Source organism: Sphingomonas hankookensis (genome assembly GCF_028551275.1).
Classification (GTDB): Bacteria; Pseudomonadota; Alphaproteobacteria; order Sphingomonadales; family Sphingomonadaceae; genus Sphingomonas; species Sphingomonas hankookensis_A.
On the sequence record NZ_CP117025.1, the window covers coordinates 2,742,686 to 2,855,969 of the forward strand.

Genomic DNA, 113,284 nt, shown 5'->3' on the forward strand with positions numbered 1-113,284 from the left:
GACCGGGGCATGGCCGACATCGGCGACCGTCGTCAGCTCCGCCCCGTCCAGCCGCGTTACCATCGCCTCCGCCACGGTCGCCGGCAGGATATCCGACAGTCTCCCGCGCAGGATACCGACCGGCTTGCCCGCCAGCGCCTCATAGGCGCGCCACATGTCCGGCCCCGCCTCGTTGCCCGGCACGCGGAACGGCTCGGCGATCTTCATGTCATAGTCGAGGATGATCCGCCCGGCCGAGTTCAGCCGGTGCAGCCGCTTCGCCATGTGCAGCCAGTCCTGCACCTGATAGGTCGGATAGGCGTCGCCATTCCCTTCGGCCAGCGCACGCGCGGCGTGCATCCAGGTGGGATGGCTGACCTGTTTCCCGACATAGCCGCGAATCCGTCCCAGCCCCGCCGGGTCCAGCTCCGGCCCGACATCGTTGAGCAGCGCCGCGGCGATCCGGTCGCGATCGGTCGCCGCCAGCAACATGGTCAGGATACCGCCCAGCGACGTCCCGAACGCGACGACGCGCGGCAGCTCGAGCTGGTTCAGCAGCGCCTCGACATCCTGGAGGTAGACCAGCGGCACATAGCTCATCGGATCGCGGGCATAGCCGCTTTCGCCGCGCCCGCGCATCTCGGGCACGATCAGCCGCCACTCTCCGGCCAGCCGGTCGGCGACATCCTCCCAGTCGCGCGCGTTGCGCGTCAGCCCGTGCAGGCACAGGATCGCCGGCCGGTCCGTGCGTCCGCCGCCCTGCCCGCCATAGTCGCGATAATGCAGTCGGAGGCCGTCGTTCGACCACCAATAGCCATCGGTGAAGCGTTGCTTGTCCAAAAGCGCCATCGCACCCCATATCGCCGCATGGCCGAAAACCCGCAACCCGCTCGCTATCGTCCCCGCACCGATATTCTGTCGCTCGGCGCCCCGTTCTATGACGCGGTCGCCGCAGCCCAGTTCCCGGCGCACACCCTGCGCTTCAGGAACGACCGCGCGGCGGGGCAGATCGGGATCGTCCCTGCGTCGCGTACCCCCGCGCAGGCGGGGGTCCAGAGCCTAGCAGAGCCCAGCGCAGCGATTGAAACCCTGGATCCCCGCCTTCGCGGGAATACGCTTCCGCTATCCGACGCCCAATGGATCGACCATTTCGGCCGCTTCGTACCGCTCCCCGGCAGCCTCTCCGAACCGCTGGCGCTCCGCTACCACGGCCACCAGTTCCAGTCGTACAACCCCGATATCGGCGACGGACGCGGCTTCCTTTTCGCGCAGGCGACCGATACCCATGACCGCCTGCTCGACCTCGGCACCAAGGGATCGGGCCAGACCCCGTACAGCCGGTTCGGCGACGGCCGCCTGACACTGAAGGGCGGCGTGCGCGAAGTGCTGGCTACCGAGATGCTGGAAGCGCTGAACGTCCCCACCTCGCGCAGCTTCTCGCTGATCGAAACCGGCGAGGAACTGGTGCGCGGCGACGAGCCCTCACCCACCCGCTCGGCGGTACTGGTCCGGCTGAACCACAGCCATGTCCGCATCGGCACCTTTCAGCGCCTCGCATACGAACGTGATGCGGAAGCGATGCACCGGCTGGTCGACTATGTCCTGACCCGCCTCTACCACCGCACGCCGGGCAGCGAACCGGCGATCGAGCTGTTCGACGAAGCGGTCGGCCGCATCGCGACGCTGGCGGCGCGGTTCATGGCGGCGGGTTTCGTCCACGGCGTCCTCAACACCGACAATATCAACCTGACCGGCGAGAGCTTCGACTATGGCCCGTGGCGGTTCGCGCCGACCTGGGATGCCGGCTTCACCGCCGCCTATTTCGACCATCACGGCCTCTACGCCTATGGCCGGCAGCCCGATGCGATGCACTGGAACGCGATGCAGCTGGCGGTGGCGCTGCGCACCGTCGTCGACGCCCCGCCGCTGATCGCCGTCCTCGAAACCTTCCCGGAGCGCTATGCCCGGGCGGCGGCCGAAGCCATCCTCTGGCGCCTCGGCGTCCGCCCCCGCGGCGCCGACGAAGACCGCGCGCTCGCCGATGCGGTGACGACCGCGCTGGCGACCTCCGCCATGCCGATCGACGCCTTCTATCATCACGCATTCGGCGGCTGGCTGCCCGAAGGCGAGGAATGGGCCGCGTTCGAGGAAGTCCGCGCCCGCCTGTCCGACTATCACCCGCGCACCGACCGCAGCCACCCCTACTGGTCCGACGCGAACCCTTGTTCGATGCTGATCGACGAGGTGGAGGCGATCTGGGCGCGGATCGCCGAGGCCGATGACTGGTCGCTGTTCGACGCGAAGGTCGCCGCGATCCGCCGGATGGGCGCGGCGCTTACCTGATATCAACCATCATCCACGAAACTGGCGCCGTCCCGCATTCTGGTTCAAGGATGCGGCAAAGCTGAAACCGGACGACCCTAGATATGCCCGAACTCGTCTCGACCGAACCCGCCACCGGCGCGACGCTGTGGCGTGGACCGGTCGGCAATGTCGACACCGAAATCGCCGCCGCGCGTGGCGGCTGGGCCGGCTGGGCATCGCGCCCGCTGGCATATCGCATCGAAGCGATGCGGCGCTTCGCCAATGTGGTGCGCAGCCGGTCGGAACCCTTTGCCGACATCATCGCCCGCGAAACCGGCAAGCCGCTCTGGGAAGCCCGCACCGAGGTCGAAACGGTCGTCGCCAAGGTCGAGATTTCGATCAGCGCCTATGCCGAACGCACCAGCCAGCGGCGGCTGGAATCGCCGATGAACGCCCGCACCGCGCTGCGTCACAAGCCGCATGGCGTGCTGGCGGTGCTCGGGCCGTACAACTTCCCCGCACACCTGCCCAACGGCCACATCGTCCCCGCGCTGATCGCCGGCAACGCGGTGGTCTTCAAACCGTCGGAAAAGACCCCGGCCACCGGCGCGTTCCTCGTCGAATGCTTCCACGCCAGCGGCGTCCCGGAGGATTGCGTCCGCCTGCTGATCGGCGGCCCCGATGAAGGGCGCGCACTCGCCTCGCATCCCGATATCGACGGCCTGTTGTTCACCGGATCGTCGCGGACCGGCATCGCGCTCAACCGCCAGTTCGCCGAAACGCCGGACAAGATCCTCGCGCTCGAAATGGGCGGCAACAATCCGATCATCGTGTGGAACACGCCCGATTTGTACGCTGCCGCGGTGCTGGTGGTGCAGTCGGCCTTTACCTCCGCCGGACAGCGATGCACCGCCGCGCGCCGGCTGATCGTCGAGCGGCGTCTGGCCGAGCCGCTGCTCGCCGAGATCAACCGGCTGTGCGAACGGCTCATCATCGGCGAACCCCATGCCGATCCCGCGCCGTTCATGGGTCCGGTGATCGACAACGAAGCCGCCGACCAGCTGACCGAGAGCTTCCTGTCGCTTTCGGCCCGCGGGGGCCGTCCGCTGCGCTTCATGCAGCGCCTGGTCGAGGGGCGTCCGTTCCTGACGCCGGGCATCATCGACATGTCCGACACGCCCGAACGCGCCGATGTCGAGCTGTTCGGCCCGTTGCTTCAGGTGTTCCGCGTCGACAGTTTCGACGACGCCCTGGCCGAAGCGAACAACACCCGCTACGGCCTGTCCGCCTCGCTCATCTCGCCCGACCCGCAGCTCTACGACCGGTTCTGGGCGAACATCCGCGCCGGCATCGTCAACTGGAACCGCCCGACCAACGGCGCGTCGTCGGGCGCACCGTTCGGCGGGATCGGCCTGTCGGGCAACCATCGCCCGTCGGCCTATTATGCCGCCGACTATTGCGCCTATCCGGTCGTGTCGGCCGAAGCCGAGCAGGTCCGCGCATCGATCGGCATCGGGCTGCGCAACCAATAGGCTGCTAAACAATCCCTTCCCGCCCCCCAAGCAAGCGTCGGTTGCCTGCGAACCGCCCCGGCAGCATCTACGCCAGCATGGCAACGTTACTCGATCCGACCGCGCGCGGGCGCGTCATCCTTGTCGGCGCAGGTCCCGGCGATCCCGGCCTGCTGACCGTGCGCGCCGTCGAGGCGCTGAAGACCGCCGACGTCGTCGTCCATGACGGGCTGATCGATCCGCGCGTCCTCGACCTCGCGCCCGCGACCGCACAGCGCATCTCGGTCGCCAAGCAGCGCGCGCGCCACACCCTGCCGCAGGAATCGATCAACGCGCTGATCGTCGCCCATGTGAAGACCGGCGCGATCGTCGTCCGGCTGAAGGGCGGCGACCCGTTCATCTTCGGTCGCGGCGGTGAAGAGGTCGAGGCGGTCCGCGCCGCCGGCCTGACCGTAGAGGTCATTCCCGGCGTCTCGGCCGCGCTCGGCTGTGCGGCGGGCGCGATGCTGCCGCTCACCCATCGCGACTGGTCGTCGGCGGTCAGCTTCGTCGCCGGCCAGTGCAAGGGCTTAAGCGAACAGGACTGGTCGGGCCTCGCCGGACAGGGTCGCACGCTGGTCATCTATATGGGCGTCGCCACTGCCGAGGCGATCGCCGACAAGCTGATGGCCGATGGCGTCGCCCCCGACATGCCGGTCGCGGTGCTGGAGCGCGGCACCTATGCCGACGCTCGCGCGCTGCGCACCCTGCTCGCCGATCTCGGCCCGATGGTCGCGCGCGAGGATGTGAAGAGCCCGGCGGTGATCGTCGTCGGCGAAGTGGTGCAACTGGCCGATGCCGAGGACAAGCTCGGCAATTGGGCGAAAGCGGCGGAGTTGCTGGCATGAAGCTGCTGACCGGAAACGACCTCGCCACCGGCGACGTGACCTGGTGGACCGGCGGCGACTGGTCGCGCCATGTCGAGGATGCGGCGGACGTCGGTGAGGACGGTGAACGCATCGCCCTGGTCGAGGAAGCCGCCCGCCGGGTCAACGTGCCGTACGTGATCGACGCGGTGGCAACCCCCGAAGGCCCCCGCCCCGCCCACATCAAGGACCGCATCCGCGCCCTCGGCCCCACGGTGCGCACCGACCTGACGCTAAAGCCCGCCGACCCCGACGCCGGAGCGTGGGTGATCTAATCAAGCTCCTCCCCGCTCCGCGGGGAGGGGGACCAGCCGCAGGCTGGTGGAGGGGGGTGTCCCCAAGCGCAGCATCGCTGACGCAACACCCCTTCCCCGCCAACGGAGAGGACTTCGAAGTGTACCAATACGACACCTACGACCAGTCGATCGTCGACGCCCGCGTCGCGGAGTTCCGTGATCAGGTCGAACGCCGCCTGTCGGGCCATCTGACCGAGGATCAGTTCAAGCCGCTGCGGCTGATGAACGGCCTGTATCTTCAGCTCCACGCCTACATGCTGCGGGTCGCCATCCCCTATGGCACGCTGTCGTCGACGCAGATGCGGGTGCTGGGCGACATCGCGCGCACATACGACCGCGGCTATGGCCATTTCACCACGCGGCAGAACCTCCAGTTCAACTGGATCAAGCTGGCCGACACGCCCGACATTCTGGAAAAGCTGGCGAAGGTCGAGATGCACGCCATCCAGACCAGCGGCAACTGCATCCGCAACATCAGCTCGGACCAGTTCGCCGGCGCCGCCGCCGACGAGCTGACCGATCCGCGCCCCTGGGCCGAGCTGCTGCGCCAGTGGAGCACCTTCCACCCCGAATTCAGCTACCTGCCGCGCAAGTTCAAGATCGCGGTCATCGCGGCTGACGAAGACCGTGCCGCGATGCGCCTGCACGACATCGGCCTGCGCATCGTCGAACGGGACGGCGTGGCGGGGGCCGAGGTCTATGTCGGCGGCGGCATGGGCCGCACGCCGATGATCGCGCCGCTGGTCAACGACTTCGTGCCGTTGTCCGACCTGATGAGCTATCTCGAAGCCTGCCTGCGCGTCTACAATCGCTACGGCCGCCGCGACAACATGTACAAGGCGCGGATCAAGATCCTGATCCACGAGATCGGCGTCGACCAGTATCGTGCCGAGGTCGCCGAAGAGTTCGCGCACATCAAGACGCTCGGCATCGATCCGCCCCAAGCCGAATTCGACCGTATCGCGGCCTTCTTTGCCGATCCCGCCTTTGCCGATACCTCGGCCGACGCCCCGGTCGATCGCAGCGACGCCGGCTTCGCCGCGTGGCTCGACCAGAACACGCACGCCCACAAGCGCGCGGGCTACACCATCGTGACGATCAGCCTGAAGCCGACCGGCGGCATCCCCGGCGACGCTTCGGCGGATCAGATCGATGCGATGGCCGATCTGGCGGAGGCGTACAGCTTCGCCGAACTGCGCGTCACCCATGCGCAGAACATCGTCCTGCCGCATGTCCGCTCGGGCGACCTGCGCGCGGTCTATGACCGGCTGGTGGCGATCGGGCTGGCCGAGGCCAATCTCGACCTCATTACCGACATCATCGCCTGCCCCGGCCTCGATTATTGCAGCCTCGCCAATGCCCGCTCGATCCCGCTCGCGCAGAAGATCGCCGATCGCTTCGCCGATCCGGTCCGCCAGCGGGACCTCGGCGAACTGAAGCTCAAGATCAGCGGCTGCATCAACGCCTGCGGCCACCATCATGCCGGGCATATCGGCATCCTCGGCGTCGACCGGAAGGGGACCGAGAACTACCAGCTGCTGCTCGGCGGATCGGGCGCGGAGGACGTGTCGCTCGGCAAGATCACCGGCCCGGGCTTTTCGGAGGACGGCGTGGTCGACGCGATCGAGCGCGTCACCGACCGCTATCTCGCCGAACGGAACGACGGGGAGCGCTTCGTCGACACCTATCGCCGGATCGGCATGGAACCGTTCAAGGAGGCGATTTATGGGTAAGCGATCCGCCGTTTTCCCGGCCGCGCCGCATGCGCTCTATGCCGAACACGGCTACTCCCCGGCAATCCGCGCCAACGGCCTGTTGTTCGTATCCGGGCAGGTCGGCGCGCGCAGCGACGGCACGCCCGAACCCGACCTCGCCGACGAGGTTGCGCTGGCCTTCGCCAACCTGACCGCCGTGCTGGCTGGGGCCGGCTGCACCCCGGCGGACGTCGTCGATGTGCAGATCTTCACCACCGATCCCGAAGCGGTCCTGCCGCTGCTGTTCGCGCACCATCCGGCCTATTGGGGCGATGCGCCCCTGCCCGCGCTGACCGCGACCGGCGTAACCTGGCTCGCCGGGTTCCGCTTCGAACTGAAAGTCGTCGCGCGCCTGCCCGACAATGGAGAGACGGCATGAACGAACCGCTGCGCCTGCGCGACGATGCCGCGCATGACGAACCCGCCGTCACCCTCGACGCGTTCCTCGGTCAGTCGAACTCGACCGCCGTTCGGATCGAAGCGGGCGACGACGCCCGTCTGCTTCTCCCGTACCTCGACCGACTGTCCCTGATCGAGGTCAGCTTCCCCAAATTCCGCGACGGACGCGGCTATTCGGCCGGGCGCATCCTGCGCGAGGCAGGCTATACCGGCGAACTGCGGGCCGAAGGCGACGTGCTCGTCGACCAGATTCCGCTGATGCGCCGCTGCGGCTTCGACAGCTTCGCGCCCTCCGCCCCGATCGATCGCGCCGCGCTCGACCGCGTGCTCGAACGCTACGACCATGTCTATCAGGCCGCGGCCGACGGGCATGTCCCGGTGTGGAAACTGCGCCATGGCTGATGCCGATCCCGACATCCGCGTGCGCGACCGGCTGACGGTCGGGCCGCGCTACACCGCCGCCGATGCCGCGGCGCTGAACGCCCGTTTCGACCGCGTGTCGACGCAGGAAATGCTGACCGTTGCCCTGCGCGAACGGCTGCTGGGTAACGTCGCGGCCGTATCGTCGTTCGGCGCAGAATCCGCGGTGTTGTTGCACCTGATCGCCTCTGTCGATCCGTCGGTCCCTGTCCTGTTTCTCGAAACCGGCAAGCATTTCCCCGAAACGCTCGCCTATCGCGACCTGCTGGTCGAACGGCTGGGCCTGACCGATTTCCGCAACCTGACGCCCGATGCCGATCTGCTGGCAGCAAAGGACGCAACAGGTCTGCGCTGGTCCTACGATCCGGACGGCTGCTGCGACCTGCGCAAGGTCGAACCGCTTGCGCGCGGCTTGCTGGGCTTCGATGCCAGCTTCACCGGGCGCAAGGCGTTCCAGTCGGCAACCCGCACCGCCCTGCCCCGCTTCGAACTTGATACCTCGGACGCGGTCGGCCGGTTGAAGGTCAATCCGCTCATCACCTGGACCCCGGCCGACATCGACGCCTATTTCGCGCAGCACGACCTGCCGCGCCACCCGCTGGTCGAACAGGGTTTCCCGTCGATCGGCTGCCAGCCCTGCACCAACCGGGTAAAGCCGGGCGAAGACCCGCGATCCGGCCGCTGGGCCGGCTGGGACAAGGTCGAATGCGGGATTCACAAGCCGCTGCCCGACGGCGATCCGAACCTGCCGAGCTTCTGAGGCGCGCTTGCCCCCGCCAGCGTTCGGGGGCAAAGCGGCGCGATGCAGCAATCGGCAGTCGCCTATTTCACCAACGGTCGGATCATCATCGCGCCAGTCTCGCGCACCGTGTCGGGGGACAACATCGCCACCGATCCGAAATGGTTCGGCAAGTCGGCCAAGAAGACGGTAATCGCGCAGGCGATCGGCGAAGGGCTGGCAGCATCCCGTGCCGACGTACCCGACCCGACGTCCGAAGAGTGGAAGCGCCAGTTCATTCCGTTTCAGGATGCGGCGGCAGTAAAGAATTTCAAGACGTTCATGCGCGACGCCCGGCGCGTCGATATCGAACGAACCGACGATGCGGTGACGCTAACCCCGTTCGACAATCTCGGCCCGAATAACGGCTTCGAAGCGCGGGAGAGCGACATCGTGACGCTCGTCACCGAGGATACGGAAACCCTCGCGGTCCATGTTCTGGCGTTGCTCGGCCCGCGACCGCCGGCCATGTCGGGCTGACCAAGCCGGCGGCCCCGTCGTCAGTCGCGCCCGAAAAAGTACACCGCCTCCAGGACGAACCCGAGCACGATTAGGAACCGCTCATAGGGCAGGCGTTCCGGCGGTTCGCCGGCGCGCACGACAGGCATCGCACCGCTACGGCGGAGCAGTTCCTCGCGGTGCAGCCGTGCGATCACGATCCCCGGATCGCCTTCCGGCTCATACGGCCCCGGCGAACCGTACAGCATCGGCACCTCGGTCAGCAGCCCCTGCTCGACCTTCTGCGCCGCCTCGGCACGTTGTCGCAGGTGTTCGGCAAAGGCGTCGCCGTCACCGTCGACGGTGCCGGTCGGAACCTTGTTGCGCAGTTCCTCCATCCATCGACCGGTCATATCGCGCCTCCGCCGTGCATCAGGACCGCTCTACCGGCGCAGGGTAAACGAAAAGGAAGCGGCGCGGACGATCACGCCCGTGCCGCTCGTTCGCCTCAAGCCCAGGCCTTGGTCCGCACCGCATGGTCCGCCGCACGCGCGGTCAGCGCCATGAAGGTCAGCGACGGATTGACGCACGACACCGACGCCATCTGCGCACCGTCGGTGACGTACAGGTTCGACGCGTCGTGCGCCTGACTCCACTGGTTCAGCACCGACCTCCGCGGGTCCGCCCCCATGCGCGCGCCGCCCATTTCATGGATCGCATCGCCCGGGACATGGGCGCCTTCATAGCTGTGGACGTTCACCAGACCGGCGGCCTTCAGCATCTTCTCGCCCTCGATGCGGGCGTCGGCCATCATCTTGAGCTCGTTGTCGCGGAAGGTGACGTCGAACTTCATCAGCGGCACGCCGAACCGGTCGACCTTGTTCGCATGCAGCGACACCCGGTTGTCGGCATAGGGCAGGCACTCGCCGAACGCACCCATCCCGAACTTCCACGGGCCGTACTGGCGCATGCCGTGCTTCATATCCTTGCCGAAGCCGACCGGAGCCGCCGGATCGCGCCGCGCGCTGCCCTGATAGCCATAGCCACGACGGAAGCCGACACCTTCCTCGCCATTCAGGTTGCGGAAGCGCGGAACATAGACCCCGCCCGGCCGCCGCCCGAATTCGATCAGGTCGGTCATGCCCGGAATCTCGCCCTCCGCGCCGACGCGGAAGATATGGTCCATCACATAGCGGCCCAGCGTCCTGCTGCTGTCGAAATGGCTGCGACCGCCACCGCCCATGCGCGAGTTCATCAAAATCTGCGTCGACGCCATCGCCGATGCGCACAGGAACACCATGCCGGCCTGCACCGTCTGCGCCTGGCCGGTCTTCGCATCGATGAAGCGGACCCCGGTCACTTTCTTACGCGCGGCATCATATTCGAGGTTCGTGACCACCGCATCGGACTGCAGCGTCAACCGCCCGGTCGCCCGCGCAGCAGGCAGCGTCACCGCCTGGGTCGAGAAATAGGCGCCGAACGAACAGCCATTGCCGCACTGGTTGCGGAACTGGCACTTGCTGCGGTTCTGGTCGGGCTTGTCCTCGGTCATGTTGGACAGGCGGGTGTGGATCAGCTTGCGCCCCGGAAACTGGGTCTCCAGCCGCTGCTTCAGCCACTTCTCCGCGACGTTCATCGGCATCGGCGGCTGGAATTCGCTGTCGGGCAGGTATGGCAGGTTCTCACGCGATCCCGACACGCCGATATATTTCTCGACATAGCTGTACCAGGGCGCGACGTCGTCATAGCCGATCGGCCATTCGCCATCGATCCCTTCGCGCGTGTTCGCCGCGAAGTCGTCCGCACTCCACCGGAACGACCAGCGCCCCCAGATCAGCGACTTGCCGCCGACCGCACCGGGGCGGATCCAGTAGAATTTTTCCCCCTCGTCGAACGCATAGGGGTTCAGCCGGTCGTCATTGTAGAACTGCCGGCTGCTCGGCGCGACATAGCCGTGCTTGGCGATGAAATAGTCGCTGTCCATCAGCGGCTTGGGCATCATGTTGCGCGCCGGCACCTCGTAGGCCGGCTTCCCGTCATAGGGATAGCCCTCGATATGCTCGACCATGCGCCCGCGGTCGAGCATCAGGACGCGCAGGCCCTTTTCGGTCAGTTCCTTCGCGGCGAACCCGCCGCTGACGCCGGACCCGATGACGATCGCGTCGAACCTGTTGGTGGCAGCCATATGTCCCCTCCCAGGGTCTTGATTCTATTCAGTAACGCAGCGCGCGCAGCGTGCGGTAGCTCGTCGTGATGTCGGGCAGATAGGGCGCAGGCGCCTGGTCGTTCTCGACATAGAAATGGCGGACACCCCGGCTTCCCGGACGGCGGAACAGCGCAGCGAAATCGGTCTTGCCGGCACCCACCGCGGTCATGCTGCCATCGGCGCGCGCGTCCTTCACATGATAGGCGTAGAGGCGCGGTCCCAGCCGGTCGATCCAGCCGCCGACATCCTCGCCGGCATGGCCGACCCAATAGAGGTCGAGTTCGACCTTCACCAGCGACGGGTCGGTTTCCTTGAGCAGCCGTTCGTACAGGCTGACCCCGCCCGGCTTCACCGTGAATTCGAAGTCGTGATTGTGATAGGCGAAGCCCAACCCCGCCTTGCGCAGGTCGCGGGCGAAGCGGTTGATATTGGGCAATGCCTTCGCCCAACCGGCTTCGTTGCGATATTCGTCGGTCATGTACGGCAGGATGACCGTATCGGCGCCCAGCGTCTTCGCCATCGCCACCTGCCTGTCGAACGAGCCGAGCAGCGCGTCATAGCCGATATGGACCGATGGCGAGGTCAGCCCCAGCCGGTCCATCGTCCGCCGCAGCATCTTGTGGTCCATGGCGTCGTACCCGCCGCCGCCATATTCGACCTCGCGATAGCCGATCTTCGCGATCGACGTCAGCGTCGCGACCGGGTCCTTCTGGAACAGGTCGCGGACGGTGTAGAGCTGGATACCGATCTTGCCGATCTGTGCGGCCGACGCGGTACGGGTGGCGGCGAGCGCGGCGACGCCGCCCGCCCCGATCAGGAGGTTCCTGCGATCGATCATCATGCGCTGTAGACCTTGTTGACCTTGGAATAGGGAAAGGCGCCGTCATATTCGCCGGGCACCGGCAGATATTCGCGCTCCTGCGTCATGCCGATTTCCGACGTATAATAGCCGGCGATGACCAGCTGGCGGAACGCTTCGAAGAACGTCTTGCCGCCGGTGATCCGGTCGTTCATCGCCAGCGTCAGCAGCGCGTCCTGCTGTGCCGGTGTCGCCTTGGCGGTCGACACGCGGTAATCGGCCATCGACTTCGCCTCGATCGCGTCCAGTCCGGCGAGGATCGGCACGCGCTCGGCCGGATAGGACCAGTCGGCGAGCAGCTTTTCGATATAGGCCGGCACCCCGGCGGCGATCGCGCCAGGCGTATCGGTGGTCGGCAGCACCCGCTCGCTCAGAGCGGTCATCGCCGCCCGCTGCACGGGCGTGAACACCGCCACGCTCGGCGGCCCTTCGCTGATGGCGGGCACCGGCGTGGTGACCGGTCCGCTCGCCCCCGCGGCCCGCGCGAGCGGTGCGTAGAGCGCGGTGCCGAACATCGCCGCGACGCCGGCCAGCGCCGTCCTCCGGTCGATCATTTCATCGTCTCCTTCAAATCCTGCGCGATGGCGGCTTCGGGCAAGGGGCGGACCCAGATATTGCGGAACGACACCGGCGAATCATGGTCCTGCAACTGGATCGGCGCGGCATCGCCATGCGCCGTATATGTCGCGACCTGCCGCCAGACGGTCGTGCCCAGCATCGCCTGATGATTCTGCACCAGCACCCCGTTCAGGAACGCCGTGACATAGGCCGGCCGCACCAGCGATCCGTCGGCGGCAAAGCGCGGCCGTTCGAACACGATGTCGTAGCTCTGCCATTCGCCGGGCGCGCGCGACGCGTTCACCAGCGGCGGTTTCCAGCCATAGACCGCGCCCACCGTGCCATCGGCATAGGTCGGGTTCTGATAGCCATCGAGGATCTGCACCTCGTAGCGCTGCATGAACCAGATACCGCTATTGCCGCGATCCTGCGACGATTTGGTCGGCGGGTTGGGCGAACGGAACTCCAGATGGAGTTGCACATCGCCGAAGCTCTGCTTCGTCACCAGCGCATTCTCGCCCCCGGCGCTGGCGCGCGACGGCACGGTCATCGCCCCGTCCTTGATCGGCCATGCCATGCGCTGCGGCGTCCATGCATCGAGCGAGCGCCCGTCGAACAACACCACCGCGTCGGACGGCGCACCGCCGGGCTGCTTCGCCGGCGTCACCGCCACCGGCGCAGGCCGGTCGGCGTCGTGGACGCGCCACTGACCACCCGGCAGCATCGGCGTATCCTTGAACCCCGGCTTGTCCTGCGCGACACCGGATGCTGAGAGCGTTATCAACGTCGCGCCGAGCGCGACCATCGTGCGGAGCGTCATCCTCGCCTCCCCCTTAAACCTGATCGATCCGGCGATAGGCGGCGACCAGCGCCTCCTCCCCCGGTCGGCCTTTCAGCGAATTGCCATGTTCCATCCCGATCACCCCGGCATAGCGCTTGTCGCGCAGCCAGCGGACGATCGTCGCATAGTTGATCTCACCCGTGCCCGGCTCGTTCCGCCCCGGATTGTCGCCGAACTGGATATAGCCGATCTCGTCCCAGCACGCGGCAAGCGTCGGGATCAGATTCCCCGACTGAATCTGTTCGTGATACAGGTCGGCCAGAACCTTCACGCCCGGACTGTTCGCACCGCGCGCGACGGCATAGCCCTGCGCCACGGTCTGCATATAGACGCCGGGATGGTCGGTGCGGGTGTTGAGCGGCTCCATCACCATCGCGATGCCGTGCGGCGCGACGATCTCGCCCGCGCGACGCATCACGTCGATCACCCGCGCGGTCTGGATATCCAGCGGGACGCGCGGGTCCATGAAGCCGGTGACCACGGTCATCCGCGTCGCCGACAGCCGCTTGGCGACGTCGATCGACTTGCGGATATCGCTCAGGAACGCCTCGCGCTCCGCGCCATCGGTCGCGCCCAGGATCGGCCGCGACTGTGCCCATTTCGGCATGGAGGCGACGAACACGCCCATCGTCATGCCGCGCTGTTGCAGCGCCTTGGCCATCGCCGTCTGCTCGGCAACGCTGCGCAGGCCCGCCTCGTTATCCTCCCAGGCGGTAAAGCCCTGATCGGCGGCATAGGCGATCTGTTCGATCCGCCCGCCCCGACTGGCGAAGCTGCCTTCGTGCGGCGCGAACTTCAGCGAGAAGCGCGCCGCGTTGGACGGCGGACGTTGTGCCGCGCCGACGCCGACCGCCAGCGTCGCCGCAGCGCCGCCGGCCATCACCGTGCGTCGCGACACGCCGCTCATTTGGCGGACGTCAGATAGGCGATGATCGCCGCGCGCTTCGTCGCATCGGGCGTCGCGATCGGCATCCGCGTGCCCGGAACCTTCTTGGTCGGAGCCGCGAGATATTCATCGAGCGTCTTGGCATCCCAGCGCAGCTTCGACGCCTTCAGCGCGGGCGAATAGTTGAAGCCCGCGACCGATGCCGCCGGGCGGCCGACCACGCCGTTCAAATTCGGGCCGATGCCGTTGCGACCGCCCTTGTTGACCGTGTGGCATGCCTTGCACGCATTGAACGCGGGGGGCGCGGGCGTCTGCGCCGTTGTCGGCGTGGCGGTGGCGAGTAGCGCGACGGCGGCGCTGGTCCCGGCGATGGCGGTCCCCATCAAAAACTTCATCGATACTCTCCCGATACATGGGTCCATTTGTCGTCCGACGCGGCGTTCGCGATCATCGCCTCGATAAAGGCCATGGTGCGCAGGCCATCGGTCAGGCCGGGCACGAACCGTTCGTCGTCACCGCGTATCCGGGCGGCGAAGCCCCGATACAGATTGGCAAATGCCTCGATATAGCCCTCCGGATGACCCGAAGGTGTACGCAGCAGCGCCTGCGTCGACGCCCCCAGCCCCGGTCCACCGGCACGCACCACCTCGGCCGGCCGGTCGAGCCAGCGCAGCGTCAGCGTGTTCGGCTCCATCTGCGCCCATTCGAGCGTGCCGAGTTCGCCCGACACACGCAGCTTCAGGCCGTTCTCCTCGCCAGCCGCGACCTGCGTCGCCTTCAACGTGCCGCGCGCGCCGCCTTCGAAGCGCAGCAGCGCGCTGACATCGTCGTCCAGCCGGCGGCCCGGGACATGCGTCGTCAGGTCCGCCGACAGCGTATCCACGCGGATGCCCGCGATATGCTCGGCAAGGTGAAAGGCGTGGGTGCCGATATCGCCCAGGCACCCGCCCAGCCCGGCCTTGGCCGGATCGGTGCGCCATTCGGCCTGCTTGTTGCCCTCGCCATCGATCGGGAGGCTCAGCCAACCTTGCAGATATTCGACCTGCACCAGCCGGATCTTGCCCAGTTCGCCCCGCGCGACGCGGGCGCGTGCCTCCTCGACCAGCGGATAGCCGCTATAGGTAAAGGCCAGCGCGAACTTCGCGCCGCCGGCCTTGGCGGCGGCGGCGATGGCGCGGGCTTCGTCGCCGTTCATCGCCATCGGCTTTTCGCAGAAGACATGGATGCCGGCGTTGAGCGCGGCGATCGCCATCGGCGCGTGCAGGTGGTTGGGCGTCACGATCGCCAGCGCGTCGATCCGCTCGCCGACCGGCAGGGCCAGCTCGCCCGCGATCAGCGCGTGGACGTCGCCATAGACCCGTGCCGGATCGAGATTGAGCGCATCGCCACTCCGGGCGTTACGTCCCGCATCGCTGCTGAACGCGCCGGCGACCAGTTGCCAGTCGCCGTCCATCGCCGCGGCGTGGCGGTGGATCGCGCCGATGAACGCGCCTTCGCCGCCGCCGGCCATACCGAGCTTCAAGGGGCGCTTCGCACTCATTCCGGCGACAGCCCCATCAGCGTGCGGATCGCGGCGCGATCGACCCCGCTCGCGGCGAAATCGTCGAACGGATGATCGGTCAGGCGGATCATGTGCGCTTCGATGAACGGCGCGCCTTCCGCCGCCCCGTCCGCCGAATTCTTCAGCGCGCATTCCCATTCGAGCACGGCCCAGCCATCATAGCCATATTGCGCCATGCGGCTGAACACGCCCGAGAAATCGACCTGCCCGTCGCCCAGCGAGCGGAAGCGTCCGGCGCGGTCGACCCAGTTCTGATAGCCGCCATAGACGCCCGACCGGCCGGTCGGATTGAATTCGGCGTCCTTCACGTGGAAGCACGAAATGCGATCGTGATAGCGGTCGATGAAGTCGAGATAGTCGAGCTGTTGCAGGACATAATGCGACGGGTCGAACAGCAGCCGCGCGGCATTATGGCCCTTCACCGCCTCCAGGAAACGCTCCCAGGTGGCACCGTCGTGCAGGTCTTCGCCGGCATGAACCTCGAACGCGCAATGCACGCCATGGTCCTCGAACACGTCGAGGATCGGGGTCCAGCGCCGCGCGAGTTCGGCGAACGCTTCCTCGACCAGCCCCGCCGGACGCTGCGGCCACGGATAGAAATAGGGCCAGGCCAGCGCGCCGGAGAAGGTCGCATGCGCCTTCAGGCCGAGCTTCGCGCTGGCCTTCGCCGCCATCTTGACCTGCTCGACTGCCCAGACCTGCCGCTCGGCCGGCTTGCCGTGCACTTCCTTCGGCGCGAAACCGTCGAACAGCGTGTCGTATGCCGGATGCACCGCGACCAGCTGCCCCTGCAAATGGGTCGACAGCTCGGTCACTTCGATGCCGAGCGTCGCCAGCTTGCCGGTCAGCTCGTCGCAATAATCCTGGCTTTCCGACGCGGTCTTCAGGTCGATCAGACGGCTGTCGCACGGGATCTGCACCCCGACATAGCCAAGGCCCGCGGCCCACTCCGCCATATTCTCCAGCGTGTCGAACGGGGCCTCGTTGCCCATGAACTGGGCGAGGAAGATGCCCGGTCCCTTCATGCCCGTCATGCCAGCGTCTCCTTGCGGTCGTCACGGAAGGTCAATTGAAACAGCAGCGCGATGGCGGCGGCGGCGACGGCGGGATAGACCCACATGCCCTGCCAGTCGGCAATGGTCGGGTTGGCCGGCAGCTGCGCATAGAGCAACGCGCCGATCTGCGAGCCGAGCAGCATACCGACGCCATAGGTGAACAGGGTCAGCATTCCCTGCGCCTGTGCGTTCACGCCCTTCGGCGCGGCGATGATGCCGGTGTAGATCGCGCCCGCGACGAAGAAGAAGTCGTAGCAGACGCCGTGCAGCGCGACGCCGAGATAGACCGCCCAGATGCCCGACCCGCCGTCACCGATCGCGAACAATGCATACCGCAGCGCCCACGCAGCCATGCCGACCAGCAGCAGCGGCTTCACCCCGAAGCGGCGATAGAGCCACGGCATCGAGAACATGAACACCAGCTCGGACATCTGCCCGATGGCGAGCGTACCGCCGACATTCTCGATCCCCGCCGCACCGACATAGGGTGACGCATAGGCATAATACATCGCCAGCGGGACCGAGATCAGCGTCGCGCAAGCGATAAACACCAGGAACGATTTGTTCCGCATCAGCGAGAACGCCTCGACGCAGAACACCTGCGCCAGGACGCTGCCGCCCTGCGGCTTGTCCGCTTCGACGGTCGGCAGCGTGACGCTGTAGAGACCCAGTGCTACCGACACGACCGCCGCGACGGTAAAGATCTGCGGGCTGGCCGACAGTCCCGCCCAGCCGATGATCAGGCCCGACGCGATCCAGCCGATCGTGCCGAACGCACGCACGAACGGGAAATTGTCGGTCCGTTCGCCGAAGCTCTTGAGCGCGATGGTGTTCGCAAGACCGACCGTCGGCATGTACAGGATCATGTAGCCGAGCAGCAGCCACACGAAGGTGCCCCCGCGCTCCGGCGTAATCAGCGAAGGCAACAGGAACAACAACACCCCGCCAACCAGATGCAAAATCACCATCAGCATCTTGGGCGCGACATAGCGCGTCGCGACCATGCCGAGCAGCAGCGACCCGACGATCGACGCGATCGGCCCCATCGAAAACGCATTGCCGATCAGATTGCCGATGCCGACCGTCTGCATGACCAGGCCGAGCGTGACCTGCCACGCGCCCCAGATGAAAAACTGCATGAACATCAAAGCGCTTAGTCGGACGGTCATCCCGCCATCGACCGTCGCGCCGCTGCGACGTCCCACACCCTCCGCAATGGCCATGCGCCATCCCCTCCGCGGTTTTGTCTGCTAATTACGCACGAGGCTAGGTAGATATGACACCGCTGTAAAGTCCAATGTAACCGGTTTCACAGCTTTTACGATATTTGATGCATGGTGATTTCGCTGCGGATTGATAACGTTCACTGGTTTGGGCTGCGACAATGGCGATCGATGAACGCCATATGATCCGGCATCACGCGCACGCCCGAATCCATCGCCGCGGCGATCCGCGTCATCCGGTCGTCCAGTTCGGCATCCGGCAGCAGATCGGCGATCGGATGATAGCGCTTGGGCGCGATATTCTGACCATGCAGCACCGCCAGCCAGCTCGTTTCACTGAATAGTTCATTGTCGTGGCGGTAGAGCCGGGCATTCTCGCGGAAGATCGCGATGCGTTCTTCCAGCGATGCCGGAATCGCCATGTCGCGGCACCGGCGCCACAACGGACTGTCGTCGCGTGCCGTCGCCTTGTAATGCAGGATCAGGAAGTCGCGGATCTGCTCATACTCCGCGCGGGTCCGGCGGTTATAATAGTCGATATCGGGCTGGTTGAACGACCGGTCGGGAAAATTGGTCAGCAACCGCGCGATCCCCGACTGGATCAGATGGATCGACGTTGATTCGAGCGGTTCGAGAAACCCCGACGCCAGCCCGAGCGCGACGACGTTGCGGTCCCACGCCTTGCGCCGGACGCCCGCGGTGAAGCGCAAGAAGTTCGGTCCGGCAAGCGGTTCGCCGTCAAGACTCGCGTCGAGCATCGCCAGCGCGGCATCGTCATCGATATAGTCCGAACAATAGACATGGCCGTTGCCGGTCCGCGACTGGAGCGGGATACGCCAGCGCCACCCGACGCTGGTCGCGGTCGCGCGGGTATAGGGCGTCGGATCGCCGATCCGCGCGCACGGCCGCGCCACCGCCCGGTCGCAGGGTAGCCATTCGCTCCAATCGTCGTAACCGGCCTTCAGCGCTCCTTCGATCAGCAGCCCGCGAAAGCCCGAGCAGTCGATGAACAGATCGCCCGCAACCTTGCGTCCATCTTCCAGCAGGACATGGTCGACATGACCGTTCGCGCCGTTCAACGCGACATCGACGATCCGCCCCTCGATCCGCTCGACGCCCGCCGCCTCGGCGCGTTCGCGCAGGTAACGGGCGTAGAGCGCCGCATCGAACTGGAAGGCATAGGATATGCCGGCGAGCGGCGATCCCGGCCGGCTGTGGTCGGGCCGCTGGAACTTGCCCGCCCGCGCCGCGCCCACGCCGATACTGTAGCGGTCGAGCGGCAGCGCGCCGCCCATCTGCGCCTGCCGATACCAGAACTGATGGAAGTGCAGCCCCTCCATCTCCTGCCCGTAACTGCCGAAGGGATGGATGTAGCGCTCGCCGATCCGGCCCCAGTCGACGAACTCGATCCCCAGCTTGAACGTCGCGCAAGTCCGGCGAACGAACTCGTCCTCGTCGATGCCGAGCAGCCGGTTGAAATACTGGATATGCGGGATCGTCGCCTCGCCCACCCCGACCGTCCCGATCTCCTCCGACTCCACGACGCGGATCGCAATGCCGCTGCCTGACAGGATATGGGAGAAGGCGGCGGCGGCCATCCACCCGGCGGTGCCGCCGCCGACGATGGTGATGCTGCGGATATTGCCGTCCTTCATGCCGCAACCGCCGGGCAGTAGCGCAACAGGAATTCGCCATGGGTCGGCATCCGCTGCACCGCCGCCGCCATCGCCTCGCGCATCGACGCCAGGCTGCGCGCGACATCGTCCGCCGGCAGCGTGGCGACGATCGGGTCGCTTGTCGTCGGCATGATCCCCTGCCCCAGCATCACCGCAACCCAGCTCGGCCGCGCGAACAGCTCGTCGTTATAGCGGAATACCCGCCCGGTTTCACGGAACAGCTCGATCTTGTGCAGCAGCGTATCGGGCAGCGTCATCGTTCGGCAGTAGTTCCAGAACGGCGTGTCGTCGCGCGTCGTCGCGGCATAATGCAGTATGATGAAATCGCGCACCTGTTCGAACTCGGTACGCATGTGGCGGTTATATTCGGTGCGCAGGATTTCGGGAATGTCGCCCCGGGGAAACAGCGAGATGAAACGGCTGATGCCTTCTTGGATCAGATAGATCGACGTCGATTCCAGCGGCTCGAGGAACCCCGCCGCCAACCCGATCGCGATGCAGTTGCCCTGCCAGAAACGCTCGCGGCACCCTGCGCGGAACGTAATCCGACGCGGATCGGCGAGCGGAGCTGCTTCGAGGGTCGCCAACATTACGTCGCGGGCGGCATCCTCCGACTGGAACGCGCTTGCAAAGATATGGCCGTTGCCGACGCGGCGCTGCGTCGGGATGCGCCATTGCCAGCCGGCGTCGCGCGCGGTCGATCGGGTATAGGGCGTCGGCGCTCCGGCGTGGGCGCTCGGCACCGCCAGCGCGGTATCGCAGGGCAGCCAGGGGCTCCAGTCGACGAACCCGGCATCCAGCGTCTGGCCGATCAGCAGCGCGCGAAAGCCGGTGCAGTCGAAGAAGAAATCACCCTCGACCACCCGCCCGTCCGACAGGGTCAGCCGGGCGATATCGCCCCGCGCATCCTGCCCGACCTCGCCGACCGTCCCTTCGACCCGCACCACGCCCCGCGTCTCGGCATAGCGGCGCAGAAAGCGGGCATAGAGCGTCGCATCGAAATGATAGGCATAGCGGATCTGCGACAGCACCGACCGGGGATTGGGATCGGGCAGGACGAACCGCCCGGCCTGCGCCGCGACCGCGCACAGGCTGTATGCTTCGATCGGGTCGGTCGCACCGTCCTCGCGCGCGCGTAGCCAATATTGGTGGAAGTCGATGCCCTGCATGTCGACGCCATGCTGACCGAACGGATGAATATAGCGGTCACCCTTCGCGCCCCAGTCGACGAACTCGATCCCCAGTTTGAACGTCGCCCGAGTCGCGGCCATGAACTCCGCTTCGTTCACGCCCAGCATCCGGTGGAAGGCGAGGATGTCGGGAATGGTCGCCTCCCCCACCCCGACCGTGCCGATCGCGTCGGATTCGACCAGCGTGATCGCCACGTCCTTCGGACCCAGCAGGCTGGAGAGCGCCGCCGCCGTCATCCAGCCGGCCGATCCGCCGCCGACGATCACGATCCGGCGCAACAGGGGTGCGTTCACGATGCCGCCTTTCGCAGATATTGCTCCAATTGGGCGCGATAGACGCGCGCGGGCGGCAGCGTCGCCACCCCCTGTTCGATGGTGCGCGCCATCTTCGACAGGAACGGCGTGACCTGCGCCCTCTCCGCCCGGTCGGCCAGCGGATCGTATCGCGCCGGCCGCCGCCCCATGCCCATGTGCAGGATCAGCCAGTCCTCCGGGTGGAAGGGTTCGAGGTCATAGGCGACCAGCACCCCGCGCCGTTCGAACATGGTCAGCTTGCGCTCGAGCCTTTCGGGCACCGCCTCCGCACGGGCCGCCTGCCAATAGGGTCCGTCCGGCAATCCACCAGCCTGGAACATCGCCTGCTGGAACAGCGCGGCATGGTCGTAATCCTCGGCGAAACGGCGGTTATATTCGGCCGCCTCGACCGCCATCCCGCCGGTGACCGGGATCAATGCCAGCAGTCGTTCGATGTCCCGCTCCAGCAACAGCATCGGCGCGGGGGTCAGCGGCTCGACCACGCCGGCTGCCTGACCGACGCCCACGCAATTGCCGGCCCAGGCCAGCGAACGACGTCCCAGGGTCGCCTTTGTCCCCGCGACCTCGCCCACCGCACCGACGACGGTCCGCCGCGTGCGGCCTTTCAACGGCGTATCGCTTTCCCAGCCCGACGACGTCACCCGGACCGTTCGGAGCGGTGCCTGATCATCGGCGGGCAAGTCGCTGGTAGCGATCGCTATCGCCCGGCCCGATGGACGATCGCCCGCCAACGCCGCCAACAGCTGCGCCTCCGGCCCCGATGCGTCGACATAGAGATCGGCGATCACGACACGCCCATCGTCCATCGTCACGCCGGCGATGCGCCCGTCCGCCGCCTCGACCGAAGCAACCGCGCCACCGATCCGCTCGACCCGGTCGGGCACGTCGAACAGGCGCGCATAGTCTTGCGCATCGAACTGATAGCCATATTCGGCGCGCGACAGCGGATGCGGCGCCCCGTTCGCGCCCGCGCGTGGCGGGTGGACGAACACGCCGCGGCGCGCGGCCTGCAATCCGGCCACGAACGGATCGATGCTGTCCGCACCGGCCGATGCCAGATAATGATGGAACTGCACGCCGTCGATCACCGGAAAGGGCAAGGCGAACGACTGCATCCACGACCGCCCTGCCCCCCAGTCGGCATAGCGCGTACCCCAGGAGAACGCCGTCGTGCTGTCCAGCGTCAGCCGCCGTTCGTCCAACCCGGCGGTCAGGTTGAACGCATAGGCCGATGGCCCGGTGACATTGCCATAGAACAGGTCGCTGCCCCGCTGGTCGCCGGCCCGCGCCCACAGGATCGCGATTGATGGCGGCAAGTGCCGCGCCAACGCGGCCAGCGCCATGCGCGCGGAAAGCCCGTCACCGCAAAGTAAGATCCGATGGACCGTCATGCGGCGAGGCCGGCGGCCGCCGGCGAACGGCGGATATAGTCGGCATGGTCCGGCGTCGCCTGCACCGCGCCGGCGACCTCCGCCCGCAACGCTGCCGCCTGTGCCGCCAGTGCGTCCGGCGCAATCATCTCGACGCGCGGGTCGTAGGCGCCCGGCATCAGCCGCTGCCCGAGCATCACCGCAACCCAGCTGGGCGGCAGGAACAGCCCGAACTGATAGGGCACGACATAACCGCGCGTGCGCCACGTATCGATCTTGTGCGCCAGGCTGTCGGGCAGCGTCAGCGCGCGGAAATGCCGCCACATCGGACTGTCGTCCCGTTCCGTCGCGACATAATGCAGCAGCAGGAAATCGCGCACCCGTTCGAAATGCAGCGCCATGCGGCGGTTATATTCGTCAATGTCCTCCGCCGCGAAGTCGCGGTCCGGAAACAGCGCCAGCAATTCGGTGATCCCGTCCTGAATCAGATGGATCGAGGTCGATTCGAGCGGTTCGAGGAACCCGCTGGCCAGCCCGATCGCGACGACGTTGCGCTTCCAGAAATCGCGCCGCCGCCCGGTAGTGAAGCGCAACCGGCGCGGGTTCGCCTGCATCGGCGCATCGAGATGGTCGACCAGCTGCCGCTCGGCCTCGTCGTCCGAGATGAAATCGCTGCAATAGACATGGCCGTTGCCGACGCGGTGCTGCAGCGGGATACGCCACTGCCACCCCGCCGTCCGCGCCGTCGCGCGCGTATAGGGGCCGAGCGGCCCGCGACTCTCGGTCGGCACCGCGACCGCGCGGTCGCATGGCAGCCACCGGCTCCAGTCGTCATAGCCCGACTGCAACGCCCCCTCGATCAGCAGCCCGCGAAAGCCCGAACAGTCGATGGACAGCTCGGCGCCGATCGTCCGGCCATCGGCCAGCGTCACGTCGCGGACGAAGCCCCCCTCGCCATCCAGCGCGACGTCGACCACCTTGCCCTCGATCCGCTCGACGCCGCGCGTCTCGGCATAGCGGCGCAGGAATGCGGCATAGAGCGACGCGTCGAACTGATAGGCATAGCCGAAGCTCGATTCGACCCGGCCCGGCTCGCTGGCGGGATGGCGGAACCGGTTCTGTTCGGCCGCGATCACCGGATAGGAATAGTCGTCCAGCCGACCGGCATCGCCCATTGCCCTGAGCCGCAGCCATTGGTGGTAGAAGGGGATGCCATCCTCTTCCGGCCCGTAATTGCCGAAGGGGTGGATATAGCGGTCGCCGATTCGGCCCCAGTCGCAGAATTCGATGCCCAGCTTGTAGGTCGCCTCGGTCGCCCGCATCAGCTCGGGCTCGGCGATCCCCAGCGTCGCGTTGAACGCGCGGATATGCGGCAGCGTCGCTTCACCGACGCCGACCGTGCCGATCTCCTCCGATTCGATCAGGCGGACCCTCACGCCCAAACCGGCGAGCCTGTTCGCAAGCGCAGCGGCGGTCATCCATCCCGCCGTACCCCCGCCGACGATGCACGCCGAGGTAACCCGCCGGTCGGTCATGCCGCTTCTACCCGGACAATTTCTTTCCTCACCTTACGGCACTCCCCCTGCCCGTCTTAGCAATACGCAAGACTTTTAACAGTCTTCGCGCAGCTTCGCCGCATCGCAGCAATGGTAACGGCTGAAATTACTTCCTTCTCAACAGGAAAGCGCGATTTCGTACCCAATTGTCAACGTGGCCAGGAAAAATGTTACCGCTATCTTGTCCGACTAAAAACGATCCGGTATGCGATTCGTCGTAGCCGGAACCATGCGGGCCAAGTCGTATCGACATACGGCATGAGACCCGATCTGACCGGCCACAGGGGAAACCGGGGCGGCCGTAACAACGGGCGACCTTTGGGAGGGGATAGAGCAATGAACGCACAGCGATTCCGCATTCGATCCGGCTCGGCCAAGTGCCTGCTGATGGCGACATCGGCACTCACCTTGGCATTGATGCCGTCGATCGCCTCGGCGCAGGACGCCGCCACCGATCCGGAAGGGGAACCGACGGTCACGTCGCAGGGACCGCAGACCACCACCAGCGATACTGAAATCGTCGTCACCGGCATCCGCGCCGCACTGGAATCGGCCAAGGAGATCAAGCGGAAGTCGTCGACCTTCGTCGATTCGATCACCGCATCGGACATCGCGACCCTGCCCGACCTGTCGGTCGCCGAAGCGATCGGCCGTATTCCGGGCGTCACCATCTCGCGCTTCCCGCAGGGCGGCGCCAGCCCCGATTTTCCGTCGCCCGAAGGACGCGGCAACCTGGTCCGTGGCCTGGGCTTCGTCCGGTCGGAATTCAACGGACGCGACGCATTCAGCGCCAATGGCGGCCGCAGCCTCGACTTTTCCAGCATCCCGCCCGAACTGGTCGGCGGCGTCGACGTCTACAAGAACCAGAGCGCCGACCTGATCGAAGGCGGCATCGGCGGGTCGATCAACCTGCGCACGCTCGAACCGTTCGACAGCAAGAAGGATCTGTTCGTCGTCGCGGTCGACGGCACCTATTCCGACCTGCGCAAGAAATGGTCGCCACAAGCCAGCATCACCGCCGGCAAGCGGTGGAATACCGGCATCGGCGAATTCGGCATCCTCGGCTCCTATTCGCGCTCGCGGCTCGATTCGCGCATCCATGGCTGGCAGCAGAACGCGCCGATGCCGCGCGTGCTGAACGCCGCCGGACAGGTGCCGGAAACGACCTTCACCGGCGCGAACAAGGTGAACGAGTTCGCCGGCGTCGATCCGTCGCAGATCGTCGGCATCACGCCGGGCTTCCAGCTGCGCACCAACGATGTCGATCGCGAACGCATCAGCTATTATCTCGCGGCGCAGTGGCGCAACGACAATGTCCAGCTGACCGGCAAGTACATTCGCGCCGAAAACAAGATCAACAGCATCGAACGCACCTTCGAATGGTTCCCCGAACATGACACCGGCACCACTGCGGGCGTGTCGGACATCGTGCTCGACAAGAATTGGAGCACGGCCGGCACCTCGATGTGCAGCGGCCCCGGCGGCTTTCCGTCCAACCCGGGCGACTGCGAACGGCTGATCCCGATCCGCGGCGGCCTGATGGAATCGGGCTATGTCACCAACAATGCCGACAGCTGGACCGGCGCACGCGGTTCAGCGGTCGGATCGCTGGGCATCGGCAAGATCGAGGAAGCGACCACCGAGGATTTCAGCCTCAACCTGAAATGGAACGCAACCGACCGCCTCTTCATCACCCTCGACGGCCAGTACACCAAGGCTGACGCCCGCCAGCGGTCGATCTGGGGCGGCATGAATACCTATCTGAACTGGAAGATCCGGCACGACCTCGACAATCCGTCGATCGAATTCCTGATCGACCCGCAGCACCGCTTCAATCCCAACCAGACGCGCTTCACCGGCGACCGTGACGCGACGGCGACCACGCCGGGCGTCTACATCCCGACGCCGACCAGCACCGCCGATTTCAACGGATCATCGTGGCAGTTCGCCGCCGACCAGTTCCAGGTCGGCACCGGCGAGCTGAAGGCCTTCCGGGGCGACCTCGCCTATGACGTCTCGGGCGGCGAAGGCCTGGCCAGCTGGTTCGACAGCGTGAAGTTCGGTGCGCGCTGGTCGGAGCGCAGCCAGATCAACCAGGAAATGGCGCTCAACTGGGGCTCGATCGCACCGGCATGGGACGGGCGCGGCGGCTTCGCGGTCGCCGGCACCTTCCAGAACCCGTCACAGGGCTTCGAAGCGGTGAATTTTGCCGATTTCTTCCGCGGTGGCGTGGTGCAGGGCGCGAACAATGCGTTCGTGTTCGTGAACCAGGACCTGCTGTCGAGCTATGCGAACTTCCGCAACTATCTGAACACCGAACCGCAGCTCGCGAACGGCAATTACGGCTGGGTGCCGCGCGGCACGTCGGACGGCAGCCGCTTCGGCAGCCCGATCTTCCGCCCGTCGGACATTTCGGACATCACCGAAAAGACCCGCAACGCCTATGTCCGCGTCGACTTCAAGCATGAATTCGACAACGGCATGTCGGTCGACGGCAATGTCGGCGTCCGCTACGTCCGCACCGATCTGGATTCGTCGGGCTTCCAGGCGTTCCGTCCGTTCGTCGACGACATCCAGACGCCGGCGGTGGCGAACGGCGTACGCACCCGCACCGACGATGCGGAAAGCCGCGACGATATTCGCGACTTCTCGCCGCAGACCGTTGCCTATGCCGCGCAGCAGGCGATCGCCCGGACGTTGAAGCTGAAGGACGAGCATTGGCTGCCGTCGTTCAACATCAAATGGAACCTCAACCGCGAAATGCTGATCCGCGGTGCGTTCAGCAAAGGATTGAGCCGCCCGAACGTGCAGGACCTGCGTGCCGCACAGGAATATGTCGTCACGATCAACCGCCTGAACTTCCCGCAGATCACCGACCGCAACGACCCGCTGTTCGGCATCGATCGTGGTGCGCAGAACATCACTCCCGGCGAAATACGGGTGAGCGGCGGCAACCCGTTCCTGAAGCCTACCACCGCCGACAGCTTCGACCTGTCGTACGAATGGTATTTCAAGGGCGGCTATCTCTCGGTCGCCGGTTTCTACAAGGACCTGCGCAACATCATCAACAATGGCAGCCTGCCGCTGGGCGTGCTCGGCGGCGGCGGCGACCAGCAGGTCGGGTCGGTGACGCTCGACGGACGGCAGGTGCCGATCATTTACAACGGTGCGGTGAACCAGGCGAAAGCCAAGGTGAAGGGCATCGAGATCGGCTATCAGCAGTTCTTCGACTTCCTGCCCGGACCGCTCAAGCATCTGGGCTTCCAGGGGAACTACACCTTCATCGATGCCAAGACCACGCCGCCGCAGAACGGCGTCGACAGCGATGGCGACGGTGTGCCGGACGACGTGATCACCGTGTTCCGCTGGGGTGTCGACGACCTGCTCGGCCAGTCGAAGCATATCGCCAACGCGGTCGCGATCTATCAGGACAAGGTGGTCGAGGCCCGACTCGCCTATAACTGGCGCTCGGAATATCTGACCACCTATCGCGACTATGTGACCGGCAACCCGATCTACAATTCGGCGGCCGGATTCCTCGACGCGTCGCTGAAGTTCAACATCGGCAACCTGCAGCTACGCGGATCGATCGCCAACATCCTCGATACCAAGAGCAAGGCGCGGTCCTACATCGATGCCAGCGGCCAGCTGTACGATCGGTTCAGCTTCCTGAACGATCGCCGCATCGTGGTCGGCTTGCTGTTCCGCATCTAACCCCTGGAGCGGAACAACTTGGGGAGGTGCCAGTGGCCCCTCCCCGTTTCTTTGGTGGACACGGTCCGTGTCGCCATAAGCCATCGTCACTCCCGCGAAGGCGGGAGTCCATACACGCCGAAGTAGCGCCTCCGGCATTGTCGTCAGCGGCTATGGATTCCCGCCTTCGCGGGAATGACGATATAGCTGCCCCCTACTCATCCAACCCGCTGAATCCGCCGCCGGCATAGTCGCTAAACTTGGTGATCTGCGGTTCGAACTTCAGCGTGACCTTGCCGGTGGCACCGTGACGCTGCTTGGCGATGATCAGCTCAGCCAGGCCATAGACCCGTTCCATGTCCATTGCCCATTTGGCGTGATCCTCGAAAATCTTCGCATCGTCGCCGTCGCGCGGCCGCTTCGGCTCCTTCGCCGCGACATAATAATCCTCGCGGTACACGAACCACACCATGTCGGCGTCCTGCTCGATCGAGCCGGATTCGCGAAGGTCGGACAGCTGCGGCCGCTTGTCCTCGCGCTGTTCGACGGCACGCGACAGCTGCGACAGCGCCATCACCGGCACACCGATATCCTTGGCCAGCGTCTTCAATCCGCGCGAGATTTCGGAGATTTCCTGCACGCGATTGTCGCTGCCCTTGCCCGATCCCTGCAGCAGCTGGAGGTAATCGACGACCACCAGCCCCAGCTCGCCGTCCAGCTTGCGCTGCAACCGGCGGACGCGGGTGTGCAGGCCGGAAATGGAAAGGCCGGCGGTATCGTCGATATAGAGCGGCAGCTGCTCCAGATCGGCGGCGGCATTGGCAAGGCGAGTGAAATCCTCCTTGCGGATCTTGCCCATGCGCAGCGCTTCGGAACTGATCGCCGCCTGCTCCGCCATGATACGCGTCGCCAGCTGATCGGCGGACATTTCCAGCGAAAAGAACGCGACCTTCGCACCGACCGACTTGCCCTTTTCCATGCCCGCGCGCTGGTCGTCCATGTAACGCTGCGCCGCGTTGAAGGCGATGTTGGTCGCAAGCGACGTCTTGCCCATGCCGGGACGGCCGGCAAGGATGATGAGATCGCTATGGTGCATGCCGCCGATCCGGCCATTGACCGAATCGAGGCCGGTGGTGACGCCCGACAGGCCGCCGCCGCTGTTCATCGCGCGTTCGGCCATGCGCACCGCCATCGTCGTCGCCTGCGCGAACGACTTGACCGCATTGGCCGTGGTGCCCTCCGCCGCGACCTTGAACAGCGCTTCTTCCGCCGCTTCGATCTGCTTCTTCGGGTCGACCTCGGTCGAGGTGTCGGTGGCGTTTTCCACCAGCGTGCGGCCGACCGTAATGAGTGCGCGCAATTGGGCCAGATCGTAGATCTGCTGGGCGAACTGCCGCGCGCCGATCAGGCTGGCGTTGCTGCCGGTGATCTCGACCAGATATTGCGTACCGCCCCGCGCGGCGAGCAGCTCGTCGCCATCGAACATGGGCCTGAGCGTCACCGGACTGGCGATCATGCCGGTGCGGCGCACGTCGCGGATGCGTTCGAAGATGCGGGCATGCGCGGGGTCGTAGAAATGTTCGAGGTCCAGCCGCTCGACCATGTCGTCGGCAAGGCCGTTGTCGATCAGCATCGCGCCCAACAGCGCCGCCTCCGCATCGACGTTATGGGGCACGCGCGGGGGTTGCGGGGGAGTCCCCCCGCCGATGCTGTGAACAGTAGCCATCGCCCCTTCTCCCAGACCTCGGCGTTACGCTCAACCGCTTGACAGCGCATTTTGCGGTGGACGCCAGCAGATGAAGGGGCGACAGGAAGCCATGGCCGACCCGCGGATCATCGATGTCACCCTCGACGAGCGCACCATCCTGTGGCGCAGCGCCGATATCGAACAGGAACGCCGCATCGCGATCTTCGACCTGCTGGAGGCGAATCACTTCGCCCCGCAGCGCGAGACGCCCGACAATTATGCCGGCCCGTACCGCATAGCGCTGTCGGTGCCGGAGGGGCGGCTGGCGATCGATATTGCGCGTGAGGACGGCACGCTGATCGAAACGCTGGTGCTGGGCATGGCGCGCCTGCGCCGGCCGATCCGCGACTATTTCGCGATCTGCGACAGCTATTACAAAGCCATCCGCCAAGCGACCCCGCACGAGATCGAAACGATCGACATGGCCAGGCGTGGCATCCACAACGAGGCGGCAGAGGCGCTGCGCGAACGGCTGGACGGCAAGGTCGAGATCGACTTCGACACCGCCCGCCGCCTGTTCACGCTGATCTGCGTACTCCATATCAAGGGATGATGCGGAACCGGTTGATCCTCGGCGCGCTGGCGATGCTGGTGATTGCCGCCATGGTGACGTGGCGCTGGTCGCTCGGCTGGCATCCCGACGCCGCGCGCTTTCCGGTACAGGGCCTGACCGTGGCCGCCCACGACGGCACGGTGGACTGGGGCATGGTGCGCGCACGCGGCGCGGACTTCGCCTTCATTACCGCATCCAGCGGCACGACCCGCGATCCGGCGTTCGAAGGCAACTGGAACGGCGCACATGCCGTGGGCCTGCGCCACGGTGCGCTCCACGTCTTTTCGCTATGCGAACCGACCGCCGATCAGGTGACGGCCTATCTCACCACCGTGCCCCGCGCCGCCGATGCGCTGCCTGCTGCGCTCGCGCTCGATTTTACCGACGGCTGCGATGCCCGACCGACCCGCGCGCAGGTGCTCACCGCCATTCGCGGCTTTCTCGCCCCTGCCGAATATCATGACGGCCGCCCGATGGTGCTGCGCATCTCGCCCGCGTTCGAGGACGAGTATCGGGTGAGCGAGGCGATCGTCCGGCCGCTCTGGGCGACGGGACGTTTCCGCGAACCCGATTATCTGGCGCGGCCGTGGCGGATGTGGCAGGCGAACCCGGCGCGCACCATCGATGGCGTCGCCGAACCCGTTGCCTGGAGTGTAGCCGCCCCATGACCGACCCCGCCCAGTTGATCGCGGCGGCCCGCGCCGCCGCCGCCCATGCGCACGCCCCCTATTCGCGCTTCGCGGTCGGCGCCGCGCTGCTGATGGAGGACGGATCGATCGTCACCGGCGCGAATTTCGAAAATGCCAGCTACGGCCTGTCGCTCTGTGCGGAGACAGTGGCGATCGCCAGCGCATCGGCGGCGGGACGGTTGCGACAGATCGTCGCGATCGGCGTGATCGGCGGCGCGATGGATGCCGAAGGAATCCCCACCGGCACGACCCCGGTCAGCCCCTGCGGCCGCTGTCGTCAGGTCATCAACGAAGCCGCGCAGATGGGCGGCCGAGACCTGCCCGTCCATTGCGGCGCGGCGGAAGGTGACGCCATCCGCTCCTACCGCCTGTCGGAACTGCTGCCCGATGCGTTCGGGCCAGCCGATCTCGGGATCGGCTGACCCGGCGGATCAATCGGGCCGCTTCGCCGCATCGGCCGCCTGAATGAACTGCCAGACCGCCCCGGAGAAACCCGGATCGGCCTGCCCGTCCCATTCGGCGCGCGAGTCGTGCAATCGCTTCGCACCCGCCCACATCTCCGGTGTCGCGACCGATGCGAAGGGCGCCAGCAGCGCCTGCCATTCCGCCAGGAATGCCTGCGCTTCGCTGGACGCCGGATCGAGCGGTAGCGCAGCCTCGATCCGCTGACCCAGATCGGTCCATTGCGCTTGATAGGCTGCCTGATCGAAGTCGGCGGGCAGCGCCGCTTGGCGTTCGGCCCATTCGGCCTGTTCCGCATCGGTGAAATGGCGGTCGATCACCGCCCTCCATTGGGTCGTCGTCATGATGTTTCCCTTTCGGATCAGCGAGCAGAGCGTCGCGACGTCGATGCGCTCGCCGGCATCGATGCGGGACTGGATCGAGCGTAAGAAAAGGGCGGTGTCGGCCAGCGCCGCCCGCTGGGTCTCGACGACCGCCGCTTGCGCGGCGATCATCGGCCCGAGCCGTGCGTCTGGCCGATCGAGCATCCGCCCGATCGCCGCGAGGGTGAAGCCCGCGCGCTTGAGGGCGACGATCGCGTGCAGCCGCTCCAGCTCGCCCGTGCCGAAGACGCGCCGCCCACCGGCGGTCCGCAGCGGCCGGATCAGCCCGCGCGCTTCATAGAATCGCAGGGCCCGGCTGCTGAGACCGGTGGCGGCGGCAACGTCGGCGATGTCGAGCATGGTGGTCATGGCGGCACTCTACCGCTTGACGCAACGTCAAGCGCAAGCCCCGATGCGACGATGCCGCTTGCCCTGTCCCTGCGATCCGGCGATGGAGCGGCTAGCAGCAAAGGGGCAAGCAATGACGATCCTGTCGGACCACTGGATTCGCGAACAGGCGCTGGCGACGGGGATGATCGAACCCTTCGTCGAATCGCAGCGGCGCGAGGGCTGCATCAGCTATGGCCTGTCGTCCTATGGCTATGACGCGCGAGTGTCGGACGAGTTCAAGATCTTCACCAACGTCGATTCGGCGGTGGTCGACCCGAAGGACTTCGCCCAGAACAGCTTCGTCGATCGCAAGACCAACGTGTGCATCATCCCGCCCAACAGCTTCGCCCTCGCCCGCACGGTCGAATATTTCCGGGTTCCGCGCGACGTGCTGGTCATCTGCCTCGGCAAGTCGACCTATGCCCGCTGCGGCATCATCGTGAACGTGACCCCGCTGGAACCGGAATGGGAAGGCCATGTCACGCTGGAATTCTCCAACACGACGCCGCTCCCGGCGAAAATCTACGCCAATGAAGGCGCGTGCCAGTTCCTGTTCCTGAAGGGCGACCGGCCCTGCGGCACCAGCTATGCCGACCGCGCGGGCAAATATATGGGGCAGCGTGGCGTGACCCTGCCCCGGCTCTGACGATGATCGGGCGCAACTGGACCGGGCGCAGCGCCGTCGTGCGATCGGCGGCCTTGCTGCCGATCCTAGCGCTGCTCGCGCCGAAGCTGCCGCTGCCCTGGGCGTTCGGGATCGGGGCGACGCTGATCGCGTGGTTTGCGTTCGTCAGCGCCCGTGTGGCGATCAACGATCACCGCGCCGCGTCGGAAGCGCCGCCGTTCCGCCCGTTCCGCCGCTCGCGATAGGGTGGACGCGGCGGGGCGATCGTCTCGGGCGTCTCCCACGGATGCTGTCCGCCGCCGCGCACCGTCGTTATCCGGCCGGTCGACAGCGTCACCGCGACGCCCCCGGTCCGCGCCAGCATCGCGCGGTCGAGCTTCAGCCAGCGCGAGCGGCATTCCTCGGGCAGTCGCCGCTCGCTGACCACGATGTCCGCACGTGCACAGGCCGCGATCAGTTCGGCCCAAGGCACCGCATAGCCGCTCCGGGTCGCGAGGATCGTCCAGACCCGTCCGCCCGCTTGACGCCGCGCAACGCACAGGTCGGGGCTGCACCGCGCGCCGGGCTGGTCGGACAGCGGCGGCAGTGCGCCCAGCACGCCACCGCCCTCGCCCAGGGTCGAGCGGACATACTCCCCCGCCCGGTCGCGCAATATCGCCATGCCGCCGTCGTCGGTCGCCAGCGCCAGATGCCGCCCGTCCCCCGTCACCAGCAGGTCGGGCGCAGGCGTCGCCAGCGCCCATAGCACCCCCGCCGCCAGCGGCACCACGCCCCAGCGTCGCCACGTCGTCCGCCACAGGGCGATCCACAACCCGCCCAGCACCATCAGCGCGAACGCCCCGTCGGGCATCGCCGGCAGCGCCGCGACCGATCCCGGCGCCGAAGCGACGACATGCGCCACCCACAGCAACAGCGCCAGCGACCGCTCGACCAGCCACCATGCCGGCGCGCCCAGCCCGGCCACGTCGAGCAGCAGCGCCAGCGCCTCCAACGGCATGGTGACGAAAGTCGTCAGGGGGATCGCGACGATATTGGCCAGTGCCCCGTACAACCCGGCGGTATGGAAATGGTACAGCCCGATCGGCATCAATGCTGCCTCGACGGCCACACCGGTCAGCAGCAACGAGCCGAGACTACGCGCCATCTTGCGCCCATAGCCTTCGTCGCGCGCGAGGAACCAGCGGCGGACCCGCGGATGCTCGTGCAGCGCGACGATCGCGGTGACAGCCGCAAAGCTCAGCTGAAAACTCGGACCGGCGAGCGATTCGGGCAGCACCAGCAGCACCAGCAACGCCCCCGTCGCGATCATCCTGAGCGTGATCGCCTCACGCCCCAGCGACAGCGCCGCCAGCACCAGCAGCGCGGCGATGCACGACCGCACCGTCGGCACGTCCGCCCCCGAAAGCCAGGTATAGAACAGCGCCGCCCCGGCGCCGGCTGCCGCCGCGACGACCGGCAACCGGATACGCAACGCCAGCGGCGGAAACAGCGCCAGCAGCTTCAGCACGACCGTCATTGTGGCGACCACGACCGCCGTGACATGCAGCCCGCTGATCGACAGCAGATGCGCCAGGCCGGAGCGCCGCATCGCCTCGGCATCCTCTTCGGCGATGGCGCCGCGATCCCCCGTAACGAACGCCGCGGCGATCCCTCCGGTGCTGCCGTCGATCCGCGACAGGATATGGTCGGTCAGCCGGTCCCGTAAGGCGGCATTGCCGGGATTGCCCGGCGTCACGACCCGCACCGGCGCAAAGCCCCGCCCGGTCGCGCCCAGCCGCCGAAACCACGCCGCCCGCGCGAAGTCATAGGCACCGGGCACGGCGGCCGTCGGCGGCGGCATCAACCGGGCGCGAAGCGAGATTCGCGCACCGGGAACGACGCCTGCCACCATGTCCTTTTCGGACAGGTTGACGCGCAGGCGCGGCGGCAGTCCCGCCCCGGCATCGGGCAGCAGCGTCAACCGCACCGCTTCGCGTGCGGGCAGCGGTTCGACCCGCTCGACCCGCCCCACGAACGCCACCACCACCGGTCGCGCCAGCACCGGCGCGGCGACCCGCTCCGCCCGCCACCACACCAGCGCACATCCCAGCATCGCCAGCATGCCGGCCCACGCCACCACCCGCGCGGTCCGCATACCCCAGGGCAGCACCATGCCGCCCAGCGCGACCGACAGCGCCAGCAACAGGAACGCGACCCACGCCCCCTGCCCCGGCAACAGGAACCAGGCGGCGATCCCTGTGCCCAACGCGACCGGCATCCACAGCGGCAACTGCCCCCGCTCCACCTCCGCTCGCGCCTCCAGCCCCTCAAGGAACCGATGCGGCCGGCGCACGGTTTGAAGCGTGCCGGACGTCATGCTAGGGGCGGTCGCGGCTGAATGGGCCATCATGTTCACCCGAAGTCTTGGGGGTATCCGCGCTTGGGCGCAACCAATTCCGCGACGCCTGTCGTCACCCGTTTCGCACCGTCGCCGACGGGATTCCTGCACATCGGCGGCGCGCGCACCGCGCTGTTCAACTGGCTCTATGCCCGTCGCCATGGCGGCCGGTTCCTGCTGCGGATCGAGGATACCGACCGTGTCCGCTCGACCGAACCGGCGATCGAGGCGATCCTCGACGGGATTCGCTGGCTCGGCCTCGACTGGGACGGCGACGCCGTGTTCCAGTTCGCCCGCGCCGACCGCCATGCTGCCGTCGCGCATCAGCTGCTCGACGCCGGCCGTGCCTATCGCTGCTATGCGACGCCCGAAGAGTTGACCGCGCTGCGCGAGGAACAGCGCGCCGCCGGCAAGCCGATCCGCTATGACGGCCGCTGGCGCGACCGCGCGCCCGAGGATGCGCCGGAAGGTGCCCCGTTCGTCATCCGGCTGAAGGCGCCGAAGGAAGGCGCGGTCACGATTGCGGACCAGGTGCAGGGCGACGTGACCGTCGCCAATGCCGAACTGGATGATTTCGTGCTGCTGCGCTCCGATGGCACGCCGACCTATATGCTGGCGGTCGTCGTCGACGATCACGACATGGGCGTGACGCACATCATTCGTGGCGACGATCACCTCAACAACGCCTTTCGTCAGCTTGCGCTGATCCGCGCGATGGACGCGGTCGAGGGCGGCTGGCCCGATCCCGTCTATGCGCATGTTCCGCTGATCCATGGTGCGGACGGCGCGAAGCTGTCGAAGCGGCATGGCGCGCTGGGGGTCGATGCCTATCGCGACGAGCTGGGCGTCCTGCCCGAAGCGCTGAACAACTATCTGCTGCGCCTCGGCTGGGGGCACGGCGATGAAGAGATCATCAGCCGCGAACGCGCGACCGAGGTGTTCGACCTGTCGGGCGTGGGCCGCTCGCCGTCGCGCTTCGATACCAAGAAGCTGATGAACCTGAACGGCCACTATATCCGCGAGGCCGACGATGCCCGGTTGACCGATCTGGTCGCGCAGCGCCTGCCCGACGGGATCGACCGCGATCTGCTGCAACGCGCCATGCCGGTGCTCAAGGTCCGGGCGGCCGACCTGAACGAACTGGCGGCCAATGCCGCCTTCTTCTTCCGGTCGCGACCGCTGGCCATGGACGAGAGTGCCACCGCGTTGCTGACGCCGGACGCACGCGCGATCCTTACGCAGTTGCACGCCAAGCTTGACGCACTCGCAGCATGGGATACGGAGACGATCGAAGCTGCGGTACGCGAAGTCGCCGAGGCAGCGGGGTTGAAGCTGGGTGCCGCCGCGCAACCGCTTCGCGCCGCGCTGACGGGTTCGCGCACATCGCCGGGGATCTTCGACGTGCTCGCCCTGCTGGGCCGCACCGAAAGCCTCGGCCGCATCGAAGACCAGATGGCCAAACCGGCCGCATAACGTAACAGGAGACGCCGAATGGCCGAAGACGCTAAGCTGCAAGTTGCCGGCAAGGACGTCCAATTTCCGGTACGGTCGGGCACCATCGGTCCCGACGTGATCGACATCCGCAAGCTGTATGCGCAGACCGGCACCTTCACCTACGATCCGGGCTTTACCTCGACCGCCAGCTGCGATTCGGCGCTGACCTATATCGACGGTGACGAAGGCGTGCTGCTGCACCGCGGCTATCCGATCGGGCAGCTGGCCGAAGAGTCGAGCTTCATGGAGGTCGCCTATCTGCTGCTGAACGGCGAACTGCCCTCGGGCGACGAGCTGATCAAGTTCACCGGCACCATCACCCGCCACACCATGCTGCACGAACAGCTTGCCGGCTTCTATCGCGGCTTCCGTCGCGACGCGCATCCGATGGCGGTGATGTGCGGCGTGGTCGGCGCGCTGTCGGCCTTCTATCACGATTCGACCGACATCACCGATCCGCACCAGCGGATGGTCGCGTCGCATCGCCTGATCGCGAAGATGCCGACGATCGCCGCCATGGCGTACAAGTACAGCGTGGGCCAGCCGTTCATCTATCCGAAGAACGACCTGAGCTATACCGGCAACTTCCTGCGGATGACCTTCGGCGTTCCGGCCGAGGAATATGAGGTGAACCCGGTCGTCGAAAAGGCGCTGGACCGCATCTTCATCCTGCACGCCGACCACGAACAGAACGCGTCGACCTCGACCGTGCGTCTCGCCGGTTCGTCGGGCGCCAATCCGTTCGCGTGCATCGCGGCCGGTATCGCCTGCCTATGGGGTCCGGCGCATGGCGGCGCCAACGAAGCCGCGCTCAACATGCTGCGCGAAATCGGCACGCCCGATCGCATCCCGGAATATATCGCCCGCGCCAAGAACAAGGACGATCCGTTCCGCCTGATGGGCTTCGGTCACCGCGTGTACAAGAACTACGACCCGCGCGCGACGGTCATGCAGAAGACGGTGCGCGAAGTGTTCGACTCGCTGGGCGTCAACGATCCGGTGTTCGAAACCGCGCTGCAGCTGGAGGAAATCGCGCTCAACGACGATTACTTCCGCGAAAAGAAGCTGTTCCCGAACGTCGATTTCTATTCGGGCGTCATCCTGTCGGCGATCGGTTTCCCGACCACCATGTTCACCGCGCTGTTCGCGCTCGCCCGCACCGTCGGCTGGGTCGCGCAGTGGAACGAGATGATTTCGGACCCCGAACAGAAGATCGGCCGTCCGCGTCAGCTCTACACCGGCCCCGCACAGCGCGATTACGTGCCGGTGGGTCAGCGCTGAGATGCGCATCGTCCGGCGCACGCTGATGATCGTGGGTGCGATCCTAGCGTTCGTCGGGCTGTTCTGGCTGGGTCAGGGGATGGGTGTCATCCGCTGGCCCGCCAGTTCGTTCATGATCGATCAGTATCTCTGGGTCGTGACCGGATCGGTCACCGGCGCGCTCGGGCTGCTGTTGGTGCTGATCGCCCGGCGCCTGCCCCGTCGCTGACCGGGCCTTTCCCGAGTCGCGCAGCGGCATCGTCGTCGATCGAGTCGCACCGTAATCGGGCGGCGGAGCCGTAGCGTTCGCGCGACGTAAAAATATTTGTGTATCGGCAACGGCGTTCGATCCCGCAAAATGCGCGCTATGCTCTTGTTAGCGCTGCCATTCGTGACTCGAGCCCCGGTCGCGGCCGCCTGTTGCGACCCGTTCGCTTAAATCGATCTTAATCACGTTCTGCGACGACGGTCTCCTGTTTGGGGGCCGACATCGTATGACTTCTACCTTCTTCCTTCCTGCCGGTCTGGCGATGCCATCGATTGCAACGGTGGCCGAGGAACTGCGTGCGCAGCCGCTCGGCGGTGAGGTCGTGCTCGACGCATCGGCCCTGACCGCGCCCGACCTCAGCGTCGTCCAACTCCTTCTCAGCCTTCGTGCCGAAGCCAGGTCGCAGGGCGGCGATGTCCGCCTGTCCGCGCCGGCCGGCGAGGCGCTGACCGCCCTTCTCCATCGCGGCGGCTTCACCGACGCGATGAGCCCCGACGACAACGCCTTCTGGTTCCACGGAGTCCCGCTGCAATGACTGCTTCCATTCTCGCCGTTGATGATTCCGCCAGCCTGCGCATGGCGATCCGCATCGCCCTGACCGGCGCGGGCTATACCGTGACCGAAGCCGGAGACGGCGTGGAGGGTCTGGCCAAGGCCACGTCGACCAAGTTCGACATGATCGTGACCGACCTGAACATGCCGAACATGGACGGACTGTCGATGATCCGCGAACTGCGCAAGCAGCCGGCGCAGGCCGGCGTGCCGATCATCTTCCTGACCACCGAATCCGATCCGGAAATGAAGAACCAGGCAAAGGCCGCCGGCGCGACCGGCTGGCTGGTCAAGCCGTTCGTTCCGGATCAGCTGGTGAAGGTCGCGCGCAAGGTCCTTGGCCGGTGAGCGGCGACGATCCGATCGCCGCCTTCCGCGTGGAGGCGGGCGAGGTGCTGGATCAGGTCGAACAGGGGCTGCTCGACCTCGGGCACGACCTTGGCAATGCCGATCTGGTCAACGCCGTCTTCCGCGGGCTGCACACGCTGAAGGGCTCGGGCGCGATGTTCGGCTTCGATGCACTCGCCGGCTTCACCCATCACTGCGAAACCGCCTTCGACCGCGTGCGCAAGGGGCAGGTTCCGGCGACCGCCGGGCTGGTCGCGGTCATCCTGTCGGCGCAGGACCATATGCGTGCGCTGGTCGACGGTGACGCCCCCAAGGCGGAAGGCGACGCGATCCTCGCCCGCTTGCAGGCGGCGATCGACGAGGCATCGGGCGTCACTTCCGCTGCCGCCCCGACGGCTGCCCGCACCGGCTGGACCGTGTCGTTCAAGCTGCCGGTCGACGCCATGGCCAACGGCACCAATCCGCTGATGCTGCTCGACGAATTGCGCGAGCTGGGCGACTGCACCGTCGTCGCGCGGACCGACGCCATCCCGCCGCCGTCGCAGCTGGTCCCCACCGAATGCCATGTCGGCTGGGACGTCACGCTGATCGGCGACATCAAGCGCGACGATATCGAGGACGTGTTCATCTTCGTGATGGACGACATGGACCTGACCATCGAACCGCTGGCGGTCGAGGGTGAGGAAGCGCCCATCGCCGAAACACCGGCCGTCGTCGAAGAACCCGTCGTCGCCATGGCCGCCACCGCCAGTGCCGACGGCCCCGCCGCCCGCTCGACCGCCAAGGCCGAGGAAAGCGTCCGCGTCCCCGCCGGCCGTCTCGACGCGCTGATGGACCGCGTCGGCGAACTGGTGATCGCGCAGAGCCGCCTCTCGCAGCTTGCCGACCATGGACAGGACCTCGTGCTGCGCTCGGTCTCCGAGGAGATCGAGCGGCTGGCCGGCGAACTGCGCGAAACCATGATGGTGCTGCGCATGGTCCCGGTCGGATCGCTGTTCTCGCGCTTCCGCCGCCTGATCCACGACCTGTCGCGCGATACCGGCAAGACGATCGAGTTCGAGACCGAAGGCGAAGCGACCGAGGTCGACAAGACCGTGATCGAACGCCTGTTCGACCCGATGGTCCACCTGATCCGCAACAGCTGCGACCACGGCCTCGAAACGCCCGAGGACCGCGCCGCCGTCGGCAAGCCCGCCGCCGGCACCGTCCGCCTCGCCGCGCATCAGGCCGGAGGTGAGGTCGTCATCACCATCCGCGACGACGGCCGGGGCATCAACCGCGCCCGCGTCCGTGCGAAGGCGGAAGCGAACGGCCTGATCCAGCCCGACCAGGCGCTCACCGACCACGAACTGCTCCAGATGATCTTCGCGCCCGGTTTCTCGACCGCCGCGACCGTCACCAACCTGTCGGGCCGCGGCGTCGGCATGGACGTGGTGAAGCGCACGATCGAAGGGTTGCGCGGATCGATCGACGTCCAGTCGACCGAAGGCGAAGGATCGCTGATCGCGCTGCGCATTCCGCTGACGCTGGCGATCATCGACGGCCTGCTCGTGCGGGTCGGCACCGGCCGCTACGTCATCCCGCTGACCGCGGTCGAGGAGTGCATCGAGCTGTCGCTGGAAGACGACATGCGCCATCGCGGCCGCAGCCTCATCACGCTGCGCGAAAAGCTGGTGCCGTTCCTGCGCCTGCGCGAACTGTTCGCGACCGACACCCGGCCGGACCCGTTCCAGAAGATCGTGGTCGTCGCCACGCCGATGGGCCGCGTCGGGCTGGTCGTCGACCAGATCATCGGCAACCACCAGACGGTGATCAAGCCGATGTCGGCGCTTCACCGCGACGCCACCACCTTTGCCGGCGCAACGATCCTCGGCGATGGCGAGGTCGCGCTGATCCTCGACATCGCCCAGCTCATCGCGCTCGGCCAGCCTCGTGAGGAGACGCTGCGTGCAGCCGGATGAACAACGCCAGGCGGGGGGCCTGGTCCCGTGGAACAGCGACCGCCAGCTCGAGGTGCTGGTTTTCGACTTGGGGGGTCAAAGCTTCGCGCTCGAGGCGGTGCTGGTCCGCGAAATCCTCGACATGATGCCCGAAACGCGGGTGCCCGGCGCACCCGATCTGGTCGGCCATGTCATCAACTTTCGCGGGCGGATCATTCCGCTGGCCGACCTGCACCTCGCCTTCGGGATGCGCGTGCCGGAAACGACCAAGGACAGCCGCATCGTCGTGATCGAGGCGGAGCTCGGCGGCGAGCCGACCATCCTCGGCCTGCGCACCGACAAGGTGCACGAGGTCGCGACCTTTTCGGCCGCCCATAGCGAGGACGCGCCGGTCGTCGGCCTGCGCTGGCGCCGCGAACATGTCCGCACGCTGATCCGGCATGGCGACGACGATATCGTCGTCCTGCCCGACCTGAATGCGATTTTCCAATCGATCACGCGCGGCGACGTCGCGGGGACGTCGATCCACTAACATTCCATTTAGGGGGGGGGTCTCCATGCGTGCAACGATCAAGGTTAAATTGGCCGCCACCTTTGCTGCCGTCATCATACTGCTCGCCGTCGTCATCGGCGTCGGCATCAACAAGATGAGCACACTGAACACCGCGATCAGCGATGTTATCGCCGGTCCGGCGCGCCAGTCGCTGACGGCGCAGCAGATCGATACCGAACAGAGCCAGGCGCTGGCGGATCAGCAGTCGCTGATCCTCAACACCGACGCCAGCCGGATGCAGGGCTATTATGACGCGGTAGTTGCCGGCGAAGGCCGCGTGGACAAACTGATCGCCGAGGGACAGTCGCTCGCGTCCGAGAGCGGCAAGCCCTACTGGGTCGAAGTCGCCAAGAGCTGGACCGAACTCAAGCCCGTTTTCGACCGCATCCGCGACATGGGCAAGGCGAACCAGAACGAGGAGGCCACGCGACTGTCGAACGAGGTGCAGGTTCCGCTGCTCAAGAAGATGAACGCCAGCGTCGATCGGCTCACCGATTTCCAGAGCGCGAACATGAAGGAAGCCGACGAGGCGACCAACGTGCTCTACGCCGAAAGCCGCATGGTCCTGGTCGTCACCGGCATCATCGCCTTCGTCATCGCCGTGCTCGGTGCCGTCTGGATTTCGCTGACCGTCTCGCGCGGCCTGAAGCGCATTACCGTTGCGCTGGACGCGGTTGCCATCGGCGACCTCGACAACGAAGTCACCGTCACGTCGAACGACGAGATCAAGGACCTGGTTGATACCGTCAACCGCATGACCGGTTCGCTGCGCAAGTCGGCGACGCTGGCCGACACCATCGCACAGGGCGACCTGACGGTCAGCCACACCCCGCTGTCGGACAAGGACAAGCTGGGCCATGCGCTGGTGACGATGGTCGAACGCCTGCGCAATGTCGTCGGTGACGCATCGGGTGCGGCCGACAATGTCGCCGCTGGCAGCCAGCAGCTCTCCGCCTCGTCGGAACAGGTGAGCCAGGGCGCGACCGAACAGGCCGCCGCTGCCGAAGAAGCATCCGCTTCGATGGAAGAGATGGCCGCCAACATCAAACAGAATGCCGACAATGCCGCCCAGACGGAGAAGATCGCGCGCCAGTCGTCGAAGGACGCCGAGGCGAGCGGCGTCGCGGTCGACCGTGCGGTCGGTGCGATGCGGGTCATCGCCGAGAAGATCGGCATCGTGCAGGAAATCGCCCGCCAGACCGACCTGCTGGCGCTGAACGCGGCGGTCGAGGCGGCACGTGCCGGCGAACATGGCCGGGGCTTCGCGGTCGTCGCATCGGAAGTCCGCAAGCTGGCCGAACGCAGCCAGACCGCCGCTGCCGAAATCAGCGCGGTGTCGGGCGACACGGTGCAGGCCGCGGCACAGGCAGGCGAGATGCTGACCAAGCTGGTCCCCGACATCCGCCGGACCGCCGAACTGGTCGCAGAGATCAGCGCCGCATGCCGCGAACAGGATATCGGCGCAGCACAGATCAACCAGGCGCTGCAACAGCTCGACACCGTCACGCAGCAGAACGCGTCGGCATCCGAACAGATCACCTCGACCTCCGAGGAACTGGCGGGTCAGGCGAACGAACTGCAGCAGAGCATCGCCTTCTTCCGCGTCGAACATGCCCATGGCAACCGCCGTCCGGCGGCCACCCGCAAGCCGGCGGCACCACGGGCGAAGGCCCCCGCCGCCAGCCGCGCCAAGCCCAACTCGGTCGCCGACCAGCAGGCCCGCGCACGCGGCTTCGCACTCGACCTGACGCAAGGCGGGCCCGACAGCGACGACGCTGCCTTTGGAGAAGCCGCATGACCGACAAGACGCCGATGCAGGTCGTGACCTTCGGCCTGGGTGAGGAAGTGTTCGCGGTTCCGGTGACCATGGTCCGCGAAATCCTCGACTATCGCCCCGCCTTTCGCGTGCCGAACGGCCCGGCCTGGATGCTCGGCATCACCGATGTCCGGGGACAGGGTGTGCCGATGATCGACCTGCGGATGCGGCTGGGGCTCAGCGCGGTCGAACCGACGCTGGCGACCCGGGTGCTGATCGTCGACGTGATACTGGCCGACCGGATGCTGTCGCTGGGCCTGGTGGTCGACCGGGTGATCGCGGTCGCGACCTTCGAACGCGAACGGCTCGAAGCCGCGCCGGACATCGGGCTGCGCTGGCGGTCCGACTATATTGCCGGCGTCGTCCGTGAAGCCGATGGCTTCGTCGTCATCATCGACGCAGCGCAGGTCTTCTCCAACGACGACGGCGCGATCGCGACCCTCGCCACCGCCGCCTGACCTGCCCCGCGCCGCGTCCGCCGGACGGATGCGGCGCGGACAGACGCCCGACCGACCACGGCCTGGACAACCATAATAATAAGGATGCCATTCATGTCGCTGCTGTCGCACTTCAACCGCACGTCCCGGCCCGCCGCGGCGATCGCGGAAATCCATGCGCTGACCCGATCGATCGCCGCCGGCGATCTGTCGCAGCGCCTGCGCGAGGACGTCGCGACCGACGAGGCGCGCGAGCTGCTGGCGGCGGTCAACGCACTGCTCGACACGGCGCTGGGTCCGGTCGCGCGGCTGGAAGTGGCGATGGTCCATGTCCTCACCGAACATGATCGCGGCGACATCGACGTCATGCTTGCGCCCGATACGTTCCCCGGCGACGTCGGCCGGATCGCGGATCAGGTGAACCGACTGGTCGGCGCCCATATCGACACCAAGAAGGCGGCAATGGGCTGCGTCCGCGAACTGGCGAACGGCCATTTCGACGCGCCCTTCGCCTCGCTGCCGGGCAAGAAGGCGTTCATCAACGGCGCGATCGAGACGCTGCGCGGCAATCTGCGCACGCTGATCGCCGAAATGAACCACATGTCGGCCGAACATGATCGCGGCGACATCGACGTACAGGTCGCGGCCGACAAATTCCCCGGCGATTTCGCCACGATGGCGACCGGCATCAATACCATGGTCGCCGGCCATATCGCGGTGAAGAAGAAGGCGATGGCCTGTATCAAGGCATTTGGGGAGGGCGATTTCGAAGCAACGCTCGAACCCTTCCCCGGTAAGAAGGCGTTCATCAACGACACCATCGAAACGCTCCGCCGCAACTTCAAGGAAATCTCGGGCGAGATCCAGCGCCTGATCGGTGCCGCGACCGCCGGACAGCTTGGTGAGCGGGGCGACGCCACCCGGTTCGCGGGCGATTATGCCGCGATCATCGCCGGCATCAACGGCATGCTCGACGCGATCATCCTGCCGATTGCCGAGGGTAACCGCGTGCTCGACCGCGTCAGCACCGGCGACCTGACCGGGCGCGTCGACATTGCGTGCGACGGCGATCATCAGCGGATGAAGGACGCGATCAACCGTCTGGTCGACAATCTGTCGCACTTCGCGGGCGAGGTCGCCTTCGCTTCGGATCAGGTCGCCTCGGGCAGCCAGCAGCTCTCCGCCGCGGCCGAACAGGTGAGCCAGGGCGCGACCGAACAGGCCGCCGCCGCCGAACAGGCATCGTCGTCGATGGAGGAGATGGCGGCGAACATCAAACAGAATGCCGACAATGCCGCCCAGACCGAAAAGATCGCGCGCCAGTCGTCGAAGGACGCCGAAACGAGCGGCATCGCGGTCGATCGCGCGGTAGGTGCGATGCGGACCATCGTCGAAAAGATCGGCATCGTGCAGGAAATCGCGCGTCAAACCGATCTGCTGGCGCTGAACGCAGCGGTGGAGGCGGCGCGCGCCGGCGAACATGGTCGCGGCTTCGCGGTCGTCGCGGCCGAAGTCCGCAAGCTCGCCGAACGCAGCCAGAACGCCGCCGCCGAAATCAACGCGGTTTCGTCCGACACGGTCAAGGCCGCGGGTGAGGCGGGCGAGATGCTCGCCCGGCTGGTGCCCGACATTCGCCGGACCGCCGAACTGGTGTCGGAAATCAGCGCCGCGTGCCGCGAACAGGATATCGGCGCATCGCAGATCAACCAGGCGCTGCAACAACTCGACACGGTGACGCAGCAGAACGCCTCCGCCTCGGACGAGATTTCGTCGACCGCCGATCAGCTGGCCGGCCAGGCCGAAGAGCTTCAGGCCAGCATCGCCTTCTTCCAGCTTGCCGAAGGGGCAACGGCGCCCGCCCCGGTCGTCCGTCCCGCCAAGGCGAAACCTGCCAAGGCGATCAAGGCCAAGCCTGCGCCCAAGGCCCGTCGCGGCAGCATCGCCGACCAGCAGTCCCGCGTACGCGGCTTCGCGCTCGACCTGTCGCAGGGCGGCAGCGACGACGAAGACGCCGACTTCGGTCGGGCGGCCTGACCGCCGCACCGCCCTTCTCCCTGCTCCGACGACGTGACCGTCGCCGCCACGTCGATCGAATGGAACCCGCCCTATGTCCGCCTTGCCCGCCCCCTCCCCCGATCTCGACCGGCTCAGCCCGCACAAGTTCGCGAAGCTGTCGGCGCTGATCTATGACAAGACCGGCATCAAGATGCCCGCGACCAAGGTCACGATGCTGCAAGGGCGGCTGCAACGGCGGCTGCGCGAAGTCGGCATCGCGACGCTGGATGCCTATTGCGACCATCTGTTCGACGGCAGCGCACATCCCGACGAGATCATCAACCTGATCAACGCGGTGACGACGAACAAGACCGACTTCTTTCGCGAACCCGGCCATTTCGACTTCATGGCAAAGACCGCGCTGCCAACGCTGGCGGACAGCGGCCGGCGCCGCATCCGCGCGTGGAGCGCGGCCTGCTCGACCGGTGCCGAACCCTATACGATGGCGATGGTGCTCGACCAGTTCGCGCAGAAGAGCGGAGTGGACTATGGCATCCTCGCCACCGACATCGACACCACCGTCCTCGAAACCGCGCGGCGCGGCATATACCCGACCGAAATGGTCGAACCGGTGCCGGCGTCGCTGCGCCAGCGCTATGTCGCCGTCTCGCGCGATCGCAAGGCGAACCAGGTGCGGATGGTGCCGGCCCTGCGCTCGGCGATCGGTTTCGCGCGGCTGAACCTGATGGAGGAACGCTATCCGGTCGGCGAACCGATGGACCTCATCTTCTGCCGCAACGTGCTCATCTATTTCGACAAGGAGACGCAGGAGCGGGTCGTGCGCCGGCTGTGCGCCAATCTGCGGCCCGGCGGCTATCTGTTCCTCGGCCATTCGGAATCGATCGCCGGCATGGACCTGCCCGTCCGGACCGTCTCCTACACCGTCTTCACGAAAGACTGACATGTCCAAGATCCGCGTCCTGATCATCGACGACAGCGCCAGCGTCCGCCAGGCGATGACGGCGATCCTGAGCGAAGACCCCGCGATCGAGGTGATTGCCGCCGCCGCCGACCCCTTCGCCGCCGCGCGCCACATCCAGGAGGAAATTCCCGACGTCATCACGCTCGACGTCGAGATGCCCCGCATGGACGGCGTCACCTTCCTGCGCAAGCTGATGAGCCAGAAGCCGATCCCGGTCGTCATGTGCTCCTCGCTGGTCGAGGAAGGGTCGGAAACCCTGCTCCAGGCGCTGGAAGCCGGTGCGGTCGACGTCATCCTGAAGCCGCGCATGGGTGTCGCCGACCATCTGAACGACGCCAAGATGCGGATTCGCGAAACGGTGAAGGGCGCCGCCCGCGCCCGTGTCCGCACCCGCAGCGCCAGCCGGCTCAACTCGCCCGCCGCAAAGCTCACCGCCGATGCCGTGCTGCCGCCGCCGACCGGCCGGGCGATGAGCCGCACGACCGAGATGGTCGTCTGCATCGGCGCCTCGACCGGCGGGACCGAAGCGCTGCGCGAGGTGCTGGAGGCGTTGCCCGCCAACTCGCCCGGCATCGTCATCGTGCAGCACATGCCCGAAAGCTTCACACGCGCCTTCGCGAAGCGGCTGAACGGCCTGTGCCAGGTCGATGTGAAGGAGGCCGAGGATGGCGACACCGTCATGCGCGGCCACGTACTGATCGCGCCGGGCGGCCTGCGCCACATGATGCTGGAGCGGCAGGGCGCGCGCTATGTCGTGGCGATCAAGGAAGGCCCGCTGGTATCGCGCCATCGCCCGTCGGTCGACGTCCTGTTCCGCTCCGCCGCGCGCAACGCCGGGTCGAATGCGGTCGGGATCATCATGACCGGCATGGGCGACGACGGCGCGCGCGGGCTGCTCGAAATGAAACAGGCCGGCGCCCGCACCTTCGCGCAGGATGAAGCGACGTCGGTCGTGTTCGGCATGCCCAAGGAAGCCATCGCCCGTGGCGCTGCCGACCGGGTCGTCCCGCTCAGCGCCATCGCCCGCGAATTGTTGCAGGCGACCGCGCGATGATCGGTGCGCCCCGCCCCGCCCCCTTCTCCGTTCAGGACTGACGCCATGCACCATATCCGCATCGACACCGACACCGCCGAAGCCCTGAACCTGTCCGACCTGAAGCGCAATCTGGCGATGGTCGCGGCGGGGATGGACGCGCGGTTCGTCCGCGCCGGATCGACCCTGTCGACCGCGATCGAGACGATCGACCGTATCATCCACTCGATCGACGGCGTCACCGGCGCACTCGACGAAAGCGTCGCTGGCATCGCGGTGTCGAGCCTGAAATCGGTCGCCGGACAGCTCGACGCCCTGCCCGTCGTACAGGCGGGGCGTGAGGCGGACATGGCCCGGATCGGTGCGGCATCGCGGGTACTGCGCGATCACGTCATGGACATGCGCCAGGCGCTTCGCGTGCTGCACATCTATGGCATGAACATCAAGATCGCGGCATCGGGCGAGGCGGCTTTCGTGGGCTTCGTCAACGACATGGGGCAACGTCTTGCCACCGGTGAAGAACATCTCGAAGGGTTCCTCGCCAAGCTGAAGGAACTGTCGGGCAGCGTCGGCAGCGTGCAGCAGGCCGGCCGCCTGCTCGCCGCCGAGGCGCGCAAGATCCTGCCCGCCGTGCCGCAGCGCCTTACCCGCGATGCCGACGCGCTCAACGGCCATCTGGGCGACGTCGCATCGATGGCGCGGCAGGTGGCGGAGATCGCGCGAACCGTGCAGGGTCGTGTCGCGACGATGCTCGGCGCGTTGCAGGTCGGCGACAGCACGCGGCAGCGGCTGGAGCATGTCGTGTCGGGCCTGCAACTGCTCGACGGCTGCACGCGCGAACTGGCGCCGGCGCCGCAGGCCGAGGTGACGGCGGTGGTCCACCACCTGCTCGCCGCGCTGCTCGAAACCAGCGCTGCCGATTTCGACCGCGACGCCGCGCTGCTCGTCGCCAGCCTGAAGGCGTTGCAGCCCGACACCGCCGCGCTGCTCGACCTGATCGACGACGGCACCGGGCGCAACGGCCGCCCGTTCCTCGTCCAGATCGAGGAGGCCGTGGGCGAAGTCGCGATCATCACCGTGCAGTTGCAGGAAGCCGACCATCGCTCCGGCGCGATGCTGGGCCTCATCACCGAAACCGTCGACGAACTGACCGGCCGCCTCGAACAGCTGCAACGCGTGCAGTTCAACGTGCAGGACATCGCCACCAACACCCGCCTGCTGTGCCGCCGCCATGGCGATCTGGGCAAGGCGGTGTCGGTCGTCGCGGGCGAAGTCGATATCTATGCCCATTCGCTCGGCAATGCGATGCGCGGCATCGGCCAGCCGATCCGCGAACTGTCCGACGTCAACGCGCTCCTCGCCCAGAAGCGCGGGGTCGAGGGGGACAGCGACATGGGGACCAAGCTGTCGCAGGCGCTGGTCGTCATCCGCGAAGGATGCCAGCGCACCGATCTGGCCGTTCGCGAGGGCGGCGACGATGCCCGCCAGTTGATCGAACTGCTGACGATCGCCGGCGACGAGATCGGCGCCGAGCTGCAACTGGGCGCGAACATGCGTCAGGCGGCGATCCTGCTGTCGGCGGCGCCGCACATCGACCAGCTGTCGGACGAAGCCCATGCCGCACTTGCCGGCCTGCTGCCGCAGATTTTCGCGCTCTACACCATGGCGCAGGAACGCGACGTCCACACCGCCAACGTGCCCCATGCCTTCGCCGTCACGACCGCCGTCGTCGAAACCGACGACGACGACGACGGCCTGTTCTGATCGATCGGCCGGGGGCGCAAGCCTTTGCACCTCCGGCCAAAGGCGGATAAGCGGTAGCGGGTGACGACCGACCTTACCCGTTCGCAACGATTGAAAGCCGCGACCGCGACGATCCACGATACGCTGGACCAGCGGATCATGGCCCTCGATCCCTTCTCGTCGCCTGCACGCTATGTCTGCTTCCTGCGCGCGCAGCAGGCGTTTCACGATGCCCTCGCGCCGCTCTATGCCGCACCCACGATGCAGGCGCTGATCCCGGATCTGGCGGAACGCGACCGATCGGCGGCGATCGCGGCGGACATTGCCGACCTCACCCTGCCGCTACCGGCTGTGCCCGACGCTCGACCGGTAGAGCCTGTCGACATGTCGACGTCGCTCGGCTGGCTCTACGTCGCCGAAGGATCGTCGCTGGGCGCGGCCTTCCTGCTGAAGGCAGCGCAGCGGATCGGCCTGTCGACCGATCATGGCGCACGCCATCTCGCCGGTCATCCCGAAGGGCGTGCGGCGCATTGGCGGCGCTTCACCGCGCGGATCGACGACGCGACGATGACTGCCGAGGACGAAGACCGCATGATCGCCGCCGCCCGCGATGCCTTTACCCGGTTCCGCACGCTGGTCGACGCCGCCTTCGCCTGAGGCGTCAATCGGCAGCGGCCGCCAGCGACTCCCGCACCCGCGTCAGCGCCATCTCCACCGGCTCGTGCTCGCCCATCAGCGCGAAGCTGCCGGTAATGTCGAACAGGCAATGACCATGCACCGTGGCGACCAGCGATCGGGCCAGCGTCGCCGCCCGATCGGCATGATCGGGGCCCAGCGCGGCCGCGACCTCGTCGACGACGATCCGGGTCAGCTCGCCGCGCTGCCGGCCCTGCGCCTCCTCCATCACGAAATCGTCCGGCAGGTGATGTTCGTAGATCGCCCGCCACAAATTGCGGTTGGTCCTCGCGAAGGTGAAATAGCTTTCCACCAGGCAGCGGATGCGATCCTCCGGCCCGGCGGCCAGCGCCGCGGTCAGGTCGCGCGCCCATAGCTGGAATGTGCGGGTGTTGAGCGCGACCAGAAACCGGTCATAGCTGCCGAACACATTGTAGAGCGTGCCGATCGAATAACCGATCCGCTTGGCCACCTCGCGCGCGGAAAACCGGGCGAACCCAACTTCGGCCAGATGACGATGCCCTTCGGTCAGGAGCATCTGTTCGATTTCCTGCCGGCTGTGATCCGATCTGCGTCCCATCGACGGTCCGATGCCATATCGGACCAGCCGGGTCGATCCTTCGGTGCGTTCAGTCCGGGGCGAACCGGCCCGGCAGCATCAGGACGAACCGCGCCCCCTGCCCCGGCGCGCTGTCGACCAGGATGTCGCCCCGCATCGCCCGCGCCAGCCGCCGCGCGATGTATAGCCCCAGCCCGCTGCCCCCCGCCTCGGTCGGGTCGACCCGCCCGAACTTCGCGAAGATGCGCTCCTGATCGGCGGGGGCAATGCCCTTGCCCTGATCGCCGACGATCACGCAGGCATCGTCGCCGTCGCGTTCCAGCAATATCCATACCGTCCCGCCGGGCGGCGAATAGCGGACCGCATTGCCGATCAGGTTGACCAGGATTTGCAGCACGCGGCGAAACTCGCCGCTCGCCGGCATGGCTTCGTCGAACGACGGGCGCTCGATCCGCACATCGCCCTGCGCCGCGCGCACCGCCAGCAACCCCGCCGCGCGCCGCGCGACATCGGCCAGGTCGAGGTCCTCGACCGCGACCGCGAAGTCCGCCCGCTCGATCGCCGACAGATCCTCCAGATCATCGACCAGCCCCAGCAGATGCCGCCCCGCGCTGGCGATATCTGCAGCATAGGCGACGTAATCGTCGCGCAGCGGCCCGTCGGCCTGCGCGGACATGCTGTCGGCATTGGCGATGATCCGGCCCAGCGGATCGCGCAGCGCCCGGCCGATCCGGCGGCTGAACCCGTCGGGCAGGTCGGATGCAACCTCGTCCGGCTGCGCCGGCACGTCCCCTGGCGACAGGTCGCGTGCCGCGCCGTCGAACCCGGCGAACTGGCCATTGGCATCGGCGCGCGGCACCGCCGACAGCCGGACGCGATGCGCCGTCCCGCGGATCGCCGCTTCCTGTCCGTCGAACCACGCTTGTGCCGCCAGCGCGCTCAGGATCGGAAAGCCCCCATCGCCATCGTCGTTCAGCGCGAACAGCCGCGTGATCGGCTGGCCCAGCACCGCCTGCGGATCGAAGCCCAGCCGGGCGGCGGCATGATCCGACACATGGGTCAGGTGCAGCGCGGCATCGGTGGTCCATAGCCAGTCGGCATCCGAACGCAGGAAATCCGCCTCGCGCCGATGCGCCGGCTCGGCCTCCCACGGTGCGCCCGCCTGCCAGCCGCTCACCTCCAGCCTGATGCCCAGCTCGTCCGGCTCGGCCCGCACCGTCAGCGCGATATCGTCCTCGCCATCGGCGGCGACGATCGGGCGGGTGAGCGCGATGCCCAGCCGCTGCACCAGCCGCACCAGCGCGGCGATCTGCGGCACCGCGACCGGCTGTCCCGGGGCACCGCCGGCGCGGCGGTTCAGTTCGGCCAGACGCGGCTCGGCATCGAGCAGCAGCCCGTCGGCCGACAATCGTCCGATCGCGGGCGCCGCACCGGGGCGATGATCGTTCACGCCCCCGCCCCCAGCGCCAGCATCGCCGCGTGATAATCGGCATCCAGCGCCATCGGCGCCAGCGCGATGCGCGCGGCGTCGGGCGTCACTTCCATGATGACGTCGATCCGATCGGCGAACCCCTCGACATCGCGTACCGGTTCGGACTCGGCCAGTGCAAAGCCGATCCGCGCGATCGTCGCCCGGTCGACCGCGAGCGCGCGCAGCACGACCCAGAGCCGCGCACCGTCCGGGTCGATCACCAGATCGCGCACCCGTTCGAACGCCAGCCCGCTCGCCCGCGCGACCAGTGCCGTGAACAGGATCAGCCGCCCGTCGCCGATCGCCTCGGCCAGCAAGGCCCCGACTTCCTCGCCCTGCGGCTCGATCGCCTGCGCCAACCGCATCGCGGCGACCTCCAGCGGGACCAGCTCGCTCTGCGCGTCGATCGCCCGTCGCACCGACTCGGCCAGCGCCGCATCGACCATCGCGATCTGCTCGCCCGCACCCGCCATCTCGCGCAGCGCCGCCGCGACCCACCATGCCAGTCGCGCGTACAGCGGCCGGACCAGTTCGACCGCCGCCGGAACTCCCACGACCATGCCCCCGCGCCGCGCCTGCGCCGCCAGCATCGACACGGCCGCCGCGGCGACCAGCCGGTCGCTCGACTGCGCCAGCCGCGCGACCATCGTCGGCCCGTCGCCAGCGCCCGTGACCATCACCGGCAACCCCTGCGCGATCGCATCCAGCCGCACCCGCGCGAACAACTCGCCGAACAGCGCCGGGTCGCGGAACAGCCCGGCCCGCACCACCCGGTCGAACGGCGATCCCGCCCCGCGCAGCCCCTGCGCCAGCGCCGCCTGCCCCCGCGCGGTCAACAGCCGGATGGCGTGATCCCGCACCGTCGCATCGATGCCGCCGACCATCGCCCGCATCACCGCGTCCAGCGCGGCGGCGGTCCGGTCGTCGATCCGCGCATCGTCGGGCAGATGGAAATGCTCGGCCGCCGCGCGCAGCCGCCGATGCCCCGCCCGCTCCGCTGCAGCGACATGGTCCAGCAGCAGAATGGCGGCAGCGCTGGCCTCGCGGGAATCGATCGGGTCGATGGACATGGTTCCGGCTTTAACCTTACCCGGTTAAGGCTAAGCTAAGCCTCGCGCCGCAGATTTTCGATGGCGTGGGCAAGGGTAATGCCCGCGTGCAGCGCGACCAACGCCAGCCCGATCGTCGATGTTCCCGCCAGTGCGAACGGTGCGAGCAGTACCAACGCCGTCGCCGGCGTCGCGGCCCAGGGCGGGCGGACGGCGGGCGAGCGCCGCGCGAGGATCGTCGCCGCCACGCCGACCAGCGCCAGCACCCCCGCCGTCCCGGCCTGCACGATCAGCGACTGGACCAGCCCGATGCCCAGCACCCCGGCCACGCCGAACACATCGACCCCGCGTTCCTGCCACGCGGCATGCCCGTCCTCGCCGCGCAACCATCCGAGCAGCGACCCGGCCGACAGCACGACCATCGCCAGGAACAGCAGCACCGTCGCCGCCCCCGCACTCCAGAACGGGATCGCCGCCAGCCCCGCGACGCCCAGCACCCCGCCCGCCGCACCGATCGCGACATCGGGCACCTTGCGCCGCACCAGCAGCGGCAGCAGCAACCGCGACACGGGCGTGAAGACGTACCGGTCGATCCACCCCGTCCGCTGTTCGGCCAGCGACGCCAGCACGTCCTTGCTCCGCACCTCCAGCGTGCCCGCATCGCGCTCCACGCCATGTCCCGAGCGCACCGCCTTGGCCGGCAGCAGGACATGCGCCGCGCGTGCCTGGGTCGCGACGCGCAGCAGCGTCGACTGAAAATCATATTCGCGCGGCAGCCGGGCGGCATCGTCCAGCCGGTCGACCGACAGCGTCGCGACCCCGGCCCAGCAATGCTCGGCATCGACCCGCTCGACCGAGGTCGCATCGCCGGTCGGCGTGACCAGCAGCGTGTCGACCGGCTCCAGCGCCATCCCCTCGACCACCGCGTCGGTCGTGACCAGCCCGTCGGCCAGCGCGACGATGGTGGCGAGCGGGTGGACCTTCGCCTTCGCTTCCTCGGCCGACCGCACGATATCGACCGTCGCCCCGCGCCGCCCGATCCGGTTGACCGCCGCCGCCAGCGCGGGCGTCACCCGCCCGACCGCGACCAGCAACTGCCCGGCACCGGCCGCGACCAGCAGCCGCGCCTGATATTCGATCAGGGTCATGCCGCCAAAGGGCAATGTCGCCGCCAGCACGCCGGGCTGGTGTTCGGCTTCTTCGGTCGCGAAAATCAGGCCGGTCAGCATGAAGGGCCGTTAAGCGCTGACGAGCCGCAGCGCCAGCCCCGCGCGCGGTGCCGGATACAGCACGCCGCCGGTCAGCGGCGCCGCCACGCCGGTCGTCCCCGGAAAGGTGATCGGCAGCCCTTTGAGCGACCGCACCGCCAGATAGGCGAACCCCTCCGCCTCCAGCGCATCGCCGTCCCAGCCCAGCACGTCGCTCGGCTCGGCCGTCACGCCGCACCGCTCGCCGATCATGCGCAGCATCACCGGATTATGCCGCCCGCCGCCGCCGACCAACAGCCGCTTCGGCCGCGCCGGCAACTGGTCGAGCGCCTCGGCAACACAGGCGGCGGTAAAGGCGGTCAGCGTCGCCGCCCCGTCCGCCGCCGACAGCCCGCGCGCCGGCTGGATGGTGAAGTCGTGCCGGTCCAAGGACTTGGGGTGCGGCAGTTCGAAGAACGGATGGTCGAGCATCGCGGTCAGCACCGCCTCGTCCACCTTGCCACCCGCCGCCAGCGCCCCGCCTTCGTCGTAGCGCGCGCCGCTCTCCGCCTCGACCCAGCTGTCGACCAGTCCGTTGGCCGGCCCGGTATCGAACGCGATCAGCTCGTCGCCCTCGCCGACATAGGTGACGTTGCCGACCCCGCCAAGGTTCAGCACCGCCACCGGCTTGTCCATGCCCGCCGCCCGCGCCGCGTGATAGATGGGCAGCAACGGCGCGCCCTGCCCGCCGGCCTTCACGTCCGCCACGCGCAGATCGGCGACGACGTCGATCCCGGTCGCGGCCGCCAGCGCCGCACCATCGCCCAGCTGCCACGTCCAGCCCTTGTCCGGGCGATGCGCCACCGTCTGTCCGTGATAGCCGATCACGTCGACGCTCCGCGCCTCGACGCCGGCCTTCTCCAGCAGCGCGGTGACGGCGGCGGCGTGGGTGCGGGTCAGCAGTTCCTCCGCCCGCTCGATCAGCGGATGCTCGCCCGGATCGTCGAACAGCAGCGCCAGTTCGGTCGCGGACGCCAGGGTCGCACGATCCTCGTCGCTATAGGGCGTGCCGACGAACGCGACCGGCCGCACCTCCCCCTCGCCATCGGTCTCGATCAGTGCCGCGTCGATCCCGTCGAGCGAGGTTCCAGACATCAGGCCGATCGCAAGCAAGGGGGCATCTCCGCGCAAATGGACATTCTCAATATCGCCTGAACCGTGCCGAAGTCGAGATACGTGGACTTGGGTGCGCCCGCGACGCTAAGGGAACGCGCATGACCTATTCGTCCGACCTGCTCAACACCCTGTCCGAACGGGGCTATATCCATCAGCTGACCGACGCCGCCGGCCTCGACGCGCTGGCGAGCGAGCAGGTCGTGCCCGGCTATATCGGCTTCGATCCGACCGCCCCGTCGCTGCACGTCGGCAGCCTGGTGCAGATCATGCTGCTGCGCCGGATGCAGCAGACCGGCCACAAGCCGATCGTGCTGATGGGCGGCGGCACCGGCAAGATCGGCGATCCGAGCTTCAAGGACGAAGCGCGCAAGCTGCTGGCCGAGGACGGCATCGCCAGCAACGTCGCGTCGATCAAGCGCATCTTCGAACGCTTCCTGACCTTCGGCGACGGACCTTCGGACGCGGTGATGGTCGACAATGCCGACTGGCTCGACAAGCTGGAATACATCCCGTTCCTGCGCGAGGTCGGGCAGCATTTCAGCGTCAACCGGATGCTGTCGTTCGATTCGGTAAAGCTGCGCCTCGACCGCGAACAGTCGCTGTCCTTCCTCGAATTCAACTACATGATCCTGCAGGCCTACGACTTCCGCGAATTGTCCAGCCGCCATGGATGCCGCATGCAGATGGGCGGCAGCGACCAGTGGGGCAATATCGTCAACGGCATCGAACTGTCGCGCCGCATGGACGGGACCGACGTCTATGGCGTCACCACCCCGCTCATCACCACGGCGGACGGTGGCAAGATGGGCAAGACAATGTCGGGCGCGGTGTGGCTGCACGAGGATCAGCTGCCCCATTTCGATTACTGGCAATTCTGGCGCAACACCGACGACCGCGACGTCGGCCGTTTCCTCCGCCTGTTCACAGACCTGCCACTCGATGAAATCGCCCGGCTCGAAGCGTTGCAGGGCGCCGAGATCAACGAGGCCAAGAAGATCCTCGCCAACGAAGCCACCGCCATGTGCCGCGGCGCCGACGCCGCCGCCGGTGCGGCCGAGACGGCACGCCGGACCTTCGAGGAGGGATCGGCAGGCGACACGCTGCCGACCTTCGCGGTGGCGGGCGGGATCACCGTGGTCGACGCGCTGGTCGCGCTGGGCCTCGCCGCGTCGAAGGGTGAAGCGCGCCGCCTGATCAAGGGCGGTGGCGCACGGGTCGATGGCGAAAAGGTCGTCGACGAAGCGCAGCTGATCGCGGTGGAAGCGCCGGTGCGGGTATCGGCGGGCAAGAAGCATCACGGGCTGCTGACGCCGGCGGGGTAAGGCAGCTTAGCCCCGCCCACCCCGTTCGGTTCGAGCAGCTTCGAGCCTGTCGAGAAGCGCCCGTCGAGAACCCGGTCATTTGGGCAACCCCTTCTCGACTACGGTTCCCGACAAGCTCGAACCTACGCTCGAAGCGAACGGGTGGAGATAAGGATTGAGGCGAGCGCACCCTACCCCCGCCGAACCAACACCGCCCCAACCAACACCAACGCCACCCCAATTAGCCGCACCCCACTGATCGGCGCCTTGGGCAACCCGATCAACCCGAACCGATCGATCACCAGCGCCGCGACCAGCTGCGTCGCGATCATGATCGTCAGCATCGACGCCAGCCCCAGCCGCGGCGCGGCAAAGGCCGCCGCCAACACGAAGAACGCCCCATACGCCCCGCCCAGAAACATCCACGACCGCGCCTCGCGCAGGTTCGCCAGCGGCGTCCGATCGGCGATCAACCACACCCCGATCAGGATCAGCGTCCCCACCGCAAACGACACCAGCGCCGCGAGCAACACCGACCCGATACTCCGCCCCAGCGCGGCATTGGTCGGCGGCTGCACGGCAAGGCCGATACCACCCAGCAGGGCGACGAGGAGCGGAGCAAGGGCGTTCATGGCGCGGGAGCTATCCGCTTGATCCCGCACGAGCAACTATCGTCATTCCGGCGAAAGCCGGAATCCACGGATGCGGAGACGTAGCGGCTCCATCGAGAACGCCCGACACAATGGATTCCGGCCTCCGCCGGAATGACGGTGGCTTAGTGGCAAGCCACGCTGTCCTTCCGGTACCCTCGCGAAGGCGGGGGTCCAGGGTAACAAGGCGCAACGACCGCGGCTCTGGATCCCCGCCTGCGCGGGGATACGGCCTATGGCCGATCACCCCGACCGCAACCGCCCAACCCCCGCATCCCGCTCGAACAGATACAGCGCCACCCGCGCCGCCTGCCCCCTCGGCCCTTCCAACCCGCCATCCCGATCCACCAGCAACCGCGCATCGGCATTCGCCACCGGCAGCAACTCGCCCAGCATCTCCGGCGTCGCCAGCCGGAACACCGCCTCCCCGGATTGCCGCGTGCCGAGCAACTCGCCACCCCCGCGCAGCCGCAGATCCTCCTCGGCAATCCGGAACCCGTCGTTGCTCTCGCGCATCAGCGCCAGCCGCGCCCGCGACGTTTCCGACAGGCTGTTCCCCCGCAGCAACAGGCACACCGACTTGCCCCCGCCCCGGCCCACCCGCCCGCGCAACTGGTGCAACTGGGCAAGCCCGAAGCGGTCCGCCGCCTCGATCACGATCAGCGTCGCATTGGGCACGTCGACCCCGACCTCGATCACCGTCGTGGCCACCAGCACGCCCGCGCGCGCCGCGGCGAACTCGGCCATCACCGCGTCCTTCTCCAGCGGCTTCATCCGCCCATGGACCAGCGCGACCTTGTCGCCGAAGCGTTGCCGCAGCGCCTCCGCCCGCGCCTCGGCAGCCGCCAGGTCGGACTTCTCGCTCTCCTCGACCAGCGGGCATACCCAGTACGCCTGCTTGCCCGCCGACAAATGCCGCGCCAGCCCATCGACCACCGCGTCCAGCTTGTCCTCGGACATCACGACCGTCTCGATCGGCTCGCGCCCCGGCGGCATCTCGTCCAGCCGGCTGACGTCCATCTCGCCATATTGGGCGAGCGTCAGCGTCCGCGGGATCGGCGTCGCGGTCATCACCAGCAGATGCGGTGGCCGCGCCGCCTTCGCCTGCAACATCATCCGCTGCGCGACGCCGAAGCGATGCTGTTCGTCGACTACCACCAGCCCCAGGTCGCGATAGGCTACCGCCTCCTGAAAGATCGCGTGCGTGCCGACCAGAATGTCGATCGACCCGTCGGCCAACCCCATCAACACGCCCTCGCGCACGCGCCCCTTGTCGCGTCCGGTCAGCGCGGCGACGGTGACGCCGGTCCCCGCCAACTGCCGCTGCAACGTCGCATAATGCTGCCGCGCCAGGATTTCGGTCGGCGCCAGCAACGCCCCCTGCGCCCCGCCCTCGACCGCGATCAGCAGCGCCATCAACGCGACCAGCGTCTTGCCCGACCCGACATCGCCTTGCAGCAGCCGCAGCATCGGCTGGGTCTGCGCCATGTCGCCCTCGATCTCGCCGATCGTCCGCGACTGCGCGCCGGTCGGCTTGTATGGCAGGTCGAGTTTCGCGCGCAGCCGCCCGTCCCCGGTCAGCGCCCGCCCCTTACGCGCCCGCGCCTCGCCCCGCACCAACAGCAGCGCCAACTGATTGGCGAACACCTCGTCATAGGCCAGCCGCTCCCGCGCCTTCGCATCCGCCGGATCGGCATGGATGCGCGCCAACGCTTCCTTCCACGCCGGCCACTGATGTTTGCTGAGCAAACTAGGCTCGATCCATTCGGGCAGGTCGGGCGCGCGCTCGATCGCCTGCGCCGCCAATTGCCCGACCCGGCGCGATGTCAGCCCTTCGGACAGCGGATAGATCGCTTCCCGCTCGGGCAGGCTGTCCGCCTCCGCCTCAGGCAGCACATGGTCGGGATGGACTATCTGCAACTCCTGCCCGTACGTCTCCAGCTTGCCGGACACCAGCCGCGTCTCGCCCAGCGGGAACAGCTTCTTCACCCAGCCCGACGATCCGCCGAAATAGGTCAGGTTGACGATATTGCCGTGTTTGTCGGCGGCACGCACCCGCGTCGGCCCGCGCCCCGCGCTCACCCGGTAATCGACGGCGGTCAGCGGGATCGCGATCACCCGCCCCGCATCCTGTTCCATCAGCTCGTTCCGCTTCAACCGGTCGACCCAGCCGGTCGGCAGGTGGAACGCCACATCGGCCACCCGCGACAACTTCAACCGCTCCAGCGGCTTGGCCAGCGCCGGGCCGACCCCTTTCAGCGAGGTGACTTCGGCAAACAGCGGGTTGAGGAGTTCGGGACGCATGACTACTTGGTCCTATATCCCAACCGACGGTCGCTGCCAGCGTCCGGCGGCGCAATTGCATTGGAACGTCATGGACCGCGAAACCCGGCTGAAGCGCCTGAAATTCCGTAGCTGGCATCGCGGCACCCGCGAAGCCGACCTGATGATCGGCGGCTATTTCGACGCGCATTCGGCGACGTGGAGCGATACCGACATGGACTGGTTCGAAACGTTCCTCGAGGAACAGGATGTCGACATCATGGCGTGGGCGATGGGCGTCCAGCCGGCTCCGGCGCAGTTCGACCATCCGGTGCTGCATGCCATGCGGAAGATGGATTTCGTGCCGGTCAGCCGCTGAACTGAACAATCTCCCTCTCCCCTTCAGGGGAGAGGGTCGGGGAGAGGGGCAGTAACGAAGCGCCCGCATTCCCCTCTCCCAACCCTCTCCCCTGAAGGGGAGAGGGCCAAAGGTAACAAATGCCCGACCTCTCCAAAATCCTGTCCGCCCCCCGCTCGCTGACCCTCGCGGGCGTGCCCACAGGCTTCCTCCCGGTCCTCCTCGCCGACCTCGCCCGCGGCGCAAAGGGGGACCTCGTCTACATCGCCCCCGACGAAGCGGCGATGCGCGCCATTGCGACCACCGCACCCTTCTTCGCCCCCGACCTGTCGGTGCTCCAGTTCCCGGCCTGGGACTGCCTCCCCTACGACCGCGCCAGCCCGACGCTGCGCTCGATGGCCGAGCGCCTCTCCGCGCTCCACTCGCTCCAGTCGAAGGCCAAAGGCCCGCGCCTGATCGTCACCACCGTCAACGCCGCGACCCAGCGGACGCTGACCCCGTTCCGCATCCGCCAGCTCGTCGCCCGCCTCGCGCCGGGCGAGCGCATCTCGCTCCCCCGCCTCTCCGCGCTGCTGCAGGCGAACGGCTATAACCGCGTCGATACCGTCCACGACGCCGGTGAGTTCGCCGTCCGCGGCGGCCTCGTCGATCTGTGGCCGTCCGGCTCCGACTCCGGCCTGCGCCTCGATTTCTTCGGCGACGAGATCGAAACCGTCCGCACCTTCTCGCCCGAAGACCAGCGCACCACCGGCCGCGTCGACGGCTTCACCCTGCTCCCCGCCTCCGAAGCCCTGCTCGATGAGGATTCAATCAAGCGCTTCCGCACCCGCTACCGCGAAAAGTTCGGCGCGACCGCGACCGGCGATCCGATCTATCAGGCGATCAGCGACGGCCGCCGCCTGTCGGGCATGGAGCACTGGCTGCCCTTTTTCGAAGAACGCCTCGAAACCTTCTTCGACCACCTCTCGCCCGAAGCGGTCATCGTCCGCGACGCCGGCGTTCCCGCCGCCGCCGAACAGCGCTTCGAATCGATCGCCGACTATCACACCAACCGTGTCCGCGCGCAGACCAACGACCCGGGCAGCTACCGCCCGCTTCTCCCCGCCGCACTCTACCTGTCGGCCGACGAATGGGCCGACCGCCTGTCGGACACCGCCGCGCATCAGGTCACGCCCTTCCACGCCCCCGACAGCGCCACCTCGGTCGATTTCGAAGTCGACGGCCCCCGCGACTTCACGCCGGAACGCACGCAACAGGCGAATATCTACGAAGCCGTCGTCGACCACATCGCGTCCTTGCGCAAACAGGGCCGCAAGCCGATCCTCGCCAGCTATTCGGAGGGTGCACGCGAACGGCTGATGGGCCTGCTCGCCGATCACGACCTGACCGGCGTCTCGACCGTCGAGACATGGCAACGGGCGCTGGGCGGTGCCAAGTCGACCGTCTCCTTCGTCGTCCTCCCCCTCGACCACGGCTTCACCAGCGCCGACGTGGCGGTCCTCACCGAACAGGACATGCTCGGCGATCGTCTCGTCCGCCGCGCCAAGCGGCGCAAGAACACCGACGCCTTCCTGCAGGAACTTGCCACCCTTTCCCCCGGCGACCTCGTCGTTCATGCCGATCACGGCATTGGCCGCTATGTCGGGCTGACCCAGGTCCCGGTGGCCAAGGCCCCCCACGACTGCGTCCAGCTCGAATATGCCGGCGGCGACAAGCTGTACGTGCCGGTCGAAAATCTCGAAGTCCTCAGCCGCTACGGCGCGGGCGAGGAAGGCGCCTCGCTCGACCGTTTGGGCGGCGAGGCATGGCAACGGCGCAAGGCGCGGATGAAGGACCGCATCCGCGAAATCGCGGGCGACCTGATCGCCACTGCCGCGAAACGCGCGATGCGCCCGGCCGAGGTCGCCGAACCCGATAGCGGCGGCTACCCCGCCTTTGTCGACCGTTTCCCGTATCAGGAAACCGACGATCAGGAACGCGCCATCGCCGACGTGCTCGAAGACTTGGGCGCAGGCCGCCCGATGGACCGCCTCGTCGTTGGCGACGTGGGCTTCGGCAAGACCGAGGTCGCGCTCCGCGCCGCGTTCGTCGCCGCCATGGCTGGGATGCAGGTCGCGATCGTCTGCCCGACGACCCTTCTCGCCCGCCAGCATTACAACAATTTCAAGGCCCGCTTCGAAGGATTCCCGATCGAAGTCGGCCGCCTCAGCCGCCTCGTCACCGCGACCGAGGCGAAGAAGGTCCGCGACGGCCTTGCCGACGGCACGATCGACGTCGTCGTCGGCACCCATGCCGTGCTGTCGAAACAGGTCGATTTCAAACGCTTGGGGCTGGTCATCGTCGACGAGGAACAGCGTTTCGGCGTGACGCACAAGGAACGGCTGAAGGCGATGAAGGCCGACGTCCACGTCCTGACGCTGACCGCCACCCCGATCCCGCGCACGCTGCAAATGGCGATGTCGGGCCTGCGCGAGCTATCGGTGATCCAGACCCCGCCGGTCGATCGCCTCGCGGTGCGCACCTACATCATGCCATGGGACCCGGTGGTCCTGCGCGAGGCGCTGCTACGCGAACATTATCGCGGCGGACAGGCCTATTTCGTCACCCCGCGCATCGCCGACCTGCCCGAGATCGAGAAGTTCCTGTCGGAGGAAGTTCCCGAAATCCGCTACGTCGTCGCCCATGGCCAGATGGCGCCGACCGAGGTCGAGGAACGCATGTCGGCCTTCTACGACAAGCGCTACGATTTGCTCGTATCGACCACCATCGTCGAGAGCGGCCTCGACATTCCCTCGGCCAACACGCTCATCATCAACCGCGCCGACAAGTTCGGCCTGGCACAACTCTACCAGCTGCGCGGCCGCGTCGGCCGTTCGAAGACCCGCGCCTATGCCTATATGACCACGCCCCCCGAACGGCTGGTCAGCGAAGCGGCGGAAAAGCGCCTCAAGGTCCTCTCCGACCTCGAATCGCTGGGCGCCGGTTTCCAGCTTGCCAGCCACGACCTCGACCAGCGTGGCGCGGGCAACATGCTGGGCGACGAACAATCGGGCCATATCAAGGAAGTCGGCTTCGAACTCTACCAGTCGATGCTCGAGGAAGCGATCCTCGACGCCAAGGCCGGGGGTCTTCGCGACGACAAGCCCAAGGACTTCTCCCCCACAATCACCGTCGACGCGCCGATCCTGATTCCGGAGGATTATGTCCCCGACCTCGACCTGCGCATGGGCCTCTATCGCCGCCTGAACGATGTCGAGGATCGCGCCGGCATCGACGCCTTCGCCACCGAACTGATCGACCGCTTCGGCAAGCTGCCGGTCGCCACCAGCAACCTGCTGCAACTGATCGAGGCGAAGCTGAACGCCAAGAAAGCCTGCATCGCCAAGATCGACGTCGGCGCCAAGGGCGCGATCGTCAGCTTCCACGAGGTCCCCAGCGTCGAAGGGCTGCTCGCCTATGTCGACAAGCTCAACGGCACTGCCAAGCTGCGTCCCGACATGAAACTGGTGATCAGCCGCAGCTTCGGCGACCCGCAGGCCCGCCTGAACGCCGCGCTGCAGATCTCGCGCGGGCTGGCGAAGGCGGCGGGGTAATGGGACTTCCCACGAAGTAGATGGATTGCGACGATCGGGTTTACCCGATCGTAAGCTGGACCGAAGTCAAATGGGCCTGCATCCTACCGGACAGGAGTCATCATGCGCCAGAACGGCTTCCTGCTTCCCCTTTTGATCGTTGCCGCGGCCGGCGTTAACGCCGGGCGACCGGTCGCACCCACGACGAACTGCTCGCCTTATCGCGCACCGGCTACCGAGGACGAACGGCCGGATGCGGGACCCTACAGGTTGCTATCCGCCCGCTGTTTCGATCCGGGGAAAGTGTATGACAGCGCCCCGCCCTCCGTATCGCCGGACGGCACCCATGCAGCATGGGCAGATCATGCTGGTGTCACCATTGTTGATCTTCGCTCCGGCCAAAATCGCTTTATCCCTGCGTCGACCCAAAGCCTCAATTTCCGGGTAACGACCGTTGCCGCGCCCATTGCGTGGACGCCGGATTCGACGTCGCTCTGGGCTACGACCCGTGAAAAGGCTGCGAGCGGATTTCCCACCTCGGGTGGAAAGGTCATACGCCTGTCACTTGACGGATCGCGCCTTCCGGTCCCCGATTTTTTCTCTCCATCCGGTCCGCTCGACGCCGTGCAGTGGGTCCCCGGCACGTCAATCGCTATCGTTCAGTTCGGGACGCACGGCGGTACCTATCAACCGACCCATCCGGACCCCGCGCCTGAATTGGCAATGGTCGACACGGCGACGGGCAGTATCCTTGATCGACTGTCATTGGCGTCCCTCCATTCGCTCAAGGGACGACCGGCGGGAAGCGATCCGCGATTTTCGCTCGCGGCGGTGATGGCAGTGATCGCATCGGGCCGGGTTCACGCGGTTGTCACGATTCGAACAAGAGCCGGCGCAACGCGGGTCCACTGGACACAAGGTCTGCCCGCAGTGGAACTGCCCGTTCGAAACCGCACGGATGAGCGGGTTTCCCTTCTTCCCTCCGGCAAGCAACTTCTCCGCTTGATCGAACTCCAGCCGGACGGAGTCCAGATATTCGACGGGCCAATGGATCCCCATGCCCCGAGGCCCGAACCGCCGAAACCGAGAGCCGGTATCGTGGTCGAGTCGATATCCCTTTCGACCGGTAAGTCCGCCTGGTCGATCACCCAAAGTGTGACGAATTTCTGGAAAGCCGACATTCTCGAAATCAGCCCGAATGGGCGTTACGCCCTGATCTCATGGCCGAATAGGCGCAGCCTTGTCGTGCAGGCAGCTTTGATCGATCTCAGAAATGGCGCGACGGTGCAGATGTTCCCGATGAGTGCTTCAGGCGGTCAGGCTGGCTTTACCGACAACGGCGACGTGATATGGATCAGGGTAGCGGGTAAGTTTCGGTTCTACCGGCGGTCTTAGCGGTCCCGCCCGGGATCGGGCCAGCGCACGACATCGCTTTCCTACAACATCCGCCACTGCCATTCTGCGCCCGGGTCGTTGTCACCCACGCTCTTTGACCTTCCCACTCAACGGTGATGCGCGCAGCGCGCAAAATCCGCACGAGTGTGAACTTAGTGAACTTTGGACGCCGCCGGCGGAAAAAAACCCTAATAATTCAACTGCAACTGCGTCCGGAACACATCGCCCTCGGCGCGTCCCATCCGCCGCTCGTCCGCCTCGGCGCGGTCCATTCGGGCATAAGCGATGGTCCATTCCAGCGCGGGCACCGGCTGGAACTCGATGCCCAGCTCGATCTCGTCGGTCTCCAGCCGCGGCGCGTTGACCGCCGCCTTCCATCCGCCGCGATAGGTCTGCCACCGGGCATAGGGCATGAACGGCCCGACCGGCGACGCCTTCACCCGCGCCATCGCCTGCACATAGCCGCCATGCAGCGGCTTGGTCGTGATCGCGCGCAGCGTCCGGTCATATTCCGGCCCCCGCCCCCAATTCCATTCCGCCTGGAACCCCAGCGGCGCCGGATACAGGATCGCGTGCAGCCCGATGCGCTCGTCGGTGAAGGGTTCGGCACCGACCCCGCCGGTCCGCACCTCGGGCTGGACGCGGTTGGTATAGGCGCTGCCCCCGACCTCCAACACGCGCCCGCCGCCGATCTCGAACGGCCATGTCGCCAGCGCCACCGCCATCACCGCGTCGTTCGCTTCCTCGCGGTTGATCCCCTGCCCGTTATAGACGCCGACGCCGAACGCGCCGTAATTGCCGAACAGCTTCTGCCCGTCTTCGGTCAGTCGTTCCCAGATGTCGTCGACATGGGTCGGGGTGTAATAGGCGACGACCCCGATATCGCGCTCGCTGGGCACCCCGCTATTGATCGCGTCGCTGCGGTCGAGCGGGATACGGTTCGACGACGACTGCATATTCTCCCACCCGAACGGCACCTTCGACTGGCCGAAGCGCAGCCGGAACCGTTTGTCGGGATCGAGGAACGCATCGAAATAGGCGTCGCGCAGTTGCAGGAACCCCTCGCGCCGCTCGCCGACCGACTGGCTGGTCACCGCCGTAGCGAAATCGGGCTGGAGGTAGAAGGACACCCGCTCACCCAGATCACCCTGCAGGATCAGCCGGATCCGTCGAAAGGTGAAGCCGGTGTCGTCGCCGATCCCGCTGTCATGCACCGACCGCAGCCGGGCGATGCCAGCGGGCGCGGTACGATCGCCCGAGATGATCTCGTTCAGCCGCAACTGGGTATAGCCGCGCAGCCTGATACGATCATACCACTTCTCGCGCTTGGCCGGCGGCGATGCGGCGGCGAGCTGGGTCGATGGCGGGGCGGGCTTCGGCGCGACGGCGACTTGCGGCACGGGCGCCGCGGGCGCACTCGGCGTGGTCGCGGCAGCATTTGCGGCCTGCGCCGCCTTCATCTCGGCAATGACCGCTTTCAGCTCGTCGATCTGCCGCTGCAATTCCTGCACGGTTTGCCCGGCGGCCGGCGGTGCAACCAGAAACGACGTGGCGAGGATCGCCGGAAAGAGCTGCTTCATGGACCCGCGCCATGCCGCTCGGGCACGGCGCGGGTCAAGAACTATGACGGTTCGGTGACGTCCGTCAGATGTGCAGCGCGCGACCGTACGCCGCCAGCACCGACTCATGCATCGATTCGGAGATGGTCGGGTGCGCGAACACCGTTTCGGTCAGCTCCTGCTCGGTCGTCTCCAGCTGGCGGGCGACGACATAGCCCTGGATCATCTCGGTCACTTCCGCGCCGACCATGTGCGCGCCCAGCAGCTCACCGGTCTTGGCGTCGAACACCGTCTTTACGAAGCCTTCGGCCTCGCCCAGCGCGATCGCCTTGCCGTTGCCGATGAACGGGAACTTGCCGACCTTGACGCTGTAGCCCGCTTCCTTGGCCTTCGCCTCGGTGAAGCCGACGCTGGCGACCTGCGGACGCGCATAGGTGCAGCCCGGAATGTTGTTCTTGTCCATCGCGTGCGGATGGACGTCCTTGTTGCCCAGCGCCTTGGCGATGGCCTCGGCGGCGATCACGCCCTCATGGCTCGCCTTGTGCGCCAGCCACGGCGCGCCGGTCACGTCGCCGATTGCCCAGATGCCCTCGACATTGGTCTTGCCATAGCCGTCGGTCTTGATGTGGCCGCGCTCGGCTTCAATCTTCAGCGCTTCCATGCCGATATTCTCGGTATTGGGCACGATGCCGATCGCGACGATCGCATGGCTGAACTCGACCTGTTCGACCTTGCCGTCCGGCCCCTTGATCGCGGCCTTGACGCCCGCCGGAGTCGCTTCTAGCTTTTCCAGACCCGACTTGGTCTTGATCGTCATGCCCTGCTTGGTCAGCCCCTTGTGCATGAACTCGCTGACTTCGGCATCCTCGACCGGCATGATCCGGTCGAGCATCTCGACGATCGTCACGTCGGCGCCCATGTCGTTGTAGAAGCTGGCGAACTCGACGCCGATCGCGCCCGATCCGATGACCAGCAGCTTGGTCGGCATTTCCGGCGGCACCATCGCGTGGCGGTACGTCCAGATCTTGGCGCCATCGGCCTTGGCGAACGGCAGGTCGCGGGCGCGGGCGCCCGTCGCGATGATGATGTGCCTGGCTTCCAGCTCGGTCGTCTTGTCGCCCTGCTTGACGCTCAGCTTGCCCTTGGCCGTGATCGTGCCGACGCCCTCGTGCACTGCGACCTTGTTCTTCTTCATCAGCCCCTTGACGCCCGCGTTCAGCTGGCCCGCCACCTTGCGGCTGCGATCGACGACCTTCGCAAGGTCGAACGACGGCTTCTCCGCCGACAGGCCGTACTGTGCGGCATGCATCATGTAGTGATAGATTTCGGCCGAACGCAGCAGCGCCTTGGTCGGGATGCAGCCCCAGTTGAGGCAGATGCCGCCCAGCCGCTCGCGCTCGACGATCGCGACCTTTAGGCCCAGCTGGCTCGCCCGGATCGCCGCGACATAGCCGCCGGGGCCGGAACCGAGCACGATGAGGTCGTAAGATTCAGCCATCACTTTACCTTTTCGCTCGATGCTGCCCGGTCGAGCAGCCGTAATGATGTTGGGACGATCCCGGGATTACGCCTCGATCGCCCGCGGCTTGCGATCCTCGTCGATCGCCACGAACACGAACTGCGCCTCGGTCACCCGGCACGTCGCCTCGCCGAAGCGGTCGCGGCGCCACGTTTCGACCTTGATCGTCATCGACGTCCGCCCGACCTTTATCAGGTCGGCATAGACCGACAATTCGTCGCCGACCGCTACGGGCGCATGGAACTGCATCGCGTCGACGGCGATCGTCACCGCGCGCCCCTTGGCATGGCGCGCGGCGAGCAGGCCGGCGGCCATGTCCATCTGCGACATGATCCACCCGCCGAAAATGTCGCCATAGGGATTGGTGTCCGCCGGCATCGCCGTCACGCGCAGCGCGGGCTGATCGGTCGGGGGAACCGTGGAATTCTCAACGATCATCCGACAAACCCTTTGCGCGTTCCTCGGCCATAGCGCGCCGCACCTGCCGGATGCCCAGCACGATGACGATCGCCATCGCCACCCATGTCACCGTCCAGATGTCGCGCCGGCCCAGCGGATACGACCATGCCGATAGCGAACCGATCGCCCATGCCGCCGCCACCCCGGCGACGACATGCACGATTTCGGTCAGCAGCCGGGCTCGCATTTACGCGATCAGGCCGAGCGGCGACTCCACCAGCGCCTTGAACAGCTTGAGCATCTCGGCACCGTCCGCCCCGTCGATCGCGCGGTGGTCGAAGCTGCCGGTCGCGGTCATCACGGTCGCGACACCCAGCGCGTCGTCGACGATGTACGGGCGCTTCTCACCGGCACCGACCGCCAGGATCATGCCCTGCGGCGGATTGATAACCGCTTCGAACTGCTTGATGCCGAACATGCCCATATTGCTGAGCGACGCGGTGCCGCCCTGATATTCCTCGGGCTTCAGCTTGTTCTCCTTGGCGCGGCCGGCCAGGTCCTTCATCTCGGTGCTGATCTTCGCCACGCCCTTGTTGGCGGCATCGCGGATGATCGGGGTGATGAGGCCGGTCGGCGTCGACACCGCCACCGACACGTCGGCGCGGGCATACTGCACCATTTCGTTGCCGAGGAAGGTGACGTTGCACTTCGGGCTGTTTTCCAGCGCGACGCCCAGCGCCTTGATGAGCAGGTCGTTGACCGACAGCTTCACGCCACGCGCGTCGAGCGACTTGTTCAGGTCGCCGCGCAGCTTGAGCAGCGCATCCAGACGGACATCGACCGTCAGATAGATGTGCGGCACCTGCTGCTTCGATTCGGTCAGGCGACGCGCGATCGTCTTGCGGATGTTCGACAGCTTCTCGACCGTGTGCGGGATCGAATCGTCGAACCACACCGCCGCCGGCTTGGGCACTTCCGCTGCCGGAGCAGGGGCAGCCGCCGCGCTTGGTGCCGGAGCGGCCGCTTCGGCCTTCGGCGCGCTTGCGGCACTTGGCTTCGCGTTCTCGACATCGGCCTTGACGATCCGGCCGTTCGGGCCGCTGCCGGCGATACCCGACAGTTCCAGCCCCTTGTCGGCGGCGATGCGACGCGCCAGCGGGCTGGCCTTCACGCGGCCGCCATCGCCTTGGGCAGCGCCGGCACCGGCCGGGCGGCCGTGATCCGACGTACCGGCCGGGGCCGGCGCGGCTTCGCTGCCGGTCTTGTTCGGGTCGGTCGCATCGGGCTTGCCCTTGAACTGGTCGTCGGCAGGCTCGGGCGTTTCCGCCTTCTTCGGCGCGGCATCGATCGCCGACGCATCCTCGCCCTCTTCCAGCAGGATAGCGATGACCGCACCGACCTTCACATTGTCGGTCCCTTCGGCGACCAGCACCTTGCCGATCGTGCCTTCATCGACGGCTTCGAATTCCATCGTCGCCTTGTCGGTTTCGATTTCCGCCATGATGTCGCCGGACTTGACGGTATCACCTTCCTTCACCAGCCATTTGGCCAGCGTCCCCTCTTCCATCGTGGGGGACAGGGCGGGCATCTTGATCTCGATCGGCATGGGGCAGAATGGTCCTCTCAGGCTCGTCGCGCCTCTTCGCCGCCGGAGCCGTCCCGGTCAAGCCCCGGCACGACCTTGCGTCGCCGCCACGAACCGGCGCATGAACCGTAGCGTCAGGGGAAGATGCATGCGGACATATCTGGTGGTGGTCGACGAAAGTCCCGAAAGCGCGGTCGCGTTGCGCTTCGCCGCGCGCCGTGCGGTCAAGACCAATGGCGGGGTCGAGGTGCTGGCGCTGGTCGAGCCGCAGGAATTCGCCCCCTGGGGCGGGGTACAGGCGACGATCGAGGAGGAAGCGAAGGAACGCGCCGAAGCGCTGGTCCAGGCGGCGGCGGGCACGCTGATCGCCGAATCCGGCCTGCAACCGCATCTGACGGTGAAGATCGGCGACGGCCCGCGAATCGTGCGCGAGATGATCGCCGCCAATCCGCAGATCGCCGCACTGGTGCTGGGCGCCGCCGCGACCGGATCGCCCGGCCCGCTCGTTACCCATTTCGCCGGCACCGATGCCGGTGCGCTCCCCGTGCCGCTGATGGTCATTCCCGGCAGCCTCGACCGCGCCGGGATCGACCGGCTGAGCTGATTCGCCATCACGGTCAGCCATGGTTCAGGCCGCTGCGATAAAGCGACGTTGGGAAGTACCGGGCGGGGGAGAGCAGCGATTCGCGCTCGATCCCCCGCGGGCTGCTGCTGTTCGCCGGGTGTCCGGCACATCCTCTCTTATAATTCAGCGCAGCGCTGGTGGACGTCCGTTAGCGCGGCTCGGGCACAAAAAAAAGGGCCGGCGAACCGACCCTTGAAAAGTTTTAGGAGAGGATGCCTGAAAGGCACAGTCGTTGTGCACCGCAACCGTTCCGTTAGCAATTGCAAAAAACGAAACCAAACATTTAGTTTCTGCATCAAACCCACCGGGTAACTAGGTTTTAGCCGGATATGGGTATCACGCGAAACCGGTTGAGCAGGGTGTCGGAACGCGGCATCCTCCCGCCCATGCGCTCGATGTTGCTTCTGCCCGCCCTGTTCCTCGCCACCGCTGCCGGTGCGCGCGATACCCCCCGCCCCGACCGGCTACGTGCCGACGTCGCGACCCTGGTCGGGTTCGGCACGCGCCATACCGCGTCCGATCCCGACCATCCGACGCGCGGCATCGGCGCGGCGCGACGCTGGTTCGCCAACGAACTGACCCGAATCGGTGCCGGCTGCGGCAACTGCATCACTGTCGCCAACATCGCGCGCGGCTTCACCGGCCCGCGCGCGCCACAGGGCGTCAATGTCGTCGACGTTCTCGGCTTTCAGCAGGGGCGCGATCCCAAACGCGTCGTCATCGTGATGGGCCATATCGACAGCCGCGTCAGCGACGTGATGGATGCGACCAGCGACGCGCCCGGCGCCAATGACGACGCGTCGGGCGTCGCGCTGGTGCTGGAAACCGCGCGCATCCTGTCGAAGGAAAAGTTCGACGCGACGATCGTCTATGCCGCGCTGTCGGGTGAGGAACAGGGATTGTGGGGCGCCCAGCTGCTCGCCGATACCGCGAAGGAGCGCGGCTGGACGGTGTCCGCCGTGCTCAACAACGATATCGTCGGCAACACGATCGGCCAGGACGGGCGCAAGGTCGCCGACCGCGTCCGCGTCTTTTCCGAAGGCATCCGCGCGTCTGAATCGATCGAGCAGCAGATCGCCCGCCGCGCCGCCGGCGGTGAGGATGACGGCCCGTCGCGCGCGCTGGCCAAGACGATCGATGCGGTCGCGACCACGATCCCCGGCGGCCTCGACGTGTTTCTCGATCGTCGCCCCGATCGGTTCGGGCGCGGGGGCGACCACGAACCGTTCCTGAAGCTCGGCTATCCTGCGATCCGCTTCTCGGTCGGGGTCGAGAATTACGACGCCCAGCATCAGGATCTGCGCCGCGACGGCAAGCGCGTCTATGGCGACACGATCGACCGGATGGATTTCCCCTATCTGGCCAAGGTGACGGCGATCAATGCCGCGACCATCGCCCGTCTCGCGGCCGCTCCGGCTGCCCCCGCCAGCGTGTCGATCGAAGGGGCGCTGGCGACGGATACGACGGTCCGCTGGGCGCCGGTGGCGACTGCAGCCGGCTATCGCATCCGCTGGCGGCGAAACGACGCGCAGGACTGGACCGACCGTCGCGACGTCACCGGCACGGAAGCGGTGCTGAACGGCGTCATCGTCGACGACCATTTCGTCGCCGTCTCGGCCCTGTCGCCATCGGGCGCGGAGAGCATCCCGACCTTCGCCGGCCGCGCCCCGCATTAACCCTCATCCGGCCCCATTCGGTTCGAAGCGTCTGTCGAGAACCTGGCCCTACCGCCGCAACGTCTTCGACCGGACCACCCGCCGGGGAGCACGACGCACCGTCTCGTAGGTGACGACTTCCTCGGTCGTGGTCGTCGTCACCGGCGCGTTCTGGACCGTAACCGTCGTCACGGTGCGCGGCGGATAATAATAACCGTTGGCGATGTAACCGCCCGGCCCCTCGGTGGTGGTTGTCGTGGTATAGCTGCGCGCGACCGGCGGTGCGCCGACATGTCGCTCGACATAGCCACCGCGCGAACGCGGGCCGATCGGCTGCACTTCCTCGCGCATCGGCCCGAACACGACCGGCGGCGGGGCATCGTCATAATAGCCGTCGTCCGGCGCGATCGGCACATCGTCCCCCGGCAGCGGATAGTCGGCGCCATAGCCAGGCTGAACCGGCGGCGGCGGCGGCGGCCCACGCCGATCCTCCGCCCGGTCGATCGCGGTCCCGGCCAGCGCGCCGACCCCGGCGCCCAGCACCGTCCCGCCCAGCCGGTTGCCGCGGCCGGCGATGACATTGCCCGCCACCGCGCCGACCGCGCCGCCGATCACCGCACCGCCCACGCCGTTATCCCGCCGTGCAACCGGCGGCGGCGGCGGCAGATCGCCCTCGCCAACATAGCGGTCATAGGCGCGATCGTCGCGGACATAGCGCCCAGTATCGCGCGCATCCCAATCGATGCCGCTGCGATAATCGAACACCCGCCCGTCGCGATCGGCCAGCACCGCATCGTCATAATAGCGATACCAGCCATAGCCCGGCTGCGGGCGGCTCAGCCCATAGGTCGGCCAGTCCTGAATGAAGAAGCTAGGCGCCACCCAGTAGCGCGGCAGGATCCACCCACGCACCGGTGTGCGATACGCCGCCCAGCCGCCCGGCGCATAATGGCCGCCATACCAGCGCCCGCGCACATTGCCGCCCCAGCGCGGCCCGGGCAGGTTCACCCGCGGCTGTCCCGGATAGAGCGCCGGCCGCCCCGGCCGCGCTTCGGGTGCCTGGCCGAGGCGCGGCTGCGCCTGCGCAACCCCGGTCGAGGCAAGGATCGCCGCAAGGGCGGCAAGGGTCGGCGTTCGCATCGTCCGGTCGGCTCCCTCATGCGCGGACGTACCGCGCGGATATGGTTGCCGAAAGCTTACCACGCGCGGCGGTTCCCGGCCAATCCGGCGCTTGCCGGACCGACCGTCCCGCACCGGGGCAGATCAGCCGATCCGCGGCGCCAGCACGCGCACCAGCGCCTCGCATCCCGCCTGGTCGCCGGCATCGAACCGGCCGGGCAGCGGGCTGTCGAGATCGAGCACCCCGATCAGCCGCCCGCCGTCGACGATCGGCACGACCAGCTCGCTGCGGCTGTCGGCATCGCAGGCGATGTGCCCTGGAAAGGCATGGACATCGGCGACCAGCTGCGTCGTCCGCGTTGCCGCCGCCGTACCGCACACCCCGCGCCCCACCGCGATGCGGATGCACGCCGCCTTGCCCTGAAATGGCCCCAGCACCAGCTCGTCACCGACTAGGCGGTAGAAGCCTGCCCAGTTCAGATCGGGCAGATATTGCATCAGCAACGCCGAGGCATTGGCCATGTTCGCGACGGCGTCGCGCTCGTCCGCCGTCAGCGCATCGAGCGCGGACAGAAGATCGCGGTACAGGTCGCCCTTGGCGCCGGTGGAGATATCGAACTGGTACATGGGGGCTATGTAGCGCCGGCGTGGCCCCACACAATCCTCCCCGGTACGGGGAGGATTCAGTCCATCCGTACCTTACCCCGCCCCGCCTTCACCTGCGACCGCCCCTTCTTCGCGTCCACCCGCCGCACCTGCGATGCCATGGTCGGCTTGGTCGCGCGGCGCTTCTTGGGCACGATCGTCGCCTCGCGGATCAGTTCGAACAGCCGCTCGCGCACCTCGCGCCGGTTCATCTCCTGCGACCGCGACGCATCGGCGCGCAGCGTCAGCACGCCCTCCTTGGTCAGCCGCGACCCCGCCAGCACCGCCAACCGATGCTTGACCGCGTCCGGCAGCCCCGGCGAAGCGACCACGTCGAAGCGCAGCAGCACCGCGCTGTCGGTCGTGTTGACATGCTGCCCGCCCGGCCCCGACGCGCGGGTGAAGCTTTCGACCAGTTCGCCGCTGTCGATCGAAATCGACCGGGTGATCGGGATGCGCGGCACCTACGCCTCGTCGAACCCCGCCGCGACGAAGCTGCGCGGCCATGGCGCGGTCACATCGATCGCCGGCTTGTTGTCGCGCGGGACCATCAGCCCGATGGCGTGCAGCAGCATGCCGTGCCGCCCGCCCCGGCCATAGACCGGATCGCCCGCCACCGGACAGCCCAGCCCTTCGGCCATGTGCACGCGGATCTGGTGCGTCCGGCCGGTTTCGGGGAACAGCGCGACCAACGCGCGGTCACCGACCGTGCGCAGCACCCGCCAGTTCGTCCGCGCCGGCTTGCCCTTCGCATCGCCGACCATGCGCCATCCGGTCTCGGCCGTGCTGACCTTGGCCAGCGCCAGGTCGATCTCGCCCGATTCCCCGGCGGGAATGCCGTCAAGGATCGCCAGATAGCGCTTCGTCACCCGTCCCTGTTCGAACGCCTGCTGGAACCGGGCATGCGCCTTGGGATTGCGTGCAAGCAGCAGGCACCCGCTGGTATCGCGGTCCAGCCGGTGCACCGGCGTCGGTTCGCGTTGAAAGGTGAAGCGCAGCTCGTCGGCCCGCGCGACGATGCTGGGCGAACCGTCGCGCGGGGGATCGACCGGCAGGCCGGCGGGTTTGTCGAGGACGATCGCTTCGCCGTCGATGAACAGGACCAGGTCGTCAAGCATTCCGCTCCCTTGCCATCGTTGTCGACGCCATGCCAGTGCGCATGGGCTGCACCGCCGACCCAGCCGGAGACTTTTGTGCGCCGAACCGCCCTCGCCCGCCTTCTGCCGCCGCTCTGCATCCTCGCCTCCTGCGCGCCGACCACCGCGCGGCGCCGCCGGTTCCCGTCCCGACGCCCGCCCCCTCGCCGGTCGCGCCTCCCCGGATCGTCACCCTGCCCCCGCCGGGCCGACCGGTCCCGTCGAACTTTGCGAGCGCGGCACGGTGCAGCGGACCGCCGATGGCCGGTTGTTCAACCATTTCCCCTATCCCGACATGCCGGCAACCGCGCTGATCGACGCGCCGACGACGCTGGGCGGTTCGTGCAAGGTCCATCCCGCGATGGCCGACGATCTCGCCCGCCTGCTCGCCGCCGCCGATGCCGATCCCGCCATCGCCGGCACGCTGCGCGCCGTCTCCTGCCATCGGTCCGAAGCGTTGCAGCGCCAGACCTTTTGCGGCGGCATCGGCGCGAACGGATCGGGCAGCTTTGCCGAGCGTGCCTGGGCCTCGGCACCCCCGGGGCATAGCGAGCATTCGACCGGCTATGTCATCGACTTCGGCACCAGCACCGCCCCCGCCTGCAACGCCGAAGCCTGTTTCGCCGCCACGCCCGCCGGACGCTGGCTGCGCGCCAACGCCGCCCGCTTCGGCTTTGAAATGTCGTTCCCGGCGGGCAACAGGCAGCAGGTGAAGTGGGAACCGTGGCACTGGCGCTGGGTCGGCACGACGGCGAGCGCAGCCGGCGCGCCGCCCGCCCGCTCGATCTTCCTTCAGGCCCGCACCCGCTTCCCCGCCGACCCGAAGGTCGATTAGGGCGGATCCACCCTACAGGGTCAACCGATAGCCATAGCCGATGCCGATCGTCGCCTGGACCCGCCGCCCGCGTTGCTCGATCAGCGGCGACTGTCCTGCCTTAATGCCCAGATAATCGACCCCACCGAAGACGGTGACGGCGCTGTTGCGATCGATCGGCCGGATCGCGCTGCCACCGATCCCGACCGACGCCAGCCCGCCACCGGGCCGATACCGCGCCAGCCCGGTGCGCAGCGACTGTCCCGCGTCGATCCCGAAATAGGTCCGCAGATAATCGCCCGTGGCGAACGTCGCGCGCGGTCCCAGCGACCCGGCGATCCGCCCCGCCCGCCACGTCCGCGCGACCGAAACGTCGGCGACCGCCGCGTCATGCCCGCCAAAGCCCTGCCGCCCCTCACCCCGAACCCGCCATGCGCCCAGCCGCTTCTCGATAAAGCCGCCCGCCTCGCCGGCGACACCGACATCGCCCAGCCCGCGCAGCACGTCGCTGCCCCCGGTCAGCTGGAACGGCGATCCGCGCCCATCCTCGTCGCGCCCGAAGCGAATTTTCACCAGCGGCCCGGCCCGCCATCCGTCACGACGCAGCAGGTTCAACCCCACCCCGTCCGGCACAGACGCGAAGAAGACGTCTCGATAATGGACCCGCAGGTCGGGAAACAGCGACAGCGCCATGTCGCGCGATCCCTGCCATGCCGGGCTCAGCACCGGTGCCGCACCGACCGTGATGCTCCAACCATCGGGCGCCCCGCCCGCTCGCCCGGCAGCCGGCCCGCCGCTCTGCGCCAGCGCCGGAGTCGCGACAACCGCCAACACACCGATCCCGACCGAAAGCCGCATCGTCATTTTCCCCTCGCGCCCGCCGCGCTGCGCGGGGCCGTCACTCCGGCCTCGGTCTGGACCACCGGCTGCATCGTGCCGTCTGCGTTATAATGCAGCCGCTCGACCGTCACCGCCCGCCGCCCGATCGCGCCGTTCAGGTCGCCGATCGCCAGCGTCGCATTGTGCAGGAACAGATACCAGTCGCCCTTATACTCCACGATCCCCGGATGGATGGTGAAGCTGTATTTGCCCGATCCGGTCAGCTCGCCGCGATAGGTCCACGGCCCCTTGATCGACGGCGCGGTGGCATAGGACACACGCTCGTCGCGATGCTTCGACCGGTCGAGCGAGGCATAGGTCAGGTAATAGGTGCCCTTGCGCTCATGCAGCCACGGCCCCTCCTCGAAATGCGGCGGGGTGATCTCGGTGATCGGTCCGTCGATCTCGATCATGTTCGGCTTCAGCTTCGCGATATAGCATTGCCGGTTGCCCCATGCGATCCACGTCGTCCCATCCTTGTCGGTGAACACGGTCGGGTCGATGTCTTCCCAGCTATGCGTTCCCTTCGGCGTCATCTGGTTGGTGATCAGCGCCGCCCCCTTGGCATCGACGAACGGCCCGGTCGGCTTGTCGGCAACGGCGACCGCGATCGCCTTGCCCGGATGCGTGTCGTCATGCTCGACCGCAGCGTAGAACCAATACTTGCCGTTCTTGAAGACCGCCTGGCTCGCCCAGGCATCGGCCTTCGCCCATTTGAAATCGGCCACCTTCATGATCGGTCCGTGATCGGTCCAATGGCGCATGTCGGTGGTCGAATAGACCAGCCATTCGCGCATGTTGAACATCTGGTCCCGCTCGGCCTGGTCATGCCCGACATACAGGTACAGCCGGTCGCCGACGACCAGCGGAGCGGGATCGGCGGTGAACTTGTCGCGGATGATCGGGTTGCTGCCCGGCACCGGCGCTGGCCGCTCCTGTGCCCCCGCCATCGTCGCCGCCGCGATCGTCAACGCACCCCATAACGCCATGCCGCGCATCGCTCTCTCCCATCATCGTTCTTTGCCACGATGATAACCGATAGCGCTAACAATCCAAGCCATGCACCACCGGTCCCGTTACCGGACCGCTTCACGGCACCGGCGGAACCAAGCGACATCCGCAATCTTGGTTAGGTTGGTACGCCATGGACAAACCAGCCGCCGGCCGATCTCGGCAGGAGGAACCCATGTCGAACACGCTAACGACCAAATTGACGAGTTTTTCCGACCTGTCGGCCGAAGAAGCCGCAGCGCTGGATGCAGTCTGCAACGACACTTTCACCGTCAAGGGACGCGACCTGATCCGCGTGGGCGACCGCCCCGAACAGGTGTTCCTCGTGCTTAACGGCTGGGCCTGCCGCTACAAGGACCTGCCCGATGGCAAGCGGCAGATCCTCGCCTATCTGATCCCCGGCGACCTGTGCGACCCGCACATCTTCATCTTCGAACAGATGGACCATTCGATCCGCGCCATCGGCGAAGCCCGCGTCGCGGCCATCCCGAAACAGGTGATCCTCGACCTGACCGAACGCTATCCGGCGCTCGCCCGGGGCCTCTGGTGGTCGGCACTCGTGGACGAAGCGGTCTCGCGCGAATGGCTGGTCAATGTCGCCCAGCGCGATTCCTACACGCGCATGGCGCATCTGTTCTGCGAAATCTGGCTGCGCATGTGCCAGGTGAAGCTCACCACCGGCGGCACGTTCGACCTGCCGCTGACCCAGGAGCAGTTGGGCGACACGCTCGGCATCACGCCGGTGCACGTCAACCGCGTGTTGCAACGCCTGCGCGCCGAAGGGCTGGTGACCACCCGCGACCGGCGGATGACGATCCACGACGTCGACGCGCTGAAGGCCGCCGCCGAATTCGACCCGCGCTACCTGCACCTCGACGCCCGGGCGGCGGCGTGACGGGGCGACCTCCCGGCCGCCCCGCCATCGCTTATCCGAAGACCTTGGTCGCCAGTTCGGCGATCCGCTTGCCCTGATGCCGCGCACCGCCCAGCTCGATCTCGGTCGGCTGACGGCTGCCGTCGCCGCCGGCGATGGTCGACGCGCCGTACGGCGTGCTGCCGTTCACTTCGTCCAGCCCGGTATGGCCTTCATAGGCGTAATCGAGGCCGACGATCGTCATCCCGTGATGCATCAGGTTGGTAATGATCGAGAACAGCGTCGTTTCCTGCCCGCCATGCTGCGTCGCGGTCGAGGTGAAGGCGCCGCCGATCTTGTTGACCAGCCCGCCCTTGGCCCACACGCCGCCGGTCGTGTCCCAGAACGCCGCCATCTGGCTCGACATCCGGCCATAGCGGGTGCCGGTGCCGACGATGATCGCGTCGTAGTTCGTCAGCTCGTTGGGATCGGTCAGCTCGGCATGATGGTCCGCGACGACGAAGCCCGCCGACTTGGCGACCTCCTCCGGCGCGGTTTCCTTGACGCGGCGGACGTCGACGTCCGCACCCGCCGACCGCGCACCCTCGGCGACCGCATCGGCCATCTTGGCGATATGGCCATAGGACGAATAATACAGGACCAGGACCTTCGACATGTTCAGATGCTCCCTTCGGCTTATTCGGAATCGACCAGGACGATTTCGGCGTCCTCGGTCGCGGTGATGGTGACGGTCTGCCCGCCGGAAAGTGCGGCCCCGTCGCGCGCCTGAAAGGCGACGCCGTCGATGGTGATCGCGCCGGTCGCGGCGACGAGATAGGCGTGACGCCCGTCCCCCACGCTATGTTCCACGCTTTCGCCAGCCTTCAACGTCGCGCCCAGCACCCGTGCCTCCGCCCGGATACGCAACGCATCGCCGTCTTCATCGAACCCGCTTGCCAGAGTAACAAACTTGCCCGACCGCTCGCCCTTGGGAAACGGCTTGGCCCCCCATGACGGCGCGCCGCCCTTCTGGCGCGGCTCGATCCAGATCTGGAAGATGCGGGTCGTTTCCGGCTCCAGATTATATTCGGCGTGGCGTACGCCGGTGCCGGCGCTCATCACCTGCACATCGCCTGCGGCCGTGCGGCCCTTGTTCCCCATCGAATCCTGATGGGTGATCGCGCCGGAGCGGACATAGGTGATGATTTCCATGTCCTTGTGCGGGTGCGGCGGGAAGCCGCTGTTCGCGGCGATCTCGTCGTCGTTCCACACCCGGATCGCGCCCCAGCCCATGCGGGCGGGGTCGTAATAATTGGCGAAGCTGAAATGGTGGCGGGCGTTCAGCCATCCGTGGTCGGCATGGCCCAGGCTGGTGAAGTCACGTTTGTCGATCATGGTCGATCTCCTTGCTTGACCCCCAAGATAAGCGCGGCGATCATACCGTAAATGGAAACGTCGGAAACCGATCGTTTCGCAGCGGAGGATATATGCGGCTCCCCGATTTCGAAGCCTGGGCGATGTTCGCCTGCGTTGTCGAGCACCGCTCGTTCAGCGCCGCCGCCCAGTCGATCGGCGTATCGAAGGCGACGGTGTCGAAGGCGGTCGCGCGGCTTGAGCTGTCGCTAGGCACCACCCTGTTCCACCGCACCTCGCGCCGCCTGACACTGACCGATGCCGGCCAGTCGCTCGCCGAACGGGCCGCCCGCATCCTCGCCGAGGCGCAGGCGGCGGAGGAACAGGCGCGCGACGCCGCCGCTGCGCCCACCGGCCTGGTCAAGGTCGCCGCGCCCATGTCGTTCGGCCTCGCCCATATCGCGCCCGCGATCGCCGACTTCCTCAAACTCCATCCCGGTGTCGAGATCGACCTGACCCTGTCCGATGCGAAGGTCGACATCGTCGCCGAAGGGATCGACGTCGCGCTGCGCATCGCCGACCTGCACGACAGCACGCTGCGCGCCCGCCGCCTCGCCCCCGTCGCGATCAGGATCGTCGCGGCCCCCTCCTATTGGGACGCGCGCGGCCGTCCGGCGCACCCGGCCGATCTCGGCGACCATGACTGTTTCGGCTATACCAACCTGCCGAACGCGATCTGGCATTTCCGGCGGGGCACGGAGGAAGTGTCGGTCCGCCCGGCCGGCCCGCTCGCCACCAACAATGGCGAGGCGATGCTCCCCGCATTGTGCGCCGGCCTCGGCGTTGCGCGACTGCCGGACTTCCTGGTCGATGCCGATATCGCCGCGGGCAAGCTGGAAGCGGTGCTGGCCGACTGGGCCGGCGACGGTGTGGCGCTGCACCTCCTCACCCCGCCCGGCACGCTGCGTCCGGCACGCGTCGAGTCGCTGATCGAGTATCTGTCCGATCGCTTTCGCCGGTCCTGCAATCCGCGTTAATTTTCCTAAACCTTGTCCGGCAACGGCCGTTTAGCCTTCCAGAACCCTTCATTCCGCTTAACCAACGGAATTTACGAAGTGTTTTCGATTAGGAAGAAATTAACCTTTTGCCTTCATAGGTCTTTACGTTAATGTTTTTGCTGCGCGCCGGTCAGGGACGATAGCGCGCCGCGAAACGGGGGAACCAAGCCGATGCGCGTGCTGTTGATCGAGGACGAGCCGACGACCGCCAAGGCGATCGAGCTCATGCTGACGACCGAGGGTTTCAATATCTACACGACCGATCTGGGCGAAGAAGGCCTCGATCTGGGCAAGCTGTACGATTACGACATCATCCTGCTCGACCTGAACCTGCCCGACATGCACGGCTATGACGTGCTAAAGAAGTTGCGGGTGGCGCGGGTGCAGACGCCGGTCCTGATCCTGTCGGGCATCGACGAGATGGATTCGAAGGTCCGCTCGTTCGGCTTCGGTGCCGACGATTATGTGACCAAGCCGTTCCACCGCGAGGAACTGATCGCGCGCATCCACGCGGTCGTCCGCCGCTCGAAGGGCCATTCGCAGTCGGTGATCCGCACCGGCAAGCTCTCGGTGAACCTCGATGCCAAGACGGTCGACGTCGACGGCGCGCGCGTCCACCTGACGGGCAAGGAATATGCGATGCTCGAGCTGCTGTCGCTGCGCAAGGGCACCACGCTGACCAAGGAAATGTTCCTCAACCATCTCTATGGCGGGATGGACGAACCGGAACTCAAGATCATCGACGTCTTCATCTGCAAGCTGCGCAAGAAGCTCAGCATGGCCTGCGAAGGCGACAATTATATCGAGACGGTCTGGGGCCGCGGCTATGTGCTGCGCGAACCGGACGAAATGGCCGAAGCGGCGGTCGCGTAACGCGGCCACGCACCCCCGGTCTCCCACTCCGTTCGGTTCGAGCAGCTTCGAGCTTGTCGAGAAGCGTCCGTCGAGAACGCCCAGTTTAGGGCACCGTCTTCTCGACCTCGGTTCTCGACAAGCTCGAACCAAACGGACCTGCACGAGACGGTAATCCAACCTCTACAGTATCCCCGCGCAGGCGGGGATCCAGGGTCATCAGGCGATACCCTTTTCGGCGCTGGATTCCCGATACGACTACCAAGAAAATCAGGCGGTAATCGCCCCACCCATCCCCAACCTCTTGCCGTTGGTGATGATCACCCGATCCCCCAGCTTCGCTGCCCCGAACAGCTTCCGCGCGAACGCGGTCGGCACGCCGATGCAGCCATGAGTCGCCGCCCCCTCCTGCACATCGCTGCCATGGATCGAAATGCCGTCATTGGTCAGCCGCAGCATATAGGGCATCGGCGCGCCATAGAGGTTGCTGACATGGTCGGCATCCTTCTCGGTAATCTTGAGCGCGCCCAGCGGCGTCGGTTTCCAGTCCGCGCCGTACAGCACCACCGCCGCACCGATTTCATAGCCGTTGCGAAACACCGACAGCGTCTGCGCATCGAGGTCGATCGTGATGACCAGCGGGCCCTTCGATGGCGCACCATCCTCGTCCCACACCCAGCGGCCATGGGTGAACGGCCCCTCGATATCCAGCACGCGGCGGACGACCATCGCCTCGGGCGCTGGCGTCGACACGGCGATGGGTGTGGCGACCGGAGCGGGCGCGGCCACCGGCACCGAAGCGGCCTTGGCTACCGGCTTGACCGGCGCGACGGCGGGCACCGGCCGCTCGACACCCAACAGCATCGCCGCCCCGCCCGCCGTGGCACCGACCACACCGACCAGCAACGCCAGCCCCAATCCGGTTCGCAACGAAGCGCGCATCGTCCCTCCTGTCGCCCGTATGTAGGGCAAACGGCACAAGCGTACACCCCGGCGAAACCCGCCGTATCAGGATGGCACATTAATCCTCCCCAGCACGGGGAGAATTTACCGCCCGGTCGCCTTCGGCTCCTCCTTCAGCGGCCAGGCCTTGTACCCGCCGACCCACGTTTCGATAACCCGCGTCGCGCGCAGTTCGGCCGGCGTCGCCGCCACCGGATCGCGATCGACCACGATGAAGTCCGCCTTCTGCCCCGGCAGCAGCGACCCGAACTTCTGTTCGGCGAAACCGGCAAACGCCGCGTCCTGCGTGAACGCCTTCCACGCCTGTTCGCGCGTGACCTTTTCTTCCGGGCGCCAGCCGCCCGGCGGCTGCCCGTTGGGGTCCTCGCGGGTGAACGCCGCCGCCCAGCCGACGAACGGGTTCGGGCTTTCGACCGGATAGTCCGACCCGAACGCCAGCCGCCCGCCGTCGCGCAGGACGGTCGCCCACGCATAGGCCCCGGTCAGCCGCGCCGGCCCCAGCCGCGCCTCGGCCATCATCCGGTCGCCGGTGGCGTGCACCGGCTGCATCGACGCGATGATGCCATTCTTCCCCAGACGCGGCAGGTCGGCGGGGTCGAGCACCTGCGCATGTTCGATCCGCCAGCGCCGGTCGTCCTTGTACGACGATGCCAGCTCGTCGATCGCGTCCAGCACCTGCCGGTTCGCCCGGTCGCCGATCGCATGGATCGCGAACTGGAACCCGTCCATCGTGCCCCGGCTCAACAGGTTGAGCAGCGTCGTATCGTTGATGAACGAAAGCCCGGTCTGCTTCGGCGCATCGCTATAGGGTGCCTTCAGCCACGCGCCGCGCGACCCCAGCGCGCCATCGGCGTACAGCTTGATCCCGCCCATGCGCAGCCGGTCGCCGTACAACCACGGCGTCGGCCCGGCCCCGGCGATGGTCAGCGCGGTGTCGAGGCCCGCGCCATAGCTCATGATCCGCACCCGCAGCTGGCCGATATCGCCCATCCGCCGGAACACCAGCCAGTCGTCGACCGACGTGCCCATGTCCGCCGTCGCGGTGATGCCGGTCGACAGCAACAGCTCCTGCGCCTTCAGGAACGCGGCGTTGCGTTCGCGCGGGGACGGCTTGGGCCTGGCCGCGTCGAACAGGCTGGCGGCGCTGTCGACGAACACCCCCGAAGGCTGTCCGTTCGGCAGCAATTCGATCCGCCCACCCGCCGGCGCGACCGTCCTGGCGGTGATCCCCGCCGCCTTCATCGCCGCGCTGTTCGCCCACACCGCATGGCCGTCGGCACGTTCGAGCAGCACCGGCTTGTCCCCCGCCGCCGCGTCCAGTTCGGCCGCAGTCGGAAAGCGCCCCAGCCCCCACGCCTCCTGGTTCCAGCCGCCGCCCAGGATCCACTGGCGATTGCCGTTGCTGCGCGCATAGGACTGGATCGCCGCCTGCGCATCCGCCAGCGACCGCGTGTTCGACAGGTCGAGTTCCAGCGCCCGATAGCCCAGCGACATGACATGGCCATGCGCATCGATCATGCCCGGCATCACGATCCGCCCACCCATGTCGCTGCGCCAGTCGAGCTTTTTCGGCGCCTTCTCGCCCTTGGGCACCAGCCGCACGACCTTGCCGTCCTTGTCGACCAGGATGCCGCCGAAGCGCACCACCTGGCCCCGCGAATCCAGCGCCACGCCGTTGACGTTGTCCACCAGCCCATCGGCCTGCGCGGTTCCCGCCAGCAGCAGCGCGGCGACGGTGAGTACCGACCGGATCACTTGGCGATCCTCCGCACCAGCGCGCTCGTATCCTGTCGTCCGCCACCCATCGCCTGTACCTCGGCATAGAATTGATCGATCAGCGCGGTCACCGGCAGCGTCGCGCCATTGCGCCGCGATTCGTCGAGCGCGAGGCCCAGGTCCTTGCGCATCCAGTCGATCGCAAAGCCGAAATCGAACTCTTGCCTAGCCATGGTCGGCCAGCGATTGACCATCTGCCAGCTCTGCGCCGCGCCGCCCGACACCGCCTCCAACACCTTGTCGAGGTCGAGGCCCGCGCCTTGCGCGAACCGCAATGCCTCCGACAGCCCGCCCAGCACGCCGGCGATGCAAATCTGGTTGACCATCTTGGTCGTCTGCCCCGCGCCCGCCTCGCCGACATGGACAATCCGCTGGGCATAGGCGGTCATCAACGGCTCGGCCGCCGCGAACGCCTCGGCGCTACCGCCGCACATGATCGACAGCTTGCCATTCTCGGCACCCGCCTGCCCGCCCGACACCGGCGCGTCGAGCACCAGCAGCCCCTTGGCCTTGCCGGCCTCGGCCAGTTCGCGCGCGATCGCCGCCGACACGGTGGTATGGTCGGCGAACAAAGCGCCTTCGCGCAACGTCCCGAACACCCCGTCGCTGCCCAACGTCACCTGCCGCAGGTCGTTATCATTGCCGACACAGGCGAACACCGCATCCGCCCCGTCCGCCGCGGCCGCCGGCGTATCGCCGACCGTCCCGCCATGCTTGCCGGCCCACGCCTCCGCCTTCGCGCGCGTGCGGTTATAGACGGTGACCTGATGGCCGGCGGAAACGAGGTGGCCGGCCATGGGTGCGCCCATGACGCCGGTGCCGATGAATGCGAGTTTTGCCATGGGGCAGCGGTCTATGGCGTTACGAAGGCGCGGGGAAGTGTCCATTTCCTACCCTCACTCGCCACCCCGGGCTTGACCCGGGGTCCCGCTTCTTCTTCTGACTGGGTAGGAAGCGGGACCCCGGATCAAGTCCGGGGTGACGAACAAGATACGGTCCTCCTTACGCCGGCTGTCCACCGCCCCCCGTCGCCCCGAAAATCTGCCCGGTCGAAAAGCTGATCGCCGGATCGGCCGCCGCGACATACAGTCCGGCGATCTCTGCCGGCTGTCCCGGCCGCCCCAGCGGCGAGCTACCGCCGAAGCTCTGCAATTTCTCGGGCGTCGCCCCGCCACTGACCTGCAACGGCGTCCAGAACGGTCCCGGTGCAACCGCGTTGACGCGAATACCTTTGGACGCCAGCTGCTTGGCCATCGCTTTAGTGAAGTTCAGCACCGCCGCGCGGGTCAGCGCATAATCCACGATGTCCGGCGACGGATCGCCCGCCTGCTCGGACGAGGTATTCACGATCACCGCGCCCGGCCGCATGATCGCCGCCGCCGCCTTGGTCAGCCAGAACGGCGCATAGACGTTGGTCTTCATCGTATCGTCGAAGTCCTGCGAACTGATCGACGCGATATCCGGCCGGGTCTGCTGCCGCGCGGCATTGTTGACCAGGATATCCAGCCCGCCCAGCTGCGTCGTCGCCTGCTGCACCAGTTTGCGGCAGAAGCCTTCGTCGCGCAGGTCGCCGGGGATCGCCACCGCCTTGCGCCCTGCCTCGCGGATCAGCGCAACGACCTCGCGCGCGTCCGGCTCCTCGGCGGGCAGATAGTTGATCGCGACGTCGGCGCCTTCGCGGGCATAGGCGATGGCGGCGGCACGGCCGATGCCGCTGTCGCCCCCGGTGATCAGCGCGCGCTTGCCCGCCAATCGCCCCGAACCCTTGTAGCTCTGTTCGCCATGGTCGGGCCGGGGCGTCATCTTGGACGCAAGGCCCGGCCAGGGCTGGCGCTGTACCGGAAAGGGCGGCTTGGGATGCGCGGCGGCGGCCGGGCTGGTGGGGGCAGCGGCCCCGCCATTCTGCGCGGCGGCGGGCACGGCGGCGGCGACCCCGGCAAGGGCGGCTCCCGTCACGAAAGTGCGGCGATCGGTATCGGTCATGGGGTTCGGCTTTCCGGCTTGGGGGTGTTTGAACAGAAGCCTGCCCGGCCCCATGGGTTCCCCTCTTGGTACAAATCGGCTACGCGCCCGCGATGGCTACCAACCCGATCGCTCCGCCCGCCCTGCCTCTCACCGTCGATGACGTGCGCATGGCAGCGATGCGTATTGGCGGCTCGATCGTCCGCACGCCGACCCTGATCAGCCGCACGCTGTCGGAACTGACCGGCGCGACCGTCTATCTGAAATTCGAAAATCTCCAGTTCACCGCCGCTTACAAGGAACGCGGCGCACTCAACACCCTGCTGCAACTAGACGAAGCCACCCGCGCCAAGGGCGTGATCGCCGCCTCGGCGGGCAATCACGCGCAGGGTCTCGCCTATCACGGCAACCGTTTGGGCGTGCCGGTCACCATCGTCATGCCGCGCCCGACTCCGACCGTGAAGGTCATGCAGACGCAGAGCCACGGCGCGACCGTGGTGCTGGAGGGCGAGACGTTCGACGCCGCCTATGCCCATGCCCGCAAGCTGGAGGCCGAACAGGGCCTGACCTTCGTCCATCCGTTCGACGACCCGCGCATCATGGCGGGCCAAGGCACCGTCGCCCTGGAAATGCTGGAGGACGTGCCCGATCTCGACATGCTGGTCGTGCCGATCGGCGGCGGCGGCCTCATCAGCGGCATCGCCACCGTCGCCAAGGCAGCCGATCGCCCGATCGAAGTCGTCGGCGTGCAGGCCGAGCTGTTCCCGTCGATGTACAACCGGGTGCACGGCACCGCCATGGACTGCGCCGGCGATACGCTGGCGGAGGGGATTGCGGTCAAGCAGCCCGGCGGCCTGACCGCCGAGGTCGTGGCAGCGCTGGTCGACGACATCGTGCTGGTCAGCGAGCGCCAGCTCGAAGAGGCCGTGAGCCTGCTGGTCCAGATCGAAAAGACCGTGGTCGAGGGCGCCGGTGCCGCCGGCCTCGCCGCGCTGCTGGGGCATGGACCGCGGTTCAAGGGCAAGACCGTCGGCATCGTCCTGTGCGGCGGCAATATCGACACGCGCCTGCTCGCCAACGTCCTGCTGCGCGACCTCGCCCGCTCGGGCCGCCTCGCCCGGCTGCGCATCCGGTTGCAGGATCGCCCCGGCGCGCTGTTCCACGTCGCGAAGATCTTCCACGAACACACCGTCAACATCATCGAAGTCTATCACCAGCGCGTCTTCACGACGCTGCCGGCCAAGGGCCTCATCACCGACATCGAATGCGAAACCCGCGACCGCGAGCATCTCGACCGCCTGGTCGAAGGGCTGCGCACCGGCGGTTACGAAGTCAGCACGGTCGAACTGGCATGACCGGCACCATCACCGGCGCCTGTCTGTGCGGAGCCTGTCGCTACCGCAGCGACGCGCCGGTGATGAACGTCCGCGCCTGCCACTGCCGCCGGTGCCAGCGCGCGACCGGCAGCCCCTTCTATGCGCGGGTAATGGTGCCGCTGGCCTCGGTCACGATCGACGGGCCGGTCGCATGGTATGACGGCGATACCGGCGTCCGGCGCGGCTTCTGCCCGGCCTGCGGCTCGACGCTGTTTTCGGAACGCGCCACGGCCGGCACGATCGGGCTGACGATGGGCACGCTCGACCACCCCGAACGCTTCGCGCCCACCGATCACATCTGGGTATCGGCGAAGCAGCCATGGCTGAAGCTGGACGACGGCCTGCCGCAGTTTGCGGAAGGGCCGCCCGCCTGACGCACCGGCCCTACGAAATTCGCGGTTAACGCGCTTTTCGCCACGTCTTGTCATCGCCATATTCGCTGCATCATTCTATCGGGAGCTGCCCGATCCGAAGGAGCAATGGGTGACCGCGCCGTTTCGATTCCCCCGGTTCTTCGTCACCTCGCCTGCGCCCTGCCCCTATCTGCCGGGGCGGCAGGAGCGGAAGGTGTTCACCGAACTGAGCGGTGAGAATGCCGACGAACTGAACGAAGCGCTCGGCCGCATCGGGTTCCGCCGCAGCCAGTCGGTCGCCTATCGCCCCAGCTGCGTCGGGTGCAGCGCCTGCGTCTCCGTCCGCGTCGTCGCCGGCGATTTTTCGATGAACGCCACCCAGCGCAAGCTGATGCGCCGCCATTCGGACCTCGATATCCGCGCGTGCAAGCCATGGGCGACCGACGAACAATTCCGCCTGCTGCGCCGTTACCTGACCGCGCGCCATCCCGGCGGCGGCATGACCGCGATGGACGAATCGGACTTTGCCGACATGGTCGAGCATTCGCCGGTCACCTCCTGGGTCATCGAATATCGCGAACCCGCCGTCGATGGCGTCCCGGGCAAGCTGGTCGGCGCGTGCATCACCGACGAACAGGCCGACGGGCTGTCGATGGTCTACAGCTTCTTCGAGACCGACGACGATGCCCGCCCGGGCTTGGGCAACTTCATCATCCTCGACCATATCCGCCGCGCCCGCGCCAGCGGCCTGCCGCACGTCTATCTCGGCTATTGGGTACAGGGATCGCCGCGCATGGCGTACAAGACCCGCTATCGCCCGCTGGAGGTGCTGGGGCCGACCGGCTGGGCGCTGCTCGACGATACGCCCTCAGCCGCGACCGTCCCGGCATGACCGCCGCGCTGCTCGCCCTCGCGCTGGCGGCGCAACCCTCGGCCGGGCTGGAGCAACGCCGCGCGACGATCGTCCAGTTCGAGATCAAGCTGGCTGCTGGCCTGTCCCCGGCCGAAGAGGCTGCCGCGACCGAAGTGTTCGCCGCCGACACCCGCACCATCCGGCGTTGCGCCGATGCGGGCACCATCGGGGCGCGGTACAAGGCGGAGAAGCGTTTCTCCGGCTCGATCACCGAACGCCGCAACACCGCCTTCGCCGCGATCCCGATCGAGTTGCGCCGCGAACTGGACAAGGTCCCAACCGGCCATGCGACCCGCGTGTTCGGATCGGCCGGCGTCCGCCGCGTCTTGATCGCGTGCACCGTGCCCACCGTTCCGGCCGACCGGCGCGGCACGATCTGACCGATACGTCGCACCGGCAAACGCCGGGCATCCTGCCGCTCCTGCCCTACGCCGTCACCGAGAATCCCAGTCTGCGCCAGGATGAAGCCCAACCCGCGCCATTCGTCATTCCCGCGCAGGCGGGAATCCATTGCCGCCAGCTTTTGAGATCACCTCGGAACGTCAGCGTCTATGGACTCCCGCCTGCGCCCGAGTGACGGACCGGGTTGGAAAACCGGCAACTACCAACACGAACAGGCACCCGGTCCACATGGGACCGGATGCCTGTTCGAAACCCGTGATCGGGCGGACCAAAGCCCCGCCCGACGCCGAATCAGCCCTGGCGGGCCTTGAAGCGGCGGTTGGTCTTGTTGATGACGTAGATGCGCCCACGACGACGGATCACGCGGTTGTCCCGGTGACGATCCTTGAGCGACTTCAGCGAATTGACGATCTTCATGGGAACGGCTCTCAAACGGCAAAAGGGCCGCTCGCACGGCCGGAAAAGAGGCGTCCAGCTATCGCCGCGCGACCGTCCCGTCAAGATACAACCGCCGCCTCGCATCGAAACACTTGCGCAATGAACCCATCGCCGGGTGTCGCGCGTTGGATGGGTTGATGAACCGTGGCATATTCGGGGTGAGTACCATGAACAAGGCGTTGGGGTTTGGCGTGGCGGCAATGGCAGCCCTGCTGGGGAGCGGATGCACCACCGCCGGATCGCGGATCGCGCCGGTCGACGTCACCCGCTTCCACCTGAACCAGCCGATCGCGAAGGGCAGCTTCTCGATCGAGCCGGTCCAGACCATCCGCGCCGCCACCCCGGAATTTCAGACCTATGGCAATGCCGTGGCCCGGGAGATGGAAAAGCTCGGCTTCACCCGCGCCGGCACCCAGCCGTCGGAACTGATCGTCGGCGTCGCCTTCACCCGCGGGACCAAGGGCTTCGTCGAACGGCGCTCGCCCGTCTCGATCGGCATCGGTGCCGGCGGTGGCAGCGGCGGCTGGCGCGGCGGTGGCGTGGGCTTGGGCGGCGGAGTCGGCTTCGGCCTGGGCGGCGGTGGCCAGCGCGAGGTGATCGGCACCGAACTCGCCGTCCAGATTCGCCGTCGGGCCGACGGCACGACCATCTGGGAAGGCCGCGCGGTCACCGATTCGCTCGAAAACACCCCCGGCGCCCAGCCGGTATTTCAGGCCGACCGGTTGGCCAACGCGCTGTTCCGGAACTTCCCAGGCGAGTCGGGAATCACTACGACGGTGAAATGAGCATCACCATCAACGCCGCGTTCGACAGCGGCAATATCCGCGTCGTCGCCATTCAGGGCGATGTGATCGACCTCGATATCGTCGCCGATCACCAGTCCGACTTCTATCAGTGGTTCCACTTCCGCGTCGCCGGGGCGCGGGGGCGGACGCTGACCTTCCGCATCGTCAACGCCGCCGGATCGGCCTACGCCTTCGGCTGGCCGGGCTATCGCACCCGGATGAGCACCGATCGGCAGGCGTGGCGGCAGGTCGCTACCGACTATGCCGATGGCGTACTGACCTTCACCGCCACCATCGACAGCGAACTCGCCTGGTTCGCCTATTTCGCGCCCTATACGATGGAGCGCCACGACGACCTGATCGCCCGCATCGCCGCGCGGCCCGGCGTCACCCATCGCGAGCTCGGCCAGACGCTCGACGGCCGCGCGATCGACTATCTGACGCTGGGCGACGGCCCACTACAAATCTGGGCCTATGCCCGCCAGCATCCGGGCGAATCGATGTGCGAATGGTTCATGGAGGGGCTGCTCGAACGTCTCACCGATCCGAACGACGCGCTCGCCGCCGATCTGCGCCGGCGCATGACCTTTCACTGCGTGCCGAACATGAACCCCGACGGCTCGTTCCGCGGCCATCTGCGCACCAACGCCGCCGGCGTAAACCTCAACCGCGAATGGCACGCTCCCTCGCCCGAGCGCAGCCCGGAAGTCCTGTGCGTCCGGAATCGCATGGACGAAACCGGTGTCGACATCGCCATCGACGTCCATGGCGACGAAGCGATTCCCGCCAACTTCATCGCCGGCTATGAAGGCATCCCCAACTGGACCGACGACCACGGCGCCCGCTTCACCGCCTTCGGCGCGGCATGGGCGGCGGCGACGCCCGAATTCCAGACCAAGCTCGGCTATCCGGTGTCCGCGCCCGGACAGGCGAACCTGTCCATGTCGACCAACCAGCTCGCGAACCGTTTCGGCGCGCTCAGCATGACGCTGGAAATGCCGTTCAAGGATCACGACGACAATCCCGATCCCGAATATGGCTGGTCGCCGGAACGATCGAAGGCGCTGGCGCATAGCTGGCTGGAGGTGCTGGCGGACGTCACCCGGTGATCGTCCGTCCGGGCGGTCTCGACCATCCCGCCACCGCCCGGCTGCTGGCGGCGCATCTGGCCGACATGCACGCCAGCTCGCCGCCGGGCAGCGTCTACGCGCTCGACCTGTCGGCACTGGCGACCCCCGATATCGCCTTCTATACCGCATGGGACGGCGACACGCTGCTCGGCTGCGGCGCGCTGCGCACGCTGGGCGACGGCACGGGCGAGATCAAATCGATGCGGACCGACGCCACCGCCCGCGGTCGCAGCGTCGGACAGGCGGTGCTCGACCGCATCATCGCCGACGCCCGCATGGGCGGCCTGACCCGACTGCTGCTGGAAACCGGCACCGGAGCGATGTTCGACGCCGCGCACCGGCTCTATGCCCGAGGCGGCTTCGCGCCCTGCCCGCCGTTCGGCACCTACGTCGCGACCGACTTCAACCGGTTCCTCTCGCGCACGCTTTGAGCTAGGTGCACCGCAACAACAGCAACGGAGGTTCCATGCCCACGCTCGTCCTGATCCGCCACGGCCAATCGGCCTGGAACCTCGAAAACCGCTTCACCGGCTGGTGGGACGTGAACCTGACCGAAAAGGGCGAGGCAGAGGCCAAGGCGGCGGGCGAGCTGCTGATCGAAAAGGGGCATGACTTCGACCTCTGCTTCACCAGCTTCCAGACGCGCGCGATCAAGACGCTGAACATCGCGCTGGAAGCGATGGGCCGCCTTTGGCTGCCGGTCGAAAAGGACTGGCGCCTGAACGAGCGGCATTATGGCGGCCTGACCGGCCTCGACAAGGCGGAGACCGCCGCCAAGCATGGCGACGAACAGGTCAAGATCTGGCGCCGCAGCTTCGACGTGCCGCCGCCGCTCCCCGAAGCGGACAGCCCGTGGGACCTGTCGGCCGACCGTCGCTATGCCGGCATCGACATTCCGCAGACCGAAAGCCTGAAGGACACGATCGATCGCGTCCTCCCCTATTGGGAAAGCCGCATCGCGCCCGAACTCAAGGCCGGCAAGCGTGTCCTGATCTCCGCCCACGGCAACTCGCTGCGCGCGTTGGTGAAGCATCTGTCGGGCATCCCGGATGACGAGATTACGGGTCTCGAAATCCCGACCGGGCAGCCGATCGTGTACGAGCTGGCCGACGACCTGACACCGACGGATCGGTACTATCTGAGCAAGCGGTAAGGGACAGGCACTCCCTATCCCCTGCGTTGGGCGGGCGGGTACAGCACGGAGCATCCTGCTCAAACACCCCCGTCCGCATACTCAAACGCCCCCATCCGTTCGTGCTGAGTAGGGATTGAGCTTGTCGAAAGCCCGTATCGAAGCGCGCCCAGGCAGTCCTTCGATACACCGCTTCGACAAGCTCAGCGGCTACTCAGGACGAACGGGAGGGGACAAGAAGCCATTCCTACCCCCACCCACCCCGTTCGGTTCGAGCAGCTTCGAGCCTGTCGAGAAGCGCCCGTCGAGAACCCGGTCGTTTGGGGCAACCCCTTCTCGACTACGGTTCTCGACAAGCTCGAACCTGCGCTCGAAGCAAACGGAGGGGCGTTGGCAGGAAAGAGTACAAACCCCTTTCCTACACGCCCCACCCCCGCCAAACTCCCCACCGGCCCCTCACCCCGGCCACCGCTCTTTGACACCGCCGCCCGACCCACCGCGCAAACATCGCACGAGTGTGAACTTAGTGAACTTTGCCCGCAAACGCGCGACGCCGCGAAACCGTCGTTAGCGTGAACTTAGTGAACTTTGGCCACGCCGGCACCCGCGCCCGAACACGCCACTAGTGTGAACTTAGTGAACTTTGGACTTTGAATATGCCCGTACGGCATCCTTCCGCTTGCCCTGTTCAACCCCCTTCCCTAAGCAGCGCGCTTCCCCAAAGCGTTTCGGGCAGACAATGAACGACGTGACCCTGGTCGGCATCATCATGGGCAGCACTTCGGACTGGGACACGATGGCGCATGCCGCCGACGTGCTGACCAAATTGGGCGTCCCCCATGAAACAAAGGTCGTCTCTGCCCACCGCACGCCGCAGCGGCTGGTCGATTATGCCACCAGCGCGGTCGACCGTGGGCTGAAGGTCGTGATCGCCGGGGCCGGCGGCGCCGCCCACCTGCCCGGCATGGTCGCCTCGATGACCCGCCTGCCCGTGCTCGGCGTACCGGTCGAATCCAAGGCGCTGAAGGGCATGGATAGCCTGCTCTCGATCGTGCAGATGCCCGGCGGCGTGCCGGTCGGCACGCTTGCCATCGGCAAGGCAGGCGCGATCAACGCCGGCCTCCTCGCCGCCTCGATCCTCGCGACCCACGACGAGGCTCTGGCCGAACGGCTCGACGCGTGGCGCAAGGCGCAGACCGACAGCGTGGCGATCGACCCGCAATGACGGCTTTGCCCCCCGGTTCGACCATCGGCATCATCGGCTCGGGCCAGCTCGGCCGGATGATCGGCGTCGCCGCCGCGCAGCTCGGCTATCGCATCCATGTCTATGCCCCCGACAGCGGTCCGGCCAACGACATCGCCTTCGCGCATAGCCGCGGCGCCTATGACGATGTCGACGCGCTGAAGGCCTTCGCCGCCCAGGTCGACGTGGTCACCTACGAGTTCGAGAATATCGCCGCCGCCCCGATCGAGGCACTGGGCGACAAGGTCCGCCCCTCGGCCCGCTCGCTGGCCGTCGCGCAGGACCGCGTCCGCGAAAAGAGCTTCGTCGAGCAACTGGGCGGCCGCCCGGCCCGCTGGGCCGAAGTCGCCGACCGCGCCGCGCTCGACGCCGCGATCGCGCAGGTCGGTTGCCCGGCGGTGCTCAAGACCACCCGCTTCGGCTATGACGGCAAGGGCCAGGCCCGCCTGATGGCACCCACCGACGCCGACGCCGCATGGGAATCGATCGGCGGCGGACCGGCGATCCTCGAAGCGTTCGTCGGTTTCGAGGACGAGTTCTCGGTCGTCCTTGCCCGCGGCCTCGACGGCGCGGTCGTCACCTACCCGACGCCCAAGAACGTCCACAAGGCCGGCATCCTCGACACCTCCACCGTCCCCGCCCCCGCGATCGCCCCTTGGTGCGCCGAGGCGGAGGCACTGGCGGCGAAGGTCGCCGAGGCGCTCGACCATGTCGGCGTCCTGACCCTCGAATTCTTCTGCGGCCGCGACGGCGCGGTGTTCAACGAAATGGCCCCTCGCGTCCATAACTCAGGCCACTGGACGATCGAGGGCAGCGAGACCTCGCAGTTCGAAAACCACGTCCGCGCCGTCCTCGGCCTCCCGCTCGGCAGCGTCGCGATGACCGCCAAGCGGGTCAAGATGACCAACCTGATCGGCGACGACGTGGCGGCCTGGCCCGCCCTGCTCGCCGAACCCGGCGCGCACCTCCACCTCTACGGCAAGCACGAAGCCCGCCCCGGCCGCAAGATGGGCCATGTGACGCGGGTGACACGCTAAACCCCAAGCGTCACCCCAGCGCAGGCTGGGGTCTCCCGGTTATGTCACGGACAAGAGCCGCCAGAGACCCCAGCCTTCGCTGGGGTGACGCCCGTGAATGGAAGGGCGAGGGTCTTACCCCTCCACCCCCAACTGCCACAGCACGAACGCCATCTCCTCGGCAGCTTCCTTCAGGCTCTCCCACCGCCCCGACTTGCCGCCATGGCCCGCGCCCATATTGGTCTTGAGCAGCAGCACATTGTCGTCCGTCTTGGTCGCCCGCAGCCGCGCCGCCCACTTCGCCGGCTCCCAATAGGTCACGCGCGGATCGTTCAGCCCGCCCGAAATGAATACCGGCGGATAGGGCTGCGCCGTCACGTTGTCGTAAGGGCTGTAGGACGCGATCAGCTCGAACGCCGCCTTGTCCTCGATCGGATTGCCCCATTCGGGCCATTCGCCCGGCGTCAGCGGCAGGCTGTCGTCGAGCATGGTGTTCAGCACGTCCACGAACGGCACGCTGGCCACCACCGCACCCCATAGCTCGGGGTCGGAGTTCATCACCGCACCCATCAGCTCGCCACCGGCCGACCCACCGGCGATCGCAATCTTGCCCTGGTCGGTAAAGCCCAGCTCGATCAGCCCCTTCGCCACATCGACGAAGTCGTTGAAGGTATTGGTCCGCTTCTCCAGCTTCCCGTCCAGATACCATTGCTGGCCGAGGTCATCGCCGCCCCGGATATGGGCAATGGCGAACGCCATGCCCCGGTCGAGGAACGACATGCGGCTGGTCGAGAAACCCGGCGGGATCGCATAGCCATAGGCGCCGTAGCTGTAGAGATAGAGCTTGCCCGTCCCGTCGCGCGGGAAGTCCTTGGGATACACGACCGAACACGGGATCGCGGTGCCGTCGCGCGCGGTGATCTCCAGCCGCTCGGTCGCGTATTTGTCCGGGTCGTAACCCGACGGAATCGTCTGCACCTTGCGGACGGTCAGTTCGCCACTCGCCACGTCATAGTCATAGACGGTGCCCGGCGTGACCATCGATTCATAGCCGAGCCGCAGCGTGTCGACGTCATATTCCGGATTGTCGCCCAGCCCGACGACATAGCTCGCTTCCGGAAACTCGATCGGCCGCGCCGGCCCGCCGGCATAATCATGCAGCCGGATCTGATCGAGCCCATCGAGCCGTCCCTCCACCACGAACAGCTTTGCGAAGGTCGTGACCCCGGTCATGTAGAAATGCGGGTCGGCCGCGATCGCCTCCTGCCAGTCGCTCGGGGCTTCCAGCGGAGCGGTCGCCAGCCGGAAGTTCGGATGGGTATCGTTGGTGTGGATGAAGAGGGTGCCGTCATGCTCCTCCACATCATATTCGACGCCTTCCTCGCGCGCCTTGACCAGCAGCGGCTCGGCGGTCGGATCGTCCGCTGGAACCAGCCGCACCTCGCTGGTGACGTGATCCCCCGCCGAGATGACCAGGAACCGCCGCGACTGGGTTTCCCCGACCGACACCCGCCAGCCTTCGTCGGCCTCGTGGTACAGCTCGACATCCTGCTCGACCGGCGTCCCGATCCGGTGCAACCGGGCATTGTCCGTCCGCCACTGCTCGTTGGCGAGGCCGTAGAGGAACCCGCCCGAATCCGCCGTCCACACCAGTTCGGACAGCGTGCCCGGGATCACATCATCCAGCAGTTCGCCGGTCGTCAGGTCCTTGACCCGCGCCTCGAACCGCTCGCCGCCGTCATCGTCGATCGCATAGGCCAGCAGCCGCCCGTCCGGGCTGACCGACAGCGCGCCCAGCCGGAAATATTCCTTGCCCTTGGCCAGCGCCGGTTCGTCGAGGATCAGTTCATCCTCCCCACCCGCCACCGGCCGCCGCCACCAACGACGATATTCCCCACCGGTCTCGAAATCGGACCAATACCACCAGTCGCCATCACGCTGCGGCACGGTGGCGTCGTCTTCCTTGATCCGGCCGCGCATCTCGGTGAACAGCGTGTCGATCAACGGCTGGTGCGGCGCCATCACCGCCTCAAAGTACGCGTTCTCGGCCTTGAGATAGTCGAGGACCGCCTCGTCCTCGACCTTCGGGTAATTGGGGTCGCGCAGCCACGCCCACGGATCGGACACGGTAATCCCGTGGCGTTCGTAGCTGTGGGGGCGCTGTTCGGCGATCGGCGGAATGGGCTTCGTCATAGCCGCCCATGTGGGACGGACGCGTGCGGAAGTCGAGCGAGCTTGTGGCTTTTGCGCAGCCGTTTCGACTGATACGAGCGGCACATGACCATCCACACCGAACGCCTCGCGGCTCTGCGCGCCCATCTCGCCACGCTCGACCTGACCGGCTTCGTCGTACCGCTGACCGACGAGTATATGAGCGAATATGTCGGCGACTATGCGCAGCGCCTCGCGTGGCTGACGGGGTTCAAGGGGTCGGCCGGCAGCGCCGTCGTGCTCGCCGACACCGCCGCGATGTTCACCGATGGCCGCTATACCTTGCAGGTCCGCGAGCAGGTCGACGCCGCCGACTGGCAGTTCGTGCAGGTTCCCGCGACGTCGATGGCCGATTGGCTGCGGACCAACGCGCGCGAAGGCGACCGGATTGGCTTCGATCCATGGCTGGCGACGGTCGACTGGGTTGCGGCCACCGAACGCGCGCTGGCCGATGTCGGCGCGGCGCTGATGCCGGTCGACGCGAACCCGATCGACGCGCTGTGGACCGACCGTCCCGCCCCCTCGCCCGCGCCGATGACGGCGCAGGACGATAGCCTGACCGGCCGCACCTCCGCCGACAAGCGCGCCGCGGTCGGCGAATGGCTGGCCGAGCGCCGCGCCGATGCCGTCGTGCTGACCGCACTCGACTCGATCGCATGGACCTTCAACGTGCGCGGCAGCGATGTTGCGCGTACCCCGGTCGCGCTTAGCTATGCGATCGTCCATGCCGATGGCACCGCCGAACTGTTCGCTGCACCCGGCAAGGTCGGCGAAGACGTCGCCCGCCACTTGGGCAACGCCGTCACCGTCCGCCCGATGACCGACTTCGCTGCAACGCTAGGGCGTTTCGCTGGCAAGCGCGTCGCCGCCGATCCCGACCGCGCCGTCGCCGCGATCCACGAAGCGCTACGCCGCGGCGGCGCGACGGTGGTCGCCGAGCGCGACCCGACCGTGCTGGCCAAGGCAATCAAGAACCCGGTCGAGATCGCCGGCCATCGCAGCGCCCAGGCACGCGACGGCGCGGCGATGGCCCGCTTCCTGAAATGGTTCGAGGAAACCGCCCCCTCCGGCACGCTGAGCGAACTGTCGGCATCCGACCGCCTCGAAGCGATCCGCGGCGAAACCGGGCTGCTTCGCGACCTGTCGTTCGACACGATCAGCGCGACCGGCGCCCACGCCGCCAGCCCGCATTACAAGGCGACGGTCGAGAGCAACGCGCCGATCCTGCCCGGCCAGCTCTACCTGATCGACTCCGGTGGCCAATATGCCGACGGCACGACCGACATCACCCGCGTCATGCCGGTCGGCGAGGTGTCCGACGAAATGCGCGACCGCTTCACCCGCGTGCTGAAGGGCCATATCGCGATCGACACCGCCATCTTCCCGGACGGCACCCTCGGCGGGCATATCGACGGCTTCGCACGGCGGCCGTTGTGGGAGGCCGGGCTGGATTATGCCCATGGCACCGGCCACGGCATCGGCGCCTTCCTGTCGGTACATGAAGGTCCGCAGCGGATCGGCGCCCCCAATTATCCGGGTGGCGGACCATTGGAGCCGCTGCGCGCCGGCATGATGCTGTCCAACGAACCCGGCTATTACAAGGCGGGTAAATACGGCATTCGGATCGAGAACCTGCTGCTGGTGGTCGAGTGCGACATTCCCGGCGGCGACCTGCCCATGCTGGCGTTCGAAACGCTGACCTTCGTACCGATCGAACGGTCTCTGATCGTCCCGGCCCTGCTGACCCATGCCGAACGGGCCTGGGTCGACGCCTATCACGCGCGGGTCGAGGCGTTGCTGACGCCGCTGCTCGATAACGAAACCGCGGCATGGCTATCGGCAAAATGCGCTCCGCTTAGCTGAGGTCGAGCGGGTTGCGTGCCCATGCGCCAACCAGAGCATGATGCAATGCAATCGATTGTTGCAATTTACTCCGTGACGCGCGACAAGCGTCGCGTCGGCGTCAGACCGATGTGCAAGGAGCAGGATCGACCATGGCGCCCCCGATGAAACCGCACCTGTCCCTACCCCGCATCCTTGAGATGAACCTCGGGTTCCTCGGCCTGCAGTTCAGCTTCGGGCTGCAACAGGGCAACATGGCGCCGATCTACAGCTATCTGGGCGCGGATGAGTCGCAGCTGCCCCTGCTGCAGTTGGCCGGGCCGCTGACCGGACTGCTGGTACAGCCGCTGATCGGTGCGCTGAGCGACCGTACCGATAGCCGCTGGGGCCGGCGGACGCCCTATTTCGTGATGGGCGCGGTGCTGTGCTGCTTCGGCCTGTTCTTCATGCCCTTGTCGAGTTCGATCCTGATGGCGGTGTCGCTGCTATGGATCCTCGATGCCGGCAACAACATCACGATGGAGCCGTATCGCGCCTATGTCAGCGACCGGCTGAACGAGGATCAGCACCAGATCGGCTTCCTCACGCAGAGCGCCTTTACCGGCCTGGCGCAGATGCTGGCCTTCCTCACGCCCTCGCTGCTGGTGTGGGCGGGGATGAACCAAGACTGGGTCGATACCCACAATATTCCTTACACGGCGCGGGTCGCGTTCATGGTCGGGGCGGTGCTGTCGATCTCGACGATCCTGTGGTCGATCCTGCGCGTGCCCGAACTGCCGCTGACCCCGGCGGAAAAGACCGCGATCGCCGCCAAGCCCAAGTCGTTCGGGGCGACGCTCGCCGAAATCGGCAGCGCGATCCGCGACATGCCGCTGGCCATGCGCAAGCTCGCGCTGATGAGCCTGTTCCAATGGTACGCGATGATGGCCTATTGGAATTACGTCATCTACACGATCGGCCGCTCGGTCTACGGCACCGCCGATCCGACCTCGTCCGGGTTCCATTCGGCGGTGCTGACCAATGGCGAGATGGCGGCCTTCTATAACGGCGTCGCGTTCCTGGCCGCCTTTGCCATGGTCCCGATCGCACGGCGGATCGGAGCCGCGCCGCTCCACGCACTCAGCCTGATCGCCGCCGGCATCGGCATGGTCTGCCTGCCGCATGTCACGTCCAAGGCGCTGCTGTTCCTGCCGGCGGTCGGCATCGGCCTCGGCTGGGCCAGCATCATGGGCAATCCGTACATCATCCTTGCCGGATCGATCCCGCCGGAGCGGACCGGCGTCTATATGGGCATTTTCAACATGATGATCGTCATCCCGATGCTGATCTTTTCGGCAACGATGTGGCTGTTCTACCAACCCCTGCTGGGCGGCGACCCGCGCAACGTGCTGACGCTGTGCGGCGTGCTGATGTTCTGCGCAGCGGCGGCGGTGTGGAGCGTGCGTGAGCGCAACGCCGATGGCCTGCCGGTCGGAGCGATCCGTTGAGCGCAGCCCCTACCGCACCGACGCGCTGGTCGGCCGAGCAGGTAGCGCGGATCGCGCCGGACGGCCCGGACCGGCTGCCGATTCTGAGCCCCGCCGACATCGTGCCGATCGATCCCGCATACGACTTCTGGGACATGTGGCAGATCGCCCGCGCAGACGGGTCGACGGTGTTCGTCGACGGGCGGAGCTACTGGTTCTTCCTTGGCACGCCGCGCTTCGACGATCCGGAGGCACGGCATGATGCGGCGCGCATCTACCTGACCAGCCATGGCGCGGATGGCTGGCGGCTGCATGGTGCGGCGTTCCCGGACGGCTTTACCCCCGGTAGCCGCGAATGGTCGGGGTCGGCGGTGCTGGCCGACGATGGTGCGACGCTGACGATGTATTTCACCGCCGCCGGCCGGCGGGACGGGCCGCACAGCTTCGAACAAAGGCTGTTCGAGACGGTCGGTCGTTTTACCGTCGAGGGCGACGACGCGCGGACGGAGCACTGGTCGACGCCGGTGGAGAGCGTCGTGGCAGACGGCGCATGCTACCGCATCGCGGACGAGGTCGAGGCGCCGGCAACCGGCATCAAGGGGTTTCGCGATCCCGGCTTCTTCCACGATCCGGCGACCGGTCGTGACCATCTGCTGTTCGTCGGATCGGCGGCATGGACCGATGCCCAGCTGGACGGGGTGATCGGCATCGCCAGCCGCGAGCGGGCCGATGCGCCATGGCAGCTGGCGACGCCGCTGGTCGACGCGATCGGCGTGAACAGCGAGCTGGAACGCCCGCACATCATCCTGCGCGACGGGCTCTATTACCTGTTCTGGTCGACCCAGGCGAAGCGCTTTGCCCGCGGCCTGCCCGCCCCCACCGGGTTGTACGCGATGGTCGGCGACAGCATGGACGGGCCATGGCGGCCGGTGAACGGCAGCGGCCTCGTCGCCGGCAACCCGGCGGCCGAGCCGACGCAGGCCTATTGCTGGTGGGTCACCGGCGAGGGACAGGTCGCCGCGTTCGTCGACTATGCCGGGCTGAACGGAGCGGATGCCGCCGCCGACGTGGCGCTGCGCCGCGCCCGGTTCGGTGGGACCGCCGCCCCGTTCTTCCAGCTCGATTTCACCGGCGACCGGGTGACGATCGCCGGTTCTGGCGCCCCTACAGGTTAAGCAGCGCCGGGTCGCCGCCCTTCGCCATGATGTTGATCGAGGTGGAGCGTTCGGCGGCGTAGCGCAGCAGCGCATCGGGTCCGCCGGCCTTCGGACCGGTGCCCGACAGCCCTTCGCCGCCGAAGGGCTGGACGCCGACGACCGCGCCGATGATCGAGCGGTTGACATAGACATTGCCCGCCGGAACCAGCGCGGCGACTTCCTCGGCAAAACGGTCGATGCGGCTGTGGATGCCGAGCGTCAGGCCATAGCCGCGTGCCGCCAGCCTTCCCGCGACCGATGCGAGGTCGGCGGGGTCGTAGCGATAGACGTGCAGCACCGGGCCGAACACCTCGCGTTCGAGGAAGTCGGGGCTGGGCACTTCGGCGATGACCGGCGCGAAGTACGTGCCGCGCGAGTCGTGGCCGCGGGCGTCGGCGCGGAACAGGATCTTCGCCTCGCGCTCGAGGCGTTCGACATGGGCATTGAGGGCATCGCGTGCCTCCGCGTCGATCACCGGGCCGATATCGGTCGCCGGATCGGACGGATCGCCGATCACCATGCAGCCGGCCGCACCAACCAGCGTCTCGATCGTCGCGTCGGCGGTATCCTGGGGCAGGTACAGCAGGCGGAGCGCCGAGCAACGCTGCCCCGCCGAGCCGAAGGCGGAGAGGAGCACGTCGTCGACCACCTGTTCGCGCAGCGCACTGGTATCGACGAACAGGCCGTTCAAGCCGCCGGTTTCGGCGATGAACGGCAGGATCGGACCGTTGCGGTTGGCGAGGCTGCGGTTGATCGCCCAGGCGGTGTCGGTGCCGCCGGTGAAGGCGACGCCGGCAATGGCCGGATGCGCGACCAGCGCCGCGCCGACCTCCGCCCCGTCGCCCGGCAGCAGCGCCAGCAGATCGGGATCGAGCCCGGCCGAATGGAACAGGCGGACGGCTTCGGCGGCGACCAGCGGCGTCTGTTCGGCGGGCTTGGCGAGGACGGCGTTGCCGGCGGCGAGCGCGGCGGCGACCTGTCCGGTGAAGATCGCGAGCGGGAAATTCCATGGGCTGATGCAGACGAACACGCCGCGGCCGTGGAGTTCGATCTGGTTCACTTCGCCGACCGGCCCCGGCAGCACGGTCGGACCGGCGAAGCGGGTTTCGGCCAACAGGGCATAATAGCGGCAGAAATCGATCGCCTCGCGCACTTCGGCTACCGCGTCGTTCAACGTCTTGCCGGCTTCGGCGGAGAGAATCGCGATGAAGCGGTCCATCTGCGCATCGAGGGCGTCGGCCATGGCGCGGAGGATTTTCCCCCGGGAAACTCCGCCCATGGCGTTCCAGCGGGGCTGGGCGGCACGGGCGAGCGCGGCGGCGCGGTCGATTTCGGCGGGGGTGGCGGCGGTGACGGAGCCGATGGTCCGGCCATGGTCGACCGGGCTGGCCATGGGCACGGCGCCGGTGCCGGCAAGGGTCTGGCCACCGACGATCGGGCCGGCGTGGATGGTGGCGAAGGTGTCGCGAACCGACATTGCCCGGGCGCGGACCGAGGCGATGGAATAGTCGCGGCCAAGGGGGTTGCCGCGGCCGGGATAGATGCCGGATGGGGACGGGAGGCGCGGATGTTGACGCGGGGTCGCCGCAACCGCCGCGACCGGATCGGCGACCAGCGTCGTCGCCGGCACTTCCTCGTCCAGCAGGGCATTGACGAAGCTGCTGTTGGCGCCGTTTTCGAGCAGGCGACGGACGAGATAGGGCAGCAGTTCCTCATGCCCGCCGACCGGCGCATAAGCACGCAGGATCAAGGCGTTATCGCCGATAGTTGCCGCCGCCTGTCGGTACAGCCCCTCGCCCATGCCGTGCAGCCGCTGGTGCTCGATCCGCACGCCGGCGCGGTCGGCCATGTGGCGCACCGCCATCAGGCTGTGGGCGTTATGGGTCGCGAACTGCGGGTAGAGCGCCGGCGCCGCCGCGATCAACTTATGCGCGCACACCAGATAGGACAGGTCGGTCGCGGCCTTCGACGTGAACACCGGATAGCCCGGATGGCCGGCGATCTGCGCGCGCTTGACCTCGCTGTCCCAATAGGCGCCCTTGACCAGCCGGACCATGATCCGCCGCCCGGTGTCGCGCGACAGCCGTTCCAGCCCGTCGATCACCCCGCGCGCACGCTTGCCATAGGCCTGCACCACGACGCCGAGACCGGTCCAGTCGCCCAGCTCGCTCTCGCGCGCCAGCCGGTCGACCAGCTTGAGCGACAGGGCGAGGCGGTCCGCCTCCTCCGCGTCGATGGCGAGGTTGAGATTGTGGCGCGCGCCGATCAGCGCGAGGCGCTTCATGCGCGGATAGAGGTCGGCGAACACGTCGTCGGTCCGCACCGCTTCGTAGCGCGGGCACAGCGCCGAGAGCTTGACCGAGACGCCATGCCCTTCCTCCGGCGTGCTGCCGGGCGCGCGGGCGCGGCCGACCGCCTCGATCGCGGCGGCGTAGATATGTTCATAGCGTTCGGCATCGGCGGGGGTGCGCGCACCCTCCCCCAGCATGTCGAACGAGCAGAGATAGCCTTCCTTCGCGGCACGCTTCAGCGCGGCCTCGATGGTCGAACCGAGCACGAACTGGTCGCCCATGATACCGACCGCGGCGGCCAGCGCACGGCGGATGACCGGTTCGCCCAGCCGCCCGGCAAGGCGGCGGATCGTCTCGCCGATGCCGGCCGGCCCTTCGTCGCCGACCAGCTTGCCGGTCAGCGTCAGGCCGATGGTCGAGGCGTTGACGAACAGGCTGGACGACTGGCCCAGATGCGCTGCCCAGTCGGCGGTGCCGACCTTTTCGGCGATCAGCCGGTCGCGGGTCGCGGCGTCGGGGGTGCGCAGCAGCGCCTCGGCCAGACACATCAGCGCCAGCCCCTCCTGCGTGCCCAGCGAGAATTGCTGGAGAAAGCCCTCGACCACGCCGGGCTTGGCGGCGGCGGCGCGGGTGCGTTCGACCAGCTTCGCGGCCTTGGCGACGATCTCCGCGCGGTCGGATTGGGTCAGCGGCACCTGGGCAAGCAACTGCGGGAGCAGGACGCTCTCGTCGATGAACTTGTCGGCGTCCAGGGCATCCCAATCGATCGCGGGCATTCGTCTCTCCGTATGTCGGTTCGTCGGTATATCGCGGTTGAAGACAAAGGTGCTTCGTATGTTGGGGCGATCAGACGATAGTTTTCCTGGATAAGGGCGTTAGTATCGCCTGATCTTCGGACGTGGTAGAAGAAGAAGCGGGACCCCGGGTCAAGCCCGGGGTGACGTAGAGTGTGGGAGAGGTGGTTGCGATGGACCAGACGGACCGGAAGTTGCTGCGGGTGTTGCAGGGCGATGGGCGGATCACCAATCAGGCGCTGGCGACGCAGTGCGGCCTGTCGCCCGCCGCCTGTTTCGAACGGGTGCGGCGGTTGCGCGAGAGTGGCGTTATCCGGGGGTACGCCGCGCTGCTCGATCCGGGAAAGCTCGACCGGTCGCTGCTGGTATTCATCGAGGTACTATTGGACCGCACCACCGACGACGTCTTCACCGCCTTTGCCAACCATGTCCGCGACCTGCCGGAAGTGTTGGAATGTCATATGGTTGCGGGCGGTTTCGACTATCTTTTAAAGGTTCGCATGGCCGATATGGATGCGTATCGGGCGTTCCTGGGCCGGACGCTGACGACCGTGCCCGGGGTACGCGAGACGCGGACCTATGCCGTGCTGGAGGAAGTGAAGGCGACGACCGCGCTGCCGCTCTAAGCCGCGCTCAATCCTGTTCGACTACCAGATAGACCATCGACTGGGTGAGCAGGACATAGGCGATTTCGCCGAAGGTGACGGGACCGGTCATGTCGCCCGGCCGCTCACCCTCAAGTCCCGCGTACATATAGTTCAGGATGCAGTTGCAGCTGAACACGACCTCGCCACCCGGGCTGCCCAGTTGTTCGGCGAATTGCCGCGGATAATCCTCGACCGGGCGGGCGAAGCGATAGGCGACATGGCCATAGACCGGGGCGAAGAAGGTTACACGCCCGGTCGCCTCGTCGATCCCCGCGGTCGCGACATTGACCATCGTGCCGTTGTAATCGGCGACCAGCGGCAGCCGGGTGTCGATGCCGTTCGCGGCGATATGATCGACCAGCCGGGTCGGCACGCCATCGACCGACACGTGTTCGACGGTAAAGCCGGTATCGGTGTCGAAGGTCAGCACCGGCCCGTCCATGTCGGGCGCGAACAGGTTGACGATATCGGCACGGGCAAAGGCATGGTCGGGCAGCGCGACATGCAGCACCACCGCCCGATCGTCGGCCGAACGACCGCTGCGCCCGTCGAACACTTTCGGACGGTCGGTCGCGGCGGCTTGCCCCGCGACGCCGGTGACCCAGCCCACCACCGGGCGGCGGAACATGTCGGGCCATTCGATGCCGTGGAGCGCGAAGTCGCGATGGACCTCGCTCTGCCCCGGGATCAGCAGGATGGTATAGCCATTGTCGGGACCGAGCGCCGCCATGTCCGGCAGGGCGGCGCGATCGAGCATCCCGACCCATGCGACCGAGGCGAAGGCGGGCATCCGCTGGACGAAGATGCGGTCGGGCGCATGCGCCCCGCCGGCTTCGGCGGTCATGAAATAGGGGCTGGTGCCGCCGACCCATTCGCCCCGGGGCAGCGCGGCGAGCAGGCGCTCCTCCCCCGCCAAAATCAGGGTTTCGCCGGCGGCCAGCATCGCGGCGACCTCGTCGACGCTGTACAGCGACCGGTCGGCATGGAACGGGTTCGACGCGGTCATTGGGGCTTCCCCTGAAAGATCGTGGCATAGTCTTCGCGGGCGAAGCGCAGATTGTCGCGGAAGAAGCGGCGCAGTTCCTCGACCAGCGCCGGCCGGTCGGCATCGTCGCGGGCATAGGCATGGGTCAGGCGGATCATCAGGATGCGCAGCGCGAGGCATTTATACGCCGGGCGGACCGCGCCCGACAGCACCGCGTCCCAACGGGGATCGGCTGCCGAAGGAATATCGATTGTATCTGTCATGCCTTCCGGACCTCTCACCCGGCCTGCGATAACGGCATGCGCTTTAACATGGAGTATACGTCTGTAGCGGCGCGATCCGTGGCATTTCGGGATCGCTTCACCGTCACGGCGCGTTTGCGCCATTGCGCGGGGATGCAGGCATGATAGCCTGCCGTACATCACCCGCAGGAGGGGAGACGACACGATGGTTGCCGTTGCCGACACCCGATATTCGGTGCTTGCCCTGTCCGATGGCACGCCCCCGCCCGCGCTGAACGACGTGATCGAGCGGCTGCGCGCGACGTTGCTGCCGCTGGGGCGGGAGAATGAGCGCAACATGCTGGGCGCGCGGATCGACCGGTTCGTCAGCGAGGCGGACCGGCAGGTGATCCTGCTGGCGCATGGTGCCGGGTGCCGCGCGGCGGCGTGGTGGGCGCGGCTGTCGCCGTCGCATTATGTGCAGCGGGTGGCGGGCGCGATCCTGGTCGATCCGATGGTCGCGGATGGCGACAGCCGCTTCGCATCGCCCGCGACCCTGCTGCCGTTCCGGTCGATGACGCTCGACAGCACCGGGCGGATCGAGACGCTGGCACGCGAATGGGGCAGCGAGGTGATGCCCGGCGACAGCGCGGCGCGCGGTGGCGGGTTGCTGCGGCTGATCGACCGGTTGAGCGGTGCGGTGGTCGCGCATGATGTGCGGACGGCGGAGAGGCTGGTGGGGTTGGGGTAGGGTTCCGGCCGACTTCTCTCTTTCCCGGCCGCTCTCTACCCTCCCCCCGTTTGCTTCGAGCGGAGGTTCGAGCCTGTCGAGAACCGTAGTCGAGAAGGGGGCGCCCCAAACCGGGGGTTCTCGACGGGCGCTTCTCGACAAGCTCGAAGCTGCTCGAACCGAACGGTAGGGTATGGTGGGAACCGCCCTCACCCCCGGCGCCTGGGCATCAACGCATTGCGCATCGCGAAGCTCGAATTGATCCGCGTCACGCCGGGCAGGCGCGACAATATGTCGGTGTGCAGCGCCTCGTACGCCGCTGCCGATTCGACCGCGACGCGCAGCCAGTAATCGGACTGGCCGGTCATCAGCCAGCATTCCTGAATCTCCGCATGGCGGCGCACCGCCGCTTCGAAGCGGGAAAGATATTCCTCGGTCTGGCGCTCCAGCGTCACCTGCACGATCACCGTCGCGCCATGGTCGGCCGGGTCGGCGCGGGTGACGACGGTATAGCCGCGGATGACGCCGGCATCCTCCAGCAACCGCACCCGGCGGAGACAGGCGGAGGGTGATAGCCCGACCTCCGCCGCCAGCGCGTTGTTGGGGCGGCGGGCGTCGAGCCGCAGCAGGTTCAGCAATTTGCGGTCGATGGCGTCGAGGTTCATCTTCGTTGCGTCCAACCCGCCAATTATTGCGTACCTACGCTATTACGGCAGAAGATGCGGCACAATCGCAAAACCTGCGATACTATCTGCGCTACGCTGGGCTTACGGAGAGCATGGAACGATGGCATTGCTGACGATCGACCTGAACGCGCTGGTCGCCAATTACCGGACGATCGCGGCGACCGTCGCCCCGGCGCGGGCGGCGGGCGTGGTGAAGGCCGATGGCTATGGCCTGGGCGCAGGGATCGTCGCCGATGCGCTGTACCGCGCGGGGTGCCGCGATTTCTTCGTCGCGCTGACCGGGGAAGCCACCGCGCTGCGCCCGACCCTGCCCGCCGATGCTCGGCTGTTCGTGCTCAACGGAATCGCGCCGGGCGAGGAAGCGGCGCTGATCGCCGCCGATGCGGTGCCGGTGCTCAACTGCCCGGCGGATATCGAGCGCTGGGCGGCGGCGGGGCGGATCGCCGGGCGGCGGCTGCCGGCGGCGGTGCAGGTCGACAGCGGCATGTCGCGGCTGGGGCTGGCCCCGGACGAGGTCGCGGCGATCGCCGCCGACCCGACGATGCTGGGCGGGATCGAGCTGGTGCTGGTGATGAGCCACCTCGCCTGCGGCGACGAACCGGGATCGGGCGCGAACGCGGCGCAGCGGGCGCGGTTCGACGAACTGGCGGCGATGCTGCCCCCGGCGGAGCGGTCGCTGGCCAATTCGGGGGGATCGTTCCTGGGCGGCGGGTTTCATGGCGACCTCGTCCGGCCGGGAATCGCGCTCTATGGCGGGGCACCGCAGGACGGGCGGCCCAATCCGATGCGGCCGGTCGTCGCGTTGGAGGCGCGGATCGTGCAGTGGCGCGACGTGCCGGCGGGGACCGGCGTGGGCTATGGCCTGACCTCGGTCGCAAGCCACGACCGGCGGATCGCGACCCTGTCCTATGGCTATGCCGATGGCTGGCCGCGGATGCTGAGCAACCGGGGCGCGGCCTATGTCGCCGGGGTACGCGCGCCGATCGCCGGGCGGGTGTCGATGGACAGCATCTGCATCGACGTGACCGATGTGGCCGTAGACCTGCTGGTCGCGACACCCAATGCGGAGCTGATCGGCCCGCACCAGAGCATCGATGCGGTCGCGGCGGATGCCGGAACCATCGCCTATGAAATCCTGACCAGCCTGCGCCACCGCCATGCCCGGCGGATCGTGGCCCTCACCCAACAAGAGGACGCAACATGCGGATCGTGATCCTGGGCGCGGGGGTGATCGGCGTCACCTCGGCATGGTATCTGGCCCAAGCGGGGCATGAGGTCGTGGTGATCGACCGGCAGGCCGGCCCGGCGCTGGAGACGAGCTTCGCCAATGCGGGCGAGATCTCGCCGGGCTATGCCTCGCCCTGGGCGGCGCCGGGCATTCCGGCCAAGGCGATGAAGTGGCTGTTCATGCAACACGCCCCGCTTATCCTGCGGCCGCAGATGGACCTGGCGATGCTGCGCTGGCTGGTCGCGATGCTCGGCAACTGCAATGCGCGCGACTATGCGGTGAACAAGGGGCGCATGGTGCGGCTGGCCGAATATAGCCGCGACAAGCTGATCGAACTGCGCGGCGCCACCGGCATTGCCTATGACGAGCGGTCGCAGGGCACGTTGCAGCTGTTCCGCGAGGAGAAGCAGCTGGCCGGGATCGACAAGGATATCGCGGTGCTGAAGGCCGATGGCGTCGCGTACGAAGTGCTCGACCGCGCGGGCTGTATCGCTGCCGAACCTGGGCTGGCGGGGAGCAATATTCCGCTGGCGGGCGGCTTGCGGTTGCCGGGCGACGAGACGGGCGACTGCTTCAAGTTCACCAACCGGCTGGCCAAGATGGCGGCGGCAGCGGGGGTCGAGTTCCGCATGGGCACGACGATCCGCCGGCTGGTCCGGCAGGGCGGCCGGATTGCGGGGGTCGAGACCGATGCGGGCATGGTGACGGGGGACGCCTATCTGGTGGCGCTCGGCAGCTTTTCGCCGAAGCTGGTCCGGCCGCTGGGGCTGAAACTGCCGGTCTATCCGGTGAAGGGTTATTCGATCACGGTGCCGATCGTCGACGAGGGGCGCGCGCCGGTGTCGACGCTGCTCGACGAAAGCTACAAGGTCGCGATCACCCGGCTGGGCGACCGCATCCGCGTGGGTGGCATGGCGGAGATTTCGGGGTTCAACAACGACCTGCCCGAAGCGCGGCGGGCGACGCTGGAATATTCGCTGGGCAGCCTGTTCCCCGGCGCGGGTGATACGTCGCGAGCGAGTTTCTGGAGCGGGCTCAGGCCGATGACGCCGGACAGTACGCCGGTGGTGGGGCCGACGAAGTTCGGCAACCTGTTCCTGAACACCGGACACGGCACGCTGGGGTGGACCATGGCATGCGGATCGGCGGCGGTGATCGCCGACCTGATGTCCGGCAGGCGCGCGGCGATCGAGACGGAGGATTTGTCGATCGCTCGGTATTGAGCCAAAGGCTCGTCATTCCCGCGAAGGCGGGAATCCATAGACGCTGACGTTAGGGAACGATTCGCAACCGCTGCGTATATGGATCCCCGCCTTCGCGGGGATGACGATACTTGCGCCCCCTACCCCAGCAACGCCGTGAGCGCCGGCACCGTCAGCGGTTCGGCGCACAGGAATCCCTGGTACAGCTGACACCCCTCGGTCGCCAGCGCGTCGCGTTGGTCGACCGTTTCGACCCCTTCGGCGATCACCGTCAGGTCGAGCGAGCGGGCCATGTCGATGACGCCGCGCACCACCACCCGGTCGCGGTGCGAGCCGACGATATCCTGCGTCAGCCGCCGGTCGAGCTTGAGATAGTCGAGCGGCAGCGCCTTGAGATAGGCGAGGCTGGAATAGCCGGTGCCGAAATCGTCGATCGCGACGCGGCAGCCGGCCGCGCGCAGCGTCGCGAGCAGCCCCGCCGCCTCGCCCAGTTCGGCGATCAGCCCGCTCTCGGTAATCTCCACGGTCAGCCGGTCGCGCGGAAAGCCGCTGTCGTCGGCGGCGGCGAGCAAGGTTTCGGCAAAGTCGGGCTGCGCGACATCCTCCGCCGTGACGTTGATCGACAGGCGCAGGCGCGAGAGCGGCGCGTCCCAGCCGGCGGCGATGCGCATCGCAAGATGCTGGACATGCGCCGACAACACCCCCGCCAGCCGGGCATGGGTCGCGGCGGCGAACAGCAGTTCGGCACCCAGTTCGCCGCGTTCGGGATGGTCCCAGCGTGCCAGCGCCTCGACCCCGACGATGCGGCCGGCGAGCAGGTCGACCTGCGGCTGGAAGCGGATCGCGATCTCCCCCCGGTCGATCGCGCGATGCACCTCGCCGGCAAGGACGTCGGCGCCGTCCGCGGCCAGCGGCCCCTGCGCATCATCGGCCCGCGCACCGGGCAGCTCGCCCTCGACCCGGCGGATCAGCTGGTCGCCGCTCTCGCCCGGCGCGGCCACGCCGCATGCCTGGCGCAGTCCCAGCGTCACCATGCCGCTGCCCGCGACGAACGGACGCGCCAGCGCCTGCCGCAGCGCCTCCTCCAGCCCTTCGTCATTGCCGTGCGGCAGCAGCACGCCGAATTCGGTCCCGCCCAGCCGGGCCAGCGCCGCGCGGGCGACGCCGGCATCGCGCACCGCCTGTTCGATGCGGCGTTCGACGGCACGCAACAGCGTGTCGCCGACCACCCGCCCCTGTTGCCGGTTGATCGGATCGATCCCGGCGATGGCGAGCACGCGGATGCCGGGGCGCTCACCCCCCTCGATCCGGCGGTCGAGCCAGCGCTGCGCCCCGGCATGGTCGCGCACCGACCCCAGCGCCTCGCGCACCACCGCGCCGATATCGCCGACGCGCGCCAATGGTTCGATCAGCGCGTGCAACCGCCCGCTATGCGCATCCCGCGCGACATGCTGCACCACCCGCCCCAGCCCCGGCAGGTCATGGGCGAAGGCGGTGGCGGGCAGGTTGTCGGTCAATCGCCGGATCGCCGCCAGCGCGATCCGCCGCCCGTCCGGCCCCAGCGCACGGAGCAGCGCGCGCGGGTCGCTCGATTCGGCAAAGCCGGTCGCCTCCGCCAGCGCGGGCGTCAGTTGCAGCGAGCCGCGTTCGGCATCGTGCCGCCAGCCAAGCGGCGCGCCCGCCCCGGCGGTCGGATCATGCCAGCCGCCGCCCATGCGGACGACATGGCGTTCGGCGGAGCGCACCGCCTGCAACAACACCTCGCTGCCGATCGGGCTGACCAGCAGATGCGTCGCGCCGGCGTCGTGCAGCGCGCCCAGCCGGTCGACATCGCCGCGCGACACCAGCACCAGCAGCGCGTCGCCATGGCCGGCGATGCGGGCGAGTTCGGCGGTGGCGGCGATTCCTTCGTCGATCGCGCCGCGCGCATCGACGATGGCGATGGCAGTCCCGCTGGCGGCAACGCGCTGACGTAGCCCGTCCGACCGGCGTGCGGCGACGACCCGCCAGCCGGCGCGCGAGAGGATCGCGGCGAGTTCGTCACGCTGTCGAGACGACAGCACGAACAGCGCGCGCTGCTGCGCCGCATCGTGGCCGGTCCATGCGGTCAAATCCCACCCATGGGCGCGGACAATATGGAGACATTGGGGCGGCGGCAATGGACACCTTGTATGGTCCGT

105 protein-coding genes (1 of these 105 only partly in view) are annotated in these 113,284 nt (G+C 67.2%); 56 read left to right on the plus strand and 49 right to left on the minus strand.

Annotated features, from left to right (window positions below):
* A protein-coding gene (locus tag PPZ50_RS13055) for an alpha/beta fold hydrolase (protein WP_066694241.1) crosses the window boundary here: on the minus strand, positions 1-828 show its 5' portion. The gene continues 63 nt to the left of window position 1, outside the view; only the first 828 of its 891 coding nucleotides appear in the window; it begins with the start codon at positions 826-828; its stop codon lies beyond the left edge, outside the window.
* Between the two features lie 18 nt (positions 829-846).
* Between PPZ50_RS13055 and PPZ50_RS13060 the strand changes: the two genes are divergently transcribed.
* The 9 genes from PPZ50_RS13060 (at position 847) to PPZ50_RS13100 (ending at position 8,826) form a co-directional block, all read left to right on the plus strand.
* Positions 847-2,322 carry a protein adenylyltransferase SelO family protein gene (locus PPZ50_RS13060; protein ID WP_066694256.1) on the plus strand — a complete coding sequence of 492 codons (1,476 nt, stop codon included), beginning with the start codon at positions 847-849 and terminating at the stop codon, positions 2,320-2,322.
* Between the two features lie 83 nt (positions 2,323-2,405).
* Positions 2,406-3,815, plus strand: a complete 1,410-nt coding sequence (astD, locus tag PPZ50_RS13065) for a succinylglutamate-semialdehyde dehydrogenase (RefSeq protein ID WP_066694259.1) — start codon at positions 2,406-2,408, stop codon at positions 3,813-3,815.
* A gap of 77 nt (positions 3,816-3,892) precedes the next feature.
* On the plus strand, positions 3,893-4,681 hold the full coding sequence (gene cobA, locus PPZ50_RS13070; RefSeq protein ID WP_066694261.1) for a uroporphyrinogen-III C-methyltransferase: 789 nt from the start codon (positions 3,893-3,895) through the stop codon (positions 4,679-4,681).
* Positions 4,678-4,974: a DUF2849 domain-containing protein gene (locus PPZ50_RS13075; protein ID WP_066694263.1), complete on the plus strand. Its 297-nt coding sequence runs from the start codon at positions 4,678-4,680 to the stop codon at positions 4,972-4,974. The genes cobA and PPZ50_RS13075 overlap by 4 nt, the downstream gene beginning before the upstream one ends.
* Before the next feature lie 119 nt (positions 4,975-5,093).
* The gene (locus tag PPZ50_RS13080; RefSeq protein WP_066694264.1) at positions 5,094-6,728 is read left to right on the plus strand and encodes a nitrite/sulfite reductase; all 1,635 of its coding nucleotides are present in this window, start codon (positions 5,094-5,096) and stop codon (positions 6,726-6,728) included.
* Entirely contained in the window at positions 6,721-7,128 is a 408-nt protein-coding gene (locus PPZ50_RS13085; RefSeq protein ID WP_066694265.1) for a Rid family hydrolase, read from the plus strand. Before PPZ50_RS13080 ends, PPZ50_RS13085 begins: the two co-directional genes overlap by 8 nt.
* On the plus strand, positions 7,125-7,550 hold the full coding sequence (locus tag PPZ50_RS13090; protein ID WP_066694267.1) for a DUF934 domain-containing protein: 426 nt from the start codon (positions 7,125-7,127) through the stop codon (positions 7,548-7,550). The genes PPZ50_RS13085 and PPZ50_RS13090 overlap by 4 nt, the downstream gene beginning before the upstream one ends.
* On the plus strand, positions 7,543-8,328 hold the full coding sequence (locus PPZ50_RS13095; RefSeq protein WP_066694268.1) for a phosphoadenylyl-sulfate reductase: 786 nt from the start codon (positions 7,543-7,545) through the stop codon (positions 8,326-8,328). Before PPZ50_RS13090 ends, PPZ50_RS13095 begins: the two co-directional genes overlap by 8 nt.
* 42 nt (positions 8,329-8,370) lie before the next feature.
* On the plus strand, positions 8,371-8,826 hold the full coding sequence (locus tag PPZ50_RS13100; protein WP_272815314.1) for a hypothetical protein: 456 nt from the start codon (positions 8,371-8,373) through the stop codon (positions 8,824-8,826).
* Between the two features lie 20 nt (positions 8,827-8,846).
* On the opposite strand, the gene PPZ50_RS13105 is transcribed toward PPZ50_RS13100, so the two are convergent.
* From PPZ50_RS13105 to PPZ50_RS13170, 14 genes are all read right to left on the minus strand, one after another.
* Positions 8,847-9,197, minus strand: a complete 351-nt coding sequence (locus PPZ50_RS13105) for a hypothetical protein (RefSeq protein ID WP_126014460.1) — start codon at positions 9,195-9,197, stop codon at positions 8,847-8,849.
* 95 nt (positions 9,198-9,292) lie between these two features.
* On the minus strand, positions 9,293-10,969 hold the full coding sequence (locus PPZ50_RS13110) for a GMC oxidoreductase (protein WP_066694271.1): 1,677 nt from the start codon (positions 10,967-10,969) through the stop codon (positions 9,293-9,295).
* 28 nt (positions 10,970-10,997) lie between these two features.
* Complete coding sequence (locus PPZ50_RS13115) at positions 10,998-11,831, minus strand: sugar phosphate isomerase/epimerase family protein (RefSeq protein WP_066694273.1); 834 nt, start codon at positions 11,829-11,831, stop codon at positions 10,998-11,000.
* The gene (locus PPZ50_RS13120; RefSeq protein ID WP_066694275.1) at positions 11,828-12,403 is read right to left on the minus strand and encodes a gluconate 2-dehydrogenase subunit 3 family protein; all 576 of its coding nucleotides are present in this window, start codon (positions 12,401-12,403) and stop codon (positions 11,828-11,830) included. The genes PPZ50_RS13115 and PPZ50_RS13120 overlap by 4 nt, the downstream gene beginning before the upstream one ends.
* Entirely contained in the window at positions 12,400-13,227 is an 828-nt protein-coding gene (locus tag PPZ50_RS13125) for a 3-keto-disaccharide hydrolase (protein WP_066694278.1), read from the minus strand. The genes PPZ50_RS13120 and PPZ50_RS13125 overlap by 4 nt, the downstream gene beginning before the upstream one ends.
* Before the next feature lie 13 nt (positions 13,228-13,240).
* A complete protein-coding gene (locus PPZ50_RS13130; protein ID WP_232308071.1) occupies positions 13,241-14,146 on the minus strand; it encodes a hydroxypyruvate isomerase family protein in 906 nt (301 codons plus the stop codon).
* A 5-nt stretch (positions 14,147-14,151) separates the two neighbouring features.
* Positions 14,152-14,529, minus strand: a complete 378-nt coding sequence (locus PPZ50_RS13135) for a c-type cytochrome (RefSeq protein ID WP_084401836.1) — start codon at positions 14,527-14,529, stop codon at positions 14,152-14,154.
* On the minus strand, positions 14,526-15,674 hold the full coding sequence (locus PPZ50_RS13140; protein WP_066694284.1) for a Gfo/Idh/MocA family protein: 1,149 nt from the start codon (positions 15,672-15,674) through the stop codon (positions 14,526-14,528). The genes PPZ50_RS13135 and PPZ50_RS13140 overlap by 4 nt, the downstream gene beginning before the upstream one ends.
* Positions 15,671-16,729: a sugar phosphate isomerase/epimerase family protein gene (locus tag PPZ50_RS13145; protein ID WP_066694287.1), complete on the minus strand. Its 1,059-nt coding sequence runs from the start codon at positions 16,727-16,729 to the stop codon at positions 15,671-15,673. The genes PPZ50_RS13140 and PPZ50_RS13145 overlap by 4 nt, the downstream gene beginning before the upstream one ends.
* Positions 16,726-17,973 (minus strand): MFS transporter, encoded by a 1,248-nt coding sequence (locus tag PPZ50_RS13150; RefSeq protein WP_084401837.1) that lies wholly within the window; start codon positions 17,971-17,973, stop codon positions 16,726-16,728. The genes PPZ50_RS13145 and PPZ50_RS13150 overlap by 4 nt, the downstream gene beginning before the upstream one ends.
* A gap of 140 nt (positions 17,974-18,113) precedes the next feature.
* Positions 18,114-19,628: a tryptophan halogenase family protein gene (locus tag PPZ50_RS13155; RefSeq protein ID WP_066694290.1), complete on the minus strand. Its 1,515-nt coding sequence runs from the start codon at positions 19,626-19,628 to the stop codon at positions 18,114-18,116.
* Positions 19,625-21,133: a tryptophan halogenase family protein gene (locus PPZ50_RS13160; RefSeq protein WP_066694292.1), complete on the minus strand. Its 1,509-nt coding sequence runs from the start codon at positions 21,131-21,133 to the stop codon at positions 19,625-19,627. Before PPZ50_RS13160 ends, PPZ50_RS13155 begins: the two co-directional genes overlap by 4 nt.
* Entirely contained in the window at positions 21,130-22,545 is a 1,416-nt protein-coding gene (locus PPZ50_RS13165) for a tryptophan 7-halogenase (protein WP_084401841.1), read from the minus strand. The genes PPZ50_RS13160 and PPZ50_RS13165 overlap by 4 nt, the downstream gene beginning before the upstream one ends.
* Positions 22,542-24,059 carry a tryptophan halogenase family protein gene (locus PPZ50_RS13170; protein ID WP_272815315.1) on the minus strand — a complete coding sequence of 506 codons (1,518 nt, stop codon included), beginning with the start codon at positions 24,057-24,059 and terminating at the stop codon, positions 22,542-22,544. The genes PPZ50_RS13165 and PPZ50_RS13170 overlap by 4 nt, the downstream gene beginning before the upstream one ends.
* 357 nt (positions 24,060-24,416) lie before the next feature.
* Here PPZ50_RS13170 and PPZ50_RS13175 point away from each other — a divergent pair, with 357 nt between their 5' ends.
* Positions 24,417-27,794, plus strand: a complete 3,378-nt coding sequence (locus PPZ50_RS13175; protein WP_272815316.1) for a TonB-dependent receptor — start codon at positions 24,417-24,419, stop codon at positions 27,792-27,794.
* A gap of 193 nt (positions 27,795-27,987) precedes the next feature.
* On the opposite strand, the gene PPZ50_RS13180 is transcribed toward PPZ50_RS13175, so the two are convergent.
* Complete coding sequence (locus PPZ50_RS13180; RefSeq protein ID WP_066694301.1) at positions 27,988-29,499, minus strand: replicative DNA helicase; 1,512 nt, start codon at positions 29,497-29,499, stop codon at positions 27,988-27,990.
* A 91-nt stretch (positions 29,500-29,590) separates the two neighbouring features.
* On the opposite strand from PPZ50_RS13180, the gene PPZ50_RS13185 reads away from it, so the two are divergent.
* From PPZ50_RS13185 to PPZ50_RS13195, 3 genes are read left to right on the plus strand one after another with little or no spacing between them, the layout of a single operon-like run.
* Entirely contained in the window at positions 29,591-30,073 is a 483-nt protein-coding gene (locus PPZ50_RS13185; protein WP_066694577.1) for a UPF0262 family protein, read from the plus strand.
* Entirely contained in the window at positions 30,073-30,741 is a 669-nt protein-coding gene (locus tag PPZ50_RS13190) for a GH25 family lysozyme (RefSeq protein ID WP_066694304.1), read from the plus strand. Before PPZ50_RS13185 ends, PPZ50_RS13190 begins: the two co-directional genes overlap by 1 nt.
* Positions 30,738-31,184, plus strand: coding sequence for a cytidine deaminase (locus tag PPZ50_RS13195; protein WP_066694312.1), 447 nt, complete (start codon positions 30,738-30,740; stop codon positions 31,182-31,184). The genes PPZ50_RS13190 and PPZ50_RS13195 overlap by 4 nt, the downstream gene beginning before the upstream one ends.
* Before the next feature lie 9 nt (positions 31,185-31,193).
* Here the strand turns inward: PPZ50_RS13195 and PPZ50_RS13200 are convergent, their stop codons facing one another.
* Positions 31,194-31,955 (minus strand): MerR family transcriptional regulator, encoded by a 762-nt coding sequence (locus PPZ50_RS13200; protein WP_126014452.1) that lies wholly within the window; start codon positions 31,953-31,955, stop codon positions 31,194-31,196.
* A 112-nt stretch (positions 31,956-32,067) separates the two neighbouring features.
* Here PPZ50_RS13200 and dcd point away from each other — a divergent pair, with 112 nt between their 5' ends.
* The gene (dcd, locus tag PPZ50_RS13205) at positions 32,068-32,622 is read left to right on the plus strand and encodes a dCTP deaminase (protein ID WP_066694318.1); all 555 of its coding nucleotides are present in this window, start codon (positions 32,068-32,070) and stop codon (positions 32,620-32,622) included.
* Positions 32,623-32,624: 2 nt separating this feature from the next.
* A complete protein-coding gene (locus PPZ50_RS13210; protein WP_066694327.1) occupies positions 32,625-32,846 on the plus strand; it encodes a hypothetical protein in 222 nt (73 codons plus the stop codon).
* On the opposite strand, the gene PPZ50_RS13215 is transcribed toward PPZ50_RS13210, so the two are convergent.
* Positions 32,792-34,957, minus strand: coding sequence for a ComEC/Rec2 family competence protein (locus tag PPZ50_RS13215; protein WP_157092807.1), 2,166 nt, complete (start codon positions 34,955-34,957; stop codon positions 32,792-32,794). The genes PPZ50_RS13210 and PPZ50_RS13215 overlap by 55 nt on opposite strands.
* Before the next feature lie 21 nt (positions 34,958-34,978).
* Between PPZ50_RS13215 and gltX the strand changes: the two genes are divergently transcribed.
* From gltX to PPZ50_RS13285, 14 genes are all read left to right on the plus strand, one after another.
* On the plus strand, positions 34,979-36,451 hold the full coding sequence (gltX, locus tag PPZ50_RS13220) for a glutamate--tRNA ligase (RefSeq protein ID WP_084401846.1): 1,473 nt from the start codon (positions 34,979-34,981) through the stop codon (positions 36,449-36,451).
* An 18-nt stretch (positions 36,452-36,469) separates the two neighbouring features.
* A complete protein-coding gene (locus PPZ50_RS13225) occupies positions 36,470-37,753 on the plus strand; it encodes a citrate synthase (RefSeq protein ID WP_066694331.1) in 1,284 nt (427 codons plus the stop codon).
* A 1-nt stretch (position 37,754) separates the two neighbouring features.
* The gene (locus PPZ50_RS13230; RefSeq protein WP_066694334.1) at positions 37,755-37,961 is read left to right on the plus strand and encodes a hypothetical protein; all 207 of its coding nucleotides are present in this window, start codon (positions 37,755-37,757) and stop codon (positions 37,959-37,961) included.
* Between the two features lie 301 nt (positions 37,962-38,262).
* Positions 38,263-38,535: an STAS domain-containing protein gene (locus tag PPZ50_RS13235; protein ID WP_066694337.1), complete on the plus strand. Its 273-nt coding sequence runs from the start codon at positions 38,263-38,265 to the stop codon at positions 38,533-38,535.
* The gene (locus PPZ50_RS13240) at positions 38,532-38,900 is read left to right on the plus strand and encodes a response regulator (RefSeq protein ID WP_066694346.1); all 369 of its coding nucleotides are present in this window, start codon (positions 38,532-38,534) and stop codon (positions 38,898-38,900) included. Before PPZ50_RS13235 ends, PPZ50_RS13240 begins: the two co-directional genes overlap by 4 nt.
* Positions 38,897-40,861, plus strand: a complete 1,965-nt coding sequence (locus PPZ50_RS13245) for a chemotaxis protein CheA (protein ID WP_066694347.1) — start codon at positions 38,897-38,899, stop codon at positions 40,859-40,861. Before PPZ50_RS13240 ends, PPZ50_RS13245 begins: the two co-directional genes overlap by 4 nt.
* Positions 40,848-41,372, plus strand: a complete 525-nt coding sequence (locus PPZ50_RS13250) for a chemotaxis protein CheW (protein WP_066694349.1) — start codon at positions 40,848-40,850, stop codon at positions 41,370-41,372. Before PPZ50_RS13245 ends, PPZ50_RS13250 begins: the two co-directional genes overlap by 14 nt.
* Positions 41,373-41,397: 25 nt before the next feature.
* Entirely contained in the window at positions 41,398-43,191 is a 1,794-nt protein-coding gene (locus PPZ50_RS13255) for a methyl-accepting chemotaxis protein (RefSeq protein WP_066694351.1), read from the plus strand.
* On the plus strand, positions 43,188-43,667 hold the full coding sequence (locus PPZ50_RS13260; protein WP_066694353.1) for a chemotaxis protein CheW: 480 nt from the start codon (positions 43,188-43,190) through the stop codon (positions 43,665-43,667). The genes PPZ50_RS13255 and PPZ50_RS13260 overlap by 4 nt, the downstream gene beginning before the upstream one ends.
* A gap of 93 nt (positions 43,668-43,760) precedes the next feature.
* Entirely contained in the window at positions 43,761-45,680 is a 1,920-nt protein-coding gene (locus tag PPZ50_RS13265; protein WP_198158628.1) for a methyl-accepting chemotaxis protein, read from the plus strand.
* 73 nt (positions 45,681-45,753) lie between these two features.
* On the plus strand, positions 45,754-46,602 hold the full coding sequence (locus PPZ50_RS13270; protein WP_066694355.1) for a CheR family methyltransferase: 849 nt from the start codon (positions 45,754-45,756) through the stop codon (positions 46,600-46,602).
* 1 nt (position 46,603) lies between these two features.
* The gene (locus PPZ50_RS13275; protein WP_066694356.1) at positions 46,604-47,677 is read left to right on the plus strand and encodes a protein-glutamate methylesterase/protein-glutamine glutaminase; all 1,074 of its coding nucleotides are present in this window, start codon (positions 46,604-46,606) and stop codon (positions 47,675-47,677) included.
* 45 nt (positions 47,678-47,722) lie between these two features.
* The gene (locus PPZ50_RS13280; RefSeq protein ID WP_066694357.1) at positions 47,723-49,420 is read left to right on the plus strand and encodes a hypothetical protein; all 1,698 of its coding nucleotides are present in this window, start codon (positions 47,723-47,725) and stop codon (positions 49,418-49,420) included.
* 60 nt (positions 49,421-49,480) lie between these two features.
* The gene (locus PPZ50_RS13285; protein ID WP_066694359.1) at positions 49,481-50,056 is read left to right on the plus strand and encodes a biliverdin-producing heme oxygenase; all 576 of its coding nucleotides are present in this window, start codon (positions 49,481-49,483) and stop codon (positions 50,054-50,056) included.
* 4 nt (positions 50,057-50,060) lie between these two features.
* On the opposite strand, the gene PPZ50_RS13290 is transcribed toward PPZ50_RS13285, so the two are convergent.
* The 5 genes from PPZ50_RS13290 to PPZ50_RS13310 are packed head-to-tail and all read right to left on the minus strand — an operon-like array spanning position 50,061 to position 55,495.
* A complete protein-coding gene (locus PPZ50_RS13290; protein ID WP_066694362.1) occupies positions 50,061-50,654 on the minus strand; it encodes a TetR/AcrR family transcriptional regulator in 594 nt (197 codons plus the stop codon).
* A 49-nt stretch (positions 50,655-50,703) separates the two neighbouring features.
* Positions 50,704-52,083, minus strand: coding sequence for a PAS domain-containing sensor histidine kinase (locus tag PPZ50_RS13295; RefSeq protein WP_066694364.1), 1,380 nt, complete (start codon positions 52,081-52,083; stop codon positions 50,704-50,706).
* Entirely contained in the window at positions 52,080-53,174 is a 1,095-nt protein-coding gene (locus PPZ50_RS13300) for a DUF2336 domain-containing protein (RefSeq protein WP_066694366.1), read from the minus strand. The genes PPZ50_RS13295 and PPZ50_RS13300 overlap by 4 nt, the downstream gene beginning before the upstream one ends.
* Before the next feature lie 35 nt (positions 53,175-53,209).
* Entirely contained in the window at positions 53,210-54,382 is a 1,173-nt protein-coding gene (locus PPZ50_RS13305) for a hypothetical protein (RefSeq protein WP_066694368.1), read from the minus strand.
* A 9-nt stretch (positions 54,383-54,391) separates the two neighbouring features.
* Positions 54,392-55,495, minus strand: a complete 1,104-nt coding sequence (locus PPZ50_RS13310) for an anhydro-N-acetylmuramic acid kinase (protein WP_066694586.1) — start codon at positions 55,493-55,495, stop codon at positions 54,392-54,394.
* A gap of 119 nt (positions 55,496-55,614) precedes the next feature.
* Between PPZ50_RS13310 and tyrS the strand changes: the two genes are divergently transcribed.
* Positions 55,615-56,838 (plus strand): tyrosine--tRNA ligase, encoded by a 1,224-nt coding sequence (gene tyrS, locus PPZ50_RS13315; protein ID WP_066694374.1) that lies wholly within the window; start codon positions 55,615-55,617, stop codon positions 56,836-56,838.
* Between the two features lie 170 nt (positions 56,839-57,008).
* Here the strand turns inward: tyrS and PPZ50_RS13320 are convergent, their stop codons facing one another.
* Positions 57,009-57,449, minus strand: coding sequence for a DMT family transporter (locus tag PPZ50_RS13320; RefSeq protein WP_066694376.1), 441 nt, complete (start codon positions 57,447-57,449; stop codon positions 57,009-57,011).
* A gap of 261 nt (positions 57,450-57,710) precedes the next feature.
* Positions 57,711-59,771, minus strand: coding sequence for an ATP-dependent DNA helicase RecG (gene recG / locus PPZ50_RS13325; RefSeq protein ID WP_066694383.1), 2,061 nt, complete (start codon positions 59,769-59,771; stop codon positions 57,711-57,713).
* Between the two features lie 70 nt (positions 59,772-59,841).
* Here recG and PPZ50_RS13330 point away from each other — a divergent pair, with 70 nt between their 5' ends.
* The 3 genes from PPZ50_RS13330 (at position 59,842) to PPZ50_RS13340 (ending at position 65,054) form a co-directional block, all read left to right on the plus strand.
* The gene (locus PPZ50_RS13330; RefSeq protein ID WP_066694386.1) at positions 59,842-60,108 is read left to right on the plus strand and encodes an FAD assembly factor SdhE; all 267 of its coding nucleotides are present in this window, start codon (positions 59,842-59,844) and stop codon (positions 60,106-60,108) included.
* A 119-nt stretch (positions 60,109-60,227) separates the two neighbouring features.
* A complete protein-coding gene (gene mfd, locus PPZ50_RS13335; RefSeq protein ID WP_066694389.1) occupies positions 60,228-63,680 on the plus strand; it encodes a transcription-repair coupling factor in 3,453 nt (1,150 codons plus the stop codon).
* 102 nt (positions 63,681-63,782) lie between these two features.
* On the plus strand, positions 63,783-65,054 hold the full coding sequence (locus PPZ50_RS13340; RefSeq protein WP_272815317.1) for a hypothetical protein: 1,272 nt from the start codon (positions 63,783-63,785) through the stop codon (positions 65,052-65,054).
* Positions 65,055-65,242: 188 nt separating this feature from the next.
* Here PPZ50_RS13340 and PPZ50_RS13345 read toward each other — a convergent pair whose 3' ends face one another.
* The 5 genes from PPZ50_RS13345 to PPZ50_RS13365 form a co-directional block, all read right to left on the minus strand.
* Positions 65,243-66,634 (minus strand): porin, encoded by a 1,392-nt coding sequence (locus tag PPZ50_RS13345; RefSeq protein ID WP_066694395.1) that lies wholly within the window; start codon positions 66,632-66,634, stop codon positions 65,243-65,245.
* Positions 66,635-66,698: 64 nt separating this feature from the next.
* Positions 66,699-68,111, minus strand: coding sequence for a dihydrolipoyl dehydrogenase (gene lpdA, locus PPZ50_RS13350; RefSeq protein WP_272815318.1), 1,413 nt, complete (start codon positions 68,109-68,111; stop codon positions 66,699-66,701).
* A 66-nt stretch (positions 68,112-68,177) separates the two neighbouring features.
* The gene (locus PPZ50_RS13355) at positions 68,178-68,570 is read right to left on the minus strand and encodes an acyl-CoA thioesterase (RefSeq protein WP_066694401.1); all 393 of its coding nucleotides are present in this window, start codon (positions 68,568-68,570) and stop codon (positions 68,178-68,180) included.
* Positions 68,560-68,778: a hypothetical protein gene (locus tag PPZ50_RS13360; RefSeq protein ID WP_066694403.1), complete on the minus strand. Its 219-nt coding sequence runs from the start codon at positions 68,776-68,778 to the stop codon at positions 68,560-68,562. Before PPZ50_RS13360 ends, PPZ50_RS13355 begins: the two co-directional genes overlap by 11 nt.
* The gene (locus PPZ50_RS13365) at positions 68,779-70,137 is read right to left on the minus strand and encodes a pyruvate dehydrogenase complex dihydrolipoamide acetyltransferase (RefSeq protein WP_066694410.1); all 1,359 of its coding nucleotides are present in this window, start codon (positions 70,135-70,137) and stop codon (positions 68,779-68,781) included.
* Positions 70,138-70,264: 127 nt separating this feature from the next.
* Between PPZ50_RS13365 and PPZ50_RS13370 the strand changes: the two genes are divergently transcribed.
* Positions 70,265-70,720: a universal stress protein gene (locus tag PPZ50_RS13370; protein WP_066694412.1), complete on the plus strand. Its 456-nt coding sequence runs from the start codon at positions 70,265-70,267 to the stop codon at positions 70,718-70,720.
* Positions 70,721-71,127: 407 nt separating this feature from the next.
* A complete protein-coding gene (locus PPZ50_RS13375) occupies positions 71,128-72,417 on the plus strand; it encodes a M20/M25/M40 family metallo-hydrolase (protein WP_198158629.1) in 1,290 nt (429 codons plus the stop codon).
* 48 nt (positions 72,418-72,465) lie between these two features.
* Here PPZ50_RS13375 and PPZ50_RS13380 read toward each other — a convergent pair whose 3' ends face one another.
* From PPZ50_RS13380 to PPZ50_RS13395, 4 genes are all read right to left on the minus strand, one after another.
* On the minus strand, positions 72,466-73,536 hold the full coding sequence (locus PPZ50_RS13380) for an RcnB family protein (protein WP_066694414.1): 1,071 nt from the start codon (positions 73,534-73,536) through the stop codon (positions 72,466-72,468).
* A 123-nt stretch (positions 73,537-73,659) separates the two neighbouring features.
* A complete protein-coding gene (locus PPZ50_RS13385) occupies positions 73,660-74,142 on the minus strand; it encodes a GAF domain-containing protein (protein ID WP_066694415.1) in 483 nt (160 codons plus the stop codon).
* A gap of 56 nt (positions 74,143-74,198) precedes the next feature.
* The gene (gene arfB, locus PPZ50_RS13390; RefSeq protein ID WP_066694417.1) at positions 74,199-74,624 is read right to left on the minus strand and encodes an alternative ribosome rescue aminoacyl-tRNA hydrolase ArfB; all 426 of its coding nucleotides are present in this window, start codon (positions 74,622-74,624) and stop codon (positions 74,199-74,201) included.
* On the minus strand, positions 74,625-75,278 hold the full coding sequence (locus PPZ50_RS13395) for an RluA family pseudouridine synthase (protein ID WP_066694420.1): 654 nt from the start codon (positions 75,276-75,278) through the stop codon (positions 74,625-74,627).
* A 262-nt stretch (positions 75,279-75,540) separates the two neighbouring features.
* On the opposite strand from PPZ50_RS13395, the gene PPZ50_RS13400 reads away from it, so the two are divergent.
* A complete protein-coding gene (locus PPZ50_RS13400; RefSeq protein WP_272815319.1) occupies positions 75,541-76,131 on the plus strand; it encodes a M15 family metallopeptidase in 591 nt (196 codons plus the stop codon).
* A gap of 12 nt (positions 76,132-76,143) precedes the next feature.
* On the opposite strand, the gene PPZ50_RS13405 is transcribed toward PPZ50_RS13400, so the two are convergent.
* Together PPZ50_RS13405 and PPZ50_RS13410 are read right to left on the minus strand one after the other, a co-directional pair.
* Positions 76,144-76,968 (minus strand): MipA/OmpV family protein, encoded by an 825-nt coding sequence (locus PPZ50_RS13405; RefSeq protein ID WP_272815320.1) that lies wholly within the window; start codon positions 76,966-76,968, stop codon positions 76,144-76,146.
* 2 nt (positions 76,969-76,970) lie between these two features.
* Positions 76,971-77,987: a glycoside hydrolase family 43 protein gene (locus PPZ50_RS13410; RefSeq protein WP_084401849.1), complete on the minus strand. Its 1,017-nt coding sequence runs from the start codon at positions 77,985-77,987 to the stop codon at positions 76,971-76,973.
* 188 nt (positions 77,988-78,175) lie between these two features.
* Between PPZ50_RS13410 and PPZ50_RS13415 the strand changes: the two genes are divergently transcribed.
* Positions 78,176-78,895 carry a Crp/Fnr family transcriptional regulator gene (locus PPZ50_RS13415; RefSeq protein WP_066694423.1) on the plus strand — a complete coding sequence of 240 codons (720 nt, stop codon included), beginning with the start codon at positions 78,176-78,178 and terminating at the stop codon, positions 78,893-78,895.
* A gap of 31 nt (positions 78,896-78,926) precedes the next feature.
* On the opposite strand, the gene wrbA is transcribed toward PPZ50_RS13415, so the two are convergent.
* Both wrbA and PPZ50_RS13425 read right to left on the minus strand, forming a co-directional pair.
* Complete coding sequence (gene wrbA, locus PPZ50_RS13420) at positions 78,927-79,529, minus strand: NAD(P)H:quinone oxidoreductase (protein WP_066694424.1); 603 nt, start codon at positions 79,527-79,529, stop codon at positions 78,927-78,929.
* Positions 79,530-79,549: 20 nt separating this feature from the next.
* On the minus strand, positions 79,550-80,248 hold the full coding sequence (locus tag PPZ50_RS13425) for a pirin family protein (RefSeq protein ID WP_066694426.1): 699 nt from the start codon (positions 80,246-80,248) through the stop codon (positions 79,550-79,552).
* A 92-nt stretch (positions 80,249-80,340) separates the two neighbouring features.
* On the opposite strand from PPZ50_RS13425, the gene PPZ50_RS13430 reads away from it, so the two are divergent.
* Positions 80,341-81,243, plus strand: a complete 903-nt coding sequence (locus PPZ50_RS13430) for a LysR family transcriptional regulator (RefSeq protein ID WP_126014364.1) — start codon at positions 80,341-80,343, stop codon at positions 81,241-81,243.
* A gap of 192 nt (positions 81,244-81,435) precedes the next feature.
* Positions 81,436-82,137, plus strand: a complete 702-nt coding sequence (ctrA, locus tag PPZ50_RS13435) for a response regulator transcription factor CtrA (protein WP_066694428.1) — start codon at positions 81,436-81,438, stop codon at positions 82,135-82,137.
* A gap of 249 nt (positions 82,138-82,386) precedes the next feature.
* Here ctrA and PPZ50_RS13440 read toward each other — a convergent pair whose 3' ends face one another.
* The 4 genes from PPZ50_RS13440 to PPZ50_RS13455 all read right to left on the minus strand — a co-directional run bounded on the left by PPZ50_RS13440 (position 82,387) and on the right by PPZ50_RS13455 (position 86,838).
* Complete coding sequence (locus PPZ50_RS13440; RefSeq protein ID WP_066694429.1) at positions 82,387-83,058, minus strand: L,D-transpeptidase family protein; 672 nt, start codon at positions 83,056-83,058, stop codon at positions 82,387-82,389.
* 105 nt (positions 83,059-83,163) lie between these two features.
* Positions 83,164-84,834 carry an amidohydrolase gene (locus PPZ50_RS13445; protein ID WP_066694431.1) on the minus strand — a complete coding sequence of 557 codons (1,671 nt, stop codon included), beginning with the start codon at positions 84,832-84,834 and terminating at the stop codon, positions 83,164-83,166.
* On the minus strand, positions 84,831-85,697 hold the full coding sequence (locus PPZ50_RS13450) for an NAD(P)-dependent oxidoreductase (RefSeq protein WP_066694435.1): 867 nt from the start codon (positions 85,695-85,697) through the stop codon (positions 84,831-84,833). Before PPZ50_RS13450 ends, PPZ50_RS13445 begins: the two co-directional genes overlap by 4 nt.
* A gap of 160 nt (positions 85,698-85,857) precedes the next feature.
* The gene (locus tag PPZ50_RS13455) at positions 85,858-86,838 is read right to left on the minus strand and encodes an SDR family oxidoreductase (protein WP_272815321.1); all 981 of its coding nucleotides are present in this window, start codon (positions 86,836-86,838) and stop codon (positions 85,858-85,860) included.
* Between the two features lie 92 nt (positions 86,839-86,930).
* Here PPZ50_RS13455 and PPZ50_RS13460 point away from each other — a divergent pair, with 92 nt between their 5' ends.
* The 4 genes from PPZ50_RS13460 to PPZ50_RS13475 all read left to right on the plus strand — a co-directional run bounded on the left by PPZ50_RS13460 (position 86,931) and on the right by PPZ50_RS13475 (position 89,839).
* Entirely contained in the window at positions 86,931-88,172 is a 1,242-nt protein-coding gene (locus PPZ50_RS13460) for a threonine ammonia-lyase (RefSeq protein ID WP_272815322.1), read from the plus strand.
* Complete coding sequence (locus tag PPZ50_RS13465) at positions 88,169-88,567, plus strand: GFA family protein (protein ID WP_066694441.1); 399 nt, start codon at positions 88,169-88,171, stop codon at positions 88,565-88,567. Before PPZ50_RS13460 ends, PPZ50_RS13465 begins: the two co-directional genes overlap by 4 nt.
* Positions 88,568-88,676: 109 nt before the next feature.
* Complete coding sequence (locus PPZ50_RS13470; protein WP_066694442.1) at positions 88,677-89,438, plus strand: arginyltransferase; 762 nt, start codon at positions 88,677-88,679, stop codon at positions 89,436-89,438.
* Positions 89,435-89,839 carry a hypothetical protein gene (locus tag PPZ50_RS13475; RefSeq protein ID WP_066694444.1) on the plus strand — a complete coding sequence of 135 codons (405 nt, stop codon included), beginning with the start codon at positions 89,435-89,437 and terminating at the stop codon, positions 89,837-89,839. The genes PPZ50_RS13470 and PPZ50_RS13475 overlap by 4 nt, the downstream gene beginning before the upstream one ends.
* A gap of 313 nt (positions 89,840-90,152) precedes the next feature.
* Here PPZ50_RS13475 and ykgO read toward each other — a convergent pair whose 3' ends face one another.
* On the minus strand, positions 90,153-90,278 hold the full coding sequence (gene ykgO, locus PPZ50_RS13480; protein WP_055755695.1) for a type B 50S ribosomal protein L36: 126 nt from the start codon (positions 90,276-90,278) through the stop codon (positions 90,153-90,155).
* Between the two features lie 188 nt (positions 90,279-90,466).
* Here ykgO and PPZ50_RS13485 point away from each other — a divergent pair, with 188 nt between their 5' ends.
* The 6 genes from PPZ50_RS13485 (at position 90,467) to PPZ50_RS13510 (ending at position 95,626) form a co-directional block, all read left to right on the plus strand.
* Positions 90,467-91,084 (plus strand): DUF4136 domain-containing protein, encoded by a 618-nt coding sequence (locus PPZ50_RS13485; protein WP_066694447.1) that lies wholly within the window; start codon positions 90,467-90,469, stop codon positions 91,082-91,084.
* Positions 91,081-92,193 (plus strand): M14 family metallopeptidase, encoded by a 1,113-nt coding sequence (locus PPZ50_RS13490; RefSeq protein WP_066694449.1) that lies wholly within the window; start codon positions 91,081-91,083, stop codon positions 92,191-92,193. The genes PPZ50_RS13485 and PPZ50_RS13490 overlap by 4 nt, the downstream gene beginning before the upstream one ends.
* Positions 92,190-92,645 carry a GNAT family N-acetyltransferase gene (locus PPZ50_RS13495; protein WP_066694450.1) on the plus strand — a complete coding sequence of 152 codons (456 nt, stop codon included), beginning with the start codon at positions 92,190-92,192 and terminating at the stop codon, positions 92,643-92,645. Before PPZ50_RS13490 ends, PPZ50_RS13495 begins: the two co-directional genes overlap by 4 nt.
* Positions 92,646-92,680: 35 nt before the next feature.
* On the plus strand, positions 92,681-93,367 hold the full coding sequence (gpmA, locus tag PPZ50_RS13500; RefSeq protein ID WP_066694452.1) for a 2,3-diphosphoglycerate-dependent phosphoglycerate mutase: 687 nt from the start codon (positions 92,681-92,683) through the stop codon (positions 93,365-93,367).
* Positions 93,368-94,085: 718 nt separating this feature from the next.
* Complete coding sequence (purE, locus tag PPZ50_RS13505; protein WP_066694455.1) at positions 94,086-94,571, plus strand: 5-(carboxyamino)imidazole ribonucleotide mutase; 486 nt, start codon at positions 94,086-94,088, stop codon at positions 94,569-94,571.
* Positions 94,568-95,626, plus strand: a complete 1,059-nt coding sequence (locus tag PPZ50_RS13510) for a 5-(carboxyamino)imidazole ribonucleotide synthase (RefSeq protein WP_066694457.1) — start codon at positions 94,568-94,570, stop codon at positions 95,624-95,626. Before purE ends, PPZ50_RS13510 begins: the two co-directional genes overlap by 4 nt.
* Positions 95,627-95,740: 114 nt before the next feature.
* Here PPZ50_RS13510 and PPZ50_RS13515 read toward each other — a convergent pair whose 3' ends face one another.
* Positions 95,741-97,798 (minus strand): S9 family peptidase, encoded by a 2,058-nt coding sequence (locus PPZ50_RS13515; RefSeq protein WP_066694460.1) that lies wholly within the window; start codon positions 97,796-97,798, stop codon positions 95,741-95,743.
* A gap of 84 nt (positions 97,799-97,882) precedes the next feature.
* On the opposite strand from PPZ50_RS13515, the gene PPZ50_RS13520 reads away from it, so the two are divergent.
* The 3 genes from PPZ50_RS13520 (at position 97,883) to PPZ50_RS13530 (ending at position 102,299) form a co-directional block, all read left to right on the plus strand.
* Entirely contained in the window at positions 97,883-99,679 is a 1,797-nt protein-coding gene (locus PPZ50_RS13520) for an aminopeptidase P family protein (RefSeq protein ID WP_066694461.1), read from the plus strand.
* A 179-nt stretch (positions 99,680-99,858) separates the two neighbouring features.
* Positions 99,859-101,145, plus strand: coding sequence for an MFS transporter (locus PPZ50_RS13525; RefSeq protein ID WP_272815323.1), 1,287 nt, complete (start codon positions 99,859-99,861; stop codon positions 101,143-101,145).
* The gene (locus tag PPZ50_RS13530) at positions 101,142-102,299 is read left to right on the plus strand and encodes a glycoside hydrolase family 68 protein (protein ID WP_084401854.1); all 1,158 of its coding nucleotides are present in this window, start codon (positions 101,142-101,144) and stop codon (positions 102,297-102,299) included. The genes PPZ50_RS13525 and PPZ50_RS13530 overlap by 4 nt, the downstream gene beginning before the upstream one ends.
* Here the strand turns inward: PPZ50_RS13530 and putA are convergent.
* Complete coding sequence (putA, locus tag PPZ50_RS13535) at positions 102,289-105,387, minus strand: bifunctional proline dehydrogenase/L-glutamate gamma-semialdehyde dehydrogenase PutA (RefSeq protein WP_066694465.1); 3,099 nt, start codon at positions 105,385-105,387, stop codon at positions 102,289-102,291. The two genes, PPZ50_RS13530 and putA, sit on opposite strands and share 11 nt — an antisense overlap.
* 191 nt (positions 105,388-105,578) lie before the next feature.
* Between putA and PPZ50_RS13540 the strand changes: the two genes are divergently transcribed.
* On the plus strand, positions 105,579-106,031 hold the full coding sequence (locus PPZ50_RS13540; protein WP_066694470.1) for an Lrp/AsnC ligand binding domain-containing protein: 453 nt from the start codon (positions 105,579-105,581) through the stop codon (positions 106,029-106,031).
* A 7-nt stretch (positions 106,032-106,038) separates the two neighbouring features.
* On the opposite strand, the gene PPZ50_RS13545 is transcribed toward PPZ50_RS13540, so the two are convergent.
* Together PPZ50_RS13545 and PPZ50_RS13550 are read right to left on the minus strand one after the other, a co-directional pair.
* Positions 106,039-107,058, minus strand: a complete 1,020-nt coding sequence (locus PPZ50_RS13545) for a DUF6976 family protein (RefSeq protein ID WP_066694472.1) — start codon at positions 107,056-107,058, stop codon at positions 106,039-106,041.
* Complete coding sequence (locus tag PPZ50_RS13550) at positions 107,055-107,300, minus strand: hypothetical protein (protein WP_066694475.1); 246 nt, start codon at positions 107,298-107,300, stop codon at positions 107,055-107,057. The genes PPZ50_RS13545 and PPZ50_RS13550 overlap by 4 nt, the downstream gene beginning before the upstream one ends.
* Before the next feature lie 184 nt (positions 107,301-107,484).
* On the opposite strand from PPZ50_RS13550, the gene PPZ50_RS13555 reads away from it, so the two are divergent.
* Complete coding sequence (locus PPZ50_RS13555) at positions 107,485-108,009, plus strand: alpha/beta hydrolase (RefSeq protein ID WP_066694478.1); 525 nt, start codon at positions 107,485-107,487, stop codon at positions 108,007-108,009.
* Positions 108,010-108,197: 188 nt separating this feature from the next.
* Here PPZ50_RS13555 and PPZ50_RS13560 read toward each other — a convergent pair whose 3' ends face one another.
* Positions 108,198-108,653 (minus strand): Lrp/AsnC family transcriptional regulator, encoded by a 456-nt coding sequence (locus PPZ50_RS13560; RefSeq protein ID WP_066694480.1) that lies wholly within the window; start codon positions 108,651-108,653, stop codon positions 108,198-108,200.
* Between the two features lie 121 nt (positions 108,654-108,774).
* Between PPZ50_RS13560 and alr the strand changes: the two genes are divergently transcribed.
* Positions 108,775-109,887 carry an alanine racemase gene (gene alr, locus PPZ50_RS13565; RefSeq protein ID WP_066694481.1) on the plus strand — a complete coding sequence of 371 codons (1,113 nt, stop codon included), beginning with the start codon at positions 108,775-108,777 and terminating at the stop codon, positions 109,885-109,887.
* Positions 109,875-111,125 carry a D-amino acid dehydrogenase gene (locus PPZ50_RS13570; RefSeq protein WP_066694482.1) on the plus strand — a complete coding sequence of 417 codons (1,251 nt, stop codon included), beginning with the start codon at positions 109,875-109,877 and terminating at the stop codon, positions 111,123-111,125. The genes alr and PPZ50_RS13570 overlap by 13 nt, the downstream gene beginning before the upstream one ends.
* 119 nt (positions 111,126-111,244) lie before the next feature.
* On the opposite strand, the gene PPZ50_RS13575 is transcribed toward PPZ50_RS13570, so the two are convergent.
* Entirely contained in the window at positions 111,245-113,215 is a 1,971-nt protein-coding gene (locus tag PPZ50_RS13575) for a putative bifunctional diguanylate cyclase/phosphodiesterase (RefSeq protein WP_272815324.1), read from the minus strand.
* Between the last annotated feature and the right edge of the window lie 69 nt (positions 113,216-113,284).

Excerpts from the sequence above, each read along its gene's own strand:
- PPZ50_RS13385 (WP_066694415.1), bottom strand. The coding sequence starts at position 74,142 with ATGTACCAGTTCGATATCTCCACCGGCGCCAAGGGCGACCTGTACCGC.
- PPZ50_RS13520 (WP_066694461.1), top strand. The coding sequence starts at position 97,883 with ATGACCATCCACACCGAACGCCTCGCGGCTCTGCGCGCCCATCTCGCC.
- PPZ50_RS13200 (WP_126014452.1), bottom strand. The coding sequence starts at position 31,955 with ATGACCACCATGCTCGACATCGCCGACGTTGCCGCCGCCACCGGTCTC.
- dcd (WP_066694318.1), top strand. The coding sequence starts at position 32,068 with ATGACGATCCTGTCGGACCACTGGATTCGCGAACAGGCGCTGGCGACG.
- PPZ50_RS13555 (WP_066694478.1), top strand. The coding sequence starts at position 107,485 with ATGGTTGCCGTTGCCGACACCCGATATTCGGTGCTTGCCCTGTCCGAT.
- PPZ50_RS13310 (WP_066694586.1), bottom strand. The coding sequence starts at position 55,495 with ATGTCTGGAACCTCGCTCGACGGGATCGACGCGGCACTGATCGAGACC.
- alr (WP_066694481.1), top strand. The coding sequence starts at position 108,775 with ATGGCATTGCTGACGATCGACCTGAACGCGCTGGTCGCCAATTACCGG.
- PPZ50_RS13140 (WP_066694284.1), bottom strand. The coding sequence starts at position 15,674 with ATGAGTGCGAAGCGCCCCTTGAAGCTCGGTATGGCCGGCGGCGGCGAA.
- cobA (WP_066694261.1), top strand. The coding sequence starts at position 3,893 with ATGGCAACGTTACTCGATCCGACCGCGCGCGGGCGCGTCATCCTTGTC.
- PPZ50_RS13540 (WP_066694470.1), top strand. The coding sequence starts at position 105,579 with ATGGACCAGACGGACCGGAAGTTGCTGCGGGTGTTGCAGGGCGATGGG.
- PPZ50_RS13415 (WP_066694423.1), top strand. The coding sequence starts at position 78,176 with ATGTCGAACACGCTAACGACCAAATTGACGAGTTTTTCCGACCTGTCG.
- PPZ50_RS13125 (WP_066694278.1), bottom strand. The coding sequence starts at position 13,227 with ATGACGCTCCGCACGATGGTCGCGCTCGGCGCGACGTTGATAACGCTC.
- PPZ50_RS13380 (WP_066694414.1), bottom strand. The coding sequence starts at position 73,536 with ATGCGAACGCCGACCCTTGCCGCCCTTGCGGCGATCCTTGCCTCGACC.
- lpdA (WP_272815318.1), bottom strand. The coding sequence starts at position 68,111 with ATGGCTGAATCTTACGACCTCATCGTGCTCGGTTCCGGCCCCGGCGGC.
- PPZ50_RS13405 (WP_272815320.1), bottom strand. The coding sequence starts at position 76,968 with ATGCGGCTTTCGGTCGGGATCGGTGTGTTGGCGGTTGTCGCGACTCCG.
- wrbA (WP_066694424.1), bottom strand. The coding sequence starts at position 79,529 with ATGTCGAAGGTCCTGGTCCTGTATTATTCGTCCTATGGCCATATCGCC.
- ctrA (WP_066694428.1), top strand. The coding sequence starts at position 81,436 with ATGCGCGTGCTGTTGATCGAGGACGAGCCGACGACCGCCAAGGCGATC.
- PPZ50_RS13155 (WP_066694290.1), bottom strand. The coding sequence starts at position 19,628 with ATGAAGGACGGCAATATCCGCAGCATCACCATCGTCGGCGGCGGCACC.
- PPZ50_RS13370 (WP_066694412.1), top strand. The coding sequence starts at position 70,265 with ATGCGGACATATCTGGTGGTGGTCGACGAAAGTCCCGAAAGCGCGGTC.
- PPZ50_RS13450 (WP_066694435.1), bottom strand. The coding sequence starts at position 85,697 with ATGGCAAAACTCGCATTCATCGGCACCGGCGTCATGGGCGCACCCATG.
- PPZ50_RS13115 (WP_066694273.1), bottom strand. The coding sequence starts at position 11,831 with ATGATGATCGATCGCAGGAACCTCCTGATCGGGGCGGGCGGCGTCGCC.
- PPZ50_RS13060 (WP_066694256.1), top strand. The coding sequence starts at position 847 with ATGGCCGAAAACCCGCAACCCGCTCGCTATCGTCCCCGCACCGATATT.
- PPZ50_RS13110 (WP_066694271.1), bottom strand. The coding sequence starts at position 10,969 with ATGGCTGCCACCAACAGGTTCGACGCGATCGTCATCGGGTCCGGCGTC.
- mfd (WP_066694389.1), top strand. The coding sequence starts at position 60,228 with ATGCCCGACCTCTCCAAAATCCTGTCCGCCCCCCGCTCGCTGACCCTC.
- astD (WP_066694259.1), top strand. The coding sequence starts at position 2,406 with ATGCCCGAACTCGTCTCGACCGAACCCGCCACCGGCGCGACGCTGTGG.
- PPZ50_RS13210 (WP_066694327.1), top strand. The coding sequence starts at position 32,625 with ATGATCGGGCGCAACTGGACCGGGCGCAGCGCCGTCGTGCGATCGGCG.
- PPZ50_RS13360 (WP_066694403.1), bottom strand. The coding sequence starts at position 68,778 with ATGCGAGCCCGGCTGCTGACCGAAATCGTGCATGTCGTCGCCGGGGTG.
- PPZ50_RS13485 (WP_066694447.1), top strand. The coding sequence starts at position 90,467 with ATGAACAAGGCGTTGGGGTTTGGCGTGGCGGCAATGGCAGCCCTGCTG.
- PPZ50_RS13455 (WP_272815321.1), bottom strand. The coding sequence starts at position 86,838 with ATGACCGATACCGATCGCCGCACTTTCGTGACGGGAGCCGCCCTTGCC.
- PPZ50_RS13465 (WP_066694441.1), top strand. The coding sequence starts at position 88,169 with ATGACCGGCACCATCACCGGCGCCTGTCTGTGCGGAGCCTGTCGCTAC.
- PPZ50_RS13085 (WP_066694265.1), top strand. The coding sequence starts at position 6,721 with ATGGGTAAGCGATCCGCCGTTTTCCCGGCCGCGCCGCATGCGCTCTAT.
- PPZ50_RS13345 (WP_066694395.1), bottom strand. The coding sequence starts at position 66,634 with ATGAAGCAGCTCTTTCCGGCGATCCTCGCCACGTCGTTTCTGGTTGCA.
- PPZ50_RS13395 (WP_066694420.1), bottom strand. The coding sequence starts at position 75,278 with ATGCTTGACGACCTGGTCCTGTTCATCGACGGCGAAGCGATCGTCCTC.
- PPZ50_RS13355 (WP_066694401.1), bottom strand. The coding sequence starts at position 68,570 with ATGATCGTTGAGAATTCCACGGTTCCCCCGACCGATCAGCCCGCGCTG.
- PPZ50_RS13410 (WP_084401849.1), bottom strand. The coding sequence starts at position 77,987 with ATGCGCGGCATGGCGTTATGGGGTGCGTTGACGATCGCGGCGGCGACG.
- PPZ50_RS13490 (WP_066694449.1), top strand. The coding sequence starts at position 91,081 with ATGAGCATCACCATCAACGCCGCGTTCGACAGCGGCAATATCCGCGTC.
- gltX (WP_084401846.1), top strand. The coding sequence starts at position 34,979 with ATGGGCCATCATGTTCACCCGAAGTCTTGGGGGTATCCGCGCTTGGGC.
- PPZ50_RS13460 (WP_272815322.1), top strand. The coding sequence starts at position 86,931 with ATGGCTACCAACCCGATCGCTCCGCCCGCCCTGCCTCTCACCGTCGAT.
- PPZ50_RS13515 (WP_066694460.1), bottom strand. The coding sequence starts at position 97,798 with ATGACGAAGCCCATTCCGCCGATCGCCGAACAGCGCCCCCACAGCTAC.
- PPZ50_RS13330 (WP_066694386.1), top strand. The coding sequence starts at position 59,842 with ATGGACCGCGAAACCCGGCTGAAGCGCCTGAAATTCCGTAGCTGGCAT.
- PPZ50_RS13105 (WP_126014460.1), bottom strand. The coding sequence starts at position 9,197 with ATGACCGGTCGATGGATGGAGGAACTGCGCAACAAGGTTCCGACCGGC.
- PPZ50_RS13180 (WP_066694301.1), bottom strand. The coding sequence starts at position 29,499 with ATGGCTACTGTTCACAGCATCGGCGGGGGGACTCCCCCGCAACCCCCG.
- PPZ50_RS13375 (WP_198158629.1), top strand. The coding sequence starts at position 71,128 with ATGCGCTCGATGTTGCTTCTGCCCGCCCTGTTCCTCGCCACCGCTGCC.
- PPZ50_RS13135 (WP_084401836.1), bottom strand. The coding sequence starts at position 14,529 with ATGAAGTTTTTGATGGGGACCGCCATCGCCGGGACCAGCGCCGCCGTC.
- PPZ50_RS13320 (WP_066694376.1), bottom strand. The coding sequence starts at position 57,449 with ATGAACGCCCTTGCTCCGCTCCTCGTCGCCCTGCTGGGTGGTATCGGC.
- PPZ50_RS13150 (WP_084401837.1), bottom strand. The coding sequence starts at position 17,973 with ATGGCCATTGCGGAGGGTGTGGGACGTCGCAGCGGCGCGACGGTCGAT.
- PPZ50_RS13305 (WP_066694368.1), bottom strand. The coding sequence starts at position 54,382 with ATGCTGACCGGCCTGATTTTCGCGACCGAAGAAGCCGAACACCAGCCC.
- gpmA (WP_066694452.1), top strand. The coding sequence starts at position 92,681 with ATGCCCACGCTCGTCCTGATCCGCCACGGCCAATCGGCCTGGAACCTC.
- PPZ50_RS13185 (WP_066694577.1), top strand. The coding sequence starts at position 29,591 with ATGGCCGACCCGCGGATCATCGATGTCACCCTCGACGAGCGCACCATC.
- PPZ50_RS13170 (WP_272815315.1), bottom strand. The coding sequence starts at position 24,059 with ATGACCGACCGGCGGGTTACCTCGGCGTGCATCGTCGGCGGGGGTACG.
- PPZ50_RS13095 (WP_066694268.1), top strand. The coding sequence starts at position 7,543 with ATGGCTGATGCCGATCCCGACATCCGCGTGCGCGACCGGCTGACGGTC.
- PPZ50_RS13570 (WP_066694482.1), top strand. The coding sequence starts at position 109,875 with ATGCGGATCGTGATCCTGGGCGCGGGGGTGATCGGCGTCACCTCGGCA.
- PPZ50_RS13525 (WP_272815323.1), top strand. The coding sequence starts at position 99,859 with ATGAACCTCGGGTTCCTCGGCCTGCAGTTCAGCTTCGGGCTGCAACAG.
- PPZ50_RS13300 (WP_066694366.1), bottom strand. The coding sequence starts at position 53,174 with ATGTCCATCGACCCGATCGATTCCCGCGAGGCCAGCGCTGCCGCCATT.
- PPZ50_RS13270 (WP_066694355.1), top strand. The coding sequence starts at position 45,754 with ATGTCCGCCTTGCCCGCCCCCTCCCCCGATCTCGACCGGCTCAGCCCG.
- PPZ50_RS13475 (WP_066694444.1), top strand. The coding sequence starts at position 89,435 with ATGACCGCCGCGCTGCTCGCCCTCGCGCTGGCGGCGCAACCCTCGGCC.
- PPZ50_RS13145 (WP_066694287.1), bottom strand. The coding sequence starts at position 16,729 with ATGACGGGCATGAAGGGACCGGGCATCTTCCTCGCCCAGTTCATGGGC.
- recG (WP_066694383.1), bottom strand. The coding sequence starts at position 59,771 with ATGCGTCCCGAACTCCTCAACCCGCTGTTTGCCGAAGTCACCTCGCTG.
- PPZ50_RS13275 (WP_066694356.1), top strand. The coding sequence starts at position 46,604 with ATGTCCAAGATCCGCGTCCTGATCATCGACGACAGCGCCAGCGTCCGC.
- PPZ50_RS13075 (WP_066694263.1), top strand. The coding sequence starts at position 4,678 with ATGAAGCTGCTGACCGGAAACGACCTCGCCACCGGCGACGTGACCTGG.
- PPZ50_RS13215 (WP_157092807.1), bottom strand. The coding sequence starts at position 34,957 with ATGACGTCCGGCACGCTTCAAACCGTGCGCCGGCCGCATCGGTTCCTT.
- PPZ50_RS13425 (WP_066694426.1), bottom strand. The coding sequence starts at position 80,248 with ATGATCGACAAACGTGACTTCACCAGCCTGGGCCATGCCGACCACGGA.
- PPZ50_RS13290 (WP_066694362.1), bottom strand. The coding sequence starts at position 50,654 with ATGGGACGCAGATCGGATCACAGCCGGCAGGAAATCGAACAGATGCTC.
- PPZ50_RS13280 (WP_066694357.1), top strand. The coding sequence starts at position 47,723 with ATGCACCATATCCGCATCGACACCGACACCGCCGAAGCCCTGAACCTG.
- PPZ50_RS13190 (WP_066694304.1), top strand. The coding sequence starts at position 30,073 with ATGCGGAACCGGTTGATCCTCGGCGCGCTGGCGATGCTGGTGATTGCC.
- PPZ50_RS13240 (WP_066694346.1), top strand. The coding sequence starts at position 38,532 with ATGACTGCTTCCATTCTCGCCGTTGATGATTCCGCCAGCCTGCGCATG.
- PPZ50_RS13340 (WP_272815317.1), top strand. The coding sequence starts at position 63,783 with ATGCGCCAGAACGGCTTCCTGCTTCCCCTTTTGATCGTTGCCGCGGCC.
- PPZ50_RS13265 (WP_198158628.1), top strand. The coding sequence starts at position 43,761 with ATGTCGCTGCTGTCGCACTTCAACCGCACGTCCCGGCCCGCCGCGGCG.
- PPZ50_RS13120 (WP_066694275.1), bottom strand. The coding sequence starts at position 12,403 with ATGATCGACCGGAGGACGGCGCTGGCCGGCGTCGCGGCGATGTTCGGC.
- PPZ50_RS13510 (WP_066694457.1), top strand. The coding sequence starts at position 94,568 with ATGACGGCTTTGCCCCCCGGTTCGACCATCGGCATCATCGGCTCGGGC.
- PPZ50_RS13230 (WP_066694334.1), top strand. The coding sequence starts at position 37,755 with ATGCGCATCGTCCGGCGCACGCTGATGATCGTGGGTGCGATCCTAGCG.
- PPZ50_RS13195 (WP_066694312.1), top strand. The coding sequence starts at position 30,738 with ATGACCGACCCCGCCCAGTTGATCGCGGCGGCCCGCGCCGCCGCCGCC.
- PPZ50_RS13165 (WP_084401841.1), bottom strand. The coding sequence starts at position 22,545 with ATGACGGTCCATCGGATCTTACTTTGCGGTGACGGGCTTTCCGCGCGC.
- PPZ50_RS13550 (WP_066694475.1), bottom strand. The coding sequence starts at position 107,300 with ATGACAGATACAATCGATATTCCTTCGGCAGCCGATCCCCGTTGGGAC.
- PPZ50_RS13440 (WP_066694429.1), bottom strand. The coding sequence starts at position 83,058 with ATGCGCGCTTCGTTGCGAACCGGATTGGGGCTGGCGTTGCTGGTCGGT.
- PPZ50_RS13225 (WP_066694331.1), top strand. The coding sequence starts at position 36,470 with ATGGCCGAAGACGCTAAGCTGCAAGTTGCCGGCAAGGACGTCCAATTT.
- PPZ50_RS13365 (WP_066694410.1), bottom strand. The coding sequence starts at position 70,137 with ATGCCGATCGAGATCAAGATGCCCGCCCTGTCCCCCACGATGGAAGAG.
- PPZ50_RS13100 (WP_272815314.1), top strand. The coding sequence starts at position 8,371 with ATGCAGCAATCGGCAGTCGCCTATTTCACCAACGGTCGGATCATCATC.
- purE (WP_066694455.1), top strand. The coding sequence starts at position 94,086 with ATGAACGACGTGACCCTGGTCGGCATCATCATGGGCAGCACTTCGGAC.
- PPZ50_RS13430 (WP_126014364.1), top strand. The coding sequence starts at position 80,341 with ATGCGGCTCCCCGATTTCGAAGCCTGGGCGATGTTCGCCTGCGTTGTC.
- putA (WP_066694465.1), bottom strand. The coding sequence starts at position 105,387 with ATGCCCGCGATCGATTGGGATGCCCTGGACGCCGACAAGTTCATCGAC.
- PPZ50_RS13235 (WP_066694337.1), top strand. The coding sequence starts at position 38,263 with ATGCCATCGATTGCAACGGTGGCCGAGGAACTGCGTGCGCAGCCGCTC.
- PPZ50_RS13560 (WP_066694480.1), bottom strand. The coding sequence starts at position 108,653 with ATGAACCTCGACGCCATCGACCGCAAATTGCTGAACCTGCTGCGGCTC.
- PPZ50_RS13260 (WP_066694353.1), top strand. The coding sequence starts at position 43,188 with ATGACCGACAAGACGCCGATGCAGGTCGTGACCTTCGGCCTGGGTGAG.
- PPZ50_RS13255 (WP_066694351.1), top strand. The coding sequence starts at position 41,398 with ATGCGTGCAACGATCAAGGTTAAATTGGCCGCCACCTTTGCTGCCGTC.
- PPZ50_RS13545 (WP_066694472.1), bottom strand. The coding sequence starts at position 107,058 with ATGACCGCGTCGAACCCGTTCCATGCCGACCGGTCGCTGTACAGCGTC.
- tyrS (WP_066694374.1), top strand. The coding sequence starts at position 55,615 with ATGACCTATTCGTCCGACCTGCTCAACACCCTGTCCGAACGGGGCTAT.
- ykgO (WP_055755695.1), bottom strand. The coding sequence starts at position 90,278 with ATGAAGATCGTCAATTCGCTGAAGTCGCTCAAGGATCGTCACCGGGAC.
- PPZ50_RS13175 (WP_272815316.1), top strand. The coding sequence starts at position 24,417 with ATGAACGCACAGCGATTCCGCATTCGATCCGGCTCGGCCAAGTGCCTG.
- PPZ50_RS13090 (WP_066694267.1), top strand. The coding sequence starts at position 7,125 with ATGAACGAACCGCTGCGCCTGCGCGACGATGCCGCGCATGACGAACCC.